Source organism: Streptomyces asoensis (assembly GCF_013085465.1).
Taxonomy (GTDB): domain Bacteria; phylum Actinomycetota; class Actinomycetes; order Streptomycetales; family Streptomycetaceae; genus Streptomyces; species Streptomyces cacaoi_A.
Window position 1 is genome coordinate 2,392,960 of sequence record NZ_CP049838.1, and the last position, 115,343, is coordinate 2,508,302.

The 115,343-nt window shown below is 71.2% G+C and carries 98 protein-coding genes, 3 rRNA genes and 2 pseudogenes (2 of these 103 only partly in view); 37 read left to right on the forward strand and 66 right to left on the reverse strand.

All coding sequences use genetic code 11. The annotated features are described in order from the left end of the window. The 6 genes from G9272_RS10660 to G9272_RS10685 form a co-directional block, all read right to left on the reverse strand. A protein-coding gene (locus G9272_RS10660) for a hypothetical protein (protein WP_171396328.1) crosses the window boundary here: on the reverse strand, positions 1-576 show its 5' portion. The gene continues 222 nt to the left of window position 1, outside the view; only the first 576 of its 798 coding nucleotides appear in the window; its start codon is at positions 574-576; its stop codon lies off the left edge, out of view. Between the two features lie 103 nt (positions 577-679). Then, positions 680-1,912: an MFS transporter gene (locus G9272_RS10665; protein ID WP_171401938.1), complete on the reverse strand. Its 1,233-nt coding sequence runs from the start codon at positions 1,910-1,912 to the stop codon at positions 680-682. Between the two features lie 19 nt (positions 1,913-1,931). Then, entirely contained in the window at positions 1,932-3,347 is a 1,416-nt protein-coding gene (locus G9272_RS10670) for a CitMHS family transporter (RefSeq protein WP_171396329.1), read from the reverse strand. 141 nt (positions 3,348-3,488) lie between these two features. Continuing rightward, positions 3,489-5,726 (reverse strand): molybdopterin oxidoreductase family protein, encoded by a 2,238-nt coding sequence (locus G9272_RS10675; RefSeq protein WP_171396330.1) that lies wholly within the window; start codon positions 5,724-5,726, stop codon positions 3,489-3,491. Positions 5,727-5,808: 82 nt separating this feature from the next. Further along, a complete protein-coding gene (locus tag G9272_RS10680) occupies positions 5,809-6,426 on the reverse strand; it encodes a TetR/AcrR family transcriptional regulator (protein WP_171396331.1) in 618 nt (205 codons plus the stop codon). Positions 6,427-6,530: 104 nt separating this feature from the next. Further along, a complete protein-coding gene (locus G9272_RS10685) occupies positions 6,531-7,052 on the reverse strand; it encodes a hypothetical protein (RefSeq protein WP_253267771.1) in 522 nt (173 codons plus the stop codon). Between the two features lie 176 nt (positions 7,053-7,228). Between G9272_RS10685 and hmgA the strand changes: the two genes are divergently transcribed. Genes hmgA through G9272_RS10705 form a run of 4 tightly spaced genes read left to right on the forward strand, consistent with a single transcriptional unit; the run spans position 7,229 to position 11,747 of the window. Next, a complete protein-coding gene (gene hmgA, locus G9272_RS10690) occupies positions 7,229-8,581 on the forward strand; it encodes a homogentisate 1,2-dioxygenase (protein ID WP_171396332.1) in 1,353 nt (450 codons plus the stop codon). 26 nt (positions 8,582-8,607) lie between these two features. Next, positions 8,608-9,357: a GntR family transcriptional regulator gene (locus tag G9272_RS10695; protein WP_171396333.1), complete on the forward strand. Its 750-nt coding sequence runs from the start codon at positions 8,608-8,610 to the stop codon at positions 9,355-9,357. Between the two features lie 25 nt (positions 9,358-9,382). Next, a complete protein-coding gene (locus G9272_RS10700; RefSeq protein WP_171396334.1) occupies positions 9,383-10,528 on the forward strand; it encodes a type ISP restriction/modification enzyme in 1,146 nt (381 codons plus the stop codon). 10 nt (positions 10,529-10,538) lie between these two features. Continuing rightward, the gene (locus G9272_RS10705) at positions 10,539-11,747 is read left to right on the forward strand and encodes a CaiB/BaiF CoA transferase family protein (RefSeq protein WP_171396335.1); all 1,209 of its coding nucleotides are present in this window, start codon (positions 10,539-10,541) and stop codon (positions 11,745-11,747) included. Positions 11,748-11,782: 35 nt separating this feature from the next. Here G9272_RS10705 and G9272_RS10710 read toward each other — a convergent pair whose 3' ends face one another. The 3 genes from G9272_RS10710 to G9272_RS10720 all read right to left on the reverse strand — a co-directional run bounded on the left by G9272_RS10710 (position 11,783) and on the right by G9272_RS10720 (position 13,548). Further along, positions 11,783-12,064 (reverse strand): hypothetical protein, encoded by a 282-nt coding sequence (locus G9272_RS10710; RefSeq protein ID WP_171396336.1) that lies wholly within the window; start codon positions 12,062-12,064, stop codon positions 11,783-11,785. Positions 12,065-12,190: 126 nt separating this feature from the next. Then, positions 12,191-13,009 (reverse strand): anti-sigma factor, encoded by an 819-nt coding sequence (locus G9272_RS10715; protein ID WP_171396337.1) that lies wholly within the window; start codon positions 13,007-13,009, stop codon positions 12,191-12,193. Then, positions 13,006-13,548 carry a sigma-70 family RNA polymerase sigma factor gene (locus G9272_RS10720; RefSeq protein WP_171396338.1) on the reverse strand — a complete coding sequence of 181 codons (543 nt, stop codon included), beginning with the start codon at positions 13,546-13,548 and terminating at the stop codon, positions 13,006-13,008. The genes G9272_RS10715 and G9272_RS10720 overlap by 4 nt, the downstream gene beginning before the upstream one ends. A gap of 210 nt (positions 13,549-13,758) precedes the next feature. On the opposite strand from G9272_RS10720, the gene G9272_RS10725 reads away from it, so the two are divergent. The 4 genes from G9272_RS10725 (at position 13,759) to G9272_RS10740 (ending at position 20,750) form a co-directional block, all read left to right on the forward strand. Beyond that, on the forward strand, positions 13,759-15,267 hold the full coding sequence (locus G9272_RS10725) for a DUF4331 domain-containing protein (RefSeq protein WP_171396339.1): 1,509 nt from the start codon (positions 13,759-13,761) through the stop codon (positions 15,265-15,267). A gap of 174 nt (positions 15,268-15,441) precedes the next feature. Then, positions 15,442-17,373, forward strand: coding sequence for a tetratricopeptide repeat protein (locus G9272_RS10730; RefSeq protein WP_171396340.1), 1,932 nt, complete (start codon positions 15,442-15,444; stop codon positions 17,371-17,373). Next, a complete protein-coding gene (locus G9272_RS10735; protein WP_171396341.1) occupies positions 17,370-19,064 on the forward strand; it encodes a nickel transporter in 1,695 nt (564 codons plus the stop codon). Before G9272_RS10730 ends, G9272_RS10735 begins: the two co-directional genes overlap by 4 nt. A gap of 60 nt (positions 19,065-19,124) precedes the next feature. Further along, complete coding sequence (locus G9272_RS10740) at positions 19,125-20,750, forward strand: serine/threonine-protein kinase (RefSeq protein ID WP_171396342.1); 1,626 nt, start codon at positions 19,125-19,127, stop codon at positions 20,748-20,750. A gap of 40 nt (positions 20,751-20,790) precedes the next feature. Here the strand turns inward: G9272_RS10740 and G9272_RS10745 are convergent, their stop codons facing one another. Next, on the reverse strand, positions 20,791-21,597 hold the full coding sequence (locus tag G9272_RS10745; RefSeq protein ID WP_171396343.1) for an SGNH/GDSL hydrolase family protein: 807 nt from the start codon (positions 21,595-21,597) through the stop codon (positions 20,791-20,793). Positions 21,598-21,907: 310 nt separating this feature from the next. Here G9272_RS10745 and G9272_RS10750 point away from each other — a divergent pair, with 310 nt between their 5' ends. The 6 genes from G9272_RS10750 to G9272_RS10775 all read left to right on the forward strand — a co-directional run bounded on the left by G9272_RS10750 (position 21,908) and on the right by G9272_RS10775 (position 28,279). Beyond that, complete coding sequence (locus G9272_RS10750; RefSeq protein ID WP_020128214.1) at positions 21,908-23,116, forward strand: S8 family peptidase; 1,209 nt, start codon at positions 21,908-21,910, stop codon at positions 23,114-23,116. A gap of 520 nt (positions 23,117-23,636) precedes the next feature. Beyond that, positions 23,637-24,467 carry a glycosyltransferase family 2 protein gene (locus G9272_RS10755; protein ID WP_171396344.1) on the forward strand — a complete coding sequence of 277 codons (831 nt, stop codon included), beginning with the start codon at positions 23,637-23,639 and terminating at the stop codon, positions 24,465-24,467. After that, entirely contained in the window at positions 24,464-25,462 is a 999-nt protein-coding gene (locus tag G9272_RS10760; protein WP_171396345.1) for a glycosyltransferase family 2 protein, read from the forward strand. Before G9272_RS10755 ends, G9272_RS10760 begins: the two co-directional genes overlap by 4 nt. Then, positions 25,459-26,244 carry a polysaccharide deacetylase family protein gene (locus G9272_RS10765; RefSeq protein ID WP_171396346.1) on the forward strand — a complete coding sequence of 262 codons (786 nt, stop codon included), beginning with the start codon at positions 25,459-25,461 and terminating at the stop codon, positions 26,242-26,244. The genes G9272_RS10760 and G9272_RS10765 overlap by 4 nt, the downstream gene beginning before the upstream one ends. 144 nt (positions 26,245-26,388) lie before the next feature. After that, positions 26,389-27,483 (forward strand): DUF5925 domain-containing protein, encoded by a 1,095-nt coding sequence (locus G9272_RS10770; protein ID WP_171396347.1) that lies wholly within the window; start codon positions 26,389-26,391, stop codon positions 27,481-27,483. A 16-nt stretch (positions 27,484-27,499) separates the two neighbouring features. Next, on the forward strand, positions 27,500-28,279 hold the full coding sequence (locus G9272_RS10775) for a DUF72 domain-containing protein (RefSeq protein WP_171396348.1): 780 nt from the start codon (positions 27,500-27,502) through the stop codon (positions 28,277-28,279). A gap of 18 nt (positions 28,280-28,297) precedes the next feature. Here the strand turns inward: G9272_RS10775 and G9272_RS10780 are convergent, their stop codons facing one another. Continuing rightward, on the reverse strand, positions 28,298-28,666 hold the full coding sequence (locus G9272_RS10780) for a GntR family transcriptional regulator (protein WP_171396349.1): 369 nt from the start codon (positions 28,664-28,666) through the stop codon (positions 28,298-28,300). A gap of 95 nt (positions 28,667-28,761) precedes the next feature. On the opposite strand from G9272_RS10780, the gene G9272_RS10785 reads away from it, so the two are divergent. Then, positions 28,762-29,691: a GNAT family N-acetyltransferase gene (locus G9272_RS10785; RefSeq protein ID WP_171396350.1), complete on the forward strand. Its 930-nt coding sequence runs from the start codon at positions 28,762-28,764 to the stop codon at positions 29,689-29,691. Beyond that, entirely contained in the window at positions 29,672-30,175 is a 504-nt protein-coding gene (locus G9272_RS10790; protein ID WP_171396351.1) for a DUF402 domain-containing protein, read from the forward strand. Before G9272_RS10785 ends, G9272_RS10790 begins: the two co-directional genes overlap by 20 nt. A gap of 55 nt (positions 30,176-30,230) precedes the next feature. Here G9272_RS10790 and G9272_RS10795 read toward each other — a convergent pair whose 3' ends face one another. Further along, the gene (locus G9272_RS10795; RefSeq protein WP_171396352.1) at positions 30,231-30,845 is read right to left on the reverse strand and encodes a class I SAM-dependent methyltransferase; all 615 of its coding nucleotides are present in this window, start codon (positions 30,843-30,845) and stop codon (positions 30,231-30,233) included. Positions 30,846-30,985: 140 nt separating this feature from the next. Here G9272_RS10795 and G9272_RS45900 point away from each other — a divergent pair, with 140 nt between their 5' ends. Beyond that, the gene (locus G9272_RS45900; protein ID WP_020128204.1) at positions 30,986-31,120 is read left to right on the forward strand and encodes a hypothetical protein; all 135 of its coding nucleotides are present in this window, start codon (positions 30,986-30,988) and stop codon (positions 31,118-31,120) included. Between the two features lie 12 nt (positions 31,121-31,132). On the opposite strand, the gene G9272_RS10800 is transcribed toward G9272_RS45900, so the two are convergent. Further along, positions 31,133-31,594 (reverse strand): GNAT family N-acetyltransferase, encoded by a 462-nt coding sequence (locus G9272_RS10800; protein WP_171396353.1) that lies wholly within the window; start codon positions 31,592-31,594, stop codon positions 31,133-31,135. Positions 31,595-31,746: 152 nt separating this feature from the next. Here G9272_RS10800 and G9272_RS10805 point away from each other — a divergent pair, with 152 nt between their 5' ends. Continuing rightward, the gene (locus G9272_RS10805) at positions 31,747-32,793 is read left to right on the forward strand and encodes a lytic polysaccharide monooxygenase auxiliary activity family 9 protein (RefSeq protein WP_171396354.1); all 1,047 of its coding nucleotides are present in this window, start codon (positions 31,747-31,749) and stop codon (positions 32,791-32,793) included. 85 nt (positions 32,794-32,878) lie between these two features. On the opposite strand, the gene G9272_RS10810 is transcribed toward G9272_RS10805, so the two are convergent. Together G9272_RS10810 and G9272_RS10815 are read right to left on the reverse strand one after the other, a co-directional pair. Then, positions 32,879-33,748 carry an esterase/lipase family protein gene (locus G9272_RS10810; RefSeq protein ID WP_171396355.1) on the reverse strand — a complete coding sequence of 290 codons (870 nt, stop codon included), beginning with the start codon at positions 33,746-33,748 and terminating at the stop codon, positions 32,879-32,881. A gap of 172 nt (positions 33,749-33,920) precedes the next feature. Next, positions 33,921-34,364 (reverse strand): MarR family winged helix-turn-helix transcriptional regulator, encoded by a 444-nt coding sequence (locus G9272_RS10815; RefSeq protein ID WP_171396356.1) that lies wholly within the window; start codon positions 34,362-34,364, stop codon positions 33,921-33,923. A 133-nt stretch (positions 34,365-34,497) separates the two neighbouring features. Here G9272_RS10815 and G9272_RS10820 point away from each other — a divergent pair, with 133 nt between their 5' ends. Then, on the forward strand, positions 34,498-34,872 hold the full coding sequence (locus tag G9272_RS10820) for a cupin domain-containing protein (RefSeq protein ID WP_171396357.1): 375 nt from the start codon (positions 34,498-34,500) through the stop codon (positions 34,870-34,872). A 22-nt stretch (positions 34,873-34,894) separates the two neighbouring features. Here G9272_RS10820 and G9272_RS10825 read toward each other — a convergent pair whose 3' ends face one another. The 11 genes and pseudogenes from G9272_RS10825 to G9272_RS10875 form a co-directional block, all read right to left on the reverse strand. Continuing rightward, positions 34,895-35,863 carry a DNA polymerase Y family protein gene (locus tag G9272_RS10825; RefSeq protein ID WP_171396358.1) on the reverse strand — a complete coding sequence of 323 codons (969 nt, stop codon included), beginning with the start codon at positions 35,861-35,863 and terminating at the stop codon, positions 34,895-34,897. After that, positions 35,860-39,441 (reverse strand): DNA polymerase III subunit alpha, encoded by a 3,582-nt coding sequence (locus tag G9272_RS10830; protein WP_171396359.1) that lies wholly within the window; start codon positions 39,439-39,441, stop codon positions 35,860-35,862. Before G9272_RS10830 ends, G9272_RS10825 begins: the two co-directional genes overlap by 4 nt. A 247-nt stretch (positions 39,442-39,688) precedes the next feature. Beyond that, positions 39,689-40,771 (reverse strand): S1 family peptidase, encoded by a 1,083-nt coding sequence (locus G9272_RS10835; RefSeq protein ID WP_171396360.1) that lies wholly within the window; start codon positions 40,769-40,771, stop codon positions 39,689-39,691. Positions 40,772-41,017: 246 nt separating this feature from the next. Continuing rightward, positions 41,018-41,866: a slipin family protein gene (locus G9272_RS10840; protein WP_171396361.1), complete on the reverse strand. Its 849-nt coding sequence runs from the start codon at positions 41,864-41,866 to the stop codon at positions 41,018-41,020. Between the two features lie 214 nt (positions 41,867-42,080). Then, positions 42,081-42,992: a S1 family peptidase gene (locus G9272_RS10845; RefSeq protein WP_171396362.1), complete on the reverse strand. Its 912-nt coding sequence runs from the start codon at positions 42,990-42,992 to the stop codon at positions 42,081-42,083. A gap of 226 nt (positions 42,993-43,218) precedes the next feature. Then, a pseudogene (locus tag G9272_RS10850) lies at positions 43,219-44,005 on the reverse strand (DUF1684 domain-containing protein). 16 nt (positions 44,006-44,021) lie between these two features. After that, the gene (locus G9272_RS10855; protein WP_171396363.1) at positions 44,022-45,383 is read right to left on the reverse strand and encodes an NtaA/DmoA family FMN-dependent monooxygenase; all 1,362 of its coding nucleotides are present in this window, start codon (positions 45,381-45,383) and stop codon (positions 44,022-44,024) included. Further along, complete coding sequence (locus tag G9272_RS10860) at positions 45,380-46,453, reverse strand: LLM class flavin-dependent oxidoreductase (RefSeq protein WP_171396364.1); 1,074 nt, start codon at positions 46,451-46,453, stop codon at positions 45,380-45,382. Before G9272_RS10860 ends, G9272_RS10855 begins: the two co-directional genes overlap by 4 nt. A gap of 43 nt (positions 46,454-46,496) precedes the next feature. After that, positions 46,497-48,281, reverse strand: a complete 1,785-nt coding sequence (locus tag G9272_RS10865) for an FAD/NAD(P)-binding protein (protein ID WP_171396365.1) — start codon at positions 48,279-48,281, stop codon at positions 46,497-46,499. Between the two features lie 427 nt (positions 48,282-48,708). Beyond that, positions 48,709-49,305: a GTP-binding protein gene (locus G9272_RS10870; RefSeq protein ID WP_171396366.1), complete on the reverse strand. Its 597-nt coding sequence runs from the start codon at positions 49,303-49,305 to the stop codon at positions 48,709-48,711. Between the two features lie 188 nt (positions 49,306-49,493). After that, a complete protein-coding gene (locus tag G9272_RS10875; protein WP_171396367.1) occupies positions 49,494-50,696 on the reverse strand; it encodes a DUF5685 family protein in 1,203 nt (400 codons plus the stop codon). 312 nt (positions 50,697-51,008) lie between these two features. Between G9272_RS10875 and G9272_RS10880 the strand changes: the two genes are divergently transcribed. Then, positions 51,009-51,446: a cell division protein SepF gene (locus G9272_RS10880; protein ID WP_020128186.1), complete on the forward strand. Its 438-nt coding sequence runs from the start codon at positions 51,009-51,011 to the stop codon at positions 51,444-51,446. 43 nt (positions 51,447-51,489) lie between these two features. On the opposite strand, the gene G9272_RS10885 is transcribed toward G9272_RS10880, so the two are convergent. Together G9272_RS10885 and G9272_RS10890 are read right to left on the reverse strand one after the other, a co-directional pair. Further along, a complete protein-coding gene (locus G9272_RS10885; protein WP_171396368.1) occupies positions 51,490-52,680 on the reverse strand; it encodes an acyl-CoA dehydrogenase family protein in 1,191 nt (396 codons plus the stop codon). 148 nt (positions 52,681-52,828) lie between these two features. Then, positions 52,829-54,430, reverse strand: coding sequence for an MFS transporter (locus tag G9272_RS10890; RefSeq protein WP_171396369.1), 1,602 nt, complete (start codon positions 54,428-54,430; stop codon positions 52,829-52,831). A 328-nt stretch (positions 54,431-54,758) separates the two neighbouring features. Between G9272_RS10890 and G9272_RS10895 the strand changes: the two genes are divergently transcribed. After that, positions 54,759-55,955: a glycosyltransferase family 39 protein gene (locus G9272_RS10895; protein WP_171396370.1), complete on the forward strand. Its 1,197-nt coding sequence runs from the start codon at positions 54,759-54,761 to the stop codon at positions 55,953-55,955. A gap of 205 nt (positions 55,956-56,160) precedes the next feature. Further along, positions 56,161-57,195 (forward strand): phosphatase PAP2 family protein, encoded by a 1,035-nt coding sequence (locus tag G9272_RS10900; RefSeq protein ID WP_171396371.1) that lies wholly within the window; start codon positions 56,161-56,163, stop codon positions 57,193-57,195. 115 nt (positions 57,196-57,310) lie between these two features. On the opposite strand, the gene G9272_RS10905 is transcribed toward G9272_RS10900, so the two are convergent. Beyond that, positions 57,311-57,526, reverse strand: a complete 216-nt coding sequence (locus G9272_RS10905) for an I78 family peptidase inhibitor (protein ID WP_171396372.1) — start codon at positions 57,524-57,526, stop codon at positions 57,311-57,313. Between the two features lie 362 nt (positions 57,527-57,888). Here G9272_RS10905 and ctaD point away from each other — a divergent pair. After that, a pseudogene (ctaD, locus tag G9272_RS10910) lies at positions 57,889-59,460 on the forward strand (aa3-type cytochrome oxidase subunit I); the annotation flags it as partial. On the opposite strand, the gene G9272_RS10915 reads toward ctaD, so the two are convergent. Together G9272_RS10915 and G9272_RS10920 are read right to left on the reverse strand one after the other, a co-directional pair. After that, complete coding sequence (locus tag G9272_RS10915; RefSeq protein WP_171396373.1) at positions 59,459-60,499, reverse strand: helix-turn-helix transcriptional regulator; 1,041 nt, start codon at positions 60,497-60,499, stop codon at positions 59,459-59,461. The pseudogene ctaD and the gene G9272_RS10915 sit on opposite strands and share 2 nt — an antisense overlap. An 84-nt stretch (positions 60,500-60,583) precedes the next feature. Beyond that, complete coding sequence (locus tag G9272_RS10920; protein WP_171396374.1) at positions 60,584-61,276, reverse strand: transglycosylase family protein; 693 nt, start codon at positions 61,274-61,276, stop codon at positions 60,584-60,586. A 540-nt stretch (positions 61,277-61,816) separates the two neighbouring features. On the opposite strand from G9272_RS10920, the gene G9272_RS10925 reads away from it, so the two are divergent. Together G9272_RS10925 and G9272_RS10930 are read left to right on the forward strand one after the other, a co-directional pair. After that, positions 61,817-62,599: a hypothetical protein gene (locus G9272_RS10925; protein WP_171396375.1), complete on the forward strand. Its 783-nt coding sequence runs from the start codon at positions 61,817-61,819 to the stop codon at positions 62,597-62,599. A 128-nt stretch (positions 62,600-62,727) separates the two neighbouring features. Beyond that, complete coding sequence (locus G9272_RS10930; RefSeq protein ID WP_171396376.1) at positions 62,728-63,129, forward strand: hypothetical protein; 402 nt, start codon at positions 62,728-62,730, stop codon at positions 63,127-63,129. Positions 63,130-63,190: 61 nt separating this feature from the next. Here G9272_RS10930 and der read toward each other — a convergent pair whose 3' ends face one another. The 5 genes from der to aroH all read right to left on the reverse strand — a co-directional run bounded on the left by der (position 63,191) and on the right by aroH (position 67,672). Continuing rightward, a complete protein-coding gene (gene der / locus G9272_RS10935) occupies positions 63,191-64,672 on the reverse strand; it encodes a ribosome biogenesis GTPase Der (protein WP_171396377.1) in 1,482 nt (493 codons plus the stop codon). An 87-nt stretch (positions 64,673-64,759) separates the two neighbouring features. Continuing rightward, complete coding sequence (locus tag G9272_RS10940) at positions 64,760-65,452, reverse strand: lysophospholipid acyltransferase family protein (protein WP_171396378.1); 693 nt, start codon at positions 65,450-65,452, stop codon at positions 64,760-64,762. Then, entirely contained in the window at positions 65,410-66,096 is a 687-nt protein-coding gene (gene cmk / locus G9272_RS10945; protein ID WP_171396379.1) for a (d)CMP kinase, read from the reverse strand. The genes G9272_RS10940 and cmk overlap by 43 nt, the downstream gene beginning before the upstream one ends. 131 nt (positions 66,097-66,227) lie before the next feature. Next, entirely contained in the window at positions 66,228-67,313 is a 1,086-nt protein-coding gene (locus G9272_RS10950; protein WP_171396380.1) for a prephenate dehydrogenase, read from the reverse strand. Continuing rightward, positions 67,310-67,672 carry a chorismate mutase gene (aroH, locus tag G9272_RS10955; protein ID WP_020128171.1) on the reverse strand — a complete coding sequence of 121 codons (363 nt, stop codon included), beginning with the start codon at positions 67,670-67,672 and terminating at the stop codon, positions 67,310-67,312. The genes G9272_RS10950 and aroH overlap by 4 nt, the downstream gene beginning before the upstream one ends. Positions 67,673-67,866: 194 nt before the next feature. Between aroH and G9272_RS10960 the strand changes: the two genes are divergently transcribed. From G9272_RS10960 to G9272_RS10970, 3 genes are read left to right on the forward strand one after another with little or no spacing between them, the layout of a single operon-like run. After that, a complete protein-coding gene (locus tag G9272_RS10960) occupies positions 67,867-68,526 on the forward strand; it encodes a hypothetical protein (RefSeq protein WP_171396381.1) in 660 nt (219 codons plus the stop codon). Between the two features lie 22 nt (positions 68,527-68,548). Beyond that, on the forward strand, positions 68,549-69,133 hold the full coding sequence (locus tag G9272_RS10965) for a DUF6529 family protein (RefSeq protein ID WP_171396382.1): 585 nt from the start codon (positions 68,549-68,551) through the stop codon (positions 69,131-69,133). Continuing rightward, entirely contained in the window at positions 69,130-69,549 is a 420-nt protein-coding gene (locus G9272_RS10970; protein WP_171396383.1) for a Rieske (2Fe-2S) protein, read from the forward strand. Before G9272_RS10965 ends, G9272_RS10970 begins: the two co-directional genes overlap by 4 nt. Before the next feature lie 12 nt (positions 69,550-69,561). Here the strand turns inward: G9272_RS10970 and G9272_RS10975 are convergent, their stop codons facing one another. The 11 genes from G9272_RS10975 to G9272_RS11025 all read right to left on the reverse strand — a co-directional run bounded on the left by G9272_RS10975 (position 69,562) and on the right by G9272_RS11025 (position 82,563). Further along, positions 69,562-70,581 (reverse strand): ADP-ribosylglycohydrolase family protein, encoded by a 1,020-nt coding sequence (locus G9272_RS10975; protein WP_171396384.1) that lies wholly within the window; start codon positions 70,579-70,581, stop codon positions 69,562-69,564. Further along, a complete protein-coding gene (locus G9272_RS10980; RefSeq protein ID WP_171396385.1) occupies positions 70,578-71,297 on the reverse strand; it encodes an NUDIX hydrolase in 720 nt (239 codons plus the stop codon). Before G9272_RS10980 ends, G9272_RS10975 begins: the two co-directional genes overlap by 4 nt. A gap of 82 nt (positions 71,298-71,379) precedes the next feature. Then, complete coding sequence (locus G9272_RS10985) at positions 71,380-72,570, reverse strand: pseudouridine synthase (protein ID WP_171396386.1); 1,191 nt, start codon at positions 72,568-72,570, stop codon at positions 71,380-71,382. Next, positions 72,570-73,142, reverse strand: a complete 573-nt coding sequence (scpB, locus tag G9272_RS10990; protein WP_253268191.1) for an SMC-Scp complex subunit ScpB — start codon at positions 73,140-73,142, stop codon at positions 72,570-72,572. The genes G9272_RS10985 and scpB overlap by 1 nt, the downstream gene beginning before the upstream one ends. 53 nt (positions 73,143-73,195) lie before the next feature. After that, positions 73,196-74,377 (reverse strand): segregation and condensation protein A, encoded by a 1,182-nt coding sequence (locus tag G9272_RS10995; RefSeq protein ID WP_171396387.1) that lies wholly within the window; start codon positions 74,375-74,377, stop codon positions 73,196-73,198. Positions 74,378-74,395: 18 nt separating this feature from the next. Continuing rightward, a complete protein-coding gene (locus tag G9272_RS11000) occupies positions 74,396-74,977 on the reverse strand; it encodes a hypothetical protein (RefSeq protein WP_171396388.1) in 582 nt (193 codons plus the stop codon). Further along, complete coding sequence (locus G9272_RS11005) at positions 74,962-76,098, reverse strand: ParA family protein (RefSeq protein WP_171396389.1); 1,137 nt, start codon at positions 76,096-76,098, stop codon at positions 74,962-74,964. The genes G9272_RS11000 and G9272_RS11005 overlap by 16 nt, the downstream gene beginning before the upstream one ends. Before the next feature lie 415 nt (positions 76,099-76,513). Next, complete coding sequence (gene ald, locus G9272_RS11010) at positions 76,514-77,638, reverse strand: alanine dehydrogenase (RefSeq protein WP_171396390.1); 1,125 nt, start codon at positions 77,636-77,638, stop codon at positions 76,514-76,516. Positions 77,639-77,774: 136 nt separating this feature from the next. Further along, complete coding sequence (locus G9272_RS11015; RefSeq protein ID WP_253267773.1) at positions 77,775-79,973, reverse strand: tetratricopeptide repeat protein; 2,199 nt, start codon at positions 79,971-79,973, stop codon at positions 77,775-77,777. Between the two features lie 206 nt (positions 79,974-80,179). Then, the gene (locus G9272_RS11020; RefSeq protein WP_171396391.1) at positions 80,180-80,806 is read right to left on the reverse strand and encodes an NUDIX domain-containing protein; all 627 of its coding nucleotides are present in this window, start codon (positions 80,804-80,806) and stop codon (positions 80,180-80,182) included. Between the two features lie 92 nt (positions 80,807-80,898). Then, positions 80,899-82,563: a CTP synthase gene (locus G9272_RS11025; RefSeq protein WP_171396392.1), complete on the reverse strand. Its 1,665-nt coding sequence runs from the start codon at positions 82,561-82,563 to the stop codon at positions 80,899-80,901. A gap of 469 nt (positions 82,564-83,032) precedes the next feature. Here G9272_RS11025 and G9272_RS11030 point away from each other — a divergent pair, with 469 nt between their 5' ends. Together G9272_RS11030 and G9272_RS11035 are read left to right on the forward strand one after the other, a co-directional pair. Further along, the gene (locus G9272_RS11030) at positions 83,033-84,835 is read left to right on the forward strand and encodes a glycoside hydrolase family 15 protein (protein ID WP_020128156.1); all 1,803 of its coding nucleotides are present in this window, start codon (positions 83,033-83,035) and stop codon (positions 84,833-84,835) included. A gap of 66 nt (positions 84,836-84,901) precedes the next feature. Next, positions 84,902-86,284 carry an FAD-binding oxidoreductase gene (locus G9272_RS11035; protein WP_171396393.1) on the forward strand — a complete coding sequence of 461 codons (1,383 nt, stop codon included), beginning with the start codon at positions 84,902-84,904 and terminating at the stop codon, positions 86,282-86,284. A 32-nt stretch (positions 86,285-86,316) separates the two neighbouring features. Here the strand turns inward: G9272_RS11035 and G9272_RS11040 are convergent, their stop codons facing one another. After that, positions 86,317-87,294 carry an LLM class F420-dependent oxidoreductase gene (locus tag G9272_RS11040; RefSeq protein WP_171396394.1) on the reverse strand — a complete coding sequence of 326 codons (978 nt, stop codon included), beginning with the start codon at positions 87,292-87,294 and terminating at the stop codon, positions 86,317-86,319. An 81-nt stretch (positions 87,295-87,375) separates the two neighbouring features. On the opposite strand from G9272_RS11040, the gene G9272_RS11045 reads away from it, so the two are divergent. Next, positions 87,376-89,019 (forward strand): PucR family transcriptional regulator, encoded by a 1,644-nt coding sequence (locus G9272_RS11045; RefSeq protein ID WP_171396395.1) that lies wholly within the window; start codon positions 87,376-87,378, stop codon positions 89,017-89,019. Between the two features lie 3 nt (positions 89,020-89,022). Here the strand turns inward: G9272_RS11045 and G9272_RS11050 are convergent, their stop codons facing one another. The 6 genes from G9272_RS11050 to G9272_RS11075 all read right to left on the reverse strand — a co-directional run bounded on the left by G9272_RS11050 (position 89,023) and on the right by G9272_RS11075 (position 95,202). Then, complete coding sequence (locus G9272_RS11050; protein WP_253267774.1) at positions 89,023-90,150, reverse strand: glycosyltransferase family 4 protein; 1,128 nt, start codon at positions 90,148-90,150, stop codon at positions 89,023-89,025. A 209-nt stretch (positions 90,151-90,359) separates the two neighbouring features. Beyond that, a complete protein-coding gene (locus G9272_RS11055; RefSeq protein WP_171396397.1) occupies positions 90,360-91,121 on the reverse strand; it encodes a hypothetical protein in 762 nt (253 codons plus the stop codon). 179 nt (positions 91,122-91,300) lie between these two features. Further along, a complete protein-coding gene (recN, locus tag G9272_RS11060; RefSeq protein ID WP_171401941.1) occupies positions 91,301-93,019 on the reverse strand; it encodes a DNA repair protein RecN in 1,719 nt (572 codons plus the stop codon). Positions 93,020-93,186: 167 nt separating this feature from the next. Then, positions 93,187-94,092 carry an NAD kinase gene (locus G9272_RS11065; protein WP_020128151.1) on the reverse strand — a complete coding sequence of 302 codons (906 nt, stop codon included), beginning with the start codon at positions 94,090-94,092 and terminating at the stop codon, positions 93,187-93,189. Continuing rightward, positions 94,089-94,904: a TlyA family RNA methyltransferase gene (locus G9272_RS11070; protein ID WP_171396398.1), complete on the reverse strand. Its 816-nt coding sequence runs from the start codon at positions 94,902-94,904 to the stop codon at positions 94,089-94,091. Before G9272_RS11070 ends, G9272_RS11065 begins: the two co-directional genes overlap by 4 nt. 7 nt (positions 94,905-94,911) lie before the next feature. Further along, positions 94,912-95,202: a hypothetical protein gene (locus tag G9272_RS11075; protein WP_171396399.1), complete on the reverse strand. Its 291-nt coding sequence runs from the start codon at positions 95,200-95,202 to the stop codon at positions 94,912-94,914. A gap of 42 nt (positions 95,203-95,244) precedes the next feature. Between G9272_RS11075 and G9272_RS11080 the strand changes: the two genes are divergently transcribed. Then, on the forward strand, positions 95,245-95,592 hold the full coding sequence (locus tag G9272_RS11080) for an alkyl sulfatase C-terminal domain-containing protein (protein ID WP_171396400.1): 348 nt from the start codon (positions 95,245-95,247) through the stop codon (positions 95,590-95,592). Here G9272_RS11080 and G9272_RS11085 read toward each other — a convergent pair. The 4 genes from G9272_RS11085 to G9272_RS11100 form a co-directional block, all read right to left on the reverse strand. Continuing rightward, complete coding sequence (locus G9272_RS11085) at positions 95,576-96,460, reverse strand: ABC transporter ATP-binding protein (RefSeq protein ID WP_171396401.1); 885 nt, start codon at positions 96,458-96,460, stop codon at positions 95,576-95,578. The genes G9272_RS11080 and G9272_RS11085 overlap by 17 nt on opposite strands. Next, entirely contained in the window at positions 96,457-97,518 is a 1,062-nt protein-coding gene (locus G9272_RS11090) for a FecCD family ABC transporter permease (protein WP_171396402.1), read from the reverse strand. The genes G9272_RS11085 and G9272_RS11090 overlap by 4 nt, the downstream gene beginning before the upstream one ends. After that, positions 97,515-98,558: a FecCD family ABC transporter permease gene (locus G9272_RS11095; RefSeq protein ID WP_171396403.1), complete on the reverse strand. Its 1,044-nt coding sequence runs from the start codon at positions 98,556-98,558 to the stop codon at positions 97,515-97,517. Before G9272_RS11095 ends, G9272_RS11090 begins: the two co-directional genes overlap by 4 nt. 117 nt (positions 98,559-98,675) lie before the next feature. Further along, the gene (locus G9272_RS11100) at positions 98,676-99,704 is read right to left on the reverse strand and encodes an HAD hydrolase-like protein (RefSeq protein ID WP_171396404.1); all 1,029 of its coding nucleotides are present in this window, start codon (positions 99,702-99,704) and stop codon (positions 98,676-98,678) included. 73 nt (positions 99,705-99,777) lie between these two features. Here G9272_RS11100 and G9272_RS11105 point away from each other — a divergent pair, with 73 nt between their 5' ends. Then, positions 99,778-101,061, forward strand: coding sequence for a DUF1015 domain-containing protein (locus tag G9272_RS11105; RefSeq protein ID WP_171396405.1), 1,284 nt, complete (start codon positions 99,778-99,780; stop codon positions 101,059-101,061). Between the two features lie 81 nt (positions 101,062-101,142). Here the strand turns inward: G9272_RS11105 and G9272_RS11110 are convergent, their stop codons facing one another. From G9272_RS11110 to G9272_RS11135, 5 genes are all read right to left on the reverse strand, one after another. Continuing rightward, a complete protein-coding gene (locus tag G9272_RS11110) occupies positions 101,143-101,970 on the reverse strand; it encodes a tetratricopeptide repeat protein (RefSeq protein ID WP_216377881.1) in 828 nt (275 codons plus the stop codon). 1,377 nt (positions 101,971-103,347) lie between these two features. Continuing rightward, positions 103,348-103,464 (reverse strand): 5S ribosomal RNA (rrf, locus tag G9272_RS11120). A gap of 101 nt (positions 103,465-103,565) precedes the next feature. Continuing rightward, positions 103,566-106,688, reverse strand: a 23S ribosomal RNA gene (locus G9272_RS11125). Positions 106,689-107,001: 313 nt separating this feature from the next. Further along, positions 107,002-108,527: ribosomal RNA gene (locus tag G9272_RS11130) — 16S ribosomal RNA — on the reverse strand. The 16S, 23S and 5S rRNA genes sit together here, the layout of an rRNA operon. A gap of 539 nt (positions 108,528-109,066) precedes the next feature. Then, positions 109,067-109,708, reverse strand: coding sequence for a DNA-3-methyladenine glycosylase (locus tag G9272_RS11135; RefSeq protein ID WP_171396408.1), 642 nt, complete (start codon positions 109,706-109,708; stop codon positions 109,067-109,069). A gap of 151 nt (positions 109,709-109,859) precedes the next feature. Here G9272_RS11135 and G9272_RS11140 point away from each other — a divergent pair, with 151 nt between their 5' ends. The 3 genes from G9272_RS11140 to G9272_RS11150 all read left to right on the forward strand — a co-directional run bounded on the left by G9272_RS11140 (position 109,860) and on the right by G9272_RS11150 (position 112,007). After that, positions 109,860-110,642, forward strand: coding sequence for a sporulation protein (locus tag G9272_RS11140; RefSeq protein ID WP_142269621.1), 783 nt, complete (start codon positions 109,860-109,862; stop codon positions 110,640-110,642). A 121-nt stretch (positions 110,643-110,763) separates the two neighbouring features. Then, a complete protein-coding gene (locus G9272_RS11145) occupies positions 110,764-111,303 on the forward strand; it encodes a YbhB/YbcL family Raf kinase inhibitor-like protein (protein ID WP_171396409.1) in 540 nt (179 codons plus the stop codon). A gap of 197 nt (positions 111,304-111,500) precedes the next feature. After that, positions 111,501-112,007 carry an HNH endonuclease gene (locus G9272_RS11150; RefSeq protein ID WP_054239279.1) on the forward strand — a complete coding sequence of 169 codons (507 nt, stop codon included), beginning with the start codon at positions 111,501-111,503 and terminating at the stop codon, positions 112,005-112,007. Between the two features lie 64 nt (positions 112,008-112,071). Here the strand turns inward: G9272_RS11150 and G9272_RS11155 are convergent, their stop codons facing one another. The 3 genes from G9272_RS11155 to G9272_RS11165 all read right to left on the reverse strand — a co-directional run bounded on the left by G9272_RS11155 (position 112,072) and on the right by G9272_RS11165 (position 114,447). Continuing rightward, a complete protein-coding gene (locus tag G9272_RS11155; protein WP_171396410.1) occupies positions 112,072-113,022 on the reverse strand; it encodes an SPFH domain-containing protein in 951 nt (316 codons plus the stop codon). Between the two features lie 142 nt (positions 113,023-113,164). Beyond that, positions 113,165-113,596: an NfeD family protein gene (locus G9272_RS11160; protein ID WP_171396411.1), complete on the reverse strand. Its 432-nt coding sequence runs from the start codon at positions 113,594-113,596 to the stop codon at positions 113,165-113,167. Positions 113,597-113,649: 53 nt separating this feature from the next. After that, positions 113,650-114,447: an ABC transporter ATP-binding protein gene (locus tag G9272_RS11165; RefSeq protein ID WP_171396412.1), complete on the reverse strand. Its 798-nt coding sequence runs from the start codon at positions 114,445-114,447 to the stop codon at positions 113,650-113,652. 153 nt (positions 114,448-114,600) lie between these two features. Here G9272_RS11165 and G9272_RS11170 point away from each other — a divergent pair, with 153 nt between their 5' ends. Beyond that, a protein-coding gene (locus tag G9272_RS11170; RefSeq protein ID WP_171396413.1) for a hypothetical protein crosses the window boundary here: on the forward strand, positions 114,601-115,343 show its 5' portion. The gene runs 46 nt beyond the window's last position; the window shows 743 of its 789 coding nt (coding positions 1-743); it begins with the start codon at positions 114,601-114,603; its stop codon lies beyond the right edge, outside the window.

Consider the following 115,343-nt stretch of genomic DNA (forward strand, 5'->3'; position numbering starts at 1 on the left):
GGTGCCGTTCTGGCCAGCGGCGCTCTGCGCGGTGCCGTTCTGACCGCCACCGTTCTGACCGCCGCCGCCCTGGCCGTTCGGGCCGCCGACTTCGCGGCCGTCGTCGGTGATCGGCCGGTTCGGGCTACCGTTCCCTTCGCGCTGGCCCTCAGGGCAGTTGATCTTGAAGACCTTCACCCTGGGCGAGGGGACCGGAACGTCCCCGGGGATGGTCCACTCGAGCGTGTACGACCCCTCGGCCAACCCCAGGGTGTCGGTGTGCCCGGCGCCCTGGGTCAGCGTGATGTTGCCGGAGACGGTGGCGGTGTCGGGGGCCGGGGGCCGCGCCTTGATGGTGTAGGCGACCGTCGGCAGCTCGCCGAAGTTGGCGGCGTCGAGGTAGAAGCGGCAGGCCACCGGGTCGTCCTTGGAGACGCCCTGGGGGACCTGCTCGCGGTGGATCCTGATGTCACCGGCCTCCCCCACGGCCACGGCGGACGGTGCCGAGAGGCAGGTGAACCCCGCCGCGGCGAGCACCGTGAGGGCCGTGACGCCGAGGCGGGAGCCGAGGGCGGACGGGAGCGTCGAGCTGGACATGCGCATTCCTCCGAGTCAGGACGATTTTCATACAAATCGTTCTTGCACCTGACTCTCTTTCACATCGGCGCCCACGACTGTGGGAGCGCCGCCCGACGCGCCGTCAGACATCGCTCGACCGGCGCAACCTTCCGGACGGGCGCCGGGGCACAGCCGCCCCCGCTCCGCCGTCCTCGCGCGAGCGCACCGCCACCCCCGACGACATCAGCAACAGCACCCCCAGCATCACGAACGGCGCGGCCACCCCCGCGACCCCCGCCACCAGCCCCGCGGCGGCGGGCGCGGCGACCTGGCCCAGCCGGTTGCCGGTGAGGCGCAGCGCGAGAGCCGTGGAACGGGCGCCGTCGGGCGCCGCCTGGACGACGGTCGTCATGGACAGCGGCTGCCCGACGCCGAGGCAGAAGCCGAGCAGCGCGAGGATCACGCCCAGTCCCCAGACCGGCACCGGCAGCGCGATCCCGGCGCACAGCAGGGCCGCCAGCAGGCAGGTCACGGTGAGCAGCAGGGTCCGGCCGAGCAGCCGCAACAGAGGCGTGAGGACGAGCCGGCACGCGATGGAGGCCGCCGCGCGGACGCTGAGCAGGACGCCGATGACGGACGGCGCGATGCCCCGGTGTTCGCCGACCACCGGCAGATAGGCGGTGAGGATGTCGGTCGCGGACAGCACGGACAGGCTGATGAGGATGCCGGCGGGGACGCCCCGGGCGTGCAGGATGCGGCCGACGGGGACGCGTTCGCCCTGCTCCGTACGGGACTTGGGCGTGGTGTCACGGTGCTCGATGCGCCACAGCGAGGTGAACGCGACCGCGCAGCCGGCGCCCGCGACCAGCAGGGCGAGTGCGCTGCTGTCCGCCATGTCGCCACCGCCGATCAGCGTTCCGGCCGCGATCGGGCCGACCAGCTGGCCGAGGGAGGCGCCGATGGTGAAGTGGCCGAAGTTGCGGTCCTGTTCGTGCGGCGCGGACTGACGGGCGACGAGCGACTGGGAGCCGATGACGAAGCAGAGATGGCCGAGTCCCATCACCCCGCTCCACAGGGCCATCGTCCAGAGGGAGCCGGCGACACCGCTCAGCACACAGCCGCCGGATATGAGGACCACGCCGACGGGCAGCAGGGGCGCGCAGCGGCCGTGGTCGGTGCGGCGGCCGAGCGGTACGGCGGCGAAGAGCGGCAGCAGCGCGTACACACCCGCGATGACGCCGATCGCCCGCTCGTCCGCGCCCAGCGCGAGGGCCCGGTAGGAGACGGCGGGCCGGGCCATCGACACCGCCCCCTGCGCGAAGCCGAAGGCGATGACGAGACGGAGCAGCCAGCCGCGGTTCCCGCCGGGCCTCACAAGTTCCTCCATGGTCGGCTCAGATGATCCCGAACAGGATGCCCGCACCGAGGATCGCCAGGCAGGTGAGGGCGGCCCACTTGACCACGAACCGCGTGTGGTCGCCGAACTCGACCTTCGCCATGCCGACGAGGACGTAGACGGCCGGGACGAGCGGGCTCGACATGTGCAGGGGCTGGCCGACGAGCGAGGCGCGGGCCATCTCCAGCGGCGAGACACCGTGCGCCGCGCCGGCCTCGGCGAGGACCGGCAGGACGCCGAAGTAGAAGCCGTCGTTCGACATGAAGTAGGTGAGCGGAAGGCTCAGCACGCCGGTGACGAGGGCCATGTGCGGGCCCATGCCCGCGGGGATGACGTCCACCATCCACGTGGCCATGTGGTCGACCATGCCGGTGCCCTGGAGGACGCCGGTGAAGACGGCGGCGGCGAAGACCATGCCGGAGACGTTGAGGACGTTGTCGGCGTGGGCGGCGAGGCGGGCCTTCTGGTCCGGGATGTGCGGGAAGTTGACGCTGAGGACGAGCGCGGCGCCGAGCAGGAACAGCACCGGGATCGGCAGCCACTCCATGATCATGGAGGTGAGCAGGCCGACGGTGAGCAGCGCGTTGAACCAGTACAGCTTGGGGCGCAGGGTGGCCCGGTGCGGGTCGAGGCCCTGGAAGTCGTCGTCGTCGTCCTCGTCGGCGGTTTCGTCCTGTGCGTCCGTGCCGGAGCCGGAACCGCCCGTGCGGACGGGGGTCTTGGCGTCGCCGGAGCCGCCGGCGCCCACCAGGACCGTCTCGGTCTCCTTCTCCTCGACCAGCACCTCGTCCAGGGTCAGCGTGCCGAGCCGGGCGCGCTCACGGCGGCCGAGGACGTAGGAGAGGGCGATGACGAAGAGCAGGCCCACGGCCAGCGCCGGGATCATCGGCACGAAGATGTCGCTGGCGTCGAGCTTCAGCGCGGTGGCGGCACGGGCGGTCGGGCCGCCCCAGGGCAGCGTGTTCATCACGCCGTTGGCCATCGCCGCGACACCGGTCATCACGACCAGGCTCATCTTCAGGCGCTTGTACAGCGGGTACATCGCCGAGACGGTGATCATGAACGTGGTGGAGCCGTCGCCGTCGAGGGAGACGATCGCGGCGAGCAGCGCCGTGCCGACGACGATGCGGAGCGGGTCGGCCTTGCAGAACTTCAGGATGCCCCGAACGATCGGGTCGAAGAGGCCGACATCGATCATCACACCGAAGTAGACGATCGCGAACATGAGCATCGCCGCCGTGGGGGCGAGGCTGGTGACGCCGTCGATGACGTAGTCACCGAGCTTGGCGCCCTTCCCGACGAAGACGCAGAACAGTGCCGGGATCAACACGAGCGCCGCGATCGGCGACATCTTCTTCAGCATGATCAGGACCAGGAAGGTCGCGATCATGGCGAAGCCGAGGATGGTCAACATGAGTGGATACCTAACGTTCGCCCTTGAACATCCCACCTGGGGGTCGGCGGTGGGTTGACGTTAGGTCCGTTCAAACGGTGTTAACAAGACGTTGACGTGCGAGCAATAAGCGCAAAACTCCAGGTCACGGCTTTGCTCAGCTCAGCGGGCCGCTACGGGCGCAAGTTCCACCGGCACTCCGTTGAGAACCGCGTTGCCCGACAGCGGGTCCAGCAGGCTGCCGTCGAGGAGCTGGTTGACGTTGACGCCGGGGTCGGTGGCGGCATGGCTGAGGCGGGTGCCGGGGCGGTCGTGGCCCCAGCCGTGCGGCAGGCTGACCACGCCCCGGCGCACGCCGTCGGTGACCTCGGCCGGTGCGGTCACCTCTCCCCCGGCGCCCTTCACCCGGACCGGCGCGCCGTCCCGCACACCGAGCCGTTCGGCGTCCTCGGGGTGGATGTGCAGGGTGCAGCGGTTGGTACCGCCGGTGAGCGCGGGGACGTTGTGCATCCAGCTGTTGTTGGACCGCAGATGGCGCCGGCCGACCAGGACGAGTTCGTCGGGCCGCCGCTTCAGTCCCTCCCGCAGCCGCGGGAGATCGTCGACGATCGGCTGCGGCAGCAGTTCGATCCGCCCGCTGCGCGTCTTCAGCGGCTGGGGCAGGCGTGGGCGCAGCGGCCCGAGGTCGATGCCGTGCGGGTGGGCGAGCAGCCGGGCGAGGCCGAGTCCGTCCGGGCGGGTGCCGAAGCCGTCGCCGTAGGGGCCGAGGCGCAGCATCATGTCGAGCCGGCGCTCGGGACCGGTCTCGCCGGTGAGCTGTGCCGCGAGCTCGCGCGGGTCGCGGCCGTGCACGGGCGAGTGCGGGTCCTTGACCGCCTTGCCGAGGGTCTGGCCGATGACCAGGTCGTCCACGGCGGACGGGTCGGCTCCGTGCATCCCGGTGGCGGCCAGGGTCAGCCGGGCGAGGATCTCGGTCTCGGCCATCCGGCCGGGCTCGAGCGGGACGGCCGGGCGGCTGTAGCGGACCTGGTTGCGCACGGCGAGGGTGTTGAAGGCGAAGTCGTGGTGCGGGCTCTGCGAGGGCGGCGGCGGGGGCAGCACCACGTCGGCGTGGCGGGAGGTCTCGTTCAGATAGGGGTCGACGCTGACCATGAAGTCGAGGGAGTCGAGCGCCTTGTCGAGCCGGTCGCCGTCCGGGGCGGACAGGACGGGGTTGGCGGCCACGGCGACGAGCGCGCGGATCGGCTCGCCCTCCGTCGTCGCGGTGTCGATCTCCTCGGCGAGCGCCGACAGCGGCAGCTCGCCCTTGGCCTCCGGGTGCCCGCTCACCCGGGAGTGCCAGCGCGCGAGCTGGAAGCCGTGGCCGGGACCGGCGGGCCGGGGCGTGCGGTCGGTGGCGGCCTGCGGGAAGAGCGCGCCGCCGGGCCGGTCCAGGTTGCCGGTGAGGATGTTGAGGACGTCGACGAGCCAGCTGGCGAGGGTGCCGTAGGGGACCGTGCAGCTGCCGATGCGGCCGTAGACGGCGGCGGTGGGGGCGGCGGCGAGTCCGCGGGCCAGGGTGCGGATGAGCGAGGCGTCCACGTCACAGGCGGCGGTGACCGCTTCGGGGGTGAAGTCCCGTACGGCTTCCGCGAGTTCCTCGAGACCCTCGAGGTGCGGGGCCGACTCGCCGGGATCGACGAGGAGTTCCTCGAAGAGCACCTGGGCCATGGCGGCGAGGAGCAGCGCGTCCGTGCCCGGCCGGATCGCGATGTGCCGGTCGGCGAGCTTCGCCGTGCGGGTGCGGCGCGGGTCGATGACGGTGAGGGTGCCGCCGCGGGCCTTGAGCGCCTTGAGCTTGCCGGGGAAGTCGGCGGCGGTGCACAGACTCCCGTTGGACTCCAGGGGGTTGGCGCCGATGAGCAGGAGATGGTCGGTGTGGTCCAGGTCCGGCACGGGGATCGCGTTGGCGTCGCCGTACAGCAGCCCGCTGGAGACGTGCTTGGGCATCTGGTCGACCGTGGAGGCGGTGAAGAGGCTGCGGGTGCCGAGGCCGGCGATCAGGACGGTCGGGTAGAGCGCGCCGGCCATGGTGTGCACGTTGGGGTTGCCGAGGACGACTCCGACGGAGTTCGCCCCGTACCGCTCGACGACCGGCCGGATCCCGGCGGCCACGGCGTCGAAGGCCTCCTCCCAGGTGGCCTCGCGCAGCTCGCCGTCCCGGCGCACCAGAGGCGTCCGCAGCCGGTCGGGGTCGCCGTCGACGGCGCCGAAGGAGGCGCCCTTGGGGCAGATGAAGCCCTTGCTGAAGACGTCCTCCCGGTCACCGCGGGCTCCGGTGACCTTCGTCCCCTCGATGGTGAGCGTCAGCCCGCAGGTGGCCTCGCACAACGGGCAGATTCGCAGGGCGGTGCGGGACACGGGTCCTCCTGGGGGCGGCGTTGCCATCTCCCGGCGAGCATACCGAGCGGTATGGCCGATGGGGAGGGGGCGGCCGCGACCGTCAGTCCAGGCTCCGTGCCAGATACGCCCGCAGCAGCTCCCGTGTCTCGTCGATCACCTTCGGGTCGCCCTCCGGATCCACCCGGAAGGCCAGCTGGACGAGGGTGTCCGCGGTCTCCACGGCGATCAGGAAGGTGCGGCGCAGGTCGTCGTCGGGCTCGCGGACGAGATAGTCGGAGAGCAGGTCGGTGAGGCGGTCGGCGACCCGGTGGTTGGGTTCCGCGTGCCGGGCGCCGACCGGGATCTGGTTGCCGAAGTCGACGAGGGAGAACCCGGGCGCGGTGTGCTTCATGGCCAGGTACTCGTCGAGCACGGCGTCCATGGCGGCCCGCCAGTCGCCCCGGCGCGCACCCTTCAACCGCTCGGTGACGCGCTCGGAGTAGCGCTCGAGGTTGCGCTGGGCCAGCGCGTCGGCCATCTGTCGCTTGTTGCCGAAGAAGCGGTAGACGGAGCCGATGGGAACGCCGGCGCGCTCGGCGACGGCCCGGGTACTCAGGCCGTCGTAGCCGACCTCGTCCAGCAGGTCGGCGCAGGCGTCGAGGATTCTGGTCAGCCGTTCGGCGCTGCGCCGCTGCACGGGCGCACGACGGAGCGATGTCGCTTGGGGCACGGAGCTCATGATGCCTTTCCGTCGCGGCGGGGTGAACCTCACCCCTCGGTACGGAGAAAGATGCCTGATGCACTCAACGGGGGCTCTTCAGGGAAGGCACTCGGGGAAGGCGCTCAGGGGGAAGGCTCCGACGCCGTGATGTACGCCGTGCTCTCCACCGGTTTGCCGTCCACCGCCCACACCGTGCCGTCGTCCGCGCACAGCCGGGCGGTGACCTGGTGGGTGCCGTGCGGCAGGTAGCCGGCCGGGATGCGGTAGGACGGGGTGCGCAGGTCGGCCACCGGCTGGTCGTCCACGTAGAGCCGGGCGGCGCCGCGGCCGTGGACCGCCCCCGCCTTCGCCGCGGTGGGCGTGAACCGGAAGTTCTCCACCTTCAGGCGGACGTCCCAGCTGCCGTCGGCCTCGGGCTCCACCTCGACACCGACTTCGGGTGCCCCCTTCTTCTCCACCTCGCGGTAGTGCCGCCCTTCGTCGTCCGTGTCCTTCAGGACCTTGCCCACCGGCGAGGGGGAGACCGACGCCGCGGTCGACGCGTCCCCCCGCTCATGGGCGCCACTGGTGCCGCAGCCCGCGGATCCGGTCAACAGCAGGACACAGACCGCGGGCACGGCGAGGCTTCCGCGCGTCCACGACATGCGGGGGAGCGTAGAACAACGGACCGACACGCGGATCCCCCTGGGGTCTGGTTCCGGCCGTCTTGATCGTCCTCCAGGAGGAGGACCGGCGCACCTCTTGCGCCGGGGAAATCGCAATCCTACGGTGATGCATAGGAATCAGCAGGCGCACCCGCGGGGCGCCGGAGGGAGCGATCATGAGCAGCGGGGACGCACGCAAGACGGCCGAGGGCCTGACCTATCTCTCCGGGTTCGGCAACGAGCACGCCTCCGAGGCCGTGCCGGGCGCCCTGCCCGACGGCCGCAACTCGCCGCAGCGCGCGCCCCTCGGCCTGTACGCGGAACAGCTCAGCGGTACGGCGTTCACCGAGCCGCGCGCCCACAACCGCCGCTCGTGGCTCTACCGGATCCGCCCGTCGGCCGCGCACCCGGCGTTCAGCCGCGTCGACGACGGCGCGCTGCGCACCGGCCCCTTCACGCAGACGGTCCCCGATCCGAACCGGCTGCGCTGGGACCCCCTGCCCGAGCCGCCCGCCGGCACGGACCTCCTCGCCGGCCTGTGGACCCTCGGAGGCAACGGCGACGTCACCCAGCGCACCGGAATGGCCGTGCACCTGTACCACGCGAACGCCTCCATGGAACGTGTGTTCAGCGACGCCGACGGCGAGCTGCTGATCGTCCCCGAGCAGGGCGGACTGCTGCTGCGCACGGAGTTCGGGCAGCTGCACGCCGAGCCCGGCGAGGTGGTGCTGATCCCGCGCGGGGTCCGCTTCCGCGTCGACCTGCTGGACGCCTCCGCCCGCGGCTACGTCTGCGAGAACTACGGTGCCCCCTTCCGCCTCCCCGACCTCGGCCCGATCGGCGCCAACGGCCTCGCCAACCCCCGTGACTTCCGCGCGCCCGTCGCCGCGTACGAGGACGTCGAGGGCCCGGTGGAGGTGGTCAACAAGTACTGCGGCCACCTCTGGAGCGCGACGTACGACCACTCCCCGCTCGACGTGGTCGCCTGGCACGGCAACCATCTGCCGTACGTCTACGACCTGCGCCGCTTCAACGTCATCGGGACCATCTCCTACGACCACCCGGACCCGTCGATCTTCACGGTGCTGACCGCCCCGTCCGACACCCCCGGTCTGGCCGGCGTCGACTTCGTGGTCTTCGCCCCGCGCTGGCTGGTCGGCGAGGACACCTTCCGGCCGCCGTACTTCCACCGGAACGTGATGAGCGAGTACATGGGCCTGATCGAGGGCGCGTACGACGCCAAGACGGCCGGAAAGGGCGGCTTCGTGCCGGGCGGCGGTTCGCTGCACAACATGATGTCGGCACACGGCCCGGACCGGGAGACCTTCGACCGGGCGAGCGCCGCCGAGCTGGGCCCGCAGAAGATCGACGACGGGCTGGCGTTCATGTTCGAGACCCGCTGGCCGATCGCCCTCACCCCGCACGCGGCCCGGGCGGACCACCTCCAGCAGCGCTACGACGACGTCTGGCAGGGCCTCGAACGCCACTTCCGTCCGTCAGCCGGAACGTCCGACGGAACATTGCACTGAACGATGCCGACCGGTACGGATAGCCCGTGACCTCCTTCGCCCCGGACTCGATCGTCCTCACCCGCAAGCTGCCGCTCTGGTACCAGGTGTCGCAGTCGCTGCGCGCCTCGATACTCGGCCGCTCGCCGCAGGACCCGCTCCGACTGCCCACCGAGGAGCAGTTGGCGGGTCACTACGGGGTGAGCGTGCTGACCATGCGGCAGGCGCTGAAGGAGCTGGAGGACGAGGGGCTGATCTCCCGGCACCGCCGGCGGGGCACCTTCATCGAGCCGAGCGCGCGACGGGGCGCTCCGGTCCGGCTCCTCGGCTCGGTCGACGCGATCGTGGCCCAGCAGTCCGCCATGACGACGGAACTCCTCGACCACGGCCGTACGTCCGTCCCCGCCGAAGTCGCCGAGCACTTCCCGGACCTGACCGAGGTGGCGACGTACCACCGGCTGAGGAGCGACGAGAACACGGGGGAGCCGACCAACCACGCCCGCAACTACGTCCGTCCCGAACTCGCCGCCCGGATCGACCCCGACGACCTGGTCCGCCGGCCCATGACGAAGGTGCTGCGGGACCTCGTGGGCGTGGACATCAGCCGGATCACGGACACGGTCGAGGCCCGGCTGGCGGACCCGGAGACCGCCCAACTGCTCCGGGTCCCGCTGCTCAGCCCGATCCTGCACTACACGGGCGTCATCTACGACACCGGCGGACAGGTGCTCGACGTGGCCGTCATCCACTACCGGGGCGACCGTTTCTCCTTCACGGTCTCGCTCGACGCGACATGACCCGCCACGGGCGACCCGTCGTACGATGCCCAGCGTGACGCCCGACGACGCTCCGCCGCTGGCGGACCTCATGCCGTGGTCCGTCGCACCGCCGCGGCTCGGCCGGGGGTGGCCGACGGACCCCGACCCGGCTTCCCTGAAAGCCCGCTGGGACGCCCTGGTGAAGGCCGAGGGCCCGGACCGCGAGGCGCTGTTCGAGGCGACCCGCTCACGCACCCTGCACACGGCGGTCGGGCAACTGCCCGGCCACTTCGGCGGCACGGAGAAGCTCGTCCGCGCCTCGGGCCCGTGCCCGGAGCCGGTGCGGGTACTGACCGGACCCTTCGACGAGCACTGGCTCATCCCCGACCACCGGCTGATCGACGCGGCCCGCCCGGAGCTGTGGCGGGTGGCGGACGAACACCAGGTCTTCGTGGTGGAGACGCCGTCCCCGCCGGGCCCGCCCCTGCTGGCGACCTCCCTGATCCCGCTGGCGCGCCCCGGCCGGGTCCGCCCGCTGTACCGGCGCCCCGGCGGCGCGGAACCCAATCTGGCGCCGGGCCTGCTGGAGCACCTCGGCCACTCCCCCGATCCGGTGGACTTCCTGGCCTGGACCCTGACGGCCGTCCGCCCCGACCTGACCGTCCCGCTCACCCGGGACCCCGGGCTCTGGGCCCGGGGCGTGGAACTGGGCCGCCGCGCCCTGTGGCTGCTCCGCCGCGACGGCGAGCGTCCCCGGCTCCCCGGCGGCCGCCGCCCCTACGTCCGCGCCCCGCTGCCCAGCCGGCCCCTGACGCTGCACTACGACCGCGACGAGGAGACCCTGCACCTCGACGGCGGCCGTGTCTCCCCGGTCCCGCCGGCGGCCTGGGACTTCGCGGCGGGCGGGGTCCGCGTCCTGGAGCAGTGGTTCGCGAACCGGACGGCGGAGCCCGGGCCGGGCACCCTGGCCGCGATCCGCCCGACGACCTGGCCGCAGACCTGGACGTCCGAACTCCTCGAACTGATCACGGTGTTGGCGCTGTTCGCGGAAGCGCGCGCACAGCAGGAGGAGTTGACGGTGCCGGACACGATCACGGCGGACGAGCTGCGCGCGGCGGGCGTCCTGCCGGTCCCGGACCCGGCCCGGCACCCGGCGACGGTCCTCGACCACCACGAGGAGGGCCCGGAGGGCCAGTTCGCCCTGATCTAGCATCCACCCCATGGACCAGAGCCCCCCGCCGCTGCCGCCGCCCCTGGAGGGCCTCACCGTCGTCGCCGTCGAACAGGCGGTCGCGGCACCGTTCGCCACCCGGCAGCTCGCCGACCTGGGCGCCCGGGTGATCAAGGTCGAGCGGATCGACGGCGGTGACTTCGCCCGCGGCTACGACACGGCCGCCGTCGGCCTCGCCTCGCACTTCGTGTGGTGCAACCGGGGCAAGGAGTCCATCGCACTGGACCTCAAGGACCCGCGCGGCCTGGACGTCGTACGGCGGCTGATCGCCGACGCGGACGTGTTCGTGCAGAACCTCGCGCAGGGGGCGGCGGCCCGGCTGGGTCTGGACGCGGCCACCCTGTGCGCGGCGCATCCGCGGCTGGTCGCCGTCGACATCTCCGGGTACGGGGCGAGCGGGCCGTACGCGGACAAGCGGGCGTACGACATGCTCGTGCAGTGCGAGGCGGGGCTGGTGTCGGTGACCGGGACGCCCGAGCAGCCGGTGAAGGCGGGGATCCCGGCGGCGGACATCGCGGCGGCCATGTACGCCTTCTCGGGCGTGCTGGCGGCGCTGGTGCGGCGGGGCACGACCGGGCGGGGCGGGCCGGTGGAGGTGTCGATGCTGGAGGCGCTCGCGGAGTGGATGGGGCATCCGCTGCACCACACGATGCACGGCGGCACCGCCCCGGCCCGCACCGGCCTCGCACACGCGGTGATCGCGCCCTACGACGCCTACGCCACCGCCGACGGCGGGCGGGTGTTGCTGTCCGTGCAGAACGACCGGGAGTGGCGACGGCTGGCCGAACAGGTCGTCGGCCGACCCGATCTGGGGACGGATCCGGCGTACGCGACGAACGCGGCAAGGGTGGCGAACCGGGAGCATACGGACGCGCTGGTGGCCGCGGCGCTGGGCGCCCTGGGCTCCGACGAGGCGCTCGCGCGGCTGGAGGGCGCGGGCATCGCGTGCGCACGCCTGAGGGACCTGCACGAGCTGGCGGAGCATCCGCAGCTGGCGGCCCGTGAGCGGTGGCGGGAGGTGGGGACGCCGGTCGGACCGCTACGGGCACTGCTGCCGCCGATCACGCTGCCGGGCGGGGCGGAGGCACGGATGGGAGACGTGCCCGCGCTCGGGGAACACACCGAAGCGCTGCTGCGTGCCGTGGGGATGACGGACGAGGAGATCGCAGCGCTGCGCCGGGACGGTGTGGCCGCCTGAGCGCGGGACTCAGTACGTGAAGGCGCGCCGGCCGGTCAGTGCTTGTTGCCTCCGAACAGCGAACGGCGCAGTCGGCGCAGCGGCGCGAAGAGCGAGACGCGGCTCACCCGTGCCCGCGTCGTCTTGGGGCCGTGGTCGCGCGCGGGCTCACGCGCGGTCAGCTCCCGCATGAGCGAGGTCGCCTCGAGCGTCTCGCGCTGCGGTATGGCGGGGCCCGCCAGCACCGAGAGATGGCGGTCGAGGCGCGAACTGGTCGCACTGCTCCCGCACGTGATCGCAGGGACCCTCGCCCTGCTGTGCATCGTTATCTGTTCCATGTCACTCCCCACCCGTACGAGTCCACCCGGCCCGGGCAGGGTAACCCTATCGCCCCGTCGAGGCACACGTGTATCGAGCTCACAGGATTCACCTTCCCCGTAAGGGGGTTGACGACTCCTCTCCGATCACTCTCCGAATCCAACCGATTTCAGGGTGAGTTGGACAACCGGCTGCGTAGTGGGCTGTGGTGATCCCCCGTCGGGCTCGACGGTCACAGCGAGTGATGTCGCGACCTTGTCGAGGCCGGTGGCGACCAAGGGCGTGTCGCCGTCGAAGAGCCCGAGGGAGCGCGGTTGCGCGTCGGGGCGCATGAGCCACAGCTGATGCACCTGTCCGGTGGGCAGCTCGCCGTATCCGCTCAGGGTGACGATCGCCTGTCCCTCCGCGGCGGAGGCGACCACTCCGATACTGCGGCCCTGCGCGTCCTTCCCGGTGCTCGCCAGCGCGTCGGGAGCTGCGAGAACGTGGGCGATCTCACGCGCCTGGGCGCGCTCGGCGTTCAGTTCGTCCTGGGCGCGGCCCGCCTGGACGGCGAAGAGCGAGGCGACGACGAGGGCCGCCGCGGCGGTGGCCGTGGCGAACGGCACGAAGAGCGGGCGGCGCGCGCGGGGCGCACGGGAGCGTCCGGGCGGCGGCTGCGTGCCCCAGACGTGCGGCGGCAGTTGGGGCGCGCGCTCCCTCGCCGGCGCGCGGGAGGACTCCTGCGGCGTTCTCTGCACGGCCGCCAGCACCCGGCTGCGCATGTGGGCCGGTGGCTGCGCGGCCTGGGACCAGGCGAGCCGGACGGCGTCCTCGGCCAGCGCCCGCACCTCGGCGGCGCAGCGGTCGCAGCCCGTCAGATGCTTCTCGAAGCGGAGGCGTTCGTCGGGTTCGAGGGCGTCGAGCGCGTAGGGGGCGGCCAGCGAGTGCAGGTCCTCGCGGCGGAACAGGCCGAGCACACTCATGCGGCACCTCCCAGGCAGTCGCGCAGCCGCGTGAGTCCGTCACGCATCCGGGTCTTCACCGTGCCCAGCGGCAGCGACAGCCGGTCGGCCACTTCACGGTACGTGTAGCCGTCGTAGTAGGCGAGGGTGACGGACTGGCGCTGGAGCGCCGTCAGCCGGTCGAGGCAGCGGCGGACCAACTGGCGTTCCAGGCCCGCCTCGACCTCCTCGGCCACCTGGTCGAAGGCGGGGTCGTGATAGCGCGATGCCTCGCGCTGCTCACGGTCCACGGCCGCACGGGCGCTGCGCACCCGGTCGACGGCGCGGCGGTGCGCGAGGGTGAGGATCCAGGAGAGGGCGCTGCCCCGGCTCGGGTCGAACCGGCCGGCCGAGCGCCAGGCCTCCAGGAGCACCTCCTGGGAGACCTCCTCCGACTGCGCGGGATCCCTGACGACCCGGCGCACGAGCCCGAACACCGGCCCGGACACCAGCGCGTAGAGCTGTTCGAATGCCTGCTGGTCGCCCCCAGCCACGAGCACCAGTAGCTCGTCCGCCTCCATGCGGTCCCCCTCTCTGCGGCCGCCACACCCGGACCGCCCCGTCACACCAGGCATTCGCAACGAACACACCTCCGGATGGGGGGTACGTATCGAAGGGCCGAAAACGCGGGTGAGCAGGAAAGAAAAAGTTTTTGGGTTTCGACCAATCCGAACCCACCCCCCGCTCCGTATCACTGTCCGTCAGGCAACTTGGCACAGAGGACGGACGGCATGACAGCTTTCTCCAGGAGCGGCAACGGACGCAGGAGCGTCGCGACCCTCGTCTGCGGTGCGTTGGCCGCCGGGGGGCTCGCAGCCGCCGGCGTGGCCACGCTGGTGCCGGGGGCGGCCTACGCCTCCAGCCACCGCGAGGCCCCCCTCATCTCGGGCACCCCGCAGTACGACAACACCGACGTGTACGCCTTCGTCAGCCCGGACCACCCGGACACGACGACGATCGTCGCGAACTGGATCCCCTTCGAGGAGCCGGCCGGCGGTCCCAACTTCTTCCCGTTCGCCGAGGACGCCCAGTACGACCTGCACATCGACAACAACGGTGACGCGAAGGAGGATCTGACCTTCCGCTACACCTTCAAGACGCATGTGAAGAACAAGAAGACGTTCCTCTACAACACGGGCGTTGTCGAGAGCCTGGACGACGCCGACCTGAACATCACGCAGACGTACGACCTCGAACTGATCAAGTCGAAGAAGGGGAAGGTCGAGCACGAGACGAAGATCGCGGACGACGTGCCGGTGGCGCCGTCGAACGTGGGCAAGGCCTCGATGCCGCACTACTCGAAGCTGCGCGACCAGGCGATCTACAAGCTCTCCAGCGGCGCCAAGACCTTCGCGGGCCAGGCCGACGACCCGTTCTTCCTCGACCTGCGCGTCTTCGACCTGCTGTACGGCGGTGACCTCTCCGAGGTCGGCAACGACACGCTCAAGGGCTACAACGTCAACTCGATCGCGCTTCAGGTCCCGAACGACTTGATCGCCGAGTCGGAGCACCAGCCGATCGTCGGCATCTGGTCGACGACCCAGCGCGAGAACGCCCAGGGCCACTACTCGCAGGTCTCGCGGCTCGGCATGCCGCTGGTCAACGAGGTCGTCAACCCGATAAAGGACAAGGACAAGTTCAACGCGTCCGAGCCGAAGGACGACGGCCAGTTCCTGAAGAACGTCACCAACCCCGAGCTGCCGAAGCTCATCGAGGCGATCTACAAGATCAAGGCGCCGGCCGAGCCGCGCAACGACCTCGTCGACGTGTTCCTGAAGGGCGTCAAGGGCCTCAACCAGCCGCCGTACGTGACGCCGTCGGAAGAACTGCGCCTCAACACCTCGATCAAGCCGACCGCCAGCCCCAAGCGGCTCGGTGTCCTCGACGGCGACAACGCGGGCTTCCCGAACGGCCGTCGCCTCACCGACGACGTGATCGACGCCTCGCTCCAGGTCGTCGAGGGTGAGCTGGTCGGTTCCAAGAACGACCTCGGCGACGCGGTCGACAAGAACGACAAGTCCTTCGAGAAGTACTTCCCGTACGTGGCCCTGCCCACCGAGGGCTCGCGCGGCGCGACCGCCAAGAGCGGCGCCGACGTCCGCAGCCAGCTCGGTGACGCCCTCACGGGCTCCGACACCAACACCACGCTGATCGCGTCCTCCGCGGGCGCCGGCGCGGCGGGCATCCTCCTCATCGGCGGCGGGCTGATGTGGTGGCGCGGGCGGCGGCGGGCCTACTAGGCCCTCCTCCTGAGCGGGGCCCACTGGGCCCTCCTCCTGAGCGGGCCGGGGAGAATCCTGCGCTCCCCGGCCCGCCCCACAGACTGGCGCGGCCCGCGTACCAATCCCCCACGGCGCGGGCCGCGCCACCCCACGCGAGCAGGCTGAACGACCCCAGGCGACCTAGGAGAGGGCATGTCCCCGCGGACGAACGACGGCGAACCGGAGCCCACCCGACCGGCCTCCGCCCGACCGGTACCGGACTCCGGAGCACCGGCCTCCGGCGGACCGCTCGCGAACCCCGGCCGGCCGGCGCCGAACCCCGGCCCGGGCCAGGCCTCCGAGGAAGCCTCCTCAGCCACGAAGACCGCGGCCGAGGCGAAGCCCGGGAACCCGGCGGAAGCCGACACCCGGGCCGACGCCCGTGCCGACTCCGACACCGTCGCTCATGCCGGGACCGACGCCGAGGCGGAAGCCGGAGCCGGTACTGACACCGAGACCGGTGCCGAGGCCCAGGCCGGTACCGACACGGAGACCGGTGCCGACGTCGAAGCCCGTGCCGAGACCGGGGCCGAGGCAGGGGCCGAGGCCCCGGAGCCCGACGGCGATGTGGGCGCCGATGCCGAGGTCGGCCACGACGCCCGGGACCGCGGCGCCGATGCCCACAGCGCCGGTGACCGCGGCGCCGATGCTCATGGCGCCGGTGACCGCGCCGCCGGCACCGGTGACGACGGCGGACTCGCCGTCGGTGGTGATGAGCGGGTCGCCGCGGTGCGGCGGGCCGGGGCCGCCGGGCGTCGTTGGCGGGCCGCTCAGCTCAGCGCCTGTGCCGCCATGCTGGCCGTGGCGCTCACCGCCGGGGCGATCGCGCTCGGGGCGGTGCGGGACGGGCAGAACGTGCCCGTGTCGACCGCCGCGGCGGTCTCCCCCGGACTGCTGGCCAGTGGCGACCTCGACTCGAGCATCACCGCGCTCCAGGCCCATCTCCGGGCGCAGCCCAGGGACTTCGGCGGCTGGGCCACCCTCGGGCTCGCCTACGTCGAGCAGGCCCGCACCAAGGGCGACCCCTCCCGCTACCCGCAGGCCGAGCAGGCCCTGAAGCGCTCCCTCTCGCTGCGCTCCGACAACGACCAGGCGCTCGCCGGCCGGGCCGCCCTCGCGGCCGCCCGGCACGACTTCGCGAACGCCCTGGACCTGGCCGATCAGGCGCTGAAGCAGAACCCCTACAACGAGCGCGCCCTGTGCTCCCGTATCGACGCCCTCGTCGAACTCGGCCGCTACGACGACGCCGAGGAGGCCGCGAAGACGGCCGACGAACGGCGTCCGGGCGTACCGGTGTTCACCCGCTACGCGTACGTGCACGAACTGCGCGGCGACGTCACCACCGCCCGCCAGGTCCTGGAGCGGGCACTCGCCGCGTCGACCTCACCCGGCGACATCGCCTACGTCGCCGCCCAGCTCGGTCAACTCGCCTGGAACCAGGGCGACTACGCCACCGCGCTCACCCACTACGCCCGCGCCCTCGCCGCCGACGAGAACTACCTCCCCGCGCTGGAGGGCCGTGCCCGCGCCCAGGCGGCGAGCGGACAACAGGCGGAGGCGATCAAGGGGTTGGAGTTGATCGTCGCCCGCTATCCGCTCCCCGGACCGCTGGTGGAGCTCGGCGAGCTGTACGAGGCCCGGGGCGGCGAGGGCGACGCGGCGAAGGCCGAGAACCAGTACCTGCTCGTCGACGCGTGGACGGCCATCGCCCGCGCCAACGGCGTCAACGCCGACCTCGACACCGCGCTCGCCGCGGCCGACCACGGCGACCGGGCGACGGCCCTGCGCGCGGCCCGCGACGACTGGTCCCGCCGGCACACCGTGCACACGGCGGACGCCCTCGCCTGGGCCCTGCACGTCAACGGCAAGGACGCCGAGGCCCTCCCCTACGCCCGGCAGGCCACGGCCACCGGCTACCACAACGCGTCCTTCCTCTACCACCGCGGGGTGATCGAGAAGGCCACAGGACACCCCGCCGACGCCCGTACCCACCTCGCCGCCGCCCTGAAGCTGAACCCCGGCTTCTCCCCGCTGGGCGCCCGCGAAGCCCGTACGGCACTCAAGACGCTGGAGGCGAGCAAGTGATTTCCCGTCGACTGCTGGCCTCCTGCGCGGCCGTGTTCACGGCCGGCTGCGCGCTCGCGCTGGTCCCTTCCGCCAACGCGAGCGCGCACCCCCTCGGCAACTTCACCGTCAACCGCTACGACGGTCTCGTCGCCGCCCCCGGACAGCTCCGCGTCGACCACGTCGAGGACCTCGCCGAGATCCCGGCGACCCAGGCGAAGCCGGACATCGAACGGCTCGGGATGACCGAGTGGGCCCGGCAGCGCTGCGCGACGGCCGCGACCGGCAGCAGCCTGACCGTGGACGGCCGGGCAGTCACCCTCACGGCGGGCGCCGGCAAGGCGGTCGTACGGCCCGGTCAGGCGGGGCTCGACACCCTGCGCGTGGAGTGCCGGCTGACGGCTCCGCTGCCCGCGGTGTCCGGCGAGGACACCGTCTCCCTCACCTTCCACAGCGAGGGCGCCTCCTCCGGGCCCGGCTGGCGCGAGATCACCGCGCGCGGCGACCGGATGACGCTCGCCGACTCAGACGTACCGAAGAAGTCGGTCTCGTCGGAACTCACCAGCTATCCCAAGGAGTTGCTCTCCTCGCCCGCCGACACCTCGACCGCGGCCGTGCGGGTGCGGCCCGGTGGCGCGGCCCTCGTCGAGGAGGACCGGGACGCGCCGGCCGCGTCCGTGCTGCCGCGGGGCGCCGACCGCTGGACGCGGGCCCTGGACAACCTGGTCGCCCGGCAGGACCTCACCGTCGGCTTCGCCGCGCTGGCCCTGGTGATCGCCGTCGGCCTCGGCGCGATGCACGCGGTCGCCCCGGGCCACGGCAAGACCATCATGGCCGCGACGGCTGCCGCGCGGGGCGGCAGGGCCCGGATGAAGGACGTCCTTCCGCTGGCCGCCTCCGTCACCGTCACGCACACCCTGGGCGTCGTCGCCCTCGGCCTCCTCGTCACCGCCGGTTCGGCCGCGGCGCCTTCGGTGATCGCCTGGCTGGGCCTGGCGAGCGGCGCACTGGTCCTCTTCGCGGGCGCGACCCTCGCACGACGGGCCTGGCGCGGCCGGGGCCCCGGCAACCCCCACGGACACACCCACCCGCACCCGCACCCGCACGGCGACCGGCCGCACACCCACGAGCCGGCGAAAACCCCCGACCGTCAACTCGCCCTCGTCGGCGCCCCCACCCCGCACATCCATGCCCATCACGACCCCGGGCATGACCACGGTGACGACCACGGGCACAGTCACGACCAAGGCCACGACCGCGACGGCGACGGCGACCGCCACCACGAGCACGATCACGATCACCGTCACGAGCACGGCCACACCCACACGCACACCCACGGCGGCCACACCCACACCCACGCCGTCGCCCCCACGCTCCGCGGCACGCTCCTCCTCGGCTTCGCCGGGGGCATGGTCCCCAGTCCGTCCGCCGTGGTCGTGCTGGTCGGCGCGGCGGCGCTCGGGCACGCCTGGTTCGGGCTGCTGCTCGTCGTCACGTACGGCGTCGGGCTCGCGCTGACCCTGACCGCCGCAGGGTTCGCCGTCGTCAGGCTGGGCGCGGGCGCGACCCGCCTGCTGGACCGGCAGCCGCGCTGGACGACCCACCCGGTCGTGACGCTGGCCCGCCGCAACCTGCCCCTGTGGTCCGCGTTCCTCGTCGTCGCCCTCGGCGCCGGACTGGTACTCAAGGGGGCCGCATCCGTACTCGGCTGAGCTACGTTTGTGGGGTTGCGGAGGTTTTCGCCCGGATACGAAGAGCGAAATGGGGGCGCGGTGTCCGAAGAACCGGGCAGTGAACGTCTGATCGCGGGTCGCTACCGCCTGCTGACCCCGCTGGGCGAGGGCGGCATGGGCACGGTGTGGCGGGCCCGTGACGAGGTGCTGCACCGCGAGGTCGCCGTCAAGGAGGTACGTGCCCCGCACGGCCTGGCGGCCTCGGACGTCGAGCGGATGTACGCACGGCTGGAGCGCGAGGCCTGGGCCGCGGCCCGGGTCGCGAACCGGAACGTCGTCACGGTGTACGACGTGGCCACCCAGGACGGGCGGCCATGGATCGTCATGGAGATCGTGCGCGGGATCTCCCTCGCCGAGCTGCTGGACGCCGAGGGGCCGCTCGAACCGGCACGGGCCGCGCACATCGGCGCCGAGGTGCTGTCCGCGCTGCGGGCCGCGCACGAGGCCGGAGTGCTGCACCGGGACGTGAAGCCGGCGAACGTGCTGATGTCGAACGACGGCCGGGTGGTGCTCACCGACTTCGGTATCGCGACCGTCGAGGGCACCTCCGCGCTGACCATGACCGGCGAGGTCATCGGCTCCCCCGAGTTCCTCGCGCCGGAGCGGGCGCTGGGGCGCACGCCCGGGCCCGAGTCCGACCTGTGGTCGCTGGGCGTGCTGCTGTACGCGGCGGTCGAGGGCAACTCCCCCTTCCGCCACGACACTCCGCTGAGCACCCTGCGCGCCATCGTCGACGAGGAGCTGCCGCCGCCGCACCGGGCCGGGCCGCTCGCGCCCGTGATCGAGGGCCTGCTGCGCAAGGACCCGGCCGAGCGGACTCCGGCCGACCGGGCGGAGCAGGACCTGCGGCTCGTCGCCGCGGGCGGTGCCCCGCACGGCGGCACGGTCCGTTCGACGCCACCGGCGCCGTTCGCGGCGTATCCGCCGACGGTCTCGACCCCGGCCGAGCCGCTCCGCCAGGAGCCGACGGCCCCGACCCCGCCCCAGTCCTGGTCGGCCGCCCCGGCGACGACGGGCCGCTCGGCGAAGCCGGACCGGAGCCGGCGCGCCGGTGTGGCCCTTGTCGCCGGTGTGGTGGTGCTGGCGCTGGCCGTCGCCGGGCTGACGTACGGGCTGCTGAACCGTGACGACGGCGACGGCGACACCGGTGGCGGGGTCACCAACAGCACGACGGACATTCTGAGTTCGCCTCCGACGCAGCCGGAGACGAGCGCGGAGAGCAGCGATTCGCCGAGCCCGAGCCCGAGTCCGAGTGAGAGCGAGAGCTCCGAGGCCCCGGCGCAGACCGTCTCGGTCACCGTCGCCGGCGCGCACACGGACTACTCCGGCAGCTGTCCGCCGCCGGACGCCGACGCGCCCGCCTTCACCGCGACGATCACGGTGGGGCAGCTCCCCGCGACGGTGTCCTACCGCTGGGTGTCGAAGGACGGTGAGCTCTCCGGGCAGACCTGGAAGACGCTCGACTTCTCCTCCGGCGGCGGGAAGTCCAAGCAGGACAAGGTGATCCTGTCGACGTACGCCGAGAGCGGGACGTACGAGAACTCGATCGCCGTCGAGGTACGGGATCCGGTGCAGAAGACGTCCAACTCGGTACCGTTCTCGGTCACCTGCGAGACGGAGACCCCGACGGACGGGGCCTCCCCCTCACCTTCTGCCTCGGAGTGACGAAGCGGATGGAGCTGACGGAGCCGATGAAGCTGACGGATCAGGCGGCGCTGTTCAGGACCGGCAGGTAGCCACCCGACTGGCCGGACGCGGTCGGGTGGTACGACTCACCGATGTTCAGCCAGTTGAGGCTGTGCAGCCAGGAGCTGCCGGAGCAGATCTCGTGGCCGTTGAACGGGGTGCGGACGTCGCCGAAGACGAAGCCGTGGGCGGCGGCGCGGTTGGCGGTCGCGGCGTCGAGGTAGTCGGCCGCGTTGTTGATGGCGGAGCGCTTGGTCTCGGACAGGCCCAGGCAGACCGTGCCGAGCTTGTAGAAGCGGGGGTAACCGATGACGACGACGCGCGCGTTGGGCGCCTTGGCGCGGATCGTGGAGTAGACGGTGTCGAGTCTGCCGGGGAGCGTCGAGTCGACGTAGGCCCTGGCCGTGTTGATGCGGGACAGACAGGTGCTGTCGGAGCCGGTGACGCAGGTCGTCATGACGTCGGCGAAGCCCGCGTCGTTGCCGCCGACGGTGATGGAGACCAGGCCGGTCGAGGAGTTCAGGCCGCCGAGCTGACTCGCCAGAACTTCATCCGTTCGGGCGCCGGAACAAGCCGCGAAGGTGAACGACGAGGGGGCGTGGGCGGCGTTCCAGAGGTACGGATACGCCTTGGTGCTGCGCTTGCAGTTGCCGCTGGAGCTGATGTAGCTGCCCGCGCCGACACCGGAGGAGTAGGAGTCCCCCAGCGCCACATAGCCACCTGTGGCTGCGAGTTGGGCGCCCTGCGCCGAGGCCGCCCCGGTGAGGGCGGTGCCGAGGGCGAGGAGGAGTGAGCTCACGAATACGACAAGTCGGGAACGTCTCATGGAACCTCCCTTAGCAGGATCTCTGCCACCACGTTCGTAGCAACTACGCGTGTTGACGGGAAGTGTCCATGCCAAGACTTTCTGGCTCCTATCGGGATCGTTCACACCCCCTTTGTGGGGTTGGTGTTGCGTGCTCATGTCAAGGTTGTTGACAACCCCTCAACTCCCTTGTTCTACGCACGTAGATGGCTGAGGCTTTACCCAGCCGAGAACGGAACGCGACGTTCGAGGCCGTGTGTGCGACCGCGCACTCCCCCACAGCCGTGCGCCCGACCCAGGCGCACGCTGCCTAGAGGAGGACTCCCTCGTAATGGCACAACTGCGTAGCAACAAGGCCCGCATCACCGCCGCAGCCACCGTGGCGGCCGCCGCCCTCGTCGGCGGGCTCACCGCGCTCCCCGCCCAGGCCGCTCCGGCCGAGGGCAAGGTCCTCGCGGCCGGCTCCCCCACCGCCGTCAAGGACAGCTACATCGTCACCCTGAAGTCGCAGGCGGGCTTCAAGGCGTCCTCGGCCACCGGCAAGAACCTCGTCAAGGGCTACGGCGGCACCGTCGGAAAGACGTTCGGCTCCGCGCTGAACGGCTACACCGCCACCCTCTCCGCCACCGAGGCCAGGAGACTCGCCGCGGACCCGGCGGTCGCCACCGTCGAGCAGAACCAGACCGTCCGGGTGAGCGACACGACGCAGTCGAGCGCCCCCTGGGGCCTGGACCGCGTCGACCAGACCTCGCTCCCGCTGTCCGGCACGTACACCTACCCGGACACCGCCGGCAGCGGTGTCACCGCGTACGTCATCGACACCGGCGTCCGCATCACCCACTCCCAGATCAGCGGCCGGGCCTCCTACGGCTACGACGCCGTCGACGGCGACACCACCGCCTCCGACGGCAACGGTCACGGCACCCACGTGGCCACGACGATCGCGGGCTCCACCTACGGCGTTGCCAAGAAGGCGAAGATCGTGGCGGTGCGGGTGCTCGACAACGCCGGTTCCGGCACCACCGCGGGCGTCATCGCGGGCATCGACTGGGTCACCAACAACCACTCGGGCCCCTCGGTCGCCAACCTCTCGCTCGGCGGCGGCGCGTCCACCACGCTGGACACGGCGGTGCGCAACTCCATCGCCAGCGGTGTCACCTACGCGGTGGCAGCGGGCAACAGCAGCGCCAACGCCTCCTCGTACTCCCCGGCCCGCGTCACCCAGGCCATCACCGTCGGCGCCACCACCAGCACCGACGCCAGGGCCAGCTACTCCAACTACGGCTCGGTGCTGGACATCTTCGCCCCCGGCTCCTCCATCACCGCGGGCTGGTACACCAGCGACACCGCCACGAACACCATCTCCGGTACGTCGATGGCGACCCCGCACGTCGCGGGCGCGGCCGCGGTCTACCTGGCAGGCCACACCTCGGCCACGCCGGCCCAGGTGGCCACGGCCCTGGTGAACGGCGCGACCTCGAACGTGGTCACCAGCCCGGGCACCGGCTCACCGAACAAGCTCCTCAAGATCGTCCCGTGACCCCCGCGGTACCGATCCCCGCGGTACCGACCCTTGCGGTACTGATCTGAACCACCGTTCCCCGGAGGCCTCCATGACCTCCGGGGAACACTTTTGTTCGCTCCCGTGTCCGTTCCTGTGCCGGTTCCTTTCGAGGGGACGCATCATTCTGTAACGGTCAAACGAACAAAAAGGTGAGTGGGGCGCCAAGGGCTTGCCATCCGGGCGTAATCATCAATACCGTCATACATCTCACTCGCATCGGACCGTCGGCAACGGCTCCAGGGGAGGGCTCAGGGACCGCGGCGGTATCGGGGCGGGAGCGCGGTAGGGGGGTGCCGAGCTCGGTGACCGCACTGGTGACCGGGCCGTGCCGCGCGGTCGGCTGCCGTCCTTCGACGGTGGCCGGTCAGTTTTGCCAGCTCACCCGTGTCTGCGCGGAGACGACTCCGCCATGGGTGAGAAACCCCCCTTTCGAACCGGACGTGGATTCCGGGCCGCCCAGGGGCGGGCGGCCCACCGGACGAGAGGGACCAGACTCATGAGTTCCGTTCTGCAACCGGCGACATCGGGCCAGGATCTCGAAAGCCCGTCGACCGTCGGCAAGTACCGGCCCATCACCTCGCACCTGGCCATCACGCCACCGGTGAGCGTGGTCATCCCCGCGATGAACGAGGCCGAGAACCTTCCGTACGTGTTCAAGACGCTGCCGGACTGGATCCACGAGGTGGTCCTGGTCGACGGCAACTCCACCGACGACACCGTGCAGGTCGCGCGTGATCTGTGGCCCGGCGTCAAGGTCGTCGGACAGCAGGGCCGGGGCAAGGGCGACGCCCTGATCACCGGCTTCGAGGCGTGCAGCGGCGACATCATCGTGATGGTCGACGCGGACGGCTCGGCCGACGGCAACGAGATCGTGTCGTACGTCTCCGCCCTCGTCTCCGGCGCGGACTTCGCCAAGGGCTCCCGCTTCGCCAACGGCGGCGGCACCGACGACATGACCTTCATCCGCTGGCTCGGCAACCGGGTCCTGTGCGCCATCGTCAACCGCAAGTTCGGCGCCCGCTACACCGACCTGTGCTACGGCTACAACGCGTTCTGGCGGCACTGCCTGGACAAGATCGAGCTGGACTGCACCGGCTTCGAGGTCGAGACCCTGATGAACATCCGGGTCGTCAAGGCCGGCCTGAAGGTGCAGGAGATCCCCAGCCACGAGTACCTGCGCATCCACGGCGTCAGCAATCTGCGCGCCGTCCGCGACGGGCTGCGTGTGCTGCGGGTGATCCTCAAGGAACGGTCGAACCGGCGTGCGCTGCGCCGGCTGACCCGCCGCTCGCCGATGCTCGACTCGGTCCGGGGAGAGGCGTCTTGAGCACGATCGACGTCTCCGTCGTCATCTGTGTGTACACCGAGGACCGCTGGGAGGACATCCTCGCGGCGGTCGCCTCGGTGCGGGCGCAGACCCACCCGGCCCTGGAGACCCTGCTCGTCGTCGACCACAACCCGACGCTCCTGGACCGGCTGAGGAGCGAGTACAAGGAGACCGACGAGGTGCGGGTGCTGCCCAACGCGGGCCCGCGCGGTCTGTCGGCCGGCCGCAACACCGGCATCGCCGCCTCCCGGGGCGAGGTCGTCGCCTTCCTCGACGACGACGCCGTCGCCGAACGGGACTGGCTGCGCCGGTTCGCCGACCCGTACTCCGATCCCCGGGTCCTGGCCGTGGGCGGCCGGGCGGTGCCCGTCTGGTCCTCCGGACGGCGGCCCGACTGGTTCCCCGAGGAGTTCGACTGGGTGGTGGGCTGCTCCTACCGGGGCCTGCCGCCCGGCCGGGTCCGGGTGCGCAACATCCTCGGCGGGAACGCCTCCTTCCGGCGTACCGCGTTCGACTTCGTGGGCGGCTTCGCCACCGGCATCGGACGCGACGGCAACAAACGCCCGATGGGCGGCGAGGAGACGGATCTGTGCATCCGGCTCAGCCGCGCGAGACCCGACGCGATCCTGCTGATGGACGACCGCGCGGTGATCCACCACAAGGTGCCCGAGGCGCGCGAGCACTTCGGGTACTTCCGCACGCGCACCTACGCCGAGGGCCTGTCGAAGGCGCTCGTCGCGCGCAGCGTCGGCGTCGACAAGGGGCTGGAGTCCGAACGCCGGTACGCCACCCGGGTGTTGCCGGCCGGTGTGGTCCGCGGACTGCGCGACCAGCTGCTGGCCCGGCCCGGCGGGGCCCGGCGGGCGGCCGCGATCGTCGCCGGGGTGCTGACGGCGGCCGGCGGGTACCTGGTCGGCAGCATGCGGGCGCGGCGGGCGGGGACGACGTTCGCCGTGGTACCGATCCCGGTGGACCAGGTGGAGCGGGCCGCATGACAGGGGCGCGCGTGCCGATCCTCATGTACCACGCGGTGGCCGCCGACCCGAACGACGCCACCCGCACCCTCTCGGTCACACCCGAGGCGTTCGCCGAACAGATGGCGGTGCTCGCGGACCGGGGTCTGACCCCGCTCACCACCGCCGACCTGGCGGCCCGTTGGCGGTCCGGCCGGCCGCTGCCGGTCCGCCCGGTCCTGATCACCTTCGACGACGGCTACGAGGGCGTGCACCGGCACGCCCTCCCGGCGCTGGCCGAGCACGGCTTCCCGGCCACGCTGTTCGTCACCACCGGCTGGGTCCGGGGCGCCTACGACACCGGGGGCGGCCTGGACACCATGCTGGACTGGCGGCAGGTGCGCTCACTGGCGGACAGCGGCGTGGAGATCGGCGGCCACAGCCACACCCATCCGCAGCTCGACCAGCTGGACGACGCCCGGCTGCGCGCCGAGCTGATCCGCTGCCGGGACATCGTCGCCGACGAACTGGGCACCCCGCCCGTGTCGTTCGCCTACCCGTACGGCTACTCCAGCCGCCGGGTGCGCACGGCGGTACGCGGACACGGGTTCGCCCAGGCGCTCGCCGTGGGCAACTCCCTCGCCCACCGCGCCCAGGGGCCGTACGCCCTGCGGCGGGTGACGGTACGGCGCACCACGGACGCCGAGGAGTTCGCACGGCTCGTCGACGGTCGGGCGATCGGCCGGACGTTCGCGAGGGACCGGGCGCTCACCAAGGGGTACGCCGTGGTGCGGCGGACCCGCCGACTGCGGCGACCGGTCTGACGGGTGGCCCCGGCCGAGCCTGCCGGGGCCACGCGCACACAGCGGGGCCGGTTGCCCGCATTGGGCCCGCCCGACACACCGGGCGTACCTCGCGCGCTGCGGAAACCGGGTGCGGACGACGCTCTTGTGCCGGATCATGGCGGCATGTCCGTACCCCCGCACGACGCACTGCCGATCCGGCTCAACGTCGACGACTCCGACTCCCCGTCCGATGTCGTCGACGCGCTGTTCCTCGGCCGCTTCGCGACGGGTGAGCAGCCGTACTCGCACGCGGTGAACATCGACCGCGTGCGCTCCGGCGCGACCCTGCTGCCACCGCACGCCCGCGTGCTGCGCGTCGCCCGGGACGAGGACCGCAGCGCCACCCTGGCCGAGGGCGACGGCTGGACCCTGCTGGTCTCCCGCTGGAACCGCGGGGCCGACGTCACGGTCACCGCGACCACCGCCGAACTGGCCGCGCAGGTGCTCGACCAGGCCACCGACGGTGCGGCGGACGAACCCGAGCCGCAGCCGGAGAACGTGACCATGGGCTTCTGGTACGTCTCCCCGCGGCGCGGCCCGCACCGCACCACCCGGCAGATCTCCGCGGGCACCTGGGACGAGGTGCGCCCCAACTACACGGCGCCCGTCGCCGAGGCGATGGACCACCTGATGGGGACGACCCCGCAGGACATCGCCGGCCGGCTGCTCCTGCTGCATGGCCCGCCCGGCACCGGCAAGACCTCGGCGCTGCGCACGCTGGCCCGCTCCTGGCGGGAGTGGTGCCAGGTGGACTGCGTCCTGGATCCCGAGCGGCTCTTCTCCGACGTCGGCTATCTGATGGACATCGCGATCGGCGAGGAGGACGGCACCGGCAAGGGGCGCTGGCGGCTGCTGCTCCTGGAGGACTGCGACGAGCTGATCCGCGGCGAGGCCAAACACACGGCGGGCCAGGCCCTGTCCCGGCTCCTGAACCTCACCGACGGCCTTCTCGGCCAGGGCCGCAACGTCCTGGTCGGGGTCACGACCAACGAGGACCTGGAGCGCCTGCACCCCGCCGTCGTCCGCCCCGGCCGCTGTCTGGCCCGCATCGAGGTCGGCCCGCTGACCAACCGGGAGGCCGTGGACTGGCTCGGTACGGAGGAGGGTGTCGGCCGCGAGGGCGCGACGCTGGCAGAGCTGTACGCACTGCGCCGGGGCACCTCCCCGACCTCGCTGCCGGAACCCCGGGGGCGGTCGGACGCGGGACTGTACCTCTAGGTGTTCTGATGGAGGTATGACGCTGTACGTCGGCACGTCCGGCTGGCAGTACAAGGACTGGAAGGGCGTCCTGTACCCGGCCGGCGTGCCCGTGCGGCGGTGGCTGGAGGAGTACACCGGGCACTTCGCCACCGTCGAGATCAACAACGCCTTCTACCGGCTGCCGTCGCGGGAGACGTTCGCGTCCTGGGCCGAGCGCGTCCCGCCGGACTTCGTGGTCGCGGTGAAGGCGAGCCGCTATCTGACCCACATCAAGCGGCTGAAGGACCCCGAGGAGCCGGTACGGCGCCTGATGACCCACGCGGCCGGGCTCGGCGACCGCCTCGGTCCGGTGCTGCTCCAGCTGCCGCCGACCCTGCGGGCCGACACCGGGCTCCTGGACGCCTGCCTGTCGTGCTTCCCGTCGGGTACGCGCGTCGCGGTGGAGCCACGGCACGAGTCGTGGTGGACGCCCGAGGTGCGGGACGTCCTGCGGGCCCGGGGCGCGGCCCTGTGCTGGGCGGACGTCCGCTCCCGCCCGGTCACCCCGCTGTGGCGCACCGCCGACTGGGGGTACGTCCGCTTCCACCAGGGCCGTGCCCACCCCTGGCCGCACTACGGCCGCCGGGCCCTGGAGACCTGGCTGGACCGCATCGCGACGACCTGGTCGGCCGGGGGCGGGAACGACGTCTACGCCTACTTCAACAACGACCCCGGCGGCGCGGCGGTGGAGAACGCGGCGCTGTTCGGGCGGACGGCGCAGCGGGCGGGGCTGAGCGTGACCCGTACGCCGGGCCCGCTCGCCGCACACCGCTGATCACCGGTCGCCGCCGACTCACCGCTCGTAGGCCGCCCGCAGGGCGTCCCGCACGGCGGCCGACGCCTGTTCCTCGGTGAGTCCCAGCCGCAGCACCCGATCGGCGTAGGCCTGCGCGGCACCCGCCGCCTCCCGCTCCGCCGCCGATCCGGCCGCGGCGACGAACGTGCCGTTGCGCCCCCGGGTCTCGATCACCCCGTCCCCCTCCAGCGCCCGGTACGCCTTGGCGACGGTGTTCGCGGCGAGGCCGAGCGACTCGGCCAGCCCCCGCACCGTCGGCAGCCGGTACCCGACCGGCAGCGCTCCCGACCGCGCCTGCTCGGCGATCTGCGCCCGCACCTGCTCGTAGGGCGCGGCGCTCTCATCGATGTGGATCTTCAAGGTCACGGGCCGATTGTCCCGCACCCGCAGGGGAACGGGAGCGCGGGCGGAGCCGAAAATGGGAGGCACACGGGCGCCGCCCGACCGTAGCGTGCGCTCACATGACCGTCATCGTGCGCGACCTGCGCCCCGGGACGCCCGCCGACATCGAGGGCTTCATCCGGGTCCGGCACCGCGCCCTGCCCTATGTGTTCTTCAGCCCGGCCTCCGTGCTGCACGGCCTCTCGCTGCCCCGCCCCGACGCCCACGCCCGCAAGCTGCTCGCCGTGGCGGACGGCGAGATCATCGGCACGGCCCAGGTGGGCCTCGCCGAGGACAGCCGGGAGCCCGGCCAGGGGTCCCTCAACGTGTATGTGGATCCCGCGCGCACCGGGCGCGGCGCGGGCACCCTGCTGGTCCGCACCGCCGAGGAGCATCTGGCGGCCCACGGGGCGGTGAAGCTGTTCGCCTGGGTCCTGGACGAGCCGGCCGACCGCGCCTTCGCCGAACGGCACGGCTACCGGCCGAGCCGCTCCGCGCACTTCCTCCGCCTGGACCTGGCCTGCGCCGCGCTGCCACCGCTCCAGGACCCGCCGCCCGGCGTCGAGCTGCGTACGGCCGCCGACTTCGCCGACGACCCTCGCCCGCTGTTCGCCCTGGACGCGGAGGCGGGTTCGGACGAACCGGGTGACATCGCCACCGAGTTCACGGACTACGCGGCCTGGGTCGACGAGTACTGGAACCATCCCCACCTGGACCGGGAGCTGACCTCGGTCGCCGTGGCCGACGGCCGCCCGGTCGCCTTCAGCGTGGCCCACACCCACGACGCCGGCCGGTACCGCACCGGCATGACCGGCACCGCCCGCGCCCACCGCGGCCGGGGCCTGGCCAAGCTCGTCAAGAACGACTCGCTGCACCGCGCCCGCGCCGCGGGGTACACGGAGGCGTACACGGGCAACGACGCGGACAACGGGCCGATGCTCGCGATCAACAAGTGGTTCGGGTACGAGATCTGCGCGACGGAGGTGCGGCATGTCCGTGAACTCGGCTGAGCCGACGCGTTCGGTGGACGTCGTCCTCGTCAAGGGCGGCCGGACGAAGATCCGTTACGCGGCCGAGCTGCTGTCCGACGACGGCACCCGGATCGCCGTGCGCGCCCCCTGGGCCGGTGACGCCGTACGCGACTTCGGCTTCGTCCGCTTCGAGGCGGGTGACGTCTTCACCGAGTACTACTGGCGGGACCGCTGGTACGCGGTGAAGGAGGTCCGCGACCGCGCGGGCGCCCTGAAGGGCTGGTACTGCGACATCACGCGCCCGGCCACCCTGTCCGGCGGCGAACTGGTCGTCGAGGACCTCGACCTGGACCTGTGGCGCTCCGCCGACGGGACGGACGTACGGCGACTGGACGAGGACGAGTTCGAGGAGAGCGGGCTGGCGGAGCGGGACCCGGCGGCCGCGGCCGCCGCGGTGACCGCCCTCGACGAGCTGGAGGCGCTCGCCACCGCCGAGGGCGGCCTGGAGTCGCTGCTGGCGTGAGGGGCCGTCGGCCCGCCGCGTCACAGCGCCGCCGCACACCGCCGCCTTCGCCGCCTCACACCGTCGCCACCACCGCGTACCGCTCGTCCGCCACGGCCCCGCCCCACAGCCCCGCGTCCTGCGACAGCCGCTCGACGCGCGCGTGCTCGGTCAGCGGGGCCAGCAGGGCGGTGAGCCGGTCCGCCGGTATGCCGACCGGGGTGACGGCCCCCCATACGCCCTCGACCAGCACGAGCCGCCCGCCGGGTCGCACCAGGCCGCGCCAGTGCCGCAGGACCCGGGCCGGGTCGGGCAGGGTCCACAGCACATGCCGCACGAGCAGGGTGTCGAAGCGCTGCTCACCGACCGGCGGCGCCGCCGCGTCACCGAGGAGGAACACCGCGTCACGCCCGGCGAGTTTGGCGCGGGCCAGGTCGATCATGGCCGGGGACAGGTCGACCCCCGTCACCCGGTGTCCCTGCTCGGCCGCGAGGAGCGACAGGCTGCCGGTGCCGCAGCCGAGATCGAGGAGGTCGCAGCCGCGCTCCGGCAACCACGCGCGCAGCCGCCGGGCCCAGGCGGCGCGCACCCCGGGGTCGCGCAGACCGTGGTCCGGCTCCTCGTCGAAGGCGGCCGCCGCCGCGTCCCAGTCGACACCCGGCGCGGTCGCTTCGTCACTCTTTTTCCTCATGTGCCCAAGAGTGACACCCACCACTGACAATCGAATCGTGACAGCCGCCACTGACAGAAGGGGGGCCGATGAGGAACTCTCCCCCAAAGGGTCTACCTCCGTGAGAACGCGGAACCCGGCAGATCCTGAAGGAGGCAGCCATGCGCCGCACGACCGTGCAGAAGCCCCTGAAGAAGACGGACTCCCGCCGGATCCGCGACGAGGTCGACGAACGCCCCGCGGGGCGCCCCGAGGTGCGCAAGGACATCGCACGCACCTGGTGGCCGGACGGCTGAGCGACGCCGCCTTCAGTCCAGCCGCTTGCGGTAGTGGACGCGGTCGTACGGCCCGTCCACGCGCCGCTCCACGAACGCGTAGCCGTACTTCGGGTAGATCTCCTGGTTCTCCCACATCATCGCGTTCGTGTAGAGCCTGACTTCGGGCAGGCCCAGCGCACGCGCATGTGTGTCCACGAAGTGCAGCAGCCGCCGCCCGACTCCCTTGCCGTGGGCGTCGGGACGGACGGCGATGCTGTCGAGGAACAGGTGGTCGGTGAACGCCTCGACCACCACGAGGCCGGCCACCCCGCCACCGAGCGGGTCACCGGTCACGAACACCTTCCCCGCGGCCACGTCGGCCGCGTGGTCCGCCTCCATGGGCTGCGGCACCTGTCCGATGCGCTCGATGTAGTGCGTGTACGCCGCGTCCGTCACGGCCTTCACGGCCGGCACGTCGGCCGCCGTGGCGGGCCGGATCTCCTCGCTCGTCATGCCCTGAACGCTACCTACCTGATCCCAGGCTCAGCGCTTCCTTAAGGCGACCCTAAAGATCGCCACGGACCGTCCCGAGCAGGCGATTTCGCGGTTTCTTGGTTCCGGCACACATCAGGCCACCACCTGTTCCGGTTCCGAGGAGTTCCCCCATGCCCGCACGCCGCAAGGCCGCCGCCGTCACCGCCGTCGCCTCCGTCGGGCTGGTCCCGGCGGCCCTGACCCTGCTGTCCGCCGCGCCCGCGGCCGCGCACGGGTCGATGGGCGATCCGGTCAGCCGGGTCGCCCAGTGCTACGCGGAAGGTCCGGAGAGCCCGAAGTCGGACGCGTGCAGGGCCGCGGTCGCGGCGGGCGGGACGCAGGCGCTGTACGACTGGAACGGCATCCGCATCGGCGACGCGAACGGCCGCCACCAGGAGCTGATCCCGGACGGCAGGCTGTGCAGCGCGAACAACGAGGAGTTCAAGGGCCTGGACCTGGCCCGCGCCGACTGGCCGGCGACGAGCGTCGGCAGCGGCTCGTACACCTTCAAGTACCGCGTGACCGCCCCGCACAAGGGCACCTTCAAGGTGTACCTCACCAAGGCCGGTTACGACCCCGCCGGGCCGCTGGCCTGGTCCGACCTCGACCTGGAGCACCCGGTGGCGACGGCCACCGACCCGGTCGCGTCGGGCGGCTTCTACACCTTCTCCGGGACCCTGCCCGAGCGTTCCGGAAAGCAGCTGTTGTATGCGATCTGGCAGCGCTCGGACAGCCCGGAGGCGTTCTACTCCTGCTCGGACGTGACGTTCGCGGGCACGGGCGCAGGAACGGGCGCAGGGGCGGGGACCGGTACCGCGCCGTCCGCCTCCGCGCCCTCCGAGGAGCAGATCGAGGACGGTGCCGACAAGTCGACGATCGAGCACCACGGTCACGGGGACGCCGACGCCACCACGACCACGGACCCGACGACCGACCCGACGACGGAGCCGTCCGCCACGACCGAGCCCTCCGCCACGGCCGAGTCGCCCGTCACGGCCAACGAGCCGAGGGCGGCCGGTGCCGGCTCGGGTTCGGGCAAGAGCCTCGCGGAGACCGGCGGTGACGGCAGCGCCCCGTATCTCGCGGTGGGCGGCGCGGCCGTCCTGGCGCTGGGCGCGGCGCTGCTGTTCGGGTCGGTGCGCAGGCGGGCGACGAGCGGCGGACGGCACGGCCGCTGAGCCCCCGTCCCCCTCGGGACTCCCCAAGACTCCGGGGCCTGACCGGCGGCTCAGGTCGGACAGGCCCCGGCGGAACACCTGCGCGTCAGCTGAAGACGGACGCGCAGGTGGTAGCGGTGGCGTGGGCCGGGTCGAGCGCGTTGGCCACCTCGTGGAAGGCGATCCGGTCGAGCAGACCGATCGCCACGTGCTCGGAGAGGTCCACCGGGCACAGATCCTGGAGCAGGACGTTGTGCACGTCGGATCCGCTGAGGTACTGCGTGCGCCACGGCGTGACCACTTCGTCGTACTTGGTGGCGATGACGGTGTAGCGGACGCCGGCGACGGTGTCGCCGCCCGCGTTGAGCTTGGTGAGGAAGGCCGATCCGGCGACCTGGTCGGCGAGGCCGGGGGTGGCGGCCGAGAGGAGGTCCTCGGCGCCCGGGAAGTAGGGCAGCAGGTTGGCGAGTCCGCTCAGTGTGGTGCCGTGGTTGTCGGGGGCGATGCCGACGAGCGCGTTGACCTTGGCGGCTCCGCCGAGGAACTTCAGGTAGTAGCGCGGCATCATGCCGCCCTGTGAGTGGCCGACGAGGTCGGCCTCGGCGGCGCCGGTCGCGGCGAGCACCTTGTCGACGAAGGTGGAGAGCTGCGCGGCCGACTTGTCGATGGGGCCGAGGCCGTTGAAGAACGGGACGCCCGGCAGTTGTCCGTAGTCGACGGAGAAGACGCAGTAGCCGCGGACCGTGAGGTAGGGGGCGAGGGCCAGCCAGTTGTCGATCGAGTTGCCGAAGGTGCCGTGCACGAGGACGACGGGGCGGGGGTGGGCGGCGGAGGGCTTGCAGCGGTAGTCGTTCCAGCCGCTCGCCGAGGCGGTGGCGGCGGAGTCGGCGTGGGCGGCGGTGGCGGGGACGGTGGCGGCCGCGGCGGCCAGCAGCAGTGCGGCGAGTGGTCTGAGCGCGCGTTTCCAGGGCAGCATCGGGTGATCTCCTTGCGGCTCAAGGGAGGTGCGATGGCCTTACGCCCTGTGACCCGGATCACGAGGATGCTGTTCACTCGTCAAGTTACGGGCGAGTAGCTGAACTGTGAAGTTACGCGTCAGTAAAAACTTCCAGTGATAGCCACCGTCGGCCGGCATCACTGATATGCCGTCACCAAGCGGGCCGAATGGGGCCATGGGGGGCGATCCGCGACAACTGGTCGCGCAGAACGCGCACTTCACCCTCGCCGAGCACGGCAGCCCATGCCCGCACCGCCTCGGCGGCCGCTTCCTCCGCCGCCCGGGTGCACTCCCAGCCGCGCTCGGTGAGCACGATCAGCCGGGCCCGCGCATCCACGGGGTGCGGCCGGCGCTCGACATACCCCTTCCGCACGAGCTCCTCGACGAGCTGACTCGCCGCCTGCTTGGTGACTCCGAGGTGCGCGCCCAGCTCGGTGACGGTGGCGCCGTCCGGGGCGAGCCGGGTGAAGGCGAAGCCGTAGGCGGGCCGCGCCTCGAAGCCACGGGCGAGGACGCCGTCGTTGATGCGCTGGGTGAGCTCACCCGCGGCGGCGAGCAGGACGGCGGTCAGGGCGAGGGCTTCGGAGTTCTGCACGTCTGCATTGAAACATTCTTGACAGATTGGTCAAGCAGCTTGACCATAGGGTCAGATAGTCAAGCTGCTTGACCATCTTCGGCGTGTGACCAGCAGCAGTGCCCGGCAGCAGCCAAACCGACAGGAGACACCCATGCCCGTCATCCGTTCGTCCGACGCCGTCACCCACGAGATCCACGGCGCCCGCTTCGTCTCGTACGCCACTCCCCGCACCGGCAGCAAGGAGCTGTGCGCCTGGAGGGGCGAGATCCCCGCCGGGACGAAGGCGCCCGCACACACCGTCAGCCGGGAGGAGATCTTCCATCTGCTCGTCGGCGAGCTGATCCTCACGCTCGACGGCCGCGCCGAGCGGATCAGGGCCGGCGACACGGTGATCGTCAATCCGGGGGCGACCCTGGCCGTCGAGAACCCGACCGATCACACCGCGCTCTCCTGGGTCACCACGTCCATCGGCCTGGAGGCGGAGCTGGCCGACGGGACCCGGATCACTCCCCCGTGGGCCAACTGATCCTGTTCCGGCCGCCGTTGCCTCACGCCGCCAGCGTCCCGGGCTTCACCGCCTCCGGCCCGAACTTCGCCCGCACCCGGTCGGCCACCTCCTCGATCCGGCGGACCTTCTCGTCCACGGGATCGAAGGTGAGCTGGTGGGAGGCCTGGTCGGCGGGGCCGAGCGCCTCGGCGCGCAGAGCGATCGCGCGGACCCGGGCGCGCTGGAGACCGAGCGCCTCGTACAGGCCGTACGCCGTTCTCGTCAGGGCCGCCGAGTGCGCGGTCGGCTCACCGAGGGTGCGGCTGCGGGTGGTGGAAGTGCGGTCGGCGTAGCGCACGGTGAGGGTCAGGGTGCGGCAGACCTTCTCCACGGCGCGCAGCCGGGCGCCCAGTTCCCCGGCGGCCGAGAGAAGCGCGCGCCGATGCCGGTCGGGGTCCAACTCGTCCCGAGTGAAGGGGCGTTCGGTAGCGAGAGAGCGGGAGACGGCGTTCGGGACGACCCGGCCGCGGTCGACGCCGTTCGCCTTCTCGTGCAGTTCCCGGCCCGCCTTCGCGCCGACCAGGCGCTGGAGGGTGGACAGGGGTGCGGCGGCGACCCGGCCGAGGGTGTCGAGGCCGTACTCGCACAGGGTGCGGGCGGTCGCCGTACCGACACCGGACAGCGCGACGACGGGCTTCTCGGCGAGGAACTCCCGTACCCCGCTCTCGGGGACCGCGCACGTCACCCCGGGCCGGGCGCCCCGCAGCGCCATGCGGGCCGACATCGGGCCGGGGCCCGCGCCGATCACGCAGTCGACCCCGTGCAGCGCGAGCGCGCGCACCCTGATCACCGACGCCAGCTCGACCGCGCTGCGCCCGAAGTACCGTTCGGCGCCGCGCAGATCGGCCAGCGCCCCGTCCGGCGGCAACGCCTCGACGACCGGCGTGAACTCCTCCAGCAACCCGAGCAGCGCCGGCAGGGCGGCCTCGTCCGTCGAAGGCAGCTGGAAACGTACGCAGAGGATGGTCATCCCGCACTCCCCGGACTCTGGTGCCACAACTTCCTTCCCACCGCGGGCCCTTCGCCCGCGGGGCGCAGATCGGCCCAGGGGTGCATCTCGTACCCCGTGGGCATGCGGATGCGACGCTGTTCCCCCGCGTCCTGGGCGGCCGAACCCGCCGGTGCGGGCTGCCCGTCCGAACCGGCGAGCCGGCTGCGCGCCGGGCCGTCGCCGCCGGCGCCCGCGTCCGGGGTGCCCGCGTCAGGGGCGCCCGCGTCAGGGGTGCCGCCGGGATCGGCCAGCCGGGCCGCGACCCCTTCCAGCCCCTCGTCCCGGCGCACCTCCAGCAGTTCGGCGAGGTTCCAGGCGGCGGCGCCCACCACGCTGAGGCTGCGCGGGCCGCGCCGCTGCACCACCCCGCGCACCAGCAGCAGCCAGGAGTGGAAGACGGTGTGCGCGCAGGCGTCGTGGGAGTCGTCGAAGAAGGCGAGGTCGACCAGGCCGGCGCCGTCGTCCAGGGTGGTGAAGATGACCCGCTTGCCGGACCGGATCGGCGGGGTCTGGGTGGCCGCCTTGGCGCCCGCCACCAGGACCGTCTCGCCGTGCCGGGTCTCGCGCAGCCGGCGCGCCGACACCACGCCCAGTTCGTCGAGGAAGCTCCGGTGGTCGTCCATCAGATGGCGCGAGGCGTCCATGGACAGCACGCCCAGTTCGGCGCTGAGCTTCTCGGCGGAGGACAGGTCGGGCAGCCCGGCCGGGGTGGTCTTCCGCCCGCCGGCCAGCGGGAGTTGACCGCCGCCCGCGCCCCGGGCGCCCCGGTGCAGTTCGGTCAGGTGCAGTTGCAGGTCACGCCGGTTGGCGCCGAACGCGTCCAGCGCGCCGACCTGCGCGAGCCGCGCGGCGAGCGGACGGCTCGGCCGCGCCCGTTCCCAGAAGTCCAGCAGCGAGGCGTACGGCTGCCCGTCCGCGATCCGTGCCGCCTCGGCCTCGGTGATGCCGTACACGTCGGAAAGGGCGAGCCGCAGCCCCCAGACCCCTGAACCGGATGGATCAGAGCCCGCACCGGAGGAATCAGACCCTGAATCAGACACCAGTTCGATCCGGTGGGCGACCGCCGACCTGTTCACGTCCAACGGCAGCACCGGCACCCCCCGCCGACGCGCGTCCGCCAGCAGCAGCCGCTTCGGGTACATCCCGGGGTCATGGGTGAGCAGCCCGGCGTAGAAGGCGGCCGGGTGGTGCGCCTTCAGCCACGCCGACTGGTACGTCGGTACGGCGAAGGCGACCGCGTGCGCCTTGCAGAAGCCGTACGAGCCGAACGCCTCGACGATCTCCCAGGTCCGCTGAATCGTTTCTGCGTCATATCCGCCGGCCACCGCGTGCTGGGCGAACCACACCTTGATCCGCCCCTGCGACTCCGGGTCCGACAACCCGCGCCTGACCCGGTCCGCCTCACCGCGCCCGCAGCCGGTCATGACGGCGACGATGTCGATGATCTGCTCGTGGAAGACGACGACCCCGTAGGTGTCCCGCAGCGGCTCCGCCAGATCCGGGTGCGGATACCGGACCGGCGCCCGCCCGTGCCGCGCCTCGATGAACGGCCGCACCATGTCGGCGGCGACCGGCCCGGGCCGGAAGAGGGAGATGTCGACGACGAGATCGTGGAAGGTGGCCGGCAGCAGCCGCCCCACCAGGTCCCGCTGGCCCGGCGACTCGATCTGGAAGCACCCCAGCGTCTCGGTGGACCGGATGAGCCGATACGTCGCCGGGTCGCCGCCCTTCAGCGTGTCCAGGTCGATCCGCTCCCCCGTCGCCCGCTCCACCTCGCCCACCGCGTGCGCCATCGCCGACTGCATCCGCACGCCCAGCACGTCCAGCTTGAGCAGCCCGAGGTCCTCGACGTCGTCCTTGTCGAACTGGGCCATGGGGAACCCCTCGCCGCTGGTCGGCATGACCGGCGTACGGGAGAGCAGGGAGGCGTCGGAGAGGAGCACCCCGCACGGATGCATGGCGACTCCGCGCGGGAGGGCGTCGAGAGACTCGACCAGCTCCCAGAGCCGCCCGTACCGCTCCTTCTCCCCCGCCAGCGACCTGAGTTCGGGCAGTTCCTCCAGCGCCGCCCGGGCGTCGCGCGCCCGGATGTGCGGGAAGGACTTGGCGATGCGGTCGATGTCGGCCGGGTCCATGGACAGGGCCGCGCCGACGTCCCGGATGGCGTGGCGGACCCGGTACGTCTCCGGCATCGCGACCGTCGCGACCCGCTCGGTGCCGAACCGGCCGATGATCGCCCGGTAGACCTCCAGCCGGCGCGCGGACTCCACGTCGATGTCGATGTCGGGCAGCACGACCCGCTCCTTGGACAGGAAGCGCTCCATCAGCAGCCCGTGCTCGACGGGATCGGCGTTCGCGATGCCGAGCAGGTGGTTCACCAGCGATCCCGCACCGGAGCCGCGGGCCGCGACCCGGATGCCCATCCCCCGCACGTCGTCCACGACCTGGGCGACCGTCAGGAAGTACGAGGCGAAGCCGTGGTGGGCGATGATGTCCAGCTCCCGGTGCATCCGCTCCCAGTAGGCGCGCTTGCCGGAGTGGCCGCGCAGCACCATCCCGGCCGCCGCGCGGGAGGCCAGGGTCCGCTGGGCGGTGCGGCGGCCGGCGCCGACGAGGTGCGGCTCGGGGAAGTGGACGGCGCCCATGCCGAGGTCGTCCTCGGGGTCGACCAGGCACTCGGCGGCCGTCGCCCGCGTCTGTTCCAGCAGGCGGTGCGCGGTGTCGCGCCGGTAACCCGCGGCCTCGACGATCCGCTCGGCCGTGCGCAGCATCGCGCCCGCGTCCTTGAGCCAGGCCTCCCCGGAGTCCAGCCCCTTCGCCGGGTCGACCGGGACCAGCCGCCGGGCGGCGTCCAGGACGTCCGCGACCGGGCCCTGACCGGGGTCGGCGTACCGGACGGCGTTACTGAGGACGGGCCGGATCCGCTGTTCGGCGGCGAAGCCGACGGTGCGGGCGGCCAGCCGCAGGGAACCGGGTCCGGTGCCGGTGCGCCCGTGCCAGACGGTCTCCAGCCGCAGGGCGTCGCCGTACACCTCCCGCCAGGGGGTGAGGAGCTTCGCCGCGCGGTCCGGCCGGCCCGCGGCGAGCGCGCGGCCGACGTCGGAGGCGGGGCCGAGCAGGACGGTCAGGCCGGCGCCGTGGTTCTCGGCCCAGGGCAGCACCGGGGTGCCCTCGCTCTCGTGCGCGGCCGTGACGATCCGGCACAGGTCGCCCCAGCCCCGGGCGCCGTCGCGGGCGAGGAAGGTGACCCGGGGTGTCGACTCGTCGATGAAGGCGCCGCCGCGCACGGGGGTGCGGCGCCTGTCCCGTCGTACGGACGCGTCGCCCTGCGGCCGCTCGGGGGGCGCCACCGCCAGGTCCACTCCGAACAGTGGGCGCACACCCACCTTCGCGCAGGCCTTGGCGAAGCGGACCGAGCCGGCGAGGGTGTCGCGGTCGGTGAGGGCGAGGGCGTCCATCCCCCGCTCCGAGGCGCGCTCGGCCAGCCGCTCCGGGTGCGAGGCGCCGTAGCGCAGGGAGAACCCGGAGACGGTGTGCAGATGCGTGAACCCTGGCATCCACACCTCCTGAATCGAACATCAGTTCCCAACTCTCCCACCCCCACCATAGACCAATTCCCGAACATCTGTACGACAGCCGTTCGGACGCCTCTCACCTGCGGAAACACCCCGCGGCCCGGACCGTGGGGACATGACACCGACCACCGGCGCCGACCCGTCCCGCAGCTCCGCCGGATACGTGTGAAGTCCCGCCCCTCGCGCGCGGGGCGGGACTTCAGCTGCTCAAGGGGCTGCTACGGGAGCGTCAGCCGATCTGCGTCCCCGTCGCCGACAGCGCCTCCGTCACCGGCTGGAAGAACGTCTCCCCGCCGGAGGTGCAGTCGCCGCTGCCGCCCGAGGTCAGGCCGACGGCACTGCTGCCCGAGAAGAGGGAGCCGCCGCTGTCGCCGGGCTCGGCGCAGACATCGGTCTGGATGAGGCCGTTGACGATGTCACCGTTGCCGTAGTTCACCGTGGCGTCCAGGCCGGTGACCGTGCCGGAGTGCACCTGGGTGGTCGAGCCGCTGCGGGTGACCTTCATACCGACGGTGGCCTCGGCGGCGCCGGTGATCTGCTGGGCCGAGCCGTTGTAGAGGTCGACCTCGCTCGGGTGGTCGACCTCGGCGGTGTACTTGACCAGGCCGTAGTCGTTGTCCGGGAAGCTGGACACCTCGTTGGCGCCGATCTCGGTGCCGGAGGAGTCCGACCAGGTGGAGATGGCGTCGGTGCAGTGCCCGGCGGTCAGGAAGTACGGCTCGCCGCCCTTGACCACGTTGAAGCCGAGGGAGCAGCGCCCGGTGCCGCCGGTGATGGCGTCGCCGCCGGCGATGAAGGGCTTGAACTCCCCCTTGGTGCGCTGGAGTTCGGCCACCTGACCGAGCCCGTCGACGACCTTGGTGAGCTTGGCCCACTCGGTGTCGGAGACGGTGCGGTCGGCGGTGACGACGACCTTGTTGGTGGTCGGGTCGGTCACCCAGGCGGTACCCGGGACGGACGCGTCCGCCTTGAGCGTCGTACGGGCGCCGGTCAGTTCCGCGAGGGAGTTCTCGACGATTCTGGCCTTGGCGCCGGCCGCCTCGACGGTCTTCGCGGCGGCCGCGTCGAGGACGTTCACCACGAGGCTCTTGCTCTTCGCGTCGTAGTACGTGCCCGCCGCGTCGGCGCCGAGGTCCTGGCCGAGCGTCGAGGCGAGCTTTCCGGCCGCGAGGGCCGAGAGGGGGGCGGGCTGCGAGGTCTTCGCAGGCTCGCTGGCGTTCGCAGTCTGGAAGGTGACTCCGGCTGCGACGAGCGCGGCGATGCCCGCGCCCGTCATGACCATCCGCCGCCCGGGTATGCGTCGGTGCTTCAACTCGCGTCCTCCTGTGGGGGGTCGGCCCGGGCGGTGATGGGGACAGCTCCGGGCCGGAAGGCTGGTTGACGGGCGCCCACTCTTCCGAACCGCACAGGGAGCACACAAGGTCGACTTCAGGACGCGCACAGGGTGAACACCGCGCGCCCTTCGTGCCTTCACCACCCCGGGGTACCCCCTGGCCACCACAGGAGAATTCGCACTGCAAACGCTACGCGTGAGTAACCACTCACGCGGCGGTGAGGTCTAGTCCTGGCCGGAACCCGACTCCGCCTCGGGCGGCGAAGGTGTGGAAGTCGTCGGGGGTGTGGAGGACGTCGGGGGAAGCGGTTGCTGCTGCTGGGCCCGCTCCAGGAACCTCAGCAGCTCCACCGGGAACGGCAGCACCAGCGTGGAGTTCTTCTCCGCGGCGACCGCCACCACCGTCTGGAGCAACCGCAGCTGGAGCGCGGCGGGCTGCTCGGACATCTCCTTCGCCGCCTCGGCGAGCTTCTTGGAGGCCTGGAGCTCGGCGTCGGCGTTGATGATCCGGGCCCGCCGCTCACGGTCGGCCTCGGCCTGCCGGGCCATGGACCGCTTCATCGTCTCGGGCAGGGAGACGTCCTTGATCTCGACCCGGTCGATGGTGACGCCCCACTCCACGGCCGGGCTGTCGATCATCAACTCCAGCCCCTGGTTGAGCTTTTCGCGGTCGGACAGCAGATCGTCCAGATCGCTCTTGCCGATGATCGACCGCAGGGAGGTCTGCGCCATCTGCGAGACGGCGAACCGGTAGTCCTCCACCCGCATGACCGCCTCGGCCGGCGAGGTCACCTTGAAGTACACGACGGCGTCCACGCGCACGGTGACGTTGTCCCGCGTGATGCCCTCCTGCCCGGGCACCGGCATCGTGACGATCTGCATGTTGACCTTCCGGAGCCGGTCGATGCCCGGAAGGATCAGGGTGAGCCCGGGGCCGCGCACCTCGGGCCGGAGTTTCCCGAGCCGGAGGACCACGCCCCGCTCGTACTGCTTGACGACCCGCGCCGCCGCCGCCACGTACACCGCTCCGGCGGACACGAGCACGAAGCCCGCCGCCATCAGCTCCTCGACCATTGCCGGCCCCCAGGGGTCCACAGCACTGCCCGCGCATCACTGCCTGTACCCCGACGGTAACCCTGCCCCCCGGCAAGGGCGAGCCCCCGCACGCCGGTTGCGTACGGGGGCTCGCCTGCGATCGGCCACAGGCCAGGTGAAGCGGTCCCGCGCGAGGACTCCTGCGTAAGGACTCCCTCGTCAGGGCTCCCGGGTCAGGACTCTCGCGTGAGGACTAGAAGACGCTGACGCCGTAGCGGCTCAGGGCCTCGGTCACGGGCTGGAAGAAGGTCGTACCGCCCGAGGTGCAGTTGCCGCTGCCACCGGAGGTCAGACCGAGCGCGACACCGCCGGAGGTGTAGAGCGCTCCGCCGGAGTCGCCACCCTCGGCGCACACGTTGGTCTGGATCATCTGGTAGACCACGTCACCGCTGCCGTAGTTGACGGTGGCGTTGAGGGCGGTCACGGTACCGGTGTGGATACCGGTCGTGGAGCCGTCACGGATCACCGACTGGCCCACGGAGGCGTTGCCCGCGCTGGTGATGTCGGTGTTGCCCGCGGTGCCGGACTTGGCGACCGAGGTGTTGGTGTAGCGGACCAGCGCGTAGTCGTTGGTCGGGAAGCTGTAGCCGGAGTTCGTACCCAGCACGGTGGTCTGACCGGAGTTGGAGTACCAGGTCGAGGCGACCTCGCCGCAGTGCCCGGCGGTCAGGAAGTAGTAGGTGCTCCCGCTGACGACGTTGAAGCCGAGCGAGCAGCGGTAGCCGCCGCCGTAGATGGCGTCGCCGCCGGCGATCAGCTTGTTGAACTTGCCCGGGGTGTGCTTGATGGTGAGCGCGCCGGCGTTGTCGCCCGCCTGCTCCTTGATCTGCGCGATCTCGGCGTCCGAGACCGTGCTGTCGACGGTGACCAGGAGGCGGTTGGTCTTGCTGTCGACCGCCCAGGCGGTGCCCGGGATGTCCGCCTGGAGCACCGAGTCGCCGGCGCTCTTCAGTTCGGCGGTACTGAAGGTGGCGGTGTCGGCCGCGCTCGCGTGGGGGATGGCGATCGCGGCGGCGGCCACGAGTCCGGTGGCGACGGCGGTCAGCCGGGTCCGTCTCGAGATACCGCTCGTGGGGGTGGTGGGGGTGGTGCGCTTGATCCTCACGTTTCGTTCCCTCCCAGGGGAAGTCGGGGGCCCGTGGTGTGGGGTCGGGGCCCGTGAGGCGCAGCCAGGGACCGACGTTCGTCCGGATTCCGGACACGCCGTGACCCTGACAAGCGCTGAGGGGGAGTATTCGGCCGAACGGCCGGTCGGCGCAAGGGCGCCTTTCGGCCGTCAGACCTTGAACGAACTGCGTGAGTTGAGCCCTCTTGCAGCCTCTTGCCCCAGCTCAGACCAGGTTGCGCTCCCCTGCCTCGACCGCCACGTCATATGTGTTCCCCGGCGGCGGGAAGGGGCAGAGGAAACCATCCGCAAAGGCGCACGGAGGCAGTACGGCCCGGTGAAGTCGACCGTCGTGCGTCCGTCCGCGTCGGGTGCGCCGGAGTACAGGAACCGGAACCGATAGCTGGTCACCCCGCTGGTGGCGTCGGCGAACACCGCCCACAGCGAACCGTCGCCCTGCACGTTCACCCGGAGGGTGAGCCGCTGCCCGGCCGGCACGTACGCCAGTTCCCCACCGAGCCCCAGACCGCGCTCGCGCCCGTCGGCGTTCGGCACCCGGACGGTACGGTCCTCGCCCTACGGGGTGAAGCGTCCGGGCACCGACCAGCGCGCGTCGTACGGGGTCGCGTCGATGCCCGGGAACCGGCGCCGGACAGCGGGGTCCGGGTCGAAGTCACGTACCCCCAGACACCTTCGCGGACCAGCACGACCAGCCGCCGGTCACCGTGCGCCTCCCCACTGAACGGCTTCCCGTCCACGGTCGGCCCGTCGGAGCCGGTCGCGGTGAGCACCACGGCGTCCTCATCGGCCACCCAGGTCCCGGGGGTGTCCGGAAGTCGACCGTCCGGAAAATCCTCGAGCTGGGTCCCCCCAGTCCGTTTCAGGCACTGGGGGAAGGTACCGGTGAGCGCGAGCGGGCCGTAGGACCCCGAGACCGCTTCCAGGCGGCGCTCGTGCCACCGCTGCCAGCCGTCCGCCGCGTCCCTCGCCGCGTCTGCCGCGTTCGCCGTCATGGGGTCGGCCTTGTCGTCATGTGATCTGTCCTGTCGTCACAGGGTCCGCCCGTTCGCCCGGCCCCGCCGGATCGGGCAGTCCGAGGTGGGAGCGCAGGGTGTGTCCCTCGTATTCCGTACGGAAGGCGCCGCGCTCCTGAAGCAGCGGCACCACCCGGTCGACGAACTCGTCGAGCCCGCCGGGCGTGAGTTGCGGTACGAGGACGAAGCCGTCGGCGGCGTCCTCGCGCACGAACCGCGCCAGTTCGGCGGCGACCGCCTCGGGCGTGCCGACGAAGGACTGCCGGGCGCTCGTCTCGATCACGGTCTGGCGGATGGACAGCCCCTTCTCCCTCGACAGCGCGCGCAGCTTCCCGGCCGTCGCTACGGCGTCGCCGTGCCGGGCGCGGCCCCGCGTGAGCCGCGGGTCGGCCACCGGGTCGAACTCGGGCAGCGGCCCGTCGGGGTCGTACGCCGACAGGTCGACGCCCCAGAGCCGCTCCAGGGTGAGGAGGGCGCGCTGCGGGGAGACGAGCTGCCGTCTGATCGTGGCGGCCCGCTCCTGTGCCTCGGCGGCGGTGTCCCCGAGGACGACGGTGACGCCGGGCATGATCTTCAGATCGCCGACGGTACGGCCGTACTTGGCCAGCCGTCTCTTGACGTCGGCGTAGAAGGCGCGCCCGGCCTCCAGCGTGCCGTGCCGCGCGAGGACGACGTCGGCGGTGGCGGCCGCGAACTCCCGGGCCTCTCCGGAGCCCCCCGCCTGGATCACCACCGGGTGTCCCTGCGGTGAGCGCGGCACGGTGAACTCCCCGGCGATGTCGAAGTGCCGGCCCTGGTGCGCGAACGGCCGGGGCGCCTCGTCCGGTGTCCAGGAGTCCCACAGCTTCCTCGCGGTGGCGACGAACTCGGCGGCCCGCGGATACCGGTCGGCGCGGTCGAGGTAGCCCCCACGGCGGAAGTTCTCGCCGGTGCGGGCGTCCGAGGAGGTCACCACGTGCCAGGCCGCCCGGCCGTCGCTGAGCTGGTCCAGGGTGGCCAGTCTGCGGGCGAGTTCGAACGGCTCGTTGAACGTGGCGTCGGCCGTGGCGGCCAGCCCCAGACGCTCGGTCACGGCGGCGAGCGCGTTGAGGACGGTGAGCGGCTCGGGGCGGCCCGCCACGTCCAGGTCGTGGATACGGCCCTGGTGTTCGCGCGGCCGCGGCTCCTCGGCCAGGAGGAAGAAGTCGAACAGGCCGCGTTCGGCGGTCCGGGCGAGGTGCTCGAAGGAGGAGAACTCGATCGGCGACTTCGCGTCGGGGCCGGTCCAGACGGTGGTGGTGTCGGCGCCGGGGAAGTACGCGGCCAGGTGGCAGTGCCTGCCGAGCGGCCTCGGGCCCCGGGGTCGGTGTCCGCTCATGCCGCTCCCCCCGCGTACTGGTTGGCGGGCCGGGCCAGCCCCAGGTGCTCGCGGAGCGTGCTGCCCGGGTAGAAGGTGCGGAACAGACCACGGTGCTGGAGCAGCGCGACCGTGCCGTTGACCAGCCGCTCCAGATCGCGGCGCGGTTCGACGGGGGTGAGGTGGAAGCCGTCGACGGTGCCGTCCTTGTACCAGGAGGCGATCAGGTCGGCGAGGTCGACGGGGCCGCCCCGGTAGAGCGGGCCCTGCGCGGTCTGCCGGGGGCCGCCTCCGCCGTGGCCGGGTTCGGCGGCGTGCTCGCCGTCCCCGAGGTCGATCAGCAGACTCACCAGGACGAGCAGGGAGTTCGGGTCGCGCCCGGCTCCGGCCGCGTCGGCCCGCAGCCGGTCGCGGACGGTGCGGGCCTGCGCGGGGCTCGCCGCGCGTACGAGGGCCACATCGGCGTGGCGGGCGGCGGTGGACCGGGCGGGTCCCTCGGTGGCGTCGACCACGCGCACGGGGTGTCCCTGCGGAGGTCTGGGAGCCAGGGAGGGGCCCCGCACCGAGAAGGCCGCGCCGGTGAAGTCGACGTGGTGCAGCTTGTCGCGGTCGAGGAAACGGCCGGTCGGCGCATCCCGTATCGCGGCGCCGTCCTCCCAGCTGTCCCACAACTTCGCCGCCACATCGGCGACTTCACCGGCCTCCTGCCACAGCGCGTCCAGCGGTGCGGAGTGCCGGCGGCCGAAGAGCCGGGCCTCCCCCTCCGTGGTGGAGACGTCGATCCGCCAGCCGGCCCGGCCCCGGCTGACCCGGTCGAGCGTGGCGACCGTGGCCTGGACATGGAAGGGCTCGGTGTGGGTGGTGGTGAGGGTGGGCACCAGTCCGACGCGGTGCGTGGCGGGCGCCACCCGGGACAGCACGGCCGACGCGTCGGGCCCGGGCCGGGCGAAGGAGTCGTCCAGCGTCACGAAGTCGAGTCCGCCCCGCTCGGCGAGCCGCGCCAGCTCGACGTAGGGGCCGGCGTCGTACACCCCCGGCTGGTCGACGGCGGCCGCCAGGTGCAGCAGGCCCCGGCCGTGCGATGAGGTCATGGGGGAGAACCCTTTCTTCCGTGACGCTTCGAAGTGGAGTGGTTCACCCGACGGCATCGGCGCCCAGGTCCCGCAGGAACACCAGGGCGGCCCGGGCGGTGGCGTCGTTCTGCCGGAACGCGGGGCCGCCGGTGCGCGGCCGGGTGAACGCGCCCGGCGTACGGCCGTCGGTGTGCGGCCCGAGCGCGAAGCGCCGTGGGTGCGGCCGGCCCGCCCGGTCCAGGACCCGCCCGTCGGCGCGGTCCACCCGCAGCAGCCCGTCCGGGGTCTCGCCGGCGCCGTCGGCGTGCAGCTCCCGCAGCAGCGGGTCGAGGGCGCGCCGGAGCGTCGGCTCCGGCAGCCGGGCCTCCACCAGCGCCCGCGCCTCGACCGAGAAGCCCGGCACGGTGGCGCTCGACGCCCGGAACACCCCGTCCCCCGCGTGTACGGCCATGTCGGCGCCGACGAACTTCAGCACACCCGCCCGGGACAGCGCGAGCAGCTGTCTCAGCCGGGGGCCCGGTGGCCCGGAGGCCAGGTAGCTGAAGAACCCGTGCCACCAGGAGCCGATGTCGCCGAGCCGGACCAACTGCCCGTAGACGGACAGCAGTCCCAGGAACACGGCCAGGTCGGTGCTGTGTGCCGCGTCGTGACGGCGGCTCAGGTCGCTCTCCACATAGCCGCGCAGCCCTTCCTGGAACTCCTCGAAGGACCCGTACGTCACCCCGTCCAACGGCCGGTCGAGGGCGGCCAGGTCGAGCCGGTCCCGCGGGTCGGGCACGGCGGACGCCACCAGGGCCTCCCGTTCGGCACCCGCGGACGCGGCCTCGTACTTCTCCTCGAAGTCGGTCCAGGCGATCGCGGTCCGCTCGGCGTGGACCGTGAACAGCCGGTGGTAGTGGGCGAAGCCCAGCTCCTTCTCCACCAGCGGCCACACATCCCGCCGGAAGTCGAAGCCCTCGGGCCGCGCGAGCAGCCCGTCGATCTCGGCGGGCCCCAGGAACCGGGGCAGCGGCGGCCGTTCACCGGTCCAGTCGTAGCCGATCTTCGAGTGGTAGGGCACACCGCGCCGCGAGCCGACGTACAGCACCGGTTCCCGCCCCGAGGGCACATAGGTGTCCCCCTCGTACCGACCGCCGCGCCCCTCGGTCAGCAGCACCATGAGGTCGACGAAGGCGAGCCCGAATCCACGCACCAGCACGGGTTCGCCGGCCGGCAGCGCGGACAGGTCGCTGTCGGCCGTGAAGTCCGGCGGCAGATGGACGAGCCCGTGCTCGTCCGCGTAGGCCGCCAACTCGCGCTGTTCCTCGTCGAGTTCGGCGTCCAGATGACCGAGAGCGAGGACGACGAGATCGGCGGACAGGGGCTGGTCGCGACCCTCCAGCCATACCTGCTGGCGTCCCGCACGGGGGCCGCTCACCCGCAGAGCGCGCCCCGGATGGTGGTGGACGGTGATCTCCGGGGGCAGGGCGGCGACCGCCTGCTCGTGCACCCAGCGCAGATAGGAGCCCTGGATCTGCCGGTCGGCGAAGGTACGCCCGCCGATGCCCGCCCACTCGTGCAGCGTCGGGCCGGGCCGCACCGGCCCGGCCATCTCCACCGACTCGTCGGTGAACATGGTGACGTCCTCGGCGTGCGAGTTCATCCACAGCAGCGGCGACTGGGCGGCGCGCCAGATGCGTCCGGCGCCCGGCGGATGCGGGTCCACGAGATGGATGTCGAGCCCCGAACCGGCGTACAGCTCGGGCGCGTTGGCGGCTATCCGCTCGATGAGGCCGGTCCCCCGCGGCCCGGCCCCGACGATCACGAGGGTGGCGGGGGCTCCGGGGTCGAGGGTTTCGGAAGACATGCGAAGGCTCCGTGACAGCTGGGATCGAACACGGGTAGGTGCCTTCACACACCGAATGGGGCGCGCCGCGCGGCGCAGATACGGCCGAGCCCCTCAGCAGGGCCGTGCAGCGAGAGTACGTGGGCGTTTCCCCTCACTGTCAAGGCCGTCCACACTGTGAGCGGTACGTCTCAAGTCGGTTGACGCATAACCGGAGACCTGTTCCACTTGGCCCATGCATCCGCAGCAGTGTCTGGTCACCCGCTCCCACATCGACTTCGGTCGCGTGTGGTCCTGTTCCTGTTGAGCTGACCCACTGCGGCCCCCGCTCCCGGGGCGCCCTTCTCGCGTTCTCCCCTCACCCAGCTCCGCCTTCACCTCCGCGCATTCCCCTCGATACGCGCCTTTTCCACCGCTTTCGCCTCACTTCACGCCTGCCCTACGGCGATCAGCGCGCCCCGACCGCCCTCCGCCCCGGAGCGGCGCGAAACCCGACCACCCGATCCATCAACGCCCCCAGCACGTCCCGCACGGAGCCACGCTCGCGCGCGTCGCACTCCAGCACGGGCACCTCGGCGCTCAGCCCCAACGCCGCCCGCACCTCCTCCAGTTCGAAGTGCTCGGCCCCGTCGAAGCGATTCACCGCGAGGACGAACGGCGCGCTCTGGGCCTCGAAGTAGTCGACGGCCGGGAAGCAGTCCTCGATCCGCCGGGTGTCCGCGAGGACCACCGTTCCGAGCGCTCCCTCCACCAGGTCGTCCCACAGGAAGGAGAACCGGTCCTGTCCGGGCGTGCCGAACAGGTACAGCGAGATGGCCGGGTCGAGCGTGATCCGTCCGAAGTCGAGCGCGACGGTGGTGGTGGTCTTGGACTCCACGCCCTCGAGCGAGTCGACCCCGACCGACACCTGGGTGATCGGTGCCTCGGTGTCGAGCGGGTCGATCTCGGAGACGGCCCCGATGAAGGTCGTCTTACCGACCCCGAGCCCACCGCTCACCACGATCTTCACGGCGAGCGGAACGGTTTTGTCAGAGCGCCCGGGCATGATCATTGATCCTTTCGAGCATCCGGAGCGGTGGCTCCGCGGGTTACCGGCACGCGAACGGCCGACCGCCGGTCCCGATGGACGGCCCTGCGAAGTCCGCGTCCTCGACCAGAGATACGTTCCAGGGATGCCCGTCGCTCACCGTGGCGCCCCACACGGGCGCCACGGGCCGAAACAGTGACGCCGCGTCAGCAGTCGCAGGAGCAGCACTCGCAGCACTCGCAGCACTGACACCCGTCGCAGCAGCAATCGCAGCCGTCACAGCCGTCGCGGCACCAGCCCTCGCGCTTCTTCCGCGACCAGGGCCCCTCGAACTCGTCGGCGCAGCAGGCCTGGCAGGTGCAGCACAGCCCGAGCGCGACCGCGCACCCGGCCCAGAAGCCCCGCTTCCCGGGCCGCGGCGGCTCACCGCCGAAGGGGTTGCCGCCGTAGGGGTTGCCGGGCGCGTGCGGGTCCACCGGCCCCTGGGGGGCGTACGGGCCGGTCGGCGGGCCGAAGGCACCCTCCGGCGCGTGCGCGTGCCCGCAGGACTGCGTCCCGAACGCCCGGTCGACCGACCGCTCCAGCTCGTGCGCCAGCAGCAGGTGCGCGAGCCTGCCGTCCACGAACTCCATGTCGCGCAGCGCGAGCCGGATGCCGTGCAGGGCGTCGTCGGCGAGCCGGCGGGCCTCGGTGAGCGGGGTGCCGGTGGCCGTCAGCGGGTTCCAGGCACCGGCCGCCGCGTCGGACTCCCGGTCCTCGACCGCGTCCAGCAGATGTGCCAGTCGTCCGAAGAGACGGCCGGCCTCGGCGAGCGGGGCGGCGTTGCCCGGCCGGCCCGCCAGGACCGCGGTGTGCGCGAAGGCGGCGGCGGTGGCGGTCTCGGTCGGCTCGGTGACGGCGCACAGCGGGGTACCGGGCCCGGCGAGCGCCTCGATGCCCACCTGCCGGTCCACGGCGTCGACGAGGACGGCGGTGTCGAACCCGACGGCGGCCCCGCCGCGTTCCCCGGCCCGACCCCAGCTCGCGGCGACCCTGCGCGCGGCGACGGCCACGGGCCGCCGCGCCAGCAGCCCGTCCCCGTCGGCGACGTGGTCGCGCACCTTGGCCGAGGCGAGCACCAGCGAGACGGCGGCCGCGAGCCGGGCGCCCTCGCCCTGCGCGACGGACGCGGTGCGCATCCCGCGCAGCGGGCACGGTCCCGCCGTCCGCCGCCATCCGTCGGACGTGACCCGAGCGGCCTGAGCCTCCGTCAGAACCGATATGAGCAGCCCGTCGTAGTTGGTGACGACCCGCGCGAACTGCCCGTGGTCGCCGCGCAGCGCGAGACACAGCCCGCACAGGTGCGCCATCCACTGGGTCTTGAGGCCCTCTCCGAGCCGGTGACTGCATGGCCTGACGATTCCGAACACGACAACCCCCGTCGTCCTTGGGACATTGAGCTGCGGCATGCTATCGACCGATTGTCACGCCGGATCGGGGGCACTCGGTTCACCCGGACGCACCGAGCGTCACTCATTCGCCACGAAGAATCATATTTCACTCACAGTCAGCAGCCGTATGCGGTACGACCCTTGGGAGACGCGGGCTCTCGACGTATTCGCTGTGCACCAGTACCGTCACAAACCCCCCGCGCGGCGTCTATCCACTTGGCGCGACATCCGCATCATGGACGACCATGGGGAATGCGGAAAGCAGAAAGACCGCTGTGAGAGGAGGCGTCCATGGGATCGGTGCGCAAGGCGAGTGCCTGGCTTGGCCTCGTCGACGACAACGATGACGAGCGTTACTACGACGACGACTATTCCGAGGGGACCGACTCCGGCGACGCCTGGGTCACCGACCCCCGCGTGAAGGTGGCGACGGACACGGCCGAGGAGAAGGGCCGTCGGATCGGCACCGTCACCCCGGACAGCTTCCGGGACGCGCGGGCGATCGGTGAACTGTTCCGCGAAGGCGTGCCGGTCATCATGAACCTCACGGCCATGGAGGCCGGTGACGCCAAGCGCGTCGTCGACTTCGCGGCCGGGCTGATCTTCGGCCTGCGGGGTTCGATCGAGCGGGTGTCCACCCGGGTGTTCCTGCTGACCCCCGCCAACACGGAGATCGTGAACGGAGACCCGTCCGCGCACCGGACGGACGGTTTCTTCAACCAGAGCTGAGGCAAGGCCGCTCACCGGCCCTGCCTCGGCCCCCTGGGCCGGGTCAGCGGAAGGCGTCGAGTCCGGTGAGCGCCTTGCCCAGCACGAGCTGGTGCATCTCGACGGTGCCCTCGTAGGTGAGGACCGACTCGAGGTTGGTCGCGTGCCGCATGACGGGGTATTCGAGCGAGATCCCGTTGGCACCGAGGACGGTACGGGCGGTCCGGCAGATCTCGATCGCCTCCCGTACGTTGTTGAGCTTGCCGAAGCTGACCTGCTCGGGACGCAGGCGGCCGGCGTCCATGCGCCGCCCCAGATGGTGGGCGAGCAGAATCCCCTTGTGCAGCTCGACCGCCATGTCGGCGAGCTTGGCCTGGGTGAGCTGGAACCCCCCGATGGGCCGCCCGAACTGCTCGCGGGTCTTCGCGTACTCGACGGCGGTCTCGAAGCAGGAGCGCGCCGCTCCCATCGCGCCCCACACGATGCCGTAGCGGGCGTGGGACAGACAGCTGAGCGGTCCGCGCAGCCCGGTGACCTCCGGCAGGACGGCGTCGGCGGGCAGCCGCACGTCGTCGAGCACGAGCTCGCTGGTCACGCTGGCCCGCAGGGACCACTTGTGCTTGATCTCGGGTGCGGAGAACCCCGGAGTGCCGGCGGGCACCACGAAGCCGCGGATCCCGTCGTCACTCTGCGCCCAGACGACGGCCACCCCGGCGACGGACCCGTTGGTGATCCACATCTTGCGGCCGTTGAGCACCCAGTCGGAGCCGTCCCGCTTGGCGTACGTCCGCATGCCGGCCGGGTCGGAGCCGTGATCGGGTTCGGTGAGCCCGAAGCACCCGATGATCTCGCCCGCGGCCATCCCCGGCAGCCAGGTCTGCTTCTGCTCCTCGCTGCCGAAGCGGTGCAGGGCGTACATGGCGAGGGAACCCTGCACGGAGACGAGGGACCGGATGCCGGAGTCGGCGGCTTCGAGTTCGAGACAGGCGAGCCCGTACTGCACGGCGCTGGCCCCGGCGCAGCCGTATCCGCTGAGCGACATCCCGAGCGCCCCGATGGCGCCGAGTTCGCGCGCCAGCTCCCGGATCTCCGGCAGCTCCCCGCGCTCGTACCACTCGGCGACCTGGGGCAGCACCCGGTCCGCGGCCCAGTTCCGCACGGTGTCACGGATCGCGAGATCCTCCGGCTCCAGCAGATCATCGATCCCGAGCGGGTCGGCGGGGTCGAAGGGGGGCAACTTCGAGGACGCGGACATGAGAGAGCCTCCGAAAAACTAGCACCGCTAGTCACACCAACGTCGCAGACGTTACACGGCAGGCCGCAAGCCGCCAACGGCGAGCCACCCCCACGGGCAACGGCCACCGTTCAAGAAACAGCAAACGGGTTGTGCGTGGGTGGGAGATTCACGCCGAGACGCGGGACTCCGCGACTCCCCGGGGCGCAGGAAGCTCCACCTCCGCCGGAGGCGCCTCGCACTGCATGACCCGCGGCAACCGCAAGGCCATCACCGCCCCCAGCAGCAACAACCCCGCACTCACCAACAGCGTGACATGCAACCCGTGCACGAAGCTGTCCCTCGCGACCCGCCGCAGCGCCACCCCGACCGGCCCGCCCAACTGCCCGGCGACCTCGTACGCCTCGCCCAGCGAATGCCCCGCCGCGTCCGACGCCGACGCCGGCACCCCGGGCACGGACTTCAGTCCGGGCGCGTACGCGGCGTTCATCACGCTGCCGAGCAGCGCGATCCCGATCCCCGCCCCCAGCTGGTACGACGTCTCCCCGATCGCCGCCGCCCCGCCCGCCTGCTCCGGCGGCGCCTCGCTCAGCATCGACTCGTACGCCGCGAACAAGGTCGTCTCCAGGCCGAAGCCCAGCAGCAGGAACCCGAACAGCAGCAGCCCCGTGTTGTCCGAGCCGCCCATCGCGGTCAGCGTCAGCACCGCCAGCGCCGTGAGGACGAACCCTCCGCACACCATCCGGCGCGGCCCGAACCGCCGGAGCAGCCGTGCCCCGGCCAGCCCGGCCGCCATCGCGGCGAAGGTCAGGGGCAGCAGTCGCAGGCCCGTCTCCAGGGGAGACAGCCCCAGCACCAGCTGCAAGTACTGTGCCGCGATCAGCTCGAGACCCACCAGCGCCAGCATCGCCAGCACGATGCACCCGACCGACGTACTGAACGCCGGCCGCCGGAACATCCCCAGGTCCACCAGCGGATGCAGGCGACGCCGCTGACGGCGGACGAACAGCACGATCAGCACCGCGCCCACCAGCAGCGGCACCACGGTGAAGAGCCCGAGTTCCCCGCCGCCCAGCCGCTTCACGCCCAGCACGACACCGAACAGGCCGGCCGCCGCCATCAGCGCGCCGACCACGTCCCAGGGGCCGTTCGCCGCGCCCCGCGACTCGGGCAGCAGAAGCCGCCCCACCGGCAGGCTGACCAGCATCAGCGGGATGTTGACGAGGAAGACCGAGCCCCACCAGAAATGCTCCAGCAGAAAGCCGCCCAGGAGTGGGCCGACCGCCGCGCCCACCGCGGCCACGGCGCTCCAGATGCCGATCGCGAGCGCCCGCTCACGCCGGTCCGGGAACACCTGCCGCAGGATCGACAGCGTCGCGGGCATGATCATCGCGCCGCCGACACCCAGCAGCGCCCGCGCCACGATCAGGGTCTGCGCGCTCCCCGCGAACGCCGCCAGCGCGGAGGCGACGCCGAACAGGGCGTAGCCGAGCAGCAGGATCCGTCTGCGGCCCACCTTGTCGCCGAGCGTGCCGAAAAGGATCAGCAGCGAGGCGCAGACCAGTGGATAGGTGTCGACGATCCAGAGCAGCTCGATCGCGCCGGGCCGCAGGTCCTCGGTGACGGCGGGCACCGCCACATGCAGCACCGTCGCGTCGACGGCGACCAGCAGCAGGCTGACGCACAGCACCACCAGGACGACCCAGCGGTTGGCACCGGCCCCGGCCGCCCGACGGCGCAGCCCAGCGGCGGCCGTGGTCGTCCCGGACATGTACGTACCTCCCAGGTGATCCCCCGGTTCGGCGGGCTCACGGGGTGGGGACTCCCCGCGGCTCGGCCGGAGAGGAGCGGTGTCTCCGGCCCGCGCAAACGAACACGAGTGGAACGCAGCGTACGCGAGTTCGCGCCACGGCCACGTGGCGGACCTCTCACCGCCCTTGGCCAACCCATGTGGCGTACGCCACTCCCGCGCCATGTCCGGGCCACTCCCCGTACCCCTCCCCGTACTCCTCTCCGTGCCCCTCCCCGTGCCGCCTCCCGGAGCGGCCCGACCGCCCCGGCGGACCCGGTCGCCGGGCAGGCCGTCGATAATCGAGCCCGTGACCGATCTTGAGACGCGCGTGACGCCCCCCGGCTCCGCGACCCCGCGCCGGGCGGCCCCCGCCCTCCTGGGGTACGCGGCCGTGCGTGCCCTGGGTCTGCTCGCCCTGGTCCTGTGGAGCGCCGCCCGCGACAAGAGCGCGTACACGCTGCTGACCGCCCGCTGGGACGCCCTCTGGTACACCAGGGTCGCCGAGCTGGGATACGGCTACGAGGTCCGTCTGCCGAACGGCGACGTCCACTCCAACCTCGCCTTCTTCCCGCTGCTGCCCTGGCTGGAAAGGCTCCTGCACGCGGTGACCCCGCTGTCGTACGCCGACGCCGGTTTCGTCGTGTCCCTGCTCGCCTCGCTCGCCGCGGCCTGGGGCGTCTTCGCGGTCGCCGACCGGGTGTACGGGCGCCGGGCCGGGGTGTGCGCGGTGCTGGTGTGGGCCGTCCTGCCCGTCGGGATCGTGCAGTCGATGGCGTACAGCGAGTCGCTGTTCACCGCGCTGGCCGCCTGGTCGCTGTACGCGGTGCTCACCGGCCGGTGGGTGACCGCGGGGGCACTCGCGTCGCTGGCCGGTCTGACCCGCCCGGTGGGGCTCGCGGTTGTCGCGGCGGTGTGGGCGGCGGGCGTGGCGTCCTTCGTCCGCGACCGGAAGGCCCAAACCGCCGACACCCCTCCCCGGCGCGAGGTCAGGGCGGCCGGTGCCCGTGTCGCGCCACGCGCCCTCGGCATGCTCCTCGCGCCCCTCGGCGCCGCCGGTTACGTCCTGTGGGTCGGCCACCACACCGGCAAGGGCCTGCTCGGCTACCTCGACGTCCAGGCGGGCTGGCGCAACGGCTTCGACGGCGGCTACGCCTTCGCCCGCTTCGTCGCCGAGAAGTTCACGTCATTCCCGTCGGCCCTCGCCGGCCTCGGGCTGATCGTCGGCGTCGCCCTGCTGGTGTGGCTGTACGTCGTCTGCGTGCGCCAGCGTCAGCCGCTCGAGCTGCTGGTGTACACGGGTGTGGTCCTCGCCCTCGCCCTGTGCGCGTCGAGCTACTTCGGTTCCAAGCCGCGCCTGCTGCTGCCCGCCTTCCCGCTGCTGCTGCCGCTCGCCCTGGCCCTGACCCGGCTGCGGACGTCCAGGTCGGCGCTGGTGGTGGGGTGCCTCGCGGTGGCATCGGCCGGGTACGGCGCGTGGTGGCTGAACGGCAGCGGTCCGCCGTAAGAGAATCCGCCTTTCCGGTGAACCCTTTCATACGTTCCCTAAAACTATCCCCTGGAATGATCAAAGGAATTGAAGGGAACACTGTTCGACGATTAGCGATTCCATAGGGATAAACTCCCTCCTGAGAGCAATCCCACATCACATCGTCATCACAAACCAGCGGAATCGGCCGGGTCTCGAGCTCACTCGCTGTAACGTCGTTTAGGTGCGTACCGAACAAAACCTCACCCGTCTGGACCGGGTGTTCGCCAGGCTCGACCGGGAGCCGGAACGACCGGCCCACATCGATGTGCCGAAGATGAGCAGGCACCGGGTCGCGCTGTTCCTGGCGACCCTGGCCTTCTATCTGGCGATCGTGTGGCTCGTGGTGATCACCTCGTGGCTGGTCCGCCTCGACTGGCTGGTCATGTTCTTCCGGCCGTACCAGCAGTGGTCGGGCATCCACTGGTTCGTCGACTACTACGTGGTCCTCGGCCAGCGTGGTCCGACCGCCGTGATGGTCGCCGCCTGGCTCGGCTGGAGATCCTGGCGGCAGCACACCGTGCGCCCGCTGCTCACGCTCGGCGCCTCGCTGCTGCTGCTGAACATCACCGTCGGTGCCGCCAAGCTCGGCATGGGCCGGCTCGGACCGCACTACGCGACCACCATCGGCTCGAACGAGATGGGCCTGGGCGGCGATATATTTCCCAGCGGCCATACCGCCAACGCGGTCGTGACCTGGGGAATCCTGGCGTATCTGGCCTCCACCCCGAGAGCCCGCCGCTGGCTGTCCGCGCTCTCCGCGGTGACCTCGCTCGGCGTCGGCCTCGCCACGGTCTACCTCGGCACGCACTGGCTCAGCGACGTGGTGCTCGGCTGGGCCGCGGGTCTGCTGATCCTGCTGGCGCTGCCCTGGTGCGAGCCGCTGATCGCGCGCGCCGAGGTCGCGATCTTCGACCTGCGCGACCGCTGGCGCGACCGCCGCACCGGGACCGCCCCGGCTCCGGCTCCGGCCGCACCCGTCGCCGTACCCGTGCCGTTCGCCTCGGGTGCGCCGGCCCAGGAGGAGGCCTCCGCGGCCCGCGAGCCGGCCGCACCGGCCCGTTCGCCGCGCGCGCCGGTCTATCTGGCGCCCGGCCCGCACACGACCCGCTCGGAGCGCACCCCGGTCACCCCGGTCGGCAGCCGCCGCCCACCGCACTCCGACCGCCTCCCCCGCGGTGCGGCGGCCTCCGCGGCCCGCCCGCTCCCTGGCGGCTGACCTCCCCGAACAGCGGGACCCCGGTACGCACAACCCGGTTCCGCACCCGAAGGCCCCGGTTCCCGAAGACGGGAACCGGGGCCTTCGCCGTGCTCGCCTCGCCCTTCTCGGGCTCTCAGCCCTTCCAGGCGCGCGACACGTGCCCGTCGCGTACCTCGAAGTTCAACCTCCCGAAGCGGTACTCCATGGTGACGATCGTCCCGGGGGCCAGCGCACGCACCGTCGACCACCCCCGTTCGCGCGCGAGCCGCTCGGCCCGTGCGGCCTCGAGGCCGACGTATCCGTCCGGATTGTCCTGGGGCTCCGCTGGCGGAGTGGGATTCGGTGCCATACCGCCACGCTAGGCGGCGAGCCCCGCCCCGGGAACCCCGGACCGGCGATACGGATCACTCCGGTCACACTTCTGTCACAGGATCACGACATGCGTTTCGGTCGAACTCCCTCACACGTACGAGCGGTTTCATGCGCCTTCCGCGCGAATTCGAACGCGATTTCCGCGTGTCGCCCGGCCACCCCGAATAACCCGGCGGAAAGTTCGCGGAGAACCGTCCCCCGACCCCACCGCATTCCGATTCCGTGCGGATCACGGGAGCTGACTGCTCATAGGAAATACACGGCTCCCCCACACATCCTCCGTGCGCACCCGGGGCGTCGGCGGGCCCGGGACAGGGCGAACGAAGGGGCGAGCGAGCGATGGGGACTCAGACCGTGGCGGCGGCACGGACCGCGGACACCAGGCGCGGCCGGGGCCGGGTGGTCGTCGACTGGCTGACCACCACCGACCACAAGAAGATCGGCCACCTCTATCTGATCACGTCCTTCGCCTTCTTCCTCGTCGGCGGGATCATGGCGCTGCTGATGCGGGCCGAACTCGCCCGGCCCGGGCTACAGATCGTGGACAACAACCAGTTCAACCAGCTGTTCACGATGCACGGCACGATCATGCTGCTGCTGTTCGCGACCCCGTCCTTCGCGGGCTTCGCCAACGAGCTGATGCCGCTCCAGATCGGCGCCCCGGACGTGGCCTTCCCCCGGCTGAACATGCTCTCGTACTGGCTGTTCCTGTTCGGCGGGCTGACCGTGCTGGGCTCGCTGCTGACACCGGACGGCGCGGCGGCGTTCGGCTGGTTCGCCTACGCGCCGCTGAACAGCGGGCTGTACTCGCCGGGGATCGGCCCCGACCTGTGGATCATGGGCCTGGCGCTGGCCGGCTTCGGCACGATCCTCGGCGCGGTCAACTTCGTCACCACGATCATCGGGATGCGCGCGCCCGGCATGACGATGTTCCGGATGCCGATCTTCACCTGGAACACGCTCTTCACCTCGATCCTGATCCTGATGGCGTTCCCGGTGCTGGCCGCGGCCCTGCTGGCGCTCGAGGCGGACCGGCGGTTCGGAGCGCGGGTGTTCGACGCGGCGAACGGCGGGGCGCTGCTGTGGCAGCACCTGTTCTGGTTCTTCGGGCATCCTGAGGTCTACATCATCGCGCTGCCGTTCTTCGGGATCATCACGGAGATCATCCCGGTCTTCAGCCGCAAGCCGATCTTCGGCTATCTGACGCTGGTCGGCGCGACGATGGCGATCACCGGTCTGTCGATCGTGGTGTGGGCGCACCACATGTTCGTCACCGGTGCGGTGCTGCTGCCGTTCTTCTCCTTCATGAGCTTCCTGATCGCGGTCCCGACGGGCGTGAAGTTCTTCAACTGGACCGGGACCATGATCAAGGGCTCGCTCTCCTTCGAGACCCCGATGCTGTGGGCGACGGGGTTCCTGGTGACGTTCCTGTTCGGAGGCCTGACCGGGGTGATCCTGGCGTCGCCGCCGATGGACTTCCACGTCTCCGACTCGTACTTCGTGGTCGCCCACTTCCACTACGTCGTCTTCGGGACGGTCGTCTTCGCGATCTTCGGCGGATTCCACTTCTGGTGGCCCAAATTCACCGGGAAGCTGCTCGACGAGCGACTGGGCAAGATCCACTTCTGGACGCTGTTCGTCGGCTTCCACACCACGTTCCTGGTGCAGCACTGGCTGGGCGCCGAGGGCATGCCGCGCCGGTACGCCGACTATCTCGCCGCCGACGGGTTCACCGCGCTCAACACCGTCTCGACGATCGGCTCGTTCCTGCTCGGCCTCTCCACCCTGCCGTTCCTCTACAACGTCTGGAAGACCGCCAGGTACGGCACGAAGGTCGGGGTCGACGACCCCTGGGGCTTCGGCCGTTCCCTGGAATGGGCGACGTCCTGCCCGCCGCCCCGGCACAACTTCACGGCGCTGCCGAGGATCCGCTCGGAGTCCCCGGCGTTCGACCTGAACCATCCGCAGTACGCGGCCGAGACCCCGCAGCCCGAGCCAAAGCGCCATCAAGCCGGTCACGGGCCGTCCTGATCGCCTCGATCAGCTCCACGGGCTCCAGCACCTCGAACTCGAAGCCCGCCATCATCACATGAATCACCATCACGTCGAGGCTCGCGGCCCCGGTGCGCAGCACGCAGGCCCGGTCGCCGTCGGGTTCCAGCGTCCCGGCCGAGGGCGAGATCCGTTCGGCGGCCTCGGCCAGGGGCACGAACAGCCGGACGGTGGCACGGGTGGCGTACGCGCGCGTGGAGACGCCTTGCGAGACGTACGCGGCGAGGTCCTCGGCGGGCGGCTCGCGCGGTACGAAGCGCGGCCCGTGCGGCGGCCTCGGCGTGAGGCGGTCCACCCGGAACGTACGCCAGCCGGCGCGGTCGAGGTCCCAGGCGACCAGATACCAGCGGCGCTCGGTGCACACCAGGCGGTGCGGTTCGACGGTACGGCGGGTCGCCGTGTCGTCGTGCCTGCGGTAGTCGAAGCGCAGGCGTTCGGCGTCCCGGCAGAGGTGGGCGAGCTCGGTGAGGACGGCCGGGTCGACGGCGGAGGACCGTGGGCCGTGCAGCATCGGCACGGTGAAGGCGTTCAGGGCGCCCACCCGGCGCCGTAGCCGGTGGGGCAGCACCTGCTCCAGCTTCGCCAGGGCCCGTACGGAGGTCTCGCCGATGCCCTCGATGCCCTGCCCGGCGGCCGTCCGCAGCCCCACCGCGACGGCGACGGCCTCGTCGTCGTCCAGCAGCAGTGGCGGCAACTCGGCACCGGCGCCCAACTGGTAGCCGCCTCCGGTGCCGGGGCTGGCGTTGACCGGGTAGCCCAGCTCTCGCAGCCGGTCCACGTCCCGGCGCACCGTGCGCGAGGTGACTCCCAGCCGGTGGGCGAGTTGGGCGCCGGACCACTCGCGGTGGGCCTGGAGAAGGGACAGCAGGCGCAGCAGTCGGGCGGAGGTCTCCAGCATGCGCCCAGTGTGTCTCACGAGGTGGACGGGCCCCACCCGGCCGTCCCGCCGGATGGGGTCACCGTGTCCCGGAGGGGTAACGGCTCAGAGCGTGAGGCGCTGTCCGGGCACGATCAGGTCGGGGTCGCCGCCGACGACGGCCTTGTTGGCGGCGTAGACCCGCTGCCAGGTCAGCCCGTGGCGGGCCGCGACGGTGCTGAGGGTGTCGCCCTGGCGGACGGTGTAGTCACCACGACTCGTACCGCGCGAGGTCTGGGCCGTCGAGCGCTCCGGCGCATTCGAGGACCCCGACTGCGAGGAGTTCGAGGTACCGGAGTTCGAGCTACCGGACTTCGAGGAGCCGGACTTCGAGGAGCCCGACTTGGTGGAGCTCGACTTCGCGGAGGACGATCCGGCCTCCGGTGCGCTGCCGGACGCTCCGGCGCGCGCCGAGCAGGTCGGCCACGCGCCCCACCCCTGTGCGTTCTGCACCTTGGTGGCGACGGAGATCTGCTGTGCCTTGCTGGCCTTGTCGGCGGTCGACGCATAGGCGGTGCCGCCGTACGCGCGCCAGGTACCGGCGGAGAACTGGAGCCCGCCGTAGTAGCCGTTGCCGGTGTTGATCGACCAGTTGCCGCCGCTCTCGCACTGGGCGATGCGGTCCCACACCCCGCTGTCGGCCGCCGTGGCGTTGCCGGTCGCGGAGAGCAGTCCGAGGGGGGCGAGCAGGATCGCCCCGGCGAGGACCGCCGTCTTGCGCGACGAGGTGCGGGTGTGGATATCGGCACATTCGGACATGTAGATCCCTCTCTACGAACCCGGGCTCCCCCTGGCCGGGGCGTGTCGGCCGCGCAGGGACGCGGTCGTCACGCCCGGCCCGCCCGCCGGCGGTGGTGCTGCGCGATGTCTGGCTCTCTGCGCGGCCGGCGGACGTACCCGAGCGGTGCTCGTTGCACACGGCGGAGCAATCTAGGCAGCTGACGAGTCGTTATCAACCAACTCCCCGTTGTCCCAGGCCAGTTAGCAGTTACCGTAGGTAGCGGCGAATTTCGGCCACCCACTTCGTTCCCTCATTTCCGGATTTGTCGACCAGACCCTCGAGCGGACTGTGAGTCAGCTCACCGGATCAACTTCCGTGACCTCCCCGTTACTTGACATGGAGTGGCGGATTCCGCACACATCGTGACCGCGCGCGCAGGATGGTTCGATTCCGTTCGCCGTCCAGCGTGACCCTGGCCACAGATCGCCCGTTGTCTTCTTCATGAGCCGGGGACCGACCCGGACCACGAGCCGGGGGCCACCCGCCTCGCCCACGCACCGCATCCGAGGGAGTCACCCGTGCCGCGCATGCTCGACGTCAGCGACGAGGTACGCGCCGAGATCGGCGACGAAGAAGCCGACCGGCTGCTCGCCGGAGACAACGCCCCGGGCAGTTACGACTGCACCTCCTGCCGCACCCCGGGCGACTCCGAGAACGAGCGCACCAGCACCGTCCTGTTCATCGGGGACGAGACCGCAGTCCTCGCCTTCGCCCACTCGACCTGCCTGCCCTCGCAGGTCGTCCAGGTCACCGAGGAGCAGCTCCAGGGCGCGGTCCGCTCCATCAGCGGCGACACCGTCGACCTGGACCCCGACAAGGTCGCACCCGAGCAGGCGGTGCTCGGCGTCACCAGCGGACTCGTCCTGATCGCCGGGGAGTTGCACCCGGCCCTGGTCGTCGAGCCGACCGCGCCCATCGTGCGGCCCGGCACCACCGGCGCCGGCGACGACTTCCTGCCGCTCCTCATCGAGCAGGGCTTCATGCCGCTGTCCCAGCTGACCGAGGTGCCGCCGGTGCAGCACGGCTGGTCCGTGCTGCTCGCGATGGGCCAGCTGCACGCGGTGCTCCAGCCCTCGGTGAACGGCGGGCAGCCGGTCGCCTGGTGGCAGGCGCACCAGCCGCTTCAGGTGACGGAGGGCTGGCGGGCCGCCGCCAACAAGCACCAGCAGGTGCTGATGTTCGCGGCGCCGGTGGGCTCCATCGGACGTCAGCCCCGGGAGGACCTGCTGCGGGACGCGCTGGACAAGGCCGCGGCCAATGGACAGTTGGTCGGGGCGGCGCTTCCGCTGGCCGGCACCTGAGTTCGCCCACCGGGCGGGGACTGCGGGTCGCACGGCGGCCGAAAGGCCGTCCACGGACGCAGCCCCGCGCCCCCCTGAGGACGTCTGTCGAGCCGCATCTCTTCCAGTGCCGCGTCGTTTGGACATACGTGCACACCTACGACGTTCCCCGCCGCCCGTCCTTCCAGCCGATCCCGTCCGCACGATCGGCCCAGGACGCGTCTGGCGGCCCATCGGCCACGCCGATCTACGACGCGCTCTACGCCGAGTACGTCAAGACGTTCCGTTCGCTGCCGGGCGACCGCAGCGGCGAGGACGAACTGGGGTTCACCGCCTTCGGGAACATCCCGCACAACACGAGCTCCTACCCGGCACCCCGCCCGGGGTCCTTCAGCAGCTCCTACAGCGCCTACAGCGCGGGGGCGCAGAGCGCGCGGGTCGGGCAGCAGTCCCAGTGGCAGCGGGTCGGACAGCTCGGCCAGCAGCCCGCGCCGACCGCGATGCACCACATCCCGGCGGCGCTCCCGCCGGCCCCCCGCAGGACCTTCTGATCACTGATCATGACTGGAGGGCGGCACCCGTGACGGGTGCCGCCCTCCAGTCATGCCGCCGTTACTTCTTCTTGGTGCCGCGCTTCTCGCGCACCCGCACCGAGATGTGGATCGGGGTGCCCTCGAAGCCGAACTCCTCGCGCAGCCGGCGCTCGATGAAGCGCCGGTAGCCCGCCTCGATGAAGCCGGAGGCGAAGAGGACGAACCGCGGCGGCTTGGTCCCCGCCTGGGTGCCGAACAGGATGCGCGGCTGCTTGCCGCCCCGGACCGGGTGCGGGTGGGCGGCGACCAGCTCGCCCAGGAAGGCGTTGAGACGGCCCGTCGGGACGCGGGTCTCCCAGCCGGCCAGAGCGGCCTCGATCGCCGGGACCAGCTTCTCCATGTGCCGGCCGGTGCGCGCCGAGACGTTCACCCGGGGCGCCCAGGCGACCTGGGCGAACTCGGTCTCGATCTCCCGCTCCAGGTAGTAGCGGCGCTCCTCGTCGAGGGTGTCCCACTTGTTGTAGGCGATGACGAGGGCGCGGCCCGCGTCGACGGCCATGGTGACGATGCGCTGGTCCTGGACCGAGATGGACTCGGAGGCGTCGATCAGGATGACCGCCACCTCGGCCTTCTCGACGGCGGCCGCGGTACGCAGCGAGGCGTAGTAGTCGGCGCCCTGCTGGAGGTGGACGCGCTTGCGGATGCCCGCCGTGTCGACGAACTTCCAGGTCACGCCGCCGAGCTCGATCAGCTCGTCGACCGGGTCGCGGGTGGTGCCCGCGACCTCGTTGACGACGACGCGGTCCTCGTCGGCCACCTTGTTCAGCAGCGAGGACTTGCCGACGTTCGGGCGGCCGATGAGCGCGATGCGGCGCGGACCGCCGACCGCCGTGCCGAAGGTCTGCGCGGGGGCCTCCGGCAGCGCCTCCAGGACGGCGTCCAGCATGTCGCCGGTGCCGCGGCCGTGCAGAGCGGAGATCGGGTGCGGCTCGCCGAGGCCCAGGGACCACAGGGAGGCCGCGTCGGCCTCGCCGCTCAGGCCGTCGACCTTGTTGGCGGCCAGCACGACGGGCTTGCCGGCCTTGCGCAGCAGCCGTACGACCGCCTCGTCGGTGTCGGTGGCGCCGACCTTTGCGTCGACGACGAAGACGACGGCGTCGGCGGCCTCGATCGCGTACTCGGCCTGCGCGGCCACGGAGGCGTCGATACCGAGGACGTCCTGCTCCCAGCCGCCGGTGTCGACGAGCTTGAAGCGGCGGCCCGCCCATTCGGCCTCGTAGGTGACACGGTCGCGGGTGACGCCCGGCTTGTCCTCGACGACGGCCTCGCGGCGGCCGATGATGCGGTTCACCAGGGTCGACTTGCCGACGTTCGGGCGGCCGATGACGGCGAGCACCGGCAGCGGCCCGTGGCCGGCGGCCTCGATCGCCCCCTCGACGTCCTCGACGTCAAAGCCCTCGACGGCGGCGAGCTCCATGAACTCCGCGTACTCGGCGTCGCCGAGCGCCCCGTGATCGTGCTCGAAGGCTTCCGAGCCGTCGGGCTGGATGTGGTCGTTCATGAAGTCCGTACCTCGTCGTTCATTCGTGGTGATCGGTGGAGCAGCCGTTTTGTTCGGGTTGATCCACTACTCGGTATTCAGTGTCGCTCAGCGCCCGGTCAGGCGCCTGGCGTTTTCCAGGTGTGCGGCCAACTGCTTCTGGATGCGCTCGGTGGCCGCGTCCAGCGCCTTGCGGGTACGCAACCCACTGCCGTCGCCCGCGTCGAACGGGTCGCCGAAGACGACGTCGACGCGGGAGCGCAGCGGGGGCAGTGCCTTTATCAACCGTCCGCGCCGTTCGGAACTTCCCAGCACGGCGACGGGCACGATCGGGGCCCCGCCGCGCACCGCGAAGTACGCGAGCCCGGCGCGCAGGGCGGCGAAGTCGCCCTCGCCACGGGTGCCCTCCGGGAAGATCCCGAGGACCCCGCCGTTCTCCAGCACGCCCAGCGCGCGGGTGATCGCCGTCCGGTCGGTGGTGTCGCGGTCGACCTTGAGCTGGCCGATGGCGGTCAGGAACGGGTCGAGGGGGCCGATGAACGCTTCCTTCTTGATCAGGAAGTGCGTCGGCCGCGGCGCCACGCCCATCACCATCGGGCCGTCGACGTTGTGCGAGTGGTTGATCGCGAAGATCAGCGGGCCGCTCGCCGGCACCTTCCAGGCGCCCAGCACCCGCGGCTTGAACAGCCCGTACATCAGGCCGACGCCGATGCGCCGCCCGACCTCGGCGCCCTTCTCCGAGGCCACGGACCCGGCAGTCACCTCGCGACCCGCTTCTCCTCGACGAGGGTGACGACGCACTCTATGACCTGGGCCAGCGTCAGCTCGGTGGTGTCCACCTCGACGGCGTCGTCCGCCTTGGCGAGCGGGGAGGTCTTGCGGGAGGAGTCGGCGGCGTCCCGCTTGATCAGCGCCTCCCGGGTGCTCCGCACGTCCGCGCCCTTCAGCTCCCCGCTGCGCCGGGCGGCACGGGCCTCAGGAGAGGCGGTGAGGAAGATCTTCAGGTCGGCGTCGGGCAGCACGGTCGTACCGATGTCCCGGCCCTCGACGACGATCCCCTGCTCGGTGGAGGCCGCCAGCGAGCGCTGGAGCTCGGTGATCCGGGCCCGCACCTCGGGTACGGCGCTCACCGCGCTGACCTTGGCGGTGACCTCCTGGGTGCGGATCGGGCCGGCCACGTCCACGCCGTCGACCGTGATCGTCGGGGCGGCCGGGTCGGTGCCGGAGAGGATCTCCGGCTTGCCGGCGACGGCGGCGATCGCCGTGGGGTCCTCGATGTCGATCCCGTTGGTCACCATCCACCACGTGATCGCCCGGTACTGGGCACCGGTGTCCAGGTAGCTCAGCCCGAGCTGGGCGGCCACGGCCTTGGACGTGCTCGACTTGCCCGTGCCCGAGGGGCCGTCGATGGCGACAATCACGGGCTGGGCGGCGCCGTTTTCCACGGGGGGACACCTTCCTGGTGCGAGGCGGTGGGTGTGCGGGACGCGACCGCGCCCCGCACAAGGTTACCGGCCGCGCGTCACTCGTCCGGCCGGTACCTGGTCCGCGCCGGGCATCCGGGCCGCGGGACGCCCTACTGCCGGATCGCCCAGCCCCTCTCGCGCAACGCCGAGGACAGCACCACCGCGGACTTCGGCTCGACCATCAGCTGCACCAGACCCGCCTGCTGCCCGGTCGCGTGCTCGATGCGTACGTCCTCGATGTTGACGCCCGCCTGTCCGGCGTCGGCGAAGATACGGGCGAGCTGACCGGGCTGGTCGTCGATGAGCACCGCCACCACCTCGTACTCCCGCGGAGCGGCCCCGTGCTTGCCGGGGACGCGGACCTGGCCCGCGTTGCCGCGCCGCAGCACGTCCTGGACGCCGTCGGCGCCCTCGCGGCGCTTGGCGTCGTCGGAGGACTGGAGGGCGCGCAGCGACTGGACCGTCTCCTCCAGGTCGGCGGCGACGTCGGTGAGCAGGTCGGCGACCGGCCCCGGGTTCGCGGACAGGATGTCGATCCACATGCCGGGGTCGGAGGCGGCGATCCGGGTGACGTCCCGGATGCCCTGCCCGCACAGCCGTACGGCGGCCTCCTCGGCGTGCTCCAGACGCGCCGCGACCATGCTGGAGACCAGGTGCGGCATGTGGGAGACCAGCGCCACCGCGCGGTCGTGGGCGTCCGCGTCCATGACCACCGGGACGGCACGGCAGTGCGAGACCAGCTCCAGGGCGAGGTTCAGCACCTCGGTGTCGGTGTCCCGGGTCGGCGTCAGCACCCAGGGGCGGCCCTCGAAGAGGTCACCGGTCGCGGCCAGCGGGCCCGACTTCTCCCGGCCGGACATGGGGTGGGTACCGATGTACGCCGACAGGTCGAGGCCGAGCGCCTGAAGCTCACGGCGCGGACCGCCCTTCACGCTGGCCACGTCGAGGTAACCGCGGGCCACCCCTCGGCGCATCGCGTCGGCGAGCACACCGGCCACATGCGCGGGCGGAGCGGCGACGATCGCGAGGTCGACCGGGCCCTCGGGCTCCGCGTCGGTGCCGGCGCCGAGCGCCGCCGCCGTACGGGCCTGCCCGGGGTCGTGGTCGGCGAGGTGGACGACGACGCCCCGCTGGGCCAGGGCCAGCGCGGCGGACGTGCCGATCAGCCCGGTTCCGATGACGAGCGCGGTCCTCACTGGGCGATGTCCCTGCGCAGGGCGGCCGCGGCCCCGAGGTAGACGTGGTTGATGTCGGCGCGCGCCTTGTCGGACTCGACGTGCGCGAGGATGCGTACGACCCGCGGCATGGCGCCCGCGATGTCGAGTTCCTGGGCGCAGATCAGCGGCACGTCGACGATGCCGAGCTTGCGGGCCGCGGCCGCCGGGAAGTCGCTGTGCAGGTCGGGGGTGGCCGTGAACCAGATGCTGATCAGGTCGTCGGCGCCGAGCGAGTTCCGCTCCAGGACGGCGGTGAGCAGGGCTCCGACCTGCTCGTCCATGTGGCCGGCCTCGTCCCGCTCGAGTTGGACGGCTCCCCGGACCGCTCGTACCGCCACGGCGCTGCTCCTTGCTGAAGTACTGACTGCCGACTACGGCTCCTGACGCAGCCAGCCTAGTCAGCCCGCGCCGGTCCGGTGCGTGCCGCCCGCGTGCCGAGACGGGAACGCCCCCGTACGCCCTTTACGACGGGTGCGGCCTGCGCTCTCATGACACTCTGACGGCAGGACACCCGCATCGGGGAAGGCCCGACATGAAGCGTCCAGGACCCCTGCTCACCCTTCTCGCGGGACTGGTGCTCGGCCTGTTCCTGCTGACGCTCAACGCGACGACAGGGACGAAGACCGCCTCGTCCTCGTACGAGGAGAAGTCACCGAGCCCGGCCCCCGCCCGGAGCACCGCCTCCACCACGCCCACACCCGCCCCCTCCCCCTCCCGTGTCCCGGCCGCCGACGCCGACTACGCCGGCCGCACGGACGACGACGCGGCGGCGATCGCCGTCACCGTCCGCGACGGCAAGGCGATCGCGTACTACTGCGACGGCCGCACCCAGGAGTCGTGGCTCAAGGGCGACGTCGAGGACGACGGCACGCTGCGGCTCACCGGCAAGCACGGCGCGAAACTGGACGGCACGCTCCAGGACGGCAAGCGCGTCGAAGGCACGGTCGCCGTGGGCGGCGGGCAGCACGCCTTCTCGGCGGACCGGGCGACGAAGCCGTCCGGGCTGTGGCGGGCGACGGCCACCGTGCGCTCCGCGAAGATCGACGGCGGCTGGATCGTGCTGAAGGACGGCACCCAGGTCGGCATCCTCACCCGCGACGGCAAGCCCTCCCCCGCGCCCCGCATCGACCCGGAGACCGGCGCGGTGACGGTCGACGGACAGCAGCTCACGGCCCGCCCCGCCACCCCCTGACCCCTTCGAGCAGGGAGCCACCATGACCGTCGACCCGAACGCCGCCACCCAGGGTTTCCCGGGCCCCGATCCCGCGCGGCGCGGCCCGCACCCGGCCCGCTATCTGGTCCCGGCGCTGGTCGCCGCCGCCGTGGCGCTCGCCCTGGGCGTGTACGGCAAGGTCCACGACCCGGCCGGGACGGCCTTCAACCTGGCCGGCTTCAGCAGCACGGGCGCGGTCAAGTCCTGGCTGGCGACGGCCGCGATGTTCTTCGCGCTGGTCCAGCTCGTCTCGGCCGCGATGCTGTACGGCAAGCTGCCGGGGCCCGACTGGTCCGCCACGCTGCACCGCTGGTCGGGTCGCGCGGCCTTTCTGATCGCGGTCCCGGTTGCGGTGCACTGCCTGTACGCGCTTGGCTATCAGACATACGAAACGCGCGTTATGTGGCACTCCCTCCTGGGTTGCTTCTTCTTCGGAGCATTCAGTGCCAAGATGCTGCTGCTCCGTTCGGAGCGACTCCCGGGATGGCTGCTGCCGGTCGTCGGCGGGCTCGTCTTCGCCGTACTCACGATCATCTGGCTGACCTCGGCCCTCTGGTTCTTCCGCACCTTCGGAGTGACGACATGACCCTCCCCGCGACACGGCGCACGGTTCTCCTGGCGACGGGCGGCGCCGCAGCCGCGCTCGCCACGGGCTGCGGAGAGTACGGCAACGAGGACGACTCCTCGTCCGAGCAGTCCCCGAAGGCCTCCGCCGGCCAGGAGCTGGCGAAGACCACCGACATCCCCGTCGGCGGCGGCAAGATCTTCGCGGAGGAGAAGGTCGTCGTCACCCAGCCGACGAAGGACGACTTCAAGGCGTTCTCCGCGGTCTGCACCCATCAGGGCTGCACCGTCGGCAGCGTCGCCGACGGCATCATCCACTGCCCCTGCCACAAGAGCGAGTTCCGCATCGCCGACGGCTCGGTGGCCGGCGGCCCGGCGACGAAACCACTGCCCTCGGAACAGATCACCGTCGAGGGCGGCGCGATCAAGCTGACCTGAGCCCCTGCCGGGTCACTGGTCCCAGAGCGCCCCGAGCGTCACCAGCTCACCCTGGTACTCGATCCGGTCCGCCCACGCCGTCGGCCAGGCGTCGGCCCCGGCGTGCGCGCCCGCGAAGGCGCCCGCCAGACAGGCGATGGAGTCGGAGTCCCCGGAGGAGCAGGCGGCCCGGCGCAGCGCGGTCACCGGCTCGTCGGGGAAGAGCAGGAAGCACAGCAGACCGGTCGCCATGGCCTCCTCGGCGATCCAGCCCGCCCCGGTGGCCAGGCACGGGTCGGCCTCGGGCGCGGGGTCGCGCAGCGCCTCCTGGAGGCGTTCCAGCACGCCGAGGCACTCGTCCCAGCCGCGCGCGATGAAGTGCTCCGGGGTGGGGTCCTGGCTGCGGGTCCACAGGTCGCCGAGCCAGCGGTGGTGGTAGCGGGAACGGTTGTCGACGGCGTAGGCCCGCAGGAGCCCGACCAGGGCCGCCGGTTCGGCGCCCTGGGTGAGCAACCGTACGGCGTGGGCGGTGAGGTCGGAGGCGGCGAGCGCGGTGGGGTGCCCGTGGGTGAGGGCGGACTGGAGCTGCGCGGCACCGGCCCGCTGCTCCTCACTGAGCCCGGGGACGAGCCCGACGGGCGCCACCCGCATGTTGGCGCCACAGCCCTTGGAACCGATCTGGCTGGCGTCCTGCCAGGGGAGGCTGCTCTGGAGAAGACCGCATGCCTCCAGGCAGGTGCGGCCGGGTGCGCGGTTGTTCTCCGGCGAGCGGTACCAGTCGACGAACTCCTTCCGCAGCGGCTCCTCCAGGCCCTGCGGAGTGAGCAGCCCCCGGTCCATGGCCGCCCGCAGTCCGCGCCCGACCGCCAGCGTCATCTGGGTGTCGTCGGACACGCGGGCGGGCTCGGGCAGTTCCATCGCACGCCAGGGCCCGTACCAGTCCAGAATCTTCGGCACGCCGATGAACTCGGTCGGAAACCCGAGCGCGTCCCCCAGCGCGAGTCCCAGCAGGGACCCGGTGGCGCGCTTCCTGACGGTGGTCGAGGTGGTCATGCGGATCGTCCTTCCCGGGGCGGTCGCAGCAGGGGCGGGTGGAGCGCGGTGGCGGCGCCCGCACGGTAGAGGGCGGCGGGCTTGCCGCGGCCGCCGGTGAGGCGCGCGCCGCCGGGCACGGGATCGACGAAGCCCGGGGTGGCGAGCACCTTGCGACGGAAGTTGGGCCGGTCGAGGCCGGTCCCCCACACCGTCTCGTAGACCTGCTGGAGCTCGCCGAGGGTGAACTCGGGCAGGCAGAAGGCCGTGGCGAGGCAGGTGTACTCGAGTTTCGCGCCGACCCGGTCGTGGGCGTCGGCCAGGATCCGGTCGTGGTCGAAGGCGAGCGGCTTCGCGTCGTCGTACGGCAGCCAGCGCGCCTGGGCCGCGTCGCCGCCGCCCGTCGGCTCGGGGGCGTCGGGCAGCAGCGCGGCAAAGGCGACGGACACGACCCGCATCCGGGGGTCACGGTCGGGTTCGCTGTAGGTGCGCAGCTGCTCGAGGTGCAGCCCGGAGACGTCCTTCAGGCCGGTCTCCTCGGCGAGCTCCCGCCGGGCGGCCGTCTCCGCGGACTCGTCCGGCAGCACGAAGCCCCCCGGCAGCGCCCACCGGCCGGCGTACGGCTCCTGGCCGCGCTCGACGAGCAGCACGTGCAGGGTGCCCGCGCGGAGCGTGAGCACGGCGAGGTCGACGGTGACGGCGAAGGGTTCGTGGGCGTACTTGTCATAACCCCGCACGACGAACACCCCCTCTTAATAGTCACCACGACTATAAAAAGGGGGTGCGGTCACACACAAGCCCTGGGAGCTTCAGGAGTCCTTAAAGCTCGACTTCCTTCATCAGCATGCCGACCTCGGTGTTGGACAGCCGTCGCAGCCAGCCCGACTTCTGGTCGCCCAGGGTGATCGGGCCGAAGGCGACGCGGACCAGCTTGTCGACCGGGAAACCGGCCTCGGCCAGCATCCGGCGCACGATGTGCTTGCGGCCCTCGTGCAGGGTCACCTCGACCAGGTAGTTCTTGCCGGTCTGCTCGACGACCCGGAAGTGGTCCGCCTTCGCGTACCCGTCCTCCAGCTGGATGCCGTCCTTCAGCCGCTTGCCCAGGTCACGCGGGATCGGGCCCACGATGTGCGCGAGGTAGACCTTCTTCACGCCGTACTTGGGGTGGGTCAGCCGGTGCGCCAGCTCGCCGTGGTTGGTGAGCAGGATGACGCCCTCGGTCTCGGTGTCGAGCCGCCCGACGTGGAACAGCCGCGTCTCGCGGTTGGTCACGTAGTCGCCGAGGCACTGACGGCCCTCGGTGTCCTCCATCGTGGAGACGACGCCGGCCGGCTTGTTCAGCGAGAAGAACTGGTACGACTGGGTGGCGACCGTCAGGCCGTCGACCTTGACCTCGTCGTTCTCCGGGTCGACCCGCTTGCCCTGCTCCAGGACGATCTCGCCGTTGACCTCGACCCGCGCCTGCTCGATCAGCTCCTCGCAGGCGCGCCTGGAGCCGTAGCCCGCGCGCGCGAGGACCTTCTGAAGCCGCTCGCCCTCCTGCTCGGCGCCCGGGAAGGTCTTGGGCAGCTTCACTTCCTTCTTGCCGGCGTACCGGTCCCGGTTGCGCTCCTCGGCCCGCGTCTCGTACTCGCGGGAACGTGCCGGCTCCGTGCGTCCACCGCGCTGCTGGCCCTGCTTGGGGCCGCCCTTGGCGCCGCCTCGGGCCGCGCCGCCGCGCCCGGCCTTCGGGCCCTCATGGGTGGCGCCGGGGCCCACGTCGTAGCGACGCTCCTCGGGACGGGGCTTGCTCGGACGCTTCGGCCTGTCGTCGCGGCCCCCCGCGCCCGTCGGCCTGTCGTCACGGCCTCCCGAGCCGCCCCTCGACCGGTCGTCACGGCCTCCGGAGCCGCCCCTCGGCCGGTCGTCACGGCCTCCGGAGCCACCCCTCGGCTGGGAACCGCCCCCGCCGGTCCCCCGGGGCTTGCCGCGCCCGTTGTTCCTGCCACTGCCGCTGCCACTGCTTCGCATCAAAGTTCCGTCGTCGTCGTGTCGTCTGCATCTGCATCCGGTGCGTCCGGATCGAACGACGGGACCCCTTCCAGCATCTCGGCCTCGATCGCCTCCGCCTCGGGGAGAAAGGGCGCGAGCTCCGGGAGCTCGTCCAGACCGCGCAGGCCCATCCGCTCCAGAAAGTAGTTCGTCGTCACGTACAGGATCGCACCTGTTTCGGGTTCCGCGCCCGCCTCCTCGACCAGACCGCGCTGGAGCAGGGTGCGCATCACGCCGTCGCAGTTCACTCCGCGCACCGCGGAGACCCTGCTGCGGCTGACCGGCTGGCGGTACGCGACGACCGCCAGGGTCTCCAGCGCCGCCTGCGTGAGCCGGGCCTGCTGTCCGTCCAGCACGAAGCCCTCGACGGCCGCCGCGTACTCGGGCCGGGTGTAGAACCGCCAGCCGCCCGCGATGAGCCTGAGCTCGAAGCCACGCCCCTGCACGGTGTACTCGTCGGCCAGCTCGCGCAGCGCGTCCGCGACCCTGCGCCGGGGCCGCTGGAGGATCTTCGCGAGGTGCTCCTCGGTCGCGGGCTCGTCGACGACCATCAGGACGGCCTCCAGGGCCGGCTTGAGGTCGAGTGCGGCGACGGTCTCCTCGGTCACGTCTTCGTCTCCTTCTCGGGCTCCTCGGGCGGCCGGTCGAACTCGTCCGTGACCATCGGCTGCGCGTCCCCGTCCCCGCCGGTCCAGCGCACCAGCAGCTCGCCGAGCGCGGTCTCCTGGTCGAGCGCGACCGCCTTCTCCCGGTACAGCTCGAGCAGCGCCAGGAAGCGGGCCACGACGGTGAGGGTGTCCTCGGTGTCCGCCACCAGCGTGCGGAAGCTGGCCTCGCCGAGCTCCCTGAGCCGTGCGACGACGATCCCGGCCTGTTCCTGCACGCTCACCAGCGGCGCGTGGATGTGGTCGACGTACACCTGCGGCTTCGCCCGGGGCTGCATCGCCTTGACCGCCAGCTTCGCGAACCCCTCCGGGCCGATGCTGATGACGACCTCGGGCAGCAGCTCCGCGTGGTGCGGTTCGAGACCGACGGTACGGGGGTAGCGCCCGGCCTCGCTCTCCAGCCGGTGCGTGAAGATGTCGGCGACCCGCTTGTACGCCCGGTACTGGAGCAGCCGGGCGAACAGCAGGTCCCGGGCCTCCAGCAGGGCCAGGTCGGCCTCGTCCTCGACCTCCGCGGCGGGCAGCAGCCGGGCCGCCTTGAGATCGAGCAGCGTGGCGGCCACGACCAGGAACTCGGTGGTCTGGTCCAGGTCCCAGTCGGGACCCATCGCCCGGATGTGCGCCATGAACTCGTCGGTGACCTTCGACAGCGCGACCTCGGTGACGTCCAGCTTGTGCTTGGAGATCAACTGGAGCAGCAGATCGAAGGGCCCCTCGAAGTTGGCGAGGCGGACCTTGAAGACACCGTCGGGAGCTTCCTGGGACTCGGGAACAGGCTCCGGACCCCCGGATCCCGGCACGCCGGATCCCGGCACCGCCTCGGATACGCCGGGCTCCGGACCTACGGGATCCGGTTCGCCGGGTTCCGGCCCTACGGATTCCCGTACGCCGGGTTCCGGACCTACGGGATCCGGTACGCCGGGTTCCGGCTCGACCGGATCCGGTACGACGGGATCCGGTACGACGGGATCCGGTACGACGGGATCCGGTACCGGTTCCGGTACGGCCGCCCCGGGCTCCGGATCGGTGGGGACCGGCGATGTTCCGGGCCCCCGCCCCAGCGCACGCCGACGGCCGGCTGCTGCGCCGGGGCCGGGGACGGGAACGTCGTTCGAGGTCATGGCCCCCGCAGGCTACCGCTACCGCCCGCGAAGTCGTCGTACGAGGATGCTGGCGTCCCCGCGGCTCTCCAGGTCGGCGAGGACCACGGCGACCGCCTCGCGGACGATGCGCCCCCGGTCCACGGCCAGCCCGTGCTCACCGCGGAGCACCAGTCGGGCGTGCTCCAGGTCCATGAGCTCTTCGGCGGAGACGTAGACGGTGATCTTCTCGTCGTGCCGCTCCCGGCCACTGGGCCTGCGGGACGGCTGCCGTGCGCGCTTGCGCGACTGGCCGTCGGCGGCGGAGGCAGAACCTTCCTGCGGGCCCTGGCGCCGCTCGGAGCGCTCCCCGGGGGCGCCCCGGGTGCGGGACTCCCCGGCGTCGCCCTGGCCCGCGTCGGCCGCCGCGTGCTCGGCGCCCTCGCCGTCACCGCCCTGCGCGGGCACGGCCTGCGGCGCGTCCTCCGCGCCGCCGGCCGCCACCCCGTCGCTCTCGCCGGCCGGCGCGGGCACCCGGGCCTCGCCGTTGGCGGGGCGCCGGGGCGCGGACGGCTGAAGCGCCATTCCCCCTGTCGTACGGAAGAGTTCGTCGGCCCCCGGCAGACTCACTCGGCGTGACACCGGGCGAGCACCTCCCTGGCGAGCTGACGGTAGGCGGCGGCGCCGACGGAGTTGGAGGCGTACGTGGTGATCGGCTCACCGGCGACCGTGGTCTCCGGGAAGCGGACCGTGCGCCCGATGACCGTGTGGTAGACGTGGTCGTCGAAGGCCTCGACGACCCGCGCGAGCACCTCACGGCTGTGCACGGTGCGCGAGTCGTACATCGTGGCGAGGATCCCGTCGAGTTCCAGTTCCGGGTTGAGCCGTTCCTGGACCTTCTCGATGGTCTCGGTCAGCAGCGCCACACCCCGGAGGGCGAAGAACTCGCACTCCAGCGGCACGATCACCTTGTGAGCGGCCGTCAGGGCGTTGACGGTGAGCAGGCCGAGCGAGGGCTGACAGTCGATGACGATGTAGTCGTAGTCGTCCATCAGCGGCTTGAGCGCACGCTGGAGCGTGGACTCGCGCGCGACCTCGGAGACCAACTGGACCTCGGCGGCCGACAGGTCGATGTTGCTGGGCAGCAGATCCATGTTCGGGACCGCTGTCTTCAGGAGCACCTCGTCCGCCGCCATGCCCCGCTCCATGAGCAGGTTGTAGACGGTGAGGTCGAGCTCCATCGGATTGACGCCGAGACCGACCGACAGCGCGCCCTGCGGGTCGAAGTCCACGAGCAGCACGCGCCGGCCGTACTCCGCGAGCGCGGCACCCAGGTTGATGGTCGACGTCGTCTTGCCCACGCCGCCCTTCTGGTTGCACATCGCGATGATCGTCGCGGGGCCGTGCTGGGTCAGCGGGCCCGGGATCGGGAAATACGGCAGCGGGCGTCCGGTCGGACCGACGCGCTCACGGCGCTGTCGGGCCGCGTCGGGCGCGAGCGTGGCCGCGTACTCCGGATCCGGCTCGTACTCGGCATCGGGGTCGTAGAAATGCCCTTCGGGCAGTTCGTCGTAGTCGGCGAAGTGGTTGCGGGGCGCGCCACTTCCGTCGCCGGCCATGGCGTTCACGTAATGGCCATCCATGCTCTGGTGTGCTGACAGAGCCATATGGGGGCTGCGCTGGCTCTGGTGGGCTGCGAAGGTTCGGACAGCGACGGAGCCGACAGCCTCGAGCCCCGCGGAGACCTGGGCCCGCGTCGGCATTCCTGGTTGACCACCCCCGGGAGCAAATGTCGACTCATTCACAAGTCGTCTTACCTCCTTGGTGACCAGGAAACTTCTAGACAAGGTCAGCGTGGCACCATGCCGACGGTTGGCGACTCTATGGCGTGTCGGGCGTCCGCAGCAACACAATCCGCCGGACCCGGCCCGATGTGTCGGCAATGAAACATCCCGCTGTCAAGGGCGTACGGCCGTCGCACGGCAGGTTTCGCCGGTGTACGAATCGGTCGAAGCGTTACGTTCGAGGCGAGTTGGCCGAGAGCCGCAAAGTGACCATACACACATCCGGCCGGACCTTGTCGGGCAAGGTCCGGCCGGGTGTGCGGGGTTGACGACCTGTGTTGACGTATCGCCTTTTTCCCCGGGGTGACTTGGCCTGGCGGCTCGGCTCGACGGCTCAGCCGAGCAGCTGGTCCAGCTCCATGTGCTCCAGGCCGTGCGCCTCCGCGACCTCGCGGTAAACGACCTTGCCGTCATGGGTGTTGAGGCCCTTGGCCAGCGCGGCATCGCGGCGCAGCGCCTCCACCCAGCCCTTGTCGGCGAGTTCGACGATGTAGGGCAGCGTGGCGTTGGTGAGTGCGTAGGTGGAGGTGTTGGGGACCGCGCCGGGCATGTTGGCGACGCAGTAGAAGACCGACTCGTGGACCGGGAAGGTCGGCTCGGCGTGAGTGGTCGGACGGGAGTCCTCGAAGCAGCCGCCCTGATCGATCGCGATGTCGACAAGGACACTTCCCGGCTTCATCCGGGACACGAGCTCGTTGGTGACCAGCTTGGGGGCCTTGGCGCCCGGGATGAGGACGGCGCCGATGACGAGGTCGGCCTCGAGGCAGGCCTTCTCCAGTTCGAAGGCGTTGGAGACGACCGTCTGGATCTTCGTACCGAAGATCTTGTCGGCTTCCTTGAGCTTGTTGATGTCACGGTCGAGCAGCGTCACATGGAAGCCCATGCCGATGGCGATCTGCGCCGCGTTCCAGCCGGAGACACCGCCGCCGATGACGACCGCCTTGGCGGCCAGCACGCCCGGCACTCCGCCGGGCAGCACACCGCGGCCGCCGTTGGCGCGCATCAGGTGGTAGGCGCCGACCTGGGGGGCCAGCCGGCCCGCGACCTCGGACATCGGGGCGAGCAGCGGCAGCGCGCGGCTCGGCAGCTCGACGGTCTCGTAGGCGATCGCCGTGGTGCCGGACTCGACGAGGGCGTCCGTGCACTCCTTGGACGCGGCCAGGTGCAGGTAGGTGAAGAGCGTCTGGTCCTTGCGGAGGCGGTGGTACTCCTCGGCGATGGGCTCCTTGACCTTCAGCAGCAGGTCGGCGGTGGCCCACACCTCGTCGGCGGTCTCGAGGATGCGCGCGCCGGCGGCCACGTACTCCTCGTCCGTGATGGACGAGCCGACACCGGCGTTGCGTTCGACGACGACCTGGTGGCCGTGGCGCACCAGTTCGTGCACACCGGCGGGGGTGATGGCCACCCGGAACTCGTTGTTCTTGACCTCGCGGGGGATGCCGACCTTCACGTCGATCACGGTCCTTGGCTCAGTAGATGTGGGGGCACAGCAAAGACATACCCGGAGATACAGGGCACACCGGGATGCACCGCAGGAGAACGTGCGGCAGAGCCAGTCTAATGAAGGCGTTCCCGCTGTCTAGCCTTTCATTGCATCAATCTTCAGCGGGTGTACTACGGATTTCGCAGGTGTTAGCGCGGTGTTCCGGGAGATCAGGCCGTTCTGGCCCTGCCGCCGGCCCTGCCACTGGCCCTGACGCCGGCCCTGACGCCGGCCCCGGCTCCGGCCCCGACTCGGGCTCCGACCCCGATTCCGGTTCCGGTTCCGGTTCCGGTTCCGACGACTCCGGCTCCGGATCGCGGGCCGGGGGCTCCTCTCCCAGGATGCGCTCGGCCGCGCCCCGGTGCAGTCCGGCCGCCACCGGGTCGCCGAGGCGCTCCAGGGTGTCGGCCAGCCTCAGCTGCACGGCGGCCTGGAGACGCGTGTCCTCGGCGCGCCCGGCCCACTCCACCGCCTCCTGGCAGGTGCGCAGCGACTCCTCGGGGCGCCCCGCGTACTCCTGGACCCGGGCCAGCTCGCTCAACGCCCGCGCGTGCGCGCCGACGTCGCCGTTCTTGCGGTGCCCGGCGGCCGCGGCCCGCCAGGCCCGCTGCGCCTCGCCGTAGCGGCCCGCGTAGGTGTGCGCGGTGGCGATACGGCCGTAGAGCCGGGCGGCGTCCGCGCGCTCGTCGCGGGCCAGCCGCTGGGCGAGGCCCCGTCCGAACCAGTCGGCGGCCCGGTCGTAGTCCCCGAGCTCGAGATGCGCGCCGCCTACGGATTCCATCGCGCGACCGATCGCATACGGGTCGTTCGCCTCGCGTCCGGCGTCCAGAGCGGCCCGATAGCGCACCAGGGCCTCCGCCGTGCGGCCCGTCCTGGCGTCGACGTCGGCGAGGTTCAGCAGGGCGGCGGCCTTCTCGCGGGGCAGGTTCCGCCGCTCGGCCACGTCCAGGACGAGCCGGTGGACGCCGTACAGGTCGGGCGCCGCCGCCTGGGTGCCGAAGTGCGCGACCATCGCCCTGACCAGCTGGGACATCAGACGGCGGGCCAGGGTGTCCAGCTCGCCGTCGGCGACCGCCAGACGGGCCGAGGCGAGCAGGGCGGGCCGCCGGACCCGCAGCCAGTCGGCGGCCGCGCGCGGGGTGGGGAAGCGCAGGGCGCTGGGCATCCCCTGGAGCTTCTCGCGGGCCTGGGGGTTGTCGGTCTCGGTGATGGCCCGGCAGGACTGGAGCAGCCGTACCGTCCGCTCCAGCATGCGGGCGCGGGCCAGCTGGAGCTCGGCCGGGCGGTCGTGGGTCTCGGCGGCGGCGCGCAGCAGGGGGTACAGACAGGCGGGCACCTCGTACTGGGGCAGCGGGGAGTCCACGGTCCGCAGCAGGCCCAGGGCGGCGAGGTCGTCCAGGGTGGTGCGGGCGGCGCCCATCGAGCAGCCGGCGAGCGCGGAGGCGGTGTGCGCGTCCGCCAGGCCGGCCGGGGCCAGGCAGAGCAGTCGCAGTATGCGGGCGGCGGGGGCGGGCAGCGCGGCGTGCACGAGCCGGAAGACCCGGCTGAGCGGGGAGCCCTCGTCGCCCTCCGCGTGGAGCTGCTTGGCGAGGTCGGCGACGGCCGCCTTGGGGCGGGCGGCGAGCCAGCCGCCCGCCAGGTTCAGCGCGGCCGGCTGGCCCTGGCAGGCCTCCACGAGGCCCTCGGCGGAGCGCGGGTCGACGGTGATGCGGACCGAGCCGGTGTACCGGCTCAGCAGTTCGAGCGCGGACTTGGTGTCCAGGCCGCCCAGGGTGCAGGGGCGGACGTCCGCGATGCCGGTGAGCGGCCCGGCCGAGACGGCGACGAGGAGGCACCGAGGGGTGTCCGGGAGCAGCGCGTCGACCTGTTCGGCGCCGGCCGCGTCGTCGAGCAGGAGCAGCACCCGGCGCTCCGCGAGGGCCTGGCGGAGGAGGGCCGCGAGATCGTCCTCGTCGGCGCCCGGCGGGGTCGGCACGTCCAGCGCGGTGAGCAGTTCACGGGCGGCCCGCTCGACCGGCACGGGCGTGCCGTCGGGCTCGGCGAGACGGGCGCGCAGGACGCCGTCCCGGTAGCGGTCGGCGACCTGCCTGACGAGCTCCTCGGCGAGCGCCGTACGCCCGGAGCCGGGCCGCCCGGCGATGAGGAGCACACGCGCGCGGGGCGCCTTCTTCCCGGAGATGGTGTCCAGCCCCGCGCGCTCGATGTCGGCGCGCAGTTCTTTCAACTCCCGGACTCGGCCCAGGAAATGGCCCGCTGTCGCAGCGTGTCCCGACAGCTGCACGCCGCCTGTGTCCACTGCCTGATCCGTCACGGGCCACACTCCCGTCCCACCGCACACGCAAGCCCGCCGGGACTCCGGATCGGACGATTCCAGAGCCTAGTTCACGCTCTGCGACGTTCCGGGTGGAGTACGGCGGGCACGGCCGAGACGTCCCCCGATCGGATCAGCCGATCGTCACACCGGACGGGGGCGGGACGGCCTCAGGCGGGCGGCCTCAGGACGGCCTCAGGCGGGCGTCACGCCTCGAACGGGCGCGCCGGCCAGGGTGCCTCGGCGGGGCGCAGCGCGTCGAGCCCGTCGCCGGTGCGCGCGGCGACCAGCGAGAGGACGCCCACGACGAGGCAGTTGCTGTGCACGTCGCCCGCGAGCACGCCCCGGACGAGCTCGTCGACCGGCACGCGCGCGTGCTCCATGTCGGCCTCCTCGTCCTCGACCTCGAAGCGCTCCCCGTCGGCCTCGGACAGGTCGCGGGCCAGGAAGATGCGCACCGACTCGTCACAGCCGCCCGCGGTGGGGTAGACGTCGGTCAGCACCCGCCAGTCCTCGGCCTTGACGTGCGCCTCCTCGTACAGCTCGCGCTGGGCGGCGTGCAGCGGGTTCTCGCCGGGCACGTCGAGCAGACCGGCCGGGATCTCCCACAGCTTCTGCCGCACGGGGTGGCGGTACTGCTTGATGAGCAGGACACGGCCCTCCTCGTCGAGGGCGAGGACGGCCACGGAACCCGGGTGGACCTGGAAGTCCCGGCGGACCACCGAACCGTCGGGCATGACCACCTCGTCCGTACGGACGGAGGTCTTGTTGCCGACGAAGGGGGTCTCGCTCGACCGGACCTCCCACGCCTCGGGGGTGTCCTTGATCGTCATGCCATGCGTCCTTCCACGTGCCACGTGCGCAAACGAAAACCGGGGTGCCCACCCTTGAAGGTTTGCACCCCGGCCACCGTACAACTGGTGTGTTACTTCGAAGCCTTCTCCGCCTCGACGGTCCGCTGGACCGCGGCCTTCACCAGGCCGGCGAACAGCGGGTGCGGACGCGTGGGCCGCGAGCGCAGCTCGGGGTGGGCCTGGGTGGCGACCAGATACGGGTGGACGTCACGCGGGTACTCGACGTACTCGACGAGCTTGCCGTCCGGCGAGGTGCCGGAGAACAGGATGCCCGCCTTCTTCTCGAGCTCGGCGCGGTAGGCGTTGTTCACCTCGTAGCGGTGCCGGTGGCGCTCCTCGACGTACTCCTTGCCGTCGTACACCTCACGGACGATGGAGCCCTCGGCCAGCTTGGCCGGGTACATGCCCAGGCGCATCGTTCCGCCCATGTCGCCCTCGCCGGCCACGATGTCGAGCTGCTCGGCCATGGTGGAGATGACCGGGTGGCCGGTGGCCGGGTCGAACTCGGTGGAGTTGGCGTCGCCGATGTCGGCCAGGTTGCGCGCGGCCTCGATCACGATGCACTGGAGGCCCAGACACAGACCGAGCAGCGGGATCTTGTGCTCACGGGCGTAGCGGATCGCGCCGACCTTGCCGAGCACACCGCGGTCGCCGAAGCCGCCCGGGATGCAGATGCCGTCGACGTCCTCGAGCTGCGCCTTGGCGCCCGCCGGGGTCTTGCAGTCGTCCGACGTGACCCACTTGATCTTCACGCGGGCCTTGTTGGCGAAGCCGCCGGCGCGCAGCGCCTCGGTGACCGAGAGGTAGGCGTCGGGCAGGTCGATGTACTTGCCGACCAGGGCGAGGGTGATCTCGTGGTCGGGGTTGTGGACGCGGTCGAGCAGATCGTCCCAGGTCGTCCAGTCCACATCGCGGAACGGCAGGTCCAGCTTGCGGACGACGTAGGCGTCCAGGCCCTCCCCGTGCACGGTCTTCGGGATGTCGTAGATCGAGCGGGCGTCGGGGCAGGCGACCACCGCGTCCTCGTCGACGTCGCACATCAGCGAGATCTTGCGCTTGATCGCGGTCGGCACCTCGCGGTCGCAGCGCAGCACGATCGCGTCCGGCTGGATACCGATGTTGCGCAGCGCCGCGACCGAGTGCTGGGTCGGCTTGGTCTTCAGCTCACCCGAGGGACCGATGTACGGCAGGAGCGAGATGTGCACCACGAACACGTTGTCCCGGCCGACCTCGTGACGGACCTGGCGGACCGTCTCCAGGAACGGCAGCGACTCGATGTCACCGACCGTGCCGCCGACCTCGGTGATCACGACGTCGACCTCGTCCGTGGCCATCCGGCGGATGCGGTGCTTGATCTCGTTGGTGATGTGCGGGATGACCTGCACGGTGTCGCCCAGGTACTCGCCGCGCCGCTCCTTGGCGATCACCGTCGAGTAGATCTGGCCTGTAGTGACATTGGCGGAGCCGTCCAAGTCACGATCGAGGAAGCGCTCGTAGTGTCCGATGTCCAGGTCGGTCTCGGCACCGTCGTTGGTGACGAACACCTCACCGTGCTGGAAGGGGTTCATCGTGCCCGGGTCGACGTTCAGGTACGGGTCGAGCTTCTGCATCACGACGCGCAGACCCCGCGCCTTCAGCAGCATGCCGAGGCTGGAAGCCGTCAGGCCCTTGCCGAGCGAGGAGGCGACACCCCCGGTGACGAAGATGTGCTTGGTCGTCGTGGATTTGGGCGTCATGGCCAAGAGGGGGCTCCCGTGGTCGCGATTCGGAGGTGCGGTTCGGGGGCTTCGAGACCACCGGTCCACGGGCTACCAGGGTATCAGCGCCTCAGGGAGATGGCTTCCGGCCACGCTCCGCGCACGGGTCGACACGGGCGGCCCCCGCGCACCGGATTCTCACCCGTTGCTCACCCGTTCGGCCCACCCGCGTTGTCCGGAGCGGCACGCAGATCATCTACGTGCGTCGTATCCTGCTCGGACACTCGCTGCCGAGCCCGGTCGGCAAGACGGCACACCCCAGTCCGTATCCCCACCGGAACAACGAGAGCTCGTCAGTTCGTTGAGCAGGAATCGGCGTTTTGCCTATATGGCTGAGCGGCTGCTTTGCTTCAGCGCTCAACGACGCATTACAAACGACCCCTTGACCGCACTAGCGACAGCCCCCGTTCCACATGGGGGTGACGTGGCCGTTCGACTGGAGTTGCACGTGGCCGGGCGCATCGAAGATTACGCACTCATCGGAGACATGCAGACCGCCGCACTGGTCTGCCGGGACGGCACAGTCGACTGGCTGTGCCTGCCCCGCTTCGACTCGCACGCGATCTTCGCAGGTCTGCTCGGCACCGAGGAACACGGATTCTGGCGCCTCGGCCCCGCGCACGCCTCCGACGCGCCACCGCCGCGCGCGGCCCGGCGCACCTACCGGGGCGACTCGCTCATCCTGGAGTCCGAGTGGGACACCCCGCGCGGCACGGTCCGGGTGACCGATTTCATGCCCCCTCGCGACGGCGCGCCCCAGCTGATCCGGATCGTCGAGGGCGTCTCGGGCCGCGTCCCGATGCGCTCCGCGCTGCGGATGCGGTTCTCCTACGGCCGGGTCGTGCCGTGGGTGCACAAGCACGAGGGCCGCACGGTGGCCGTCGCGGGCCCGGACTCCGTGTGGTTCGACACCGAGTGCGAGACCTACGGCAAGTCGCTGACCACGTACGCGGACTTCACGGTCGCGCCGGGTGACCGGATCGCGTTCACGATCTCGTGGGAGCCCTCGCACAAGGAGCCGCCCGCGCTGCCCGAGCCCGAGCAGTCGCTCCAGGCGACCGAGGACTTCTGGCGCGAGTGGGTCGAGCACTGTACGTACCACGGCCCCTACCGCGAGGCGGTGATCCGCTCGCTGATCACGCTCAAGGCGCTGACCTACGGCCCGACCGGCGGCATCGTCGCCGCGCCCACCACCTCCCTGCCCGAGGACATCGGCGGCGTCCGCAACTGGGACTACCGCTACACCTGGCTGCGCGACGCGGCCATCACGCTGTCCTCGCTGCTGCGCACCGGCTACCGCGAGGAGGCCCGCGCCTGGCGCGAGTGGCTGCTGCGGGCCGTCGCCGGCGACCCCGAGAACCTCCAGATCATGTACGGCATCGCGGGCGAGCGCGAGCTGGGCGAGGCCGAGCTGGACTGGCTGCCCGGCTACGAGAACTCCGGCCCGGTCCGGGTCGGCAACGGCGCCGCGCACCAGCTCCAGCTGGACGTCTACGGCGAGGTCACCGAGGCCCTGCACCTGGGCCACATGACGGGCCTGGCCCGCAACGACTACGCCTCCCTGCTCCAGCTCAAGCTGATCCGCTACCTGGAGCAGCACTGGGACGAGCCGGACGAGGGCATCTGGGAGGTGCGCGGTCCGCGCCGCCACTTCGTGCACTCCAAGGTCATGGCCTGGGTCGCCGTCGACCGCACGATCAAGCTGATCGAGTCGGGCGACGCGGACGGCCCGCTGGAGAAGTGGCGCGAGCTGCGCGACGACATCCACCGGGACGTGTGCGAGAAGGGCTACGACAAGGAACGCAACACCTTCACGCAGTCCTACGGCTCCAAGGAGCTGGACGCGTCCCTGCTGCTCATCCCGCAGATGGGCTTCCTGCCCCCGGACGACAAGCGCGTGATCGGCACCATCGAGGCGATCCAGCGCGAGCTGTCCACCCCGGACGGCTTCATCCTGCGCTACCCCACCTCGGGCGGCGACGAGGGCGTCGACGGCCTGCCCGGTGACGAGGGCGCCTTCCTGGCCTGCTCGTTCTGGATGGCGGACGACCTCGCGATGATCGGCCGGGTGGACGAGGCCCGCAAGCTGTTCGAGAAGCTGCTCTCCCTGCGCAACGACCTCGGTCTGCTCGCCGAGGAGTGGGACCCGCGCCTCCAGCGCCAGGTCGGCAACTTCCCGCAGGCCTTCAGCCACGTCCCGCTGATCGACACGGCCCTGCGCCTGACGGCGTCGGGGGCGTACGGCGGCTAACAGGACCGGCACGGCCCGCCCGCCTAGGCTGGGAGCCAACAGCCCCTTTCCGGAAGGGGGCGCCCCATGGCCTCCCCATCGAAGGCGGGCGCGGCTCTGTCCGCGCTGCGCGAAGAACTGGTCGGCGACGTGTTCGCCCCGGAGGATCCGGGTTACGACGAGGCCCGGGCGGTCTTCAACTCGATGATCGACCGGCGTCCCGCGGTGATCGCCCAGTGCGTGGACGAGTCCGACGTCGTACGGTCGGTGCGCTTCGCCCGTGACCTGGACCTGCCCATCGCGGTGCGCGGCGGCGGACACAGCGTCGCGGGCATGGCCCTGGGCGACGGGGCGCTGGTGGTGGACCTGCGTCACATGCGCGCGGTCACCGTCGACCCCGCCGCCGAGGCGGTACGGGTCGCGGGCGGGGCCACGATGAGCGACCTGGACCGCGCCTGCCAGCCCCACGGCCTGGCCACGACCGGCGGACGGGCCTCCACCACCGGCGTCGGCGGCTTCGTCCTCGGTGGCGGCACCGGCTGGCTGGACCGCTCGTGCGGGCTGGCCGTCGACAACCTGCTCGGCGTCGAGCTGGTCACCGCCGAGGGCCGACAGGTCCACGCGAACGCCGACGAGAACCCGGACCTGTTCTGGGCGTTGCACGGCGGCGGCGGCAACTTCGGCATCGCCACCGCGCTCACCCTGAAGCTGCACGAGCTGCCCGAGTTCTCCATCGCGCTGCTGCTGTACCTGCCCGAGTTCGGCGCCGAGGTCACCCGCACCTACCGGGACGTGATCACGTACGGCCCGGACGAGGCGAGCGGCGCCGTCATCTACCTCTCCGGCCCGCCCGAGGAGTTCGTCCCGCCGCACCTGATCGGTTCGCTGCTGTGCGGGGTGCTGCTGACGTACGCCGGTGCCGAGGCGGACCTGCGCAAGCTCGCCGAACCGCTGCTGGCGCTGCCGCACGAGACGGAGGTCGTCGGGGCGATGCCGTACGCCGACGTCCAGTGCATGATCGACGATCCGCCCGGGATGCGGAACTACTGGTCGGCGGAGTACCTGACGGGCGCTCCGGACGACTTCGTGGACGTGTTCTGCGCCCGTGGCCGTGCCATGCCCGTGCCGACGGGCACCATGCACGCGCTGTTCCCGCAGGGCGGCGCGATCGGCACCGGCCCGCACGAGTACCCCGTGCCCTACCGCGACGCGCCCTGGGGTGTGCACCCCTTCGGGCTGTGGGAGGACCCGGCGGACGACGAGCGGTGCGTCCAGTGGGTCCGGGACGTCCGGGCCGCCGTACAGCCGTGGAGCACGGGCGCGGTCTACCTCAACTTCATCGGCGACGAGGGTGCCGACCGGGTCGTGGCGGGCGTGGGTGAGGACAACGCCCGGCGGCTCGCGGACGTGAAGCGGCGGTACGACCCGGACAACGTCTTCCGCTTCAACCACAACATCAAGCCGGCCTGAGAGCCGTCGGTCCGGGCCGTCGGTCCGGGCCGTCAGCCCTGCTCGTGCTCCGCCCGCGCGGCCAGCGCCGTCAGCGTCCGCTCCCCCGCCGGATCGGCCGCCGTCGCCGGGACGAGCGCGATCTCGTCGAGTCCCGCCTCCGCATAGGCGTCGATCCGGGCGCGCACGGTGTCGAGGCCGCCGACCAGGCCGACGGTGGCCGCGGCTTCCGCAGGCAGGGCGCGGACGAGGGTGACGCGGTCGGCGCCGGCCGCGGCGAGCTCGACGGCGGCCCGGAAACCGGCCTCGGCGAACACCTCGCGGTACCCCGGCACCGTCAGGTATCCGGCAATGCTGCCCAGCACCTCGGTGAGCGACTCGGGCGCCGGGTCGACGGCCGCGGGCAGCCAGGCGGCGAGCGTGGGCCGCGCACGTCCCGCCCGCTCGGCCGCAGCGTCCAGCTTGGCGCGCAGCTCACGGACCTGCTCCGGGGAGACGACGTCGAGCAGCATCCGGTCGGCGTGCGCGGCGGCCGCGGCGATCGCGCGGTCCCCGAACGCGGCCACGGTGAGCGGGCCGCCGGGCGGCGGGAGCCGGCGCCGGAAGGTGCTGCCGGGCACGACCGGCTCACCGGGTGTGCCGTGCAGCAGGGCTCGTACGGCCGCCGCGGTCTCGGTCAGGACGGCGGCGGGACGTATCCGGGGCCGCCCGTGCACGCCCTCCACGACGCGTTTGCTCGAGGTGCCCAGCGCCACGCCGACCGCCCGTCCGCCGGTGACGGCGGAGACCGACGCGGCGCCCCGGGCGAGGGTGTACGGGTCGCGCACCGACACCGGGACCGGCCCCGCCGTCAGCGCGGCCCGCTCGGTGACCCGGCCGAGCGCCGCGGCGAGCACGAAGGCGTCCCAGGTCGGCCCCTCGCCCGCCCACACCTCCCGGTAGCCGAGCCGGTCGGCGAGCGCCGCGACCCGCAGCGGCTCGTCGATCGGGCTGTCGTCCTCACGGGCCACGGCCACCACACTGAAGTCCATGGCCCGCCGCTACCCGGCGACGGCCGCCCCATGCCGGGACGGAGCTGTCACCGGAACGTCCGCGCAGGTAGCGTCCGCTGCATGGACAGCCGCACGGACCACCGATTCGACAGCCAGAGCGCCGGCATCACCGTGCGACGCGCGCTGGAGCTGCCCGGCCTGCGCAGCGGGCTCCCCGAGATCCTCGCGGGCGCCGACCGGCTGGGCCGCACGGTGCGCTGGGTGCACGCGGGCGAGGTCCCGAACATCGCCTCGCTGCTCAAGGGCGGCGAGCTGCTGCTGACCACGGGCTACGGCCTCGGCACCCGTCCGGCCGAGCAGCGGGCGTTCGTCCGCACCCTGGCCGAGCGGGGCATCGCGGCCCTGGTGATCGAGCTGGGCCCGCGCTTCACCCGGCTGCCCGCGGCCCTGGTCGAGACGGCGCGCGCGACCGGGCTCCCCCTGGTCCAGCTGCACCGCGAGGTGCCGTTCGTGACGGTCACGGAGGAGATCCACACCGAGATCGTCAACGGGCACTACGCCCTGCTCCAGCAGGCCGAGGAAGTGCACCGGCGCTGTACCGAAGCGCTGCTCGGCGGGGGCGGGATACCGCAGGTCCTGGGGATCCTGGCGGACTTCAGCGGCAACCCCGTCTTCCTGGAGACGACCGAGGGCCAGCTCCTGTACGCCGCCGGCGCCGGGCCCGAGGGCGCGGACCCGCTCCAGGTGTGGGAGGGCCTGCGCGGGCCGCACAAGGAGGCGCCGCCGCCCGCGGGCTCGGTGCTGGTGGACGTGCCCGGGGGCGGGCCGGGGGCGGGTTCGGTACGCGCCCGGCTCGTGCTGCTGCCCGTGCGCGCCCCGCTCGCACCGGTGCACCGGATCGCCGCCGAACGCGCGGCCGGGATCCTGGCCGTGGTGCTGATGCAGGCCCGCCAGGAGGAGGAGCTGGCGGCACGCGGCCGGGGCGACTTCCTCACCGACCTCGCCGAGGGCCGGATCGCCGCCGAGGACGCTCCGGCGCAGGCGCGCGTCCTCGGCTTCAAGCCCGGCGCCAGTCCGCTGCTCCCCGTCGTCATGCGGCTGGGCGACGGCCTCTCCCCCGGCGGGGGCTGGGCGGTGCTGGCGCGGGCGGTCGCCGAGGAGCTCGCGTCGGTGGGTGTGCCCGTGCTGCTGGGCGTGCGGCCGGTGGAGGGCCGGGTGCCGTTGCTGCTGGGCCTGCGGTCGGAGTCGGAGCGGTCGGCGGTGGCGGACCGGGTCGCGGCGGCACTGCGGGCCGGGGTGGAACGGGCCGGGATGCAGCGGCCGGGGGCCCAGCCGCCGGTGGTGGTGGTCGGGGTGGCGGGCGGCTGGGCGGCCGCCTCGGCGGGCCTCAGACACGCGGCGGAGACGGCGACCGCCGCGCAGGGCCTGTCGGACCGCCCCTGGTACGACGCCCGCCGCCTGGACATCGACCTCCTGTTGTGGCGGCTGCGCGACCACCCCGACCTGGCGGCCTTCGTGGACCGCGCGATCGGCCCGGTCCGCGACCACGACCACCGCTCCAAGCCGCCCCTGCTGCCCACCCTGGAGACCTACCTCGCGCACGCCGGCCGCAAGGCGGAGACGGCCCGCGAGCTGCATCTGAACCGCCAGACGCTGTACAACCGCCTCGCCCGCATCGGCGAGTTGCTCGGCACCGACCTCGACGACCCGCAGACGGTCCTGGCGTTGAGCCTGGCGCTGCGGGCGCGGCGGCACGTGGCGTAGGGCTCAGATCATCGGCTGGAGCTGCGTCAGCTCGTCGTAGACGCTGAGGACCTGGGCGACGGTCTCGTCCTCGGTGGGCCAGTCGGCCGCCTGTCGGGTGCCCAGGTCCCGGAGGAGCCCCGCCCGTTCGGGGTCTTCGAGGAGGCGTACGACGGCTGCGGCGAAGGCCTCCGGGTCGTGCGGCGGGACCAGTTCGGCCGCGTCGCCGACGAGTTCGCGGATGCCGCCGGTCAGGGCGGCGACGAGCGGTACGCGCGCGTGCAGGGCCTCCTGCGCCAGGACCGACCGGGACTCCCTGCCGCCGGGCAGCAGCGCGAGGTCGGCGGCGGCGAGCAGTTCGCTCACGTCGTCGCGTCGCCCCAGCAGCCGGACCGGCAGTTCCTCGTCCTCGATGCGGCGCTGGAGCTCCGCCCGCTGCGGCCCCTCCCCCGCCACCACGACCAGCGGCACGGGGTCGAGGCCGCGCCACACCCGCGCGGCGTCCAGCAGCAGGTCGTGACCGCGGTGGCGGTCCAGGGAGCCGACGGCCATGAACAACGGGCGCCCCATGGCGCCGAGTTCGGCCCGGAGCTTCGAGGACGGCGGCTCGGACTCCTCGTTCCCCTCTGTCCGGCGGGGCCGGGGCAGCGCCACGGCGGCGAGCCGTGCGTCGCGCGCGCCGGTCCTGCGGGCCCGGTCGACGAGGTCGGAGGTGGTGCCGAGGACCACGGTCGCCGTCCGCGCGACCCGCCGCTCCAGCAGCCGCAGCAGATGGGCGCGGGCCCCCTCGGCGTGCGCGCGGTTGTGCCAGGTGACGATGAGCGGGGTGCGCCGGCCGCTGAGCGCGAGCACGGCCCGGAACGAGGCGTGCAGTCCGTGCGCGTGGACGAGGTCGGCGTCCGTGCAGGCCGCCCGGAGCGCCGCCACGGACCCCGGATCGCTGCTGCGCGGCACGTGCACGTGTTCGGCTCCGGCCCCCGTGAAGTCGTAGGTGTCATCCGCCTCGCCGGGGGCGCACACCGTCACTCGCACGCCCCGCGCGACGAGCCCCGCTGCCAGGGAACGCACGTGCGCGCTGCTGCCGGCATTGCCGCCGCCCAGCACCTGCACGGTGCGCAGCGACGACTGGCCGTGCGGTGAGTGGCTGCTCACGTGGCCGGGGCTCCTGGTTCGGCGTCGGACGGTCACGAAGAAACGTACAGAAGGACCGGGCGGAGGGGTGGACCGCTGGCGTTCCTCCACGTACTACGCCCAAGGATGCCAGCACGTACGGGTGTTCCGTGCCGCCGAGCACCCTGACACCCGGTCACAGAGTCCCCCTCATCACCCACACGGGTGAGAGAAGTCGGGGTTCCGTTCGATTACCCGAGTGCTGACCTCGCCGCCTCGCTCACCTGCTCCCCGTACACCGCCGCAGCCACGACGGCGACGGCGTGCGCCATCAGACCCGCACGGCCGTTGCCGGCCACCACCGCCGCCCCGAGCAGCGCGCCGAGCGCGTGGGCCCCGCTGTCGCCGAGCATCTCCCGCCCGCCCAGATCGTCGGGCAGAACGGCCGCGGCGGCTCCGACCGCCACGGCGGACAGCTCGCCCGCCGCCCCCGCGCGCAGCAACCCCGGTACGCCCAGGGCGAGGACGGCGCCGGCGGCCCGGCCGGGGCGCACGTCCACGAGGTTGACGAAGTGCGCGGCCCCGGCGATCACCACCCCCGCCAGCACCTTGTCCAGGGGCCGTTCCTTCAGCAGCGCCCCCGCCACCAGCCCGGCCGCCGAGACACCGAACAGCTTCACGGCCCCGCTGGTGACCTCGCCCTCCCGCAGCGCGCCCAGGTGGGCCCGGAAGCCCCGCCGCGCGTCGCCGGCGCCGACGACATCGTCGTACGCCCCGCAGGTCCCGGCGGCGGCCACGGCGAGCGCGGCGGCCGGGGCCGTCCGCCCGGCCGCGAGCGCCCCGGCCAGGGCGGCGGCGGGGCCGGAGTACAGCCCGACCGTCCGCCCCGCGTGGTTCTCGCGCTCCCAGCGTGCGCGCCCGCCGGGCGCCGCGGCGCGCAGAGCCGCCGCCGTCCCCCAGGTCAGCCCGGCCGCCGCCGCGAACGCCGGGCCCCGTCCCCTCAGTGTGAACATGCCCTCACCCTAAGAAACCCCGGCGGCGCCCGACGCCCCGGACCGGTCGGCCCCGGCGCACCGACGCGGCAAGCCGACGGGGCGGGCGGTCCGAGTCACCCCGTACCGCCCGCCCCGTCCATGTCCTGCGCGCGTCCGTGTCCTGCGCGTCGGCCGTTTCCGGCTGCCGCCGACCGGCCCTAGCCGTCCGCGCGAGCCGTGGCCAGCAGTTCCTCGGCGTGCGCCCGGGCCGTCTCGGAGTCCTCCTGGCCGGCGAGCATCCGGGACAGCTCCCGGATGCGGTCCTCGCCCTCCAGGATCTTCACGCCGGACCGGGTCACCGACCCGTCGTTGGTCTTCTCGACCAGCAGCTGCCGGTCGGCGAAGGCGGCGACCTGCGGAAGGTGGGTGACCACCACGACCTGAGCGGTCTTGGCGAGCCGGGCGAGGCGCCGCCCGATCTCGACCGCCGCCTTGCCGCCCACGCCCGCGTCGACCTCGTCGAAGAGATACGTCGGCACGGGATCCGTCCCCGCGAACACGACCTCGACGGCCAGCATCACGCGCGAGAGCTCACCGCCGGACGCGCCCTTGGCGATGGGCCGGGGCGGCGCGCCCGGGTGCGGGGCGAGCAGCAGCTCGACCTCGTCCGCACCGGCCGGCCCGTAGGCGACCGGGCGTCCGCCGACCTCGACGCCCTCCGGGTCCTCGGTCTGCCGGATGTCGAACGACACGCGCGCGTGCGGCATGGCGAGAGAGGCCAGCTCGGCGGTCACGGCGGCGGCGAACCGCTCGGCGGCCTCCGTGCGCGCGTCCGTCAGCGCCTGCGCCAGCCCGCCGAGTTCGCCGCGCAGGGCGTCCCGTTCGGCGGTCAGCTCGTCGATGCGCTCGTCGTCGCCGTCCAGCTCGGTGAGCCGGGCGGCGCTCTGCTCGGCCCAGACGAGCACGGAGTCCACGTCCTGCCCGTACTTGCGGGTGAGCGCGGTGAGCGCGGCCCGCCGCTCCTCGACGGCCGACAGCCGCAGCGGATCGGCGTCGAGGTCGTCGGCGTACCCCGCGAGCTCGCCCGCCACATCGCCCAGCAGGATCCCGATCTCCCCGATCCGGTCGGCGAGCGCGGCCAGCGCCGGATCGTGCGACCTGACGGCCTCCAGGGCCCGCTGCGCGCCCGCGACGAGCGTGGTGGCCTCGATGCCCTCGGGGTCCTCCGGATTACCGGCGAGGGCGGCGTGGGCGGCCGTGGCGGCTGACGACAGCGCTTCCGCGTGCCCGAGCCGCTCGGCCTCCTCCGCCAGCTCCACGTCCTCTCCGGCGCGCGGTTCGACGCCGGCGATCTCGTCGAGCCCGAAGCGCAGCATGTCGGCCTCCTGGGCCCGCTCACGCGCGCGCGTGACGATCTCCTCCAGCTCGACGGCGACGGCCCGCAGCCGCCGGTAGGCCTCGGTGTACTTGGCGAGCGGCACGGTCACCGCGTCGCCCGCGTACCGGTCGAGCGCCTGCCGTTGCCGGGACAGCTTCAGCAGCCCCTGCTGGTCGGTCTGCCCGTGGACGGCGACCAGCTCGTCGGCGAGCTCGGCGAGCACGCTCATGGGCACACTCCGCCCGCCCACGTGCGCCCGCGACCGCCCCTCTGCGGAAACGGTACGGCTGATGAGCAACGCCCCGTCGTCGAGCTCGGCCCCGGCCTCCTCGGCCCGTACCACCACCGAGGCGTTCGCGGGCACGGCGATCCGCCCCTCCACGACCGCCTTCTCGGCGCCGATCCGCACGAGCGCGGGATCAGCGCGCCCGCCCAGCAGCAGCCCGAGGCTGGTGACCACCATCGTCTTGCCCGCGCCCGTCTCACCCGTGACAGCGGTGAAGCCTGGCGACAGCTCGACGACAGCGTCGTCGATGACTCCGAGCGACCGTATCCGCATCTCCTCCAACACGGACAAGACCTTACGAGGTCGGGGGGAGGAAGTGCGACGCCCCCCGGCCCCGTAAGGGGAACCCGCAGGTGAAGAATGTGTATCGACGGCGCCCTGTCACCCGGGTGAGTGGAGCCGCACCCGGGGCGCGGGGGCGTACGAACCGCTACGAACCGCTAGTGACGAGCCCCTCGCCACCCGGAGACGGGCAGCGCGAACTTCGCCACCAGCCGGTCCGTGAACGACGCGTGATGCAGCCGGGCCAGCCGGACCGGCACGGCTCCCCGCCGCACCTCCACCCGGGCCCCGGCGGGCAGCTCGACGGTCCGCCGCCCGTCGCACCACAGAACGCCCGGCGGAATGTGCGGCAGCACCTCCACCGCGAGCACGGAGTCGGGCGAGGTCACCAACGGCTTCGCGAACAGCGCGTGCGCGCTGATCGGCACCATCAGCAGCGCCTCGACCTCGGGCCACACCACCGGCCCGCCCGCCGAGAACGCGTAGGCGGTCGACCCCGTCGGCGTGGACAGCACGATCCCGTCGCACCCGAACCCGGTGACCGGCCGCCCGTCGATCTCCAGTACGACCTCGAGCAGCTTCTCCGCGCCCGCCTTCTGCACGGCCGCCTCGTTCAGCGCCCAGTCGGTGTGCACGATGTCGCCGTTGCGATGCACGACGACATCGACGGTCATCCGCTCCTCGACCTCGTACGCCTTCGTCACCACCCGGTCGACGACCTTGTCGAGGTCGTCGCGCTCGGCCTCGGCGAGGAAGCCGACGCTGCCGAGGTTGACGCCCAGCATCGGCACCCCGGACGCCCGCGCGAACTCCGCGCCGCGCAGCAGCGTGCCGTCGCCGCCGAGGACGATGAGCAGCTCGCATCCCTCCAGGCACTGCGGAGTGGCCTCGGAGACCAGCTCCACCTCCTCCGGCAGGGGCAGGTCGGCGGCCTCGTACTCCAGGACGCGCACCCCGATGCCCTCACGCAGCAGTCCCTTGACGACCAGCTCGGCACTGCGGATGGCCGCGGGCCGCCCGGTGTGGGCGAGCAGGAAAACAGTACGAGCTCGGTTCTGAGTCAACGCGGCCCCTCCGCAACTGCACGGTCGACGTCGGCCGGGTCGAGGACAGGCGCCCCGGCCCTGAGCCACAGAAAGTACTCGACGTTGCCCGAAGGCCCGGGCAGCGGGCTGGCGGTGACACCCTTCACCCCGAGCCCCAGGTCCCACGCCTTCCCGGCCACGCCCCGCACCGCTTCCGCCCGCAGCTGCGGGCTCCGTACGACACCCCCGCTGCCCAGCCGTTCCTTCCCCACCTCGAACTGCGGCTTGACCATCATCACCAGGTCCGCGTCCGGCGCGGTGCACCGTGCCAGGGCGGGCAGCACCAGCCCCAGCGGGATGAAGGACAAGTCCCCCACGACAAGATCCACAGGCTTCCCATCGATCGCTTCAAGCGTCAACTCGCGTACGTTCGTACGGTCCTTGACGCTGACGCGTTCATCGCTCTGAAGAGACCACGCGAGTTGTCCGTATCCGACGTCGACGGCGACCACGTGCGCTGCCCCCGCCCGCAGCAGCACATCGGTGAACCCGCCGGTCGACGCGCCGGCGTCCAGCGCCCGCCGCCCCTCCACCAGGAGCCCCTGCGGCACGAACGCGGCCAGCGCTCCGGCGAGCTTGTGGCCGCCCCGGGACACGTAGTCGGGGTCGTCGCCGTCGACGGCGACGACGATCGCGGCCGCCGTCTCGACCTGGGTGGCGGACTTGGTCGCGACGGTCTTGCCGACGGAGACACGCCCGGCGGCGATCAGCTGGCCGGCATGCTCACGCGAGCGCGCGAGCTTGCGGCGGACCAGCTCCGCGTCCAGACGGCGTCGTGCGACTCCTGCCACGTTCGGTTCAGCTCCTGTGTCCGTACGACGCTGGGGGCGCCGGAGGTCCCGGGCGGGCGTCGAGCGCGGTGAGCGCGTCGCGCAGCCCCCGGTGTACATCCTCGTACACCTCGACGTGTCCGTCGGTGGCGAGGTGGTCGGCGTCCGCCAGCCGGTCCAGCAGCGCGTCCACCTCCGCGTTGCCGGTGGGGGCCCGCGGGACGCCCAGCGGGGCGGGAGCCGCGGGATCCTGCTCCTGCTTCTCGGGCACGGTCTCCGGGGCGGTCTCCGTCCCCGTCTCCGGCGCTGTGTCGCTCATGCGAAGACGCTACCTCGAACGCCTGGGGTACCGTCGATCGCGATGGCCACGATCGAGGAGTGCCACGCCGCACTCGAGAAGCTCTCGGACAACATGCGCAGCGCCGAAGGGGACGTCCGGACGGCCGCCGCCCTGGACCGTTCGGTGAGCTGCCGGATCACCGACCTGGACGTCACGTTCGTCGGCCGGATGACGGACGGCCGGATCGTCGTGCAGGACACCCTTCAGGGGCCTCCTGTGGAGAAGGCCCAGATCAGGCTGACCATGACCGGCGACGATCTGGTCGCGCTGGTCGCCGGCGAGCTGAACTTCGCGAAGGCCTGGGGCTCCGGGCGGGTGAAGCTGGAGGCGGGCCTGCGCGATCTGTTCCAGCTCAGGAAACTTCTGTAGCGACCGCGTGCTCGACCCGTGCGCGCGCCTTCCGCGCCGCCGGAACCACCAGCGGGGTCCCCGTCTCCGGGTCGTCGATGACCTGGCAGCGCAGACCGAAGACCTCCTCCACCAGCCCGGCGGTGACGATGTCGTTCGGCGCGCCCTGCGCGATGACCTCGCCGTCCTTCAGCGCGATCAGGTGGGTGGCGTACCGGGCCGCGTGGTTGAGGTCGTGCAGCACCGCGACGAGCGTGCGCCCCTGCTCCTCGTGCAGCTCCGCGCACAGGTCCAGTACGTCGATCTGGTGCTGGATGTCGAGGTAGGTCGTCGGCTCGTCGAGCAGCAGCAGCGGTGTCTGCTGGGCGAGGGCCATCGCGATCCACACGCGCTGGCGCTGACCGCCGGACAGCTCGTCGACATAGCGGTCGGCGAGCTCGGCGACCCCGGTCTGCGCCATGGACTCCTGCACGACCCGCTCGTCCTCGGCCGACCACTGGCGCAGGATGCCCTGGTGCGGGTAGCGGCCGCGGCCCACGAGGTCGGCGACGGTGATGCCGTCGGGCGCGATCGACGACTGCGGCAGCAGCCCCAGCGTCCGCGCGACCTTCTTCGCGGGCATCGACTGGATGACCTGCCCGTCGAGCAGCACCCGGCCCTGACTCGGCTTCAGCATCCGCGACAGCGCCCGCAGCAGCGTCGACTTGCCGCAGGCGTTCGGGCCGACGATCACCGTGAAGGAGTTGTCCGGTATCTCCACCGACAGCTGTTCGGCGATGACCCGCTGGTCATAGGCGAGGGTGACGTTCTCGGCGGACAGGCGGTTCACGGTGCTCCTTGAGTTGTTCCGGTCGGCCGGGCGGCCGTTGTCGTCGACCGCGCCGCTCATATCCGGCCCGCCCTGCGCTCGGTGACGAGGAGCCACAGCAGGTACACCCCGCCCAGCACACCGGTGACCACGCCCACGGGCAGCTGTCCGTCACCGAAGAGCCGTTGCGAGGCCCAGTCGGCGGTGACCAGCAGAGCGGCGCCCATGCACAGGGACGGCACGAGGTTGGGCCCGGGCGAGCGCGTCAGACGCCGGGCGAGCTGCGGCGCGGTGAGCGCCACGAAGCTGACGGGCCCCGCGGCGGCGGTGGCGGCCGCGGTGAGCAGCACGGCACAGACCATCAGCACCAGCCGGACGCGCTCCACACGCACCCCCAGCGCGTGGGAGACGTCGTCGCCCATCTCCATCATCCGCAGCCCGCGCGCGTTGGCGAGCACGAGCGGCACGAGCACACAGGCCAGCACGAGCAGCGGCCAGACCTGCTTCCAGTCACGGCCGTCGAGGGTGCCGGTCATCCACACGACCGCGCGGGCCGCGTCGACGAAGTCGGCCTTGGTCATCAGATAGCCGTTGACCGCCGTCGCGATCGCCGAGAGGCCGATGCCGACGAGCACCAGCCGGTACCCGTGGACCCCCCGCTTCCACGCCAGCAGGTAGATGAGGGCCCCGGTCACCAGGCCGCCCACCAGCGCGCCGACCGTCACCTGGGTGGTGCTCCCGGAGAACAGCACGATCATCACGAGCGCGCCGGCCGTCGCGCCCTGCCCGAGCCCCAGCACGTCCGGGCTGCCGAGCGGGTTGCGCGACACGGCCTGGAAGAGCGCACCGCCGAGCCCCAGCGAGGCCCCGACGAGCAGGCCCACGAGGACCCGCGGCAGCCGCAGCTCGTTGACGATGAACTCCTGGCCGGCGTTGCCGTCGCCGAGCAGCGTCTTCACGACGTCTTCGGCCGGGATCGGGAAGTCGCCGGTGCCGATCAGCACCACGCTCGCGGCGAGCGCGGCCACCACCAGCGCGGCGACGACGATCAGCGCCCGCGGCTCCAGCCGGACGGAGAGCCCACCCGGGGTGCGCAGCGCCCGAGGGCGGCCGTGGGGGATCTTCTGCGCGGTCTTCACAGCTGGGCCGTCCTCCGCCGTCGTACGAGAAAGATGAAGACCGGGCCGCCGATGATCGCGGTGATGATGCCGACCTGGACCTCCGAGGGCCGGGCGACGACCCGGCCGATGACATCGGAGCCCAGCAGCAGCACCGGCGACAGGACGGCCGCGTACGGCATGATCCAGCGCAGGTCGGGGCCGGTGAACGAGCGGACGATGTGCGGGACCATCAGCCCGACGAACACGATCGGCCCGCAGGCGGCGGTCGCGGCACCGCACAGCACGGTGGCGGCCAGCATCGACAGCGCCCGGGTGCGGTTGAGGTTGGCGCCGAGCGCCTTGGCGGTGTCGTCGCCCATCGCCACGGCGTTCAGCGGCCGGGCGAGGACGAACGCGAGAAGGGTGCCGACGACCAGAAAGGGCAGCACCTGCCGGATGGTCTCGTCGGTCGCCGTGGACAGCGAACCGACCGTCCAGAACCGCATCCTGGAGAGCGCCGCGTCATCCATGATCATCACGGCCTGGAGATAGCCGTACAGGGCGGCACTGATCGCCGTGCCGGCGAGCGCGAGCCGCACCGGCGTGGCTCCCCGGCTCCCGCCGAGGAACCAGACCAGCGCACCGACGGCGGCCGCCCCGAAGAAGGCGAACCACACATAGCCGGTCAGGCTCGTGACACCGAAGTAGGTGATGGCGGTGACGACGGCCGCCGAGGCGCCCGCATTGATGCCGAGCAACCCGGGGTCGGCCAGCGGATTGCGCGTCAGCGCCTGGAGCAGGGCGCCGGACAGGCCGAGCGCGGCCCCGACGAGCAGCCCGAGCACGGTCCGCGACAACCGCTCGTCGACCACGACGTCCGCGTACGTCCCGGAGTCCTCGAACAGCCCGTGCAGGACCTGCGCCACGGACAGTTCCTTGGCCCCGACGGCGATGCTCATCACCGCCACCAGCAGCAGCACCGCCACGGCGGCGAGCAGCCCGACGGCACGTATCGCCCGGCGTTTTGGAGGCGCGGGGGCGGTCTCCGCGCGCTGTTCGGGAACACTGTCGACCAACACGCAGTTAGGTTAGCCTACCCTGCCAATGCGCCTCGATCCCTGGTCACGGCCCGTGCCAGGGTTCACAGCATCACCGCTTCGCGGTCTCACCGCCCGCCCCTCTTCCGGCCCGGCGGTTCACAACCCCAGCCGCGCCAGCGCCTTCCCTCCGTCCAGCTCACACGTCCCCTCACCGGCCGCCGTCCAGGCCGCCGCGCACAACGCCCGCAGCCCGTCCAGGGCTTCGCCGTCCCCCGCCAGCTCCAGGCTCTCGGCGCCCGCGCTCGCCGTCCAGCCGCCGCACCGGAAACCGCCACCGTCCACGGTGACCTCGGGCTGGCCGGTGAGCATCCCCCGCAGATCGCCGTCGACATACGTCGGCCGGTGCTGCGGCGGCGCGGCGAGCAACTGCGCCCCGTCGGTGACACCGGTGAGGACTAGCAGCGAGTCGACCTCGCCGTTGAACGCCCCCTCGATGTCCGTGTCCAGCCGGTCCCCGACGACCAACGGCCGCTCGGCGCCGGTCCGCAGGATCGTCTCCCGGTGCATCGGAGGCAACGGCTTGCCCGCGACCTGCGGCTCGGCGCCGGTCGCGATCCGCACGACCTCCACCGCCGCGCCGTTGCCCGGCGCGATGCCCCGCCCGCTGGGAATCGTCAGGTCGGTGTTGGACGCGAACCACGGCACCCCGCGCGCGACGGCGTACGAAGCCTCCGCGAACCGCCCCCACGCCAGGTCGGGCCCGCCGAACCCCTGCACCACGGCCGCCGGATCGTCGTCCGCCGACTCCACCGGCTCGAGCCCGCGCTCGCGCAGCGCGACCCGCAGCCCCTCCCCGCCGATCACCAGCACCCGCGCGCCGGCCGGCACCTGCTCACTGATCAGCCGCGCGACCGCCTGCGCCGAGGTGATGACGTCGTCGGCGCCCGTCGGTATCCCCAGCTCCGTCAGATGCTCGGCCACCGTGTCCGGCGTCCGCAGCGCGTTGTTGGTGACGTACGCGAGACGCATCCCGCCCGCACGCGCGGTGGCCAGCGACTCGACGGCGTACGCGATCGCGTTGCCCCCCGCGTACACCACCCCGTCCAGGTCGAGCAGCGCCGTGTCGTACGCCTCGCTCAGGGCCTGCCCACTGCCCTCGGGCCTCGTCCTGACGCTCCGGCTCATTCCACATCGCTCCTCGTTCGCTCCGCTTTCCCCCGATCATCCCGCATGCCACCGACAGACGTACGATGCCGGGATGAACTCAGCAGGTCACTCGGAAGCAACGGCGCCCCGAGGCCTGGAACTCACCCCGTTCCGAGGCCTGCGCTACGACCCCGACCGGGTCGGCAGTCTCGCCGCCGTCACCTCCCCGCCGTACGACGTCGTGGTCCGCCCCGACGGCCTGCACCACCTCCAGGACGCGGACCCGTACAACATCGTCCGCCTGATCCTGCCCCAGGCCACCACTCCCACCGCCCGCAACGAACAGGCCGCAGACACCCTGCGCGGCTGGCTGTCCGAGGGCGTCCTGACCGCGGACCCCGAGCCCGCCCTGTACGTCTACGAGCAGCGGCACGCGGACGGCATGCTCCAGCGCGGCCTGATCGGCACCCTGCGTGTCTCGGAGCCCTCGGAAGGAATCGTCCTTCCCCACGAGGACGTCATGCCGCACATCGTCGCGGACCGCGCGGCCCTCATGCGCGCCACGCACGCGAACCTCGAACCCCTCCTCCTCACCTACCGCGGCAACGGCACCGCGGCCGAGATCGTGGACCGCGCGGCGGAGCGCCCCCCACTCCTCTCCACCACCACCGAGGACGGCTACAGCCACCGCCTCTGGGCGATCACCGACCCCACCGAGACGGCCCACGTCCTCGCGGACCTCGCCCAACACCAGGCCCTCATCGCCGACGGTCACCACCGCTGGGCGACCTACCTGCGTCTACGCGCGGAGCACCCCTCCCCCAGCCCCTGGGACCACGGTCTGGTCCTCCTGGTCGACACCGCCCGCTACCCCTTGCGCGTCCGCGCCATCCACCGCCTCCTGCACGGCTTTCCGGTCGCCGACGCCCTGGCCGCACTCGGCGGCCGGTTCCGCGTCCAGCGCCTGGACGTCCCCCTCGCGGAGGCCCTCGACGCCCTCGCGGACGCGGTCTGCGCGGGCAACGGGTTCCTGCTGGCGGGCGACGGCGCCTTCCACCTCGTCGACCGACCGGACCCGGCGCTCCTCGACCGCACGATCCCCGCCGACTTCCCCGAGGCCTGGCGCACCCTGGACGCCACGGTCCTGCACGCCACGCTCCTCGACCACATCTGGCACATCCCCGAGGACGACCCCACCCGCATCGCCTACATCCACGACACCGCCGCGACGGTACGCAAGGCGGAACGCGACGGCGGTACGGCGGTCCTCCTGCACCCCGTCCGCGAGGAGGTCGTCCGCGATCTCGCCCGGCAGGGCGTCACGATGCCCCGCAAGTCGACATCGTTCGGCCCGAAACCCGCATCGGGCCTGGTCCTGCGCGCACTCGACCTCTGAACGCGCCGCACGCCCGAACGACGAAGGGGCGGGACCCGGTTGGTACCGGATCCCGCCCCTTACCGCTGCTACAGCCCTACGTCAGTCCTCGTCACGGTCGACCACAACGTGCTCGGCCTCGTCACGGCCGACCTGACCCTCGACCGAGTCCTCGGCCTCTTCCGCTTCCGCCGCCTGCTCGACGACAGTCTCGTCGGTCTCGGTCTCGGTCTCGGTGTCGACCTCGTCCTCGTCCAAGGCGTCGACGAAGTCCACCCCGTCCATCTCGGCGAGCCGGTCGGAGGCGTCCGTGCTGCCGTCCCGGTCGGCCTCGAGGGCCTTCGCGAACCACTCCCGTGCCTCGCCATCACGCCCGGCCGCGAGAAGCGCGTCGGCGTACGCGTACCTCAGCCGCGCGGTCCAAGGCTGGACGGAGCCGGCAGCGAGCTCGGGGCTCTGCAACGTCACGATGGCCGCGTCCAGTTGCCCCATGTCACGCCGGGCACCCGCCGCGACGAGCCGCATCTCCACCTGGCCGGCCTTGTCGAGCTTGTTCACCTCGGGAGCACCGGCCATGTCGAGCGCCTTCTCCGGCCGCCCGAGCCCACGCTCACAGTCGGCCATGACGGGCCACAGCTCGACACCGCCGTTCATCCGCCGCGCGGCCCGGAACTCGGCGAGCGCCTCGCTGTACCTCTGGGTGGCGTACGCGGCGAACCCGCCCGCCTCCCGCACGGCGGCGACACGCGAAGCGAGCCGCAGGGCCACCTTGGAGTACCCGTAGGCGCCTTCGGGGTCCTCGTCGATCAACCGGGCGACCATCACCAGGTTCTTGGCGACATCCTCGGCGAGCGTCTTGGGCAGGCTCTGGAGCTCCTGCCGTACGTCCTTGTCGATCTCGTCACCGGTGACGTCCTCCGGGATCGGCAGCCGCTTGATCGGCTCACGGTCCCGGTCCCGCTCGTCGCGGAATCGAGGGCCGCCACCACGCCGGTCGTCCCGACGGTCGTCACGCCCGTCACGGCCCCGGAACCCACCGGACCCACCAGGCCGTCCACCACGGTCGTCCCGACGCGGCCCACGGTCGTAGCCACCGCCACGGTTGTCGTCCCGACGGAAGGCGGGGCGATCACCGCGGTCGTCACGCCGATCATCGCGTCGGTCGTCCCGACGGTCGTCCCGACGGAAGGGGGGACGCTCACCACGGTCGTCACGGCGCGGGCCACGGTCACCGCGGTCGTCACGCTGGAACGCCGGACGCGAACCCCGGTCATCACGGCGGTCGTCCCGACGGCCGAAGCCACCACGGTCACGGTCACCGGACCCACCGCGGTTGTCATCACGCCGGAAACCACCACGGTCGTCACCCCGACGATCGTCACGTCGGTCGTCCCGGCGGTCATCGCGACGGAAGGGGGGACGCTCACCACGGTCGTCGCGACGCGGGCCACGGTCGTCGCGGCGGTCGTCACGCTGGAACGCCGGACGCGAACCCCGATCATCACGGCGGTCGTCCCGACGGAAGGGGGGACGCTCACCACGGTCGTCACGGCGCGGCCCACGGTCGTCGCGGCGGTCGTCACGCTGGAACGCCGGACGCGAACCCCGATCATCACGCCGGTCGTCCCGACGGAAGGGGGGACGCTCACCACGGTCGTCACGGCGCGGCCCACGGTCGTCGCGGCGGTCGTCACGCTGGAACGCCGGACGCGAACCCCGATCATCACGCCGATCATCGCGTCGGTCGTCCCGACGGTCATCGCGACGGAAGGGAGGGCGCTCACCACGGTCGTCGCGCTGGAACGCCGGACGCGAACCCCGGTCATCACGCCGATCATCGCGTCGGTCGTCCCGACGGTCGTCCCGACGGAAGGGGGGACGCTCACCACGGTCGTCACGGCGCGGCCCACGGTCACCGCGGTCATCACGCTGGAACGCCGGACGCGAACCCCGATCATCACGCCGGTCATCGCGGCGGAAGGGGGGACGCTCACCACGGTCGTCACGGCGCGGCCCACGGTCGTCGCGGCGGTCGTCACGCCGGCCCGCACCACCACGGTCGTTGTCACGACGGAAGCCGCCACGATCCCCGCGGTCGCCGCCGCGGTTGTCACGGTCCCCACTACTGTCCCGTCGCCGCTGGTCGCGCTCCGGTCGATCGTCGGGAGAGTTGGTGGACATCGGTGACTCCTGTCTTCGGTACCGCAAAACATTCTCGCGCACCCGGGTACCCGGCGCGCTCCAGAAAAACAAAAAGGACCCCTGGTCCCCAGCTGAACGCTGGGACCAGGGGTCCTTCCAAAGATTGTTCGGCGGTGTCCTACTCTCCCACAGGGTCCCCCCTGCAGTACCATCGGCGCTGTAAGGCTTAGCTTCCGGGTTCGGAATGTAACCGGGCGTTTCCCTCACGCTATGACCACCGAAACCCTAATGGTTTCGAGCGAACAAGCACACTTTTTACTTGTTTTCAGCTCTAGCCGGCAACAGTCGTTGCCTCAGAACTAACACAGTGGACGCGAGCAACTGAGGACAAGCCCTCGGCCTATTAGTACCAGTCAGCTTCACCCATTACTGGGCTTCCACATCCGGCCTATCAACCCAGTCGTCTACTGGGAGCCTTAACCCCTCAAGGGGGTGGGAATACTCATCTCGAAGCAGGCTTCCCGCTTAGATGCTTTCAGCGGTTATCCCTCCCGAACGTAGCCAACCAGCCATGCCCTTGGCAGAACAACTGGCACACCAGAGGTTCGTCCGTCCCGGTCCTCTCGTACTAGGGACAGCCCTTCTCAATATTCCTGCGCGCGCAGCGGATAGGGACCGAACTGTCTCACGACGTTCTAAACCCAGCTCGCGTACCGCTTTAATGGGCGAACAGCCCAACCCTTGGGACCGACTCCAGCCCCAGGATGCGACGAGCCGACATCGAGGTGCCAAACCATCCCGTCGATATGGACTCTTGGGGAAGATCAGCCTGTTATCCCCGGGGTACCTTTTATCCGTTGAGCGACGGCGCTTCCACAAGCCACCGCCGGATCACTAGTCCCGACTTTCGTCCCTGCTCGACCCGTCGGTCTCACAGTCAAGCTCCCTTGTGCACTTACACTCAACACCTGATTGCCAACCAGGCTGAGGGAACCTTTGGGCGCCTCCGTTACTCTTTAGGAGGCAACCGCCCCAGTTAAACTACCCATCAGACACTGTCCCTGATCCGGATCACGGACCCAGGTTAGACATCCAGCACGACCAGAGTGGTATTTCAACGACGACTCCACAACCACTGGCGTGGCCGCTTCAAAGTCTCCCACCTATCCTACACAAGCCGAACCGAACACCAATATCAAACTGTAGTAAAGGTCCCGGGGTCTTTCCGTCCTGCTGCGCGAAACGAGCATCTTTACTCGTAGTGCAATTTCACCGGGCCTATGGTTGAGACAGTCGAGAAGTCGTTACGCCATTCGTGCAGGTCGGAACTTACCCGACAAGGAATTTCGCTACCTTAGGATGGTTATAGTTACCACCGCCGTTTACTGGCGCTTAAGTTCTCAGCTTCGCCAAGACGAATCTTGACTAACCGGTCCCCTTAACGTTCCAGCACCGGGCAGGCGTCAGTCCGTATACATCGCCTTACGGCTTCGCACGGACCTGTGTTTTTAGTAAACAGTCGCTTCTCGCTGGTCTCTGCGGCCACCCCCAGCTCGAGCAGCAAGTGCTCTCACCAGACGTGGCCCCCCTTCTCCCGAAGTTACGGGGGCATTTTGCCGAGTTCCTTAACCATAGTTCACCCGAACGCCTCGGTATTCTCTACCTGACCACCTGAGTCGGTTTAGGGTACGGGCCGCCATGAAACTCGCTAGAGGCTTTTCTCGACAGCATAGGATCATCCACTTCGCCACAATCGGCTCGGCATCAGGTCTCAGACTATATGAACGGCGGATTTGCCTACCGTTCGTCCTACACCCTTACCCCGGGACAACCACCGCCCGGGATGGACTACCTTCCTGCGTCACCCCATCACTCACCTACTGCAAGTCTGGTTCGCCGGCTCCACCACTTTCCTTTCCCCGAAGGGTCCGGAACGGCTTCACGGACTTAGCATCGCCTGGTTCGATGTTTGACGCTTCACAGCGGGTACCGGAATATCAACCGGTTATCCATCGACTACGCCTGTCGGCCTCGCCTTAGGTCCCGACTTACCCTGGGCAGATCAGCTTGACCCAGGAACCCTTAGTCAATCGGCGCACACGTTTCTCACGTGTGTATCGCTACTCATGCCTGCATTCTCACTCGTGAACCGTCCACAACTACCTTCCGGTGCTGCTTCACCCGGCACACGACGCTCCCCTACCCATCACAGCGGGCGTTGGCCCTATAGCTGCAATGACACGACTTCGGCGGTACGCTTGAGCCCCGCTACATTGTCGGCGCGGAATCACTAGACCAGTGAGCTATTACGCACTCTTTCAAGGGTGGCTGCTTCTAAGCCAACCTCCTGGTTGTCTGTGCGACTCCACATCCTTTCCCACTTAGCGTACGCTTAGGGGCCTTAGTCGATGCTCTGGGCTGTTTCCCTCTCGACCATGGAGCTTATCCCCCACAGTCTCACTGCCGCGCTCTCACTTACCGGCATTCGGAGTTTGGCTAAGGTCAGTAACCCGGTAGGGCCCATCGCCTATCCAGTGCTCTACCTCCGGCAAGAAACACACGACGCTGCACCTAAATGCATTTCGGGGAGAACCAGCTATCACGGAGTTTGATTGGCCTTTCACCCCTAACCACAGGTCATCCCCCAGGTTTTCAACCCTGGTGGGTTCGGTCCTCCACGAAGTCTTACCTCCGCTTCAACCTGCCCATGGCTAGATCACTCCGCTTCGGGTCTTGAGCGTGCTACTGAAACGCCCTATTCGGACTCGCTTTCGCTACGGCTACCCCACTCGGGTTAACCTCGCAACACACCGCAAACTCGCAGGCTCATTCTTCAAAAGGCACGCAGTCACGAGACGAAGAGCAAGCTCTCCGTCCGACGCTCCCACGGCTTGTAGGCACACGGTTTCAGGTACTATTTCACTCCGCTCCCGCGGTACTTTTCACCATTCCCTCACGGTACTATCCGCTATCGGTCACCAGGGAATATTTAGGCTTAGCGGGTGGTCCCGCCAGATTCACACGGGATTTCTCGGGCCCCGTGCTACTTGGGTGTCTCTCAAACGAGCCGCTGATGTTTCGACTACGGGGGTCTTACCCTCTACGCCGGACCTTTCGCATGTCCTTCGCCTACATCAACGGTTTCTGACTCGTCTCACAGCCGGCAGACTGTGAAAGAGAGATCCCACAACCCCGTACACGCAACCCCTGCCGGGTCTCACACGTATACGGTTTGGCCTCATCCGGTTTCGCTCGCCACTACTCCCGGAATCACGGTTGTTTTCTCTTCCTGCGGGTACTGAGATGTTTCACTTCCCCGCGTTCCCTCCACACTGCCTATGTGTTCAGCAGCGGGTGACAGCCCATGACGACTGCCGGGTTTCCCCATTCGGAAACCCCCGGATCAAAGCCTGGTTGACGACTCCCCGGGGACTATCGTGGCCTCCCACGTCCTTCATCGGTTCCTGGTGCCAAGGCATCCACCGTGCGCCCTTAAAAACTTGGCCACAGATGCTCGCGTCCACTGTGCAGTTCTCAAACAACGACCAGCCACCCATCACCCCGAAACCCTACGGTTTCGAGTGCACTGGGGCCGGCACTGAAGGCAGCCATACGGCCATACCCTCAGACACCCAACAGCGTGCCCGGCCAGCTCCCGTCCGAAGATCATGCTTTCCACGCCCTTACGAGCAGTACTTGCAGCCTCCGACCCGGAAACCCGGCCGAATAATCAACGTTCCACCCATGAGCAACCAGCATCGGACGTACGCCGATGTACTGGCCTCTGACCGAGCGAACTCGGTAAGAAGTGCTCCTTAGAAAGGAGGTGATCCAGCCGCACCTTCCGGTACGGCTACCTTGTTACGACTTCGTCCCAATCGCCAGTCCCACCTTCGACAGATCCCTCCCACAAGGGGTTGGGCCACCGGCTTCGGGTGTTACCGACTTTCGTGACGTGACGGGCGGTGTGTACAAGGCCCGGGAACGTATTCACCGCAGCAATGCTGATCTGCGATTACTAGCAACTCCGACTTCATGGGGTCGAGTTGCAGACCCCAATCCGAACTGAGACCGGCTTTTTGAGATTCGCTCCACCTCACGGTTTCGCAGCTCTTTGTACCGGCCATTGTAGCACGTGTGCAGCCCAAGACATAAGGGGCATGATGACTTGACGTCGTCCCCACCTTCCTCCGAGTTGACCCCGGCAGTCTCCTGTGAGTCCCCATCACCCCGAAGGGCATGCTGGCAACACAGAACAAGGGTTGCGCTCGTTGCGGGACTTAACCCAACATCTCACGACACGAGCTGACGACAGCCATGCACCACCTGTACACCGACCACAAGGGGGGCACTATCTCTAATGCTTTCCGGTGTATGTCAAGCCTTGGTAAGGTTCTTCGCGTTGCGTCGAATTAAGCCACATGCTCCGCTGCTTGTGCGGGCCCCCGTCAATTCCTTTGAGTTTTAGCCTTGCGGCCGTACTCCCCAGGCGGGGAACTTAATGCGTTAGCTGCGGCACCGACGACGTGGAATGTCGCCAACACCTAGTTCCCACCGTTTACGGCGTGGACTACCAGGGTATCTAATCCTGTTCGCTCCCCACGCTTTCGCTCCTCAGCGTCAGTAATGGCCCAGAGATCCGCCTTCGCCACCGGTGTTCCTCCTGATATCTGCGCATTTCACCGCTACACCAGGAATTCCGATCTCCCCTACCACACTCTAGTCTGCCCGTATCGAATGCAGACCCGGGGTTAAGCCCCGGGCTTTCACATCCGACGTGACAGACCGCCTACGAGCTCTTTACGCCCAATAATTCCGGACAACGCTTGCGCCCTACGTATTACCGCGGCTGCTGGCACGTAGTTAGCCGGCGCTTCTTCTGCAGGTACCGTCACTTTCGCTTCTTCCCTGCTGAAAGAGGTTTACAACCCGAAGGCCGTCATCCCTCACGCGGCGTCGCTGCATCAGGCTTTCGCCCATTGTGCAATATTCCCCACTGCTGCCTCCCGTAGGAGTCTGGGCCGTGTCTCAGTCCCAGTGTGGCCGGTCGCCCTCTCAGGCCGGCTACCCGTCGTCGCCTTGGTGAGCCATTACCTCACCAACAAGCTGATAGGCCGCGGGCTCATCCTTCACCGCCGGAGCTTTCAACCTCCACCCATGCGAGTGGAAGTGCTATCCGGTATTAGACCCCGTTTCCAGGGCTTGTCCCAGAGTGAAGGGCAGATTGCCCACGTGTTACTCACCCGTTCGCCACTAATCCCCACCGAAGTGGTTCATCGTTCGACTTGCATGTGTTAAGCACGCCGCCAGCGTTCGTCCTGAGCCAGGATCAAACTCTCCGTGAATGTTTACCGGTAATCCGGTCGACACCACGAGAGCGGAACAGCCAGGCGGAATAAGCCCGGCCGTTCACAGCGTCCTCGCTGTGTTTTGTTTCAAAGGAACCTCATCCTCGGCTATCACTGCCGGGGACGGGGTATCAACATATCTGGCGTTGATTTTTGGCACGCTGTTGAGTTCTCAAGGAACGGACGCTTCCTTTGTACTCACCCGAGAGACTCTCTCAGGCTTTCCTCCGGGCGCTTCCCTTCGGTCTTGCGTTTCCGACTCTATCAGATCCTTTTCTTGATCCGATTCCCTGTCGGGGGGATTGTCTTGGGCTTCGGGCTTTCGCCTGTCGGCCTTTCGACATTCACTACGTTAGCCGATTCCCTCCGCAACTCATAATCGAGTTCCGCCGGGTTGGAATTCGGGCATGCGGGCATGCCGAATTCGCTCCCGCTGAGGGGCGTCGTAGGTAGTGGGTTGGCCGCTTCCGACTGCCGGCGAATGCCGTACCCGGTTCAAGCGGCTCGGGCTACGTTACGCTCCGGCCAACAGCGAGTCAACTTCGTCGGCGCCTGGGGACATGGGCCCGATAGGGGCTCACCGTCGGGTCGTCGGCGACCCAGTACCGCCAGGGGTGGACCCCTCCATCGCCGGAGACTCCGGTGCGCGGACCGTTGCGTACCTGGTCGGCGGGGACCGGGGTGCCGGCCAGGATCCTCAGGGGGGTGTCCCCCGTGGCGCAGGCGTCCGTGCCGTCGAGGGCACGGTCCACGTCCAGGGCGGTGGCCAGGCGGGCGGGTCCTTTGGCCAGTTCCTTGTCATTTCGGGCCGAGAGTCGACGTTTGCGGGCCGACTCGGCGCCCTCGACGATCTCGCCGGCGCGGAGCAGGACGGCGCTCGCCGTGCCGTCCGGACCGCAGACGAGGTTCATGCAGTGCCACATGCCGTAGGTGAAGTAGACGTACACATGTCCGGGCGGACCGAACATCACGCCGTTGCGGGCCGTGGGGCCGCGATAGGCGTGGGAGCCCGGGTCGTTCGGGCCGTCGTAGGCCTCGACCTCCGTGAGGCGCAGGGTGATCGGACCGTCGGGGGTCGTACGGACCAGGAGTCGGCCGAGCAGATCCTGGGCCACGTCCAGGACAGGGCGGTCGAAGAAGGTCCTGGGGAGGGGCGTACGGTCGGGGGTCGCGATCATGCTCTCCGAGCGTAGTGCAGACGCGTGGGTGCGTCGGGGTGGTCAGCGGGCATCCGCCTTGCCAGGGTGTGGGGCACGGAACCGGCCGCGCCGGGATCGCGTATGTAGGGGTCGAGGGATCCCGTAAGAAGAAGGTCGTAGAGGGAGAGACATGGCGTTCAAGAAGCTGCTCGCGAGTCTCGGGGCCGGTGGGGCTTCGGTCGAGACGGTGCTGACCGAGGTCAACGTCGTTCCGGGCGGTGTCGTGCAGGGTGAGGTGCGGATCCAGGGCGGGTCCGTCAACCAGCAGATCGAGGGGCTCTCGGTCGGGCTTCAGGCCAAGGTCGAGGTCGAGAACGGCGACCAGGAGTACAAGCAGGACATCGAGTTCACCAAGCTGCGGCTCGGGGGTGCCTTCGAGCTCCAGGCCGGTGCCGTGCACGCGGTGCCGTTCGGGCTCGAGATCCCGTGGGAGACGCCGGTCACGACGATCGACGGTCAGACGCTGCGCGGCATGAACATCGGGGTGACCACCGAGCTGGAGATCGCCCGCGCCGTGGACTCCGGTGACCTTGACCCGATCAACGTGCACCCGCTGCCGGCGCAGAAGGCGATCCTGGACGCCTTCATCCAGCTGGGCTTCCGCTTCAAGAACGCGGACCTGGAGCGCGGTCACATCCGCGGTACGCGGCAGAAGCTGCCGTTCTACCAGGAGATCGAGTTCTTCCCGCCGTCGCAGTACCGAGGGCTGAACCAGGTCGAGCTGAGCTTCGTGGCCGACGAGCACACGATGGACGTCGTGCTGGAGATGGACAAGAAGCCGGGGCTGTTCAGCGAGGGCAGTGACACCTTCCGCTCGTTCCAGGTGGGTCTGCACGACTACCAGGGAACCGACTGGGCGGCGTACCTCAACCAGTGGCTGTCCGAGGTCGGCAGCAAGCGCAACTGGTTCTGACACACAGAGAGGGCCCGGGGTGCCGTACGGCGTTCCGGGCCCTCTGTGCGTGCTCGCGCGGGGCCGTGGAGGTCGTAGGCTCCGAAGGGAGTGCCTTGCCGATCGATCAGGAGGTGTCGAAGTGACCGAGCCGAAGAGGCGGCCACTGCCCCACGATTTCCATCCGCCGGTGCCGTCGTTCACGGTCACGAGCGAAGATGTCGAGGAGGGGGCGAAGCTCAAGGACGCCCAGGTCCACGCGGCGGGGAACACCTCTCCCCAGCTGCGGTGGGAGGGTTTCCCGTCCGGGGCCAAGAGTTTCGCCGTGACCTGCTACGACCCCGATGCTCCGACGGGCAGCGGATTCTGGCACTGGGTCCTGTTCGACATCCCGGCCTCGGTGACCGAGCTGCCGGCGGGTGCGGGCGGCGGCAAGTTCGAGGGGCTGCCCGAGGGCGCCGTACACGCGCGCAACGACTACGGCGGCAAGGAGTTCGGCGGGGCCGCTCCGCCGCCGGGGGACGGGCCGCACCGGTACGTCTTCACGGTGTACGCGGTGGACCAGGAGAAGCTCGGTCCGGATGCCGATGCCTCGCCCGCCGTCGTGGGATTCAATCTGCGGTTCCACGCGATCGCCCGCGCACAGTTGATCGGTGAGTACGAGATTCCCGCGGAGGGATGAGTCAGCTCATCGTTCATTGAACGTTTGCCCGCCTCTGGTCTTGGAAGTGATCAGAGGCGGGCATTTTTGTTGCCGGGGGTCGCGGGGGTCACCTCCCGTGGAGCAGCAGATATTGCGTTGTCCATCTCGGCGTGCCCGGCCAGAGTTGATCCCAGCCCGCCAGGGGGTGGGCCGGTGCACACAGGAGGTGGGCTGGTATGCGGGACACGCTGGTACTGAACGCGAGCTTCGAGCCGCTGTCGACGGTGACGTTGAACCGAGCCGTCGTTCTGGTGCTTCAGGACAAGGCCGTCGTCGAGCAGGCCCACCCCGAACTGCGGATGCGCGGAGCCGAGGTCGACATCCCGGCGCCTCGTGTGATCAGGCTGTGCAGGTACGTACGGGTGCCCTTCCGAAGACAAGCTCCGTGGTCGAGGCGGGGTGTGCTGATAAGGGACCGGCACCGGTGCGCGTACTGCGGTCGCCGGGCGACGACCGTGGACCACGTGGTGCCGCGGGCGCAGGGGGGTCAGGACGTGTGGCTGAACACCGTCGCCTCGTGCGCGGAGGACAATCACCGTAAAGCGGACCGGACTCCGGAGCAGGCGGAGATGCCGTTGCTGCGGCAGCCGTTCGAGCCGACGCCGGCGGACGCGATGCTGCTGGCCCTGGGGCAGGACGACCTGGCCGCGCTGCCGGAGTGGCTGACCATGGACGCGGCGTAGCCCGTATCCGGATGTGACCGGGGCCCACCTTCGCTCGGAAGGTGGGCCCCGGTCGTGTCCTGGGTCAGTCGATCGACGGCTTCTCGCGGCGTTCCGTGCCGCCGCCGTTGCCGGAGTTGTTGCCGCCCGAACCGCCGCCGAAGTTGCCGAAGTTGCCCATCGCGCCGGACAACCCCTTGAGGGCGTCGCCGATTTCGCTGGGGACGATCCAGAGCTTGTTGGCGTCGCCTTCGGCGATCTTCGGAAGCATCTGGAGGTACTGGTAGGAGAGGAGCTTCTGGTCCGGGTCGCCGGCGTGGATGGCCTCGAAGACCGTACGCACGGCCTGGGCCTCGCCCTCGGCGCGCAGGGCGGCTGCCTTGGCCTCACCCTCGGCGCGCAGGATCTGGGACTGCTTCTCGCCCTCGGCGGTGAGGATGGCGGCCTGGCGCGTGCCTTCGGCGGTGAGGATCGCGGCGCGCTTGTCACGGTCGGCGCGCATCTGCTTCTCCATCGAGTCCTGGATGGAGGTCGGGGGCTCGATGGCCTTCAGTTCCACGCGGTTGACGCGGATGCCCCACTTGCCGGTCGCCTCGTCGAGGACTCCGCGCAGCGCCGCGTTGATCTCCTCGCGGGAGGTCAGGGTCCGCTCGAGGTCCATGCCACCGATGATGTTGCGGAGCGTGGTGACGGTGAGCTGCTCGATCGCCTGGATGTAGCTGGCTACCTCGTAGGTCGCGGCCCGGGCGTCGGTCACCTGGTAGTAGATGACGGTGTCGATGTTCACGACCAGGTTGTCCTGGGTGATCACCGGCTGCGGCGGGAACGGCACGACCTGTTCGCGCAGGTCGATGCGGTTGCGGATGGTGTCTATGAACGGGACGACGATGTTGAGGCCCGCGTTGAGTGTCCGCGTGTAGCGGCCGAACCGCTCCACGATGGCGGCACTCGCCTGCGGGATGACCTGGATCGTCTTGATCAGGGCGATGAAGACCAACACCACCAGAATGACCAGGACGATGATGACCGGTTCCATCGCGGCTCCCCGTACCTTTCTCCGCCTCGGCGCTTTCGGAAGATCTTATGCCTGTTGAAGATCTTGCTGGACGAGTGTGACAGACCGTCGTGCGGCTCGTGAGGTGTTCTGTTCACTTACGTCGTGCGGGAGTTGCGCAGGGTCAGATGACGATCGCCGTGGCCCCCTCGATGTCCACGACGTCGACTTCCTGCCCCACGTCGTAGGCACGGTCGGTGTCGAGGGCGCGTGCCGACCAGATCTCTCCGGCGAGTTTGATGCGGCCGCCCGAGCCGTCGACGCGCTCCAGCACGACGGCCTGTTTGCCCTTCAACGCGTCGATGCCGGTGGCGAGGTGGGGACGCTGCTTGGCGTGCCGGGTCGCGATCGGGCGTACGACGGCGATCAGGGCGACGGAGACGACGATGAAGACGAGCACCTGGGCGACGGCTCCGAAGCCGAGGCCTGACGCGACGGCGGCGGCCACCGCGCCGACCGCGAGCATGCCGAACTCGGGCATGGCGGTCACCACGAGCGGGATTCCGAGCGCTGCCGCGCCGACGAGCCACCACACCCACGCGTCGATGTCGTTCACACCGTCATGGTAGGGCCGTACGTCCTGCCGGGGACAGGGCGCACAGGGAGCGGTCAGGACATCGGCAGGCCCTGTGCCGTCCAGCGGTCGCCGACCTGTTCCACGACGAGCGGGAGGCCGAAGCAGAGGGAGAGGTTGCGGGAGGTGAGCTCCAGCTCGACCGGGCCCGCGGCGAGGACCTTGCCCTGGCGGATCATGAGGACGTGGGTGAAGCCGGGGGCGATCTCCTCGACGTGGTGGGTCACCATGATCATCGAGGGGGCGATGGGGTCGCGCGCGAGGCGGCCGAGGCGGCGTACGAGGTCCTCGCGACCGCCGAGGTCCAGGCCGGCGGCGGGCTCGTCGAGGAGCAGCAGCTCGGGGTCGGTCATCAGGGCGCGGGCGATGAGGGTGCGCTTGCGCTCGCCCTCGGAGAGCGTGCCGAACTTGCGGTCCAGGTAGTCGCTCATGCCGAGGCGGTCGAGGAAGGCGCGGGCGCGCTGCTCGTCGACCTCCTCGTACTCCTCCTGCCAGCCGGCCGTCATGCCGTACGCGGCGGTCAGCACCGTCTGGAGGACGGTCTGGCGCTTGGGGAGCTTGTCGGCGAGGGCGATGCCGGCCATGCCGACGCGGGGGCGCAGCTCGAAGACGTCGGTGCCGGGGCTGCCGAGGGTCTCGCCGAGGATGGAGACGGTGCCCGCGCTGGGGAAGAGGTAGGTGGAGGCGATGTTCAGGAGGGTCGTCTTGCCGGCCCCGTTGGGACCGAGGATGACCCAGCGCTCGCCCTCCTTGACCGACCAGGAGACCTGGTCCACCAGAGCCCGGCCCTCACGGACCACAGATACGTCCTGAAGCTCCAGAACATCGCTCATGAGCGCGTTGTCTCCCCTTGCAGTGTGGCCGGTCGGTTGTCGCGGGCGCCGGTGGCTCGGACCGCTGCGCATGGGTGGGCGCGGCCTCTCCGGGAAAATCTACGCCACCGGTCGGGCGACCCGATCCATCGGTCCGGTCCTTAGGGTGGGGGCATGCTCTCGGAACCGCGCTCTGGTCGCCTTGCCGCTTGGGGAAATGCCCTGTTGGCCGGACTTGTCTCGCCGGACGACGCCGTACTCGCCATCGTCGGCGAGGACGCCGTGCACCGGGTGGAGGGGCTGCCCGGTGAATCGGCGCCCGTCGGACTCACACTCGCGCTGGGGCGGCTGCGGGCGCTCGGGGTGAACGGGCTGCGGGTGGCACTGCCCGCGCCGGGACATCCGCTGGGGTTGAGCGGACCGCCGGAGTTCAACACGCGGGCGCTGGAGGCGGAGGAGGCCGTGGTCTGTCACGGCGCCGGGTACGGGCTGGTGCCGGAGGTGTACGAAGCCGGGCCTGACGGTGATGTACATGTCGAGGTCGTATGGCACTGCCTGCCGGTGCGGGAGGCTCCGCCGGCCGATGTGCCGTCGCTGGGCGAGGCGGAGCGGGAGCTGGCGGAGGCCCTGCGGGACGCCACGGCGGTGCTGGCGCGGCTGGACCTGGCGGGATCGGGGCCGGTGGCGGAGGCGGCGATCGACGCGTACCGGGCTCGGGCCGAGCGGGGGCGGGAGGTCCTGGCGCCGGGGTATCCGCCCCGGGCGGTGCGGGTGCTGGAGCTGGCGCAGCGGGTGGGGCTGCTGGTGTCCCTCGCCTATGAGAACGGGCCCGGGGGTGCGGTCAGCTCCGCGGAGATGGCGGTGCGGGCGGAGGCCTTGCGGCCGGTCGAGCGGACGGGGCGGCGGGCTCAGGTCGC

Coding starts and splice junctions, on each gene's coding strand:
- G9272_RS10670 (WP_171396329.1), bottom strand. CDS start 3,347: ATGTTGACCATCCTCGGCTTCGCCATGATCGCGACCTTCCTGGTCCTG.
- G9272_RS10680 (WP_171396331.1), bottom strand. CDS start 6,426: ATGAGCTCCGTGCCCCAAGCGACATCGCTCCGTCGTGCGCCCGTGCAG.
- G9272_RS10685 (WP_253267771.1), bottom strand. CDS start 7,052: ATGTCGTGGACGCGCGGAAGCCTCGCCGTGCCCGCGGTCTGTGTCCTG.
- hmgA (WP_171396332.1), top strand. CDS start 7,229: ATGAGCAGCGGGGACGCACGCAAGACGGCCGAGGGCCTGACCTATCTC.
- G9272_RS10700 (WP_171396334.1), top strand. CDS start 9,383: ATGCCCAGCGTGACGCCCGACGACGCTCCGCCGCTGGCGGACCTCATG.
- G9272_RS10705 (WP_171396335.1), top strand. CDS start 10,539: ATGGACCAGAGCCCCCCGCCGCTGCCGCCGCCCCTGGAGGGCCTCACC.
- G9272_RS10710 (WP_171396336.1), bottom strand. CDS start 12,064: ATGGAACAGATAACGATGCACAGCAGGGCGAGGGTCCCTGCGATCACG.
- G9272_RS10715 (WP_171396337.1), bottom strand. CDS start 13,009: ATGAGTGTGCTCGGCCTGTTCCGCCGCGAGGACCTGCACTCGCTGGCC.
- G9272_RS10720 (WP_171396338.1), bottom strand. CDS start 13,548: ATGGAGGCGGACGAGCTACTGGTGCTCGTGGCTGGGGGCGACCAGCAG.
- G9272_RS10725 (WP_171396339.1), top strand. CDS start 13,759: ATGACAGCTTTCTCCAGGAGCGGCAACGGACGCAGGAGCGTCGCGACC.
- G9272_RS10730 (WP_171396340.1), top strand. CDS start 15,442: ATGTCCCCGCGGACGAACGACGGCGAACCGGAGCCCACCCGACCGGCC.
- G9272_RS10745 (WP_171396343.1), bottom strand. CDS start 21,597: ATGAGACGTTCCCGACTTGTCGTATTCGTGAGCTCACTCCTCCTCGCC.
- G9272_RS10750 (WP_020128214.1), top strand. CDS start 21,908: ATGGCACAACTGCGTAGCAACAAGGCCCGCATCACCGCCGCAGCCACC.
- G9272_RS10755 (WP_171396344.1), top strand. CDS start 23,637: ATGAGTTCCGTTCTGCAACCGGCGACATCGGGCCAGGATCTCGAAAGC.
- G9272_RS10765 (WP_171396346.1), top strand. CDS start 25,459: ATGACAGGGGCGCGCGTGCCGATCCTCATGTACCACGCGGTGGCCGCC.
- G9272_RS10770 (WP_171396347.1), top strand. CDS start 26,389: ATGTCCGTACCCCCGCACGACGCACTGCCGATCCGGCTCAACGTCGAC.
- G9272_RS10775 (WP_171396348.1), top strand. CDS start 27,500: ATGACGCTGTACGTCGGCACGTCCGGCTGGCAGTACAAGGACTGGAAG.
- G9272_RS10785 (WP_171396350.1), top strand. CDS start 28,762: ATGACCGTCATCGTGCGCGACCTGCGCCCCGGGACGCCCGCCGACATC.
- G9272_RS10790 (WP_171396351.1), top strand. CDS start 29,672: ATGTCCGTGAACTCGGCTGAGCCGACGCGTTCGGTGGACGTCGTCCTC.
- G9272_RS10795 (WP_171396352.1), bottom strand. CDS start 30,845: ATGAGGAAAAAGAGTGACGAAGCGACCGCGCCGGGTGTCGACTGGGAC.
- G9272_RS45900 (WP_020128204.1), top strand. CDS start 30,986: ATGCGCCGCACGACCGTGCAGAAGCCCCTGAAGAAGACGGACTCCCGC.
- G9272_RS10800 (WP_171396353.1), bottom strand. CDS start 31,594: ATGACGAGCGAGGAGATCCGGCCCGCCACGGCGGCCGACGTGCCGGCC.
- G9272_RS10805 (WP_171396354.1), top strand. CDS start 31,747: ATGCCCGCACGCCGCAAGGCCGCCGCCGTCACCGCCGTCGCCTCCGTC.
- G9272_RS10810 (WP_171396355.1), bottom strand. CDS start 33,748: ATGCTGCCCTGGAAACGCGCGCTCAGACCACTCGCCGCACTGCTGCTG.
- G9272_RS10820 (WP_171396357.1), top strand. CDS start 34,498: ATGCCCGTCATCCGTTCGTCCGACGCCGTCACCCACGAGATCCACGGC.
- G9272_RS10825 (WP_171396358.1), bottom strand. CDS start 35,863: ATGACCATCCTCTGCGTACGTTTCCAGCTGCCTTCGACGGACGAGGCC.
- G9272_RS10830 (WP_171396359.1), bottom strand. CDS start 39,441: ATGCCAGGGTTCACGCATCTGCACACCGTCTCCGGGTTCTCCCTGCGC.
- G9272_RS10840 (WP_171396361.1), bottom strand. CDS start 41,866: ATGGTCGAGGAGCTGATGGCGGCGGGCTTCGTGCTCGTGTCCGCCGGA.
- G9272_RS10855 (WP_171396363.1), bottom strand. CDS start 45,383: ATGAGCGGACACCGACCCCGGGGCCCGAGGCCGCTCGGCAGGCACTGC.
- G9272_RS10860 (WP_171396364.1), bottom strand. CDS start 46,453: ATGACCTCATCGCACGGCCGGGGCCTGCTGCACCTGGCGGCCGCCGTC.
- G9272_RS10865 (WP_171396365.1), bottom strand. CDS start 48,281: ATGTCTTCCGAAACCCTCGACCCCGGAGCCCCCGCCACCCTCGTGATC.
- G9272_RS10870 (WP_171396366.1), bottom strand. CDS start 49,305: ATGCCCGGGCGCTCTGACAAAACCGTTCCGCTCGCCGTGAAGATCGTG.
- G9272_RS10880 (WP_020128186.1), top strand. CDS start 51,009: ATGGGATCGGTGCGCAAGGCGAGTGCCTGGCTTGGCCTCGTCGACGAC.
- G9272_RS10885 (WP_171396368.1), bottom strand. CDS start 52,680: ATGTCCGCGTCCTCGAAGTTGCCCCCCTTCGACCCCGCCGACCCGCTC.
- G9272_RS10890 (WP_171396369.1), bottom strand. CDS start 54,430: ATGTCCGGGACGACCACGGCCGCCGCTGGGCTGCGCCGTCGGGCGGCC.
- G9272_RS10905 (WP_171396372.1), bottom strand. CDS start 57,526: ATGGCACCGAATCCCACTCCGCCAGCGGAGCCCCAGGACAATCCGGAC.
- G9272_RS10915 (WP_171396373.1), bottom strand. CDS start 60,499: ATGCTGGAGACCTCCGCCCGACTGCTGCGCCTGCTGTCCCTTCTCCAG.
- G9272_RS10920 (WP_171396374.1), bottom strand. CDS start 61,276: ATGTCCGAATGTGCCGATATCCACACCCGCACCTCGTCGCGCAAGACG.
- der (WP_171396377.1), bottom strand. CDS start 64,672: ATGAACGACCACATCCAGCCCGACGGCTCGGAAGCCTTCGAGCACGAT.
- G9272_RS10960 (WP_171396381.1), top strand. CDS start 67,867: ATGAAGCGTCCAGGACCCCTGCTCACCCTTCTCGCGGGACTGGTGCTC.
- G9272_RS10965 (WP_171396382.1), top strand. CDS start 68,549: ATGACCGTCGACCCGAACGCCGCCACCCAGGGTTTCCCGGGCCCCGAT.
- G9272_RS10970 (WP_171396383.1), top strand. CDS start 69,130: ATGACCCTCCCCGCGACACGGCGCACGGTTCTCCTGGCGACGGGCGGC.
- G9272_RS10975 (WP_171396384.1), bottom strand. CDS start 70,581: ATGACCACCTCGACCACCGTCAGGAAGCGCGCCACCGGGTCCCTGCTG.
- G9272_RS10985 (WP_171396386.1), bottom strand. CDS start 72,570: ATGCGAAGCAGTGGCAGCGGCAGTGGCAGGAACAACGGGCGCGGCAAG.
- scpB (WP_253268191.1), bottom strand. CDS start 73,142: ATGGTCGTCGACGAGCCCGCGACCGAGGAGCACCTCGCGAAGATCCTC.
- G9272_RS10995 (WP_171396387.1), bottom strand. CDS start 74,377: ATGACCTCGAACGACGTTCCCGTCCCCGGCCCCGGCGCAGCAGCCGGC.
- G9272_RS11005 (WP_171396389.1), bottom strand. CDS start 76,098: ATGCCGACGCGGGCCCAGGTCTCCGCGGGGCTCGAGGCTGTCGGCTCC.
- G9272_RS11020 (WP_171396391.1), bottom strand. CDS start 80,806: ATGACGATCAAGGACACCCCCGAGGCGTGGGAGGTCCGGTCGAGCGAG.
- G9272_RS11025 (WP_171396392.1), bottom strand. CDS start 82,563: ATGACGCCCAAATCCACGACGACCAAGCACATCTTCGTCACCGGGGGT.
- G9272_RS11035 (WP_171396393.1), top strand. CDS start 84,902: ATGGCCTCCCCATCGAAGGCGGGCGCGGCTCTGTCCGCGCTGCGCGAA.
- G9272_RS11040 (WP_171396394.1), bottom strand. CDS start 87,294: ATGGACTTCAGTGTGGTGGCCGTGGCCCGTGAGGACGACAGCCCGATC.
- G9272_RS11045 (WP_171396395.1), top strand. CDS start 87,376: ATGGACAGCCGCACGGACCACCGATTCGACAGCCAGAGCGCCGGCATC.
- G9272_RS11055 (WP_171396397.1), bottom strand. CDS start 91,121: ATGTTCACACTGAGGGGACGGGGCCCGGCGTTCGCGGCGGCGGCCGGG.
- recN (WP_171401941.1), bottom strand. CDS start 93,019: ATGCGGATACGGTCGCTCGGAGTCATCGACGACGCTGTCGTCGAGCTG.
- G9272_RS11075 (WP_171396399.1), bottom strand. CDS start 95,202: ATGAGCGACACAGCGCCGGAGACGGGGACGGAGACCGCCCCGGAGACC.
- G9272_RS11080 (WP_171396400.1), top strand. CDS start 95,245: ATGGCCACGATCGAGGAGTGCCACGCCGCACTCGAGAAGCTCTCGGAC.
- G9272_RS11085 (WP_171396401.1), bottom strand. CDS start 96,460: ATGAGCGGCGCGGTCGACGACAACGGCCGCCCGGCCGACCGGAACAAC.
- G9272_RS11100 (WP_171396404.1), bottom strand. CDS start 99,704: ATGAGCCGGAGCGTCAGGACGAGGCCCGAGGGCAGTGGGCAGGCCCTG.
- G9272_RS11105 (WP_171396405.1), top strand. CDS start 99,778: ATGAACTCAGCAGGTCACTCGGAAGCAACGGCGCCCCGAGGCCTGGAA.
- G9272_RS11135 (WP_171396408.1), bottom strand. CDS start 109,708: ATGATCGCGACCCCCGACCGTACGCCCCTCCCCAGGACCTTCTTCGAC.
- G9272_RS11140 (WP_142269621.1), top strand. CDS start 109,860: ATGGCGTTCAAGAAGCTGCTCGCGAGTCTCGGGGCCGGTGGGGCTTCG.
- G9272_RS11150 (WP_054239279.1), top strand. CDS start 111,501: ATGCGGGACACGCTGGTACTGAACGCGAGCTTCGAGCCGCTGTCGACG.
- G9272_RS11155 (WP_171396410.1), bottom strand. CDS start 113,022: ATGGAACCGGTCATCATCGTCCTGGTCATTCTGGTGGTGTTGGTCTTC.
- G9272_RS11165 (WP_171396412.1), bottom strand. CDS start 114,447: ATGAGCGATGTTCTGGAGCTTCAGGACGTATCTGTGGTCCGTGAGGGC.